This window comes from Methanoculleus horonobensis, from assembly GCF_001602375.1.
Classification (GTDB): Archaea; Halobacteriota; Methanomicrobia; order Methanomicrobiales; family Methanoculleaceae; genus Methanoculleus; species Methanoculleus horonobensis.
In genome coordinates, this window is record NZ_BCNY01000015.1 from 111,997 (window position 1) to 223,109 (window position 111,113).

120 protein-coding genes and 2 tRNA genes (2 of these 122 only partly in view) are annotated in these 111,113 nt (G+C 60.5%); 79 read left to right on the forward strand and 43 right to left on the reverse strand.

From position 1 onward, the window contains the following. Positions 1–464, reverse strand: the beginning of a protein-coding gene (gene ilvC, locus MCUHO_RS08190) for a ketol-acid reductoisomerase (protein WP_067076630.1). The gene continues 526 nt to the left of window position 1, outside the view; the window shows 464 of its 990 coding nt (coding positions 1–464); the start codon lies at positions 462–464; the stop codon falls past the left edge of the window. Positions 465–593: 129 nt separating this feature from the next. Between ilvC and mptA the strand changes: the two genes are divergently transcribed. From mptA to frhB, 5 genes are all read left to right on the forward strand, one after another. Beyond that, complete coding sequence (gene mptA / locus MCUHO_RS08195; protein WP_067076634.1) at positions 594–1,535, forward strand: GTP cyclohydrolase MptA; 942 nt, start codon at positions 594–596, stop codon at positions 1,533–1,535. 224 nt (positions 1,536–1,759) lie between these two features. Further along, positions 1,760–3,127 carry a coenzyme F420 hydrogenase subunit alpha gene (gene frhA / locus MCUHO_RS08200; protein ID WP_011845006.1) on the forward strand — a complete coding sequence of 456 codons (1,368 nt, stop codon included), beginning with the start codon at positions 1,760–1,762 and terminating at the stop codon, positions 3,125–3,127. Between the two features lie 10 nt (positions 3,128–3,137). Further along, complete coding sequence (frhD, locus tag MCUHO_RS08205) at positions 3,138–3,698, forward strand: coenzyme F420-reducing hydrogenase, FrhD protein (protein ID WP_067076638.1); 561 nt, start codon at positions 3,138–3,140, stop codon at positions 3,696–3,698. Between the two features lie 103 nt (positions 3,699–3,801). Beyond that, positions 3,802–4,563, forward strand: coding sequence for a coenzyme F420 hydrogenase subunit gamma (gene frhG, locus MCUHO_RS08210; protein WP_067076641.1), 762 nt, complete (start codon positions 3,802–3,804; stop codon positions 4,561–4,563). Between the two features lie 10 nt (positions 4,564–4,573). Then, positions 4,574–5,461 carry a coenzyme F420 hydrogenase subunit beta gene (gene frhB, locus MCUHO_RS08215; protein ID WP_067078757.1) on the forward strand — a complete coding sequence of 296 codons (888 nt, stop codon included), beginning with the start codon at positions 4,574–4,576 and terminating at the stop codon, positions 5,459–5,461. A gap of 40 nt (positions 5,462–5,501) precedes the next feature. Here frhB and MCUHO_RS08220 read toward each other — a convergent pair whose 3' ends face one another. From MCUHO_RS08220 to MCUHO_RS08235, 5 genes are all read right to left on the reverse strand, one after another. After that, complete coding sequence (locus MCUHO_RS08220; protein ID WP_067076644.1) at positions 5,502–5,927, reverse strand: hypothetical protein; 426 nt, start codon at positions 5,925–5,927, stop codon at positions 5,502–5,504. A 273-nt stretch (positions 5,928–6,200) separates the two neighbouring features. Next, positions 6,201–6,647, reverse strand: a complete 447-nt coding sequence (gene speD, locus MCUHO_RS08225; protein ID WP_067078759.1) for an S-adenosylmethionine decarboxylase — start codon at positions 6,645–6,647, stop codon at positions 6,201–6,203. Between the two features lie 556 nt (positions 6,648–7,203). After that, entirely contained in the window at positions 7,204–7,356 is a 153-nt protein-coding gene (locus tag MCUHO_RS12770) for a hypothetical protein (RefSeq protein ID WP_161485890.1), read from the reverse strand. Next, positions 7,353–7,949 (reverse strand): DNA polymerase ligase N-terminal domain-containing protein, encoded by a 597-nt coding sequence (locus MCUHO_RS08230; RefSeq protein ID WP_067076647.1) that lies wholly within the window; start codon positions 7,947–7,949, stop codon positions 7,353–7,355. Before MCUHO_RS08230 ends, MCUHO_RS12770 begins: the two co-directional genes overlap by 4 nt. Before the next feature lie 104 nt (positions 7,950–8,053). Then, the gene (locus MCUHO_RS08235) at positions 8,054–10,423 is read right to left on the reverse strand and encodes an ATP-binding protein (RefSeq protein ID WP_067076651.1); all 2,370 of its coding nucleotides are present in this window, start codon (positions 10,421–10,423) and stop codon (positions 8,054–8,056) included. Positions 10,424–10,798: 375 nt separating this feature from the next. Between MCUHO_RS08235 and MCUHO_RS08240 the strand changes: the two genes are divergently transcribed. Next, positions 10,799–12,220: a sensor histidine kinase gene (locus tag MCUHO_RS08240; protein WP_235808209.1), complete on the forward strand. Its 1,422-nt coding sequence runs from the start codon at positions 10,799–10,801 to the stop codon at positions 12,218–12,220. Here MCUHO_RS08240 and MCUHO_RS08245 read toward each other — a convergent pair. Genes MCUHO_RS08245 through MCUHO_RS08260 form a run of 4 tightly spaced genes read right to left on the reverse strand, consistent with a single transcriptional unit; the run spans position 12,204 to position 14,259 of the window. Then, a complete protein-coding gene (locus tag MCUHO_RS08245) occupies positions 12,204–12,686 on the reverse strand; it encodes a DUF2124 domain-containing protein (protein WP_067078762.1) in 483 nt (160 codons plus the stop codon). The two genes, MCUHO_RS08240 and MCUHO_RS08245, sit on opposite strands and share 17 nt — an antisense overlap. 51 nt (positions 12,687–12,737) lie before the next feature. Beyond that, positions 12,738–13,085 carry a hypothetical protein gene (locus MCUHO_RS08250; RefSeq protein WP_067078765.1) on the reverse strand — a complete coding sequence of 116 codons (348 nt, stop codon included), beginning with the start codon at positions 13,083–13,085 and terminating at the stop codon, positions 12,738–12,740. Positions 13,086–13,134: 49 nt separating this feature from the next. Then, a complete protein-coding gene (locus MCUHO_RS08255) occupies positions 13,135–13,320 on the reverse strand; it encodes a tautomerase family protein (RefSeq protein ID WP_067076657.1) in 186 nt (61 codons plus the stop codon). Between the two features lie 51 nt (positions 13,321–13,371). After that, on the reverse strand, positions 13,372–14,259 hold the full coding sequence (locus MCUHO_RS08260) for a polyprenyl synthetase family protein (protein WP_067076661.1): 888 nt from the start codon (positions 14,257–14,259) through the stop codon (positions 13,372–13,374). A gap of 117 nt (positions 14,260–14,376) precedes the next feature. Here MCUHO_RS08260 and MCUHO_RS08265 point away from each other — a divergent pair, with 117 nt between their 5' ends. The 3 genes from MCUHO_RS08265 to MCUHO_RS08275 all read left to right on the forward strand — a co-directional run bounded on the left by MCUHO_RS08265 (position 14,377) and on the right by MCUHO_RS08275 (position 16,741). Continuing rightward, positions 14,377–15,294 (forward strand): phosphotransferase family protein, encoded by a 918-nt coding sequence (locus tag MCUHO_RS08265; RefSeq protein WP_235808211.1) that lies wholly within the window; start codon positions 14,377–14,379, stop codon positions 15,292–15,294. Beyond that, a complete protein-coding gene (locus tag MCUHO_RS08270) occupies positions 15,270–15,932 on the forward strand; it encodes an HAD family hydrolase (RefSeq protein ID WP_067076670.1) in 663 nt (220 codons plus the stop codon). The genes MCUHO_RS08265 and MCUHO_RS08270 overlap by 25 nt, the downstream gene beginning before the upstream one ends. A gap of 68 nt (positions 15,933–16,000) precedes the next feature. Continuing rightward, the gene (locus MCUHO_RS08275; RefSeq protein WP_067076674.1) at positions 16,001–16,741 is read left to right on the forward strand and encodes a hypothetical protein; all 741 of its coding nucleotides are present in this window, start codon (positions 16,001–16,003) and stop codon (positions 16,739–16,741) included. Between the two features lie 82 nt (positions 16,742–16,823). Here MCUHO_RS08275 and MCUHO_RS08280 read toward each other — a convergent pair whose 3' ends face one another. Both MCUHO_RS08280 and MCUHO_RS08285 read right to left on the reverse strand, forming a co-directional pair. Continuing rightward, the gene (locus MCUHO_RS08280; RefSeq protein WP_067076679.1) at positions 16,824–17,648 is read right to left on the reverse strand and encodes a hypothetical protein; all 825 of its coding nucleotides are present in this window, start codon (positions 17,646–17,648) and stop codon (positions 16,824–16,826) included. A 42-nt stretch (positions 17,649–17,690) separates the two neighbouring features. Then, positions 17,691–18,176, reverse strand: a complete 486-nt coding sequence (locus MCUHO_RS08285; protein WP_067076683.1) for a GTP-binding protein — start codon at positions 18,174–18,176, stop codon at positions 17,691–17,693. A 208-nt stretch (positions 18,177–18,384) separates the two neighbouring features. Here MCUHO_RS08285 and MCUHO_RS08290 point away from each other — a divergent pair, with 208 nt between their 5' ends. From MCUHO_RS08290 to MCUHO_RS08300, 3 genes are all read left to right on the forward strand, one after another. Next, complete coding sequence (locus MCUHO_RS08290) at positions 18,385–18,738, forward strand: hypothetical protein (protein ID WP_067076688.1); 354 nt, start codon at positions 18,385–18,387, stop codon at positions 18,736–18,738. An 83-nt stretch (positions 18,739–18,821) separates the two neighbouring features. Continuing rightward, positions 18,822–19,352: a HEAT repeat domain-containing protein gene (locus tag MCUHO_RS08295; protein ID WP_067076691.1), complete on the forward strand. Its 531-nt coding sequence runs from the start codon at positions 18,822–18,824 to the stop codon at positions 19,350–19,352. Continuing rightward, the gene (locus MCUHO_RS08300; protein WP_067076694.1) at positions 19,349–22,201 is read left to right on the forward strand and encodes a M1 family metallopeptidase; all 2,853 of its coding nucleotides are present in this window, start codon (positions 19,349–19,351) and stop codon (positions 22,199–22,201) included. The genes MCUHO_RS08295 and MCUHO_RS08300 overlap by 4 nt, the downstream gene beginning before the upstream one ends. 1 nt (position 22,202) lies before the next feature. Here MCUHO_RS08300 and MCUHO_RS08305 read toward each other — a convergent pair whose 3' ends face one another. Continuing rightward, positions 22,203–23,042, reverse strand: a complete 840-nt coding sequence (locus MCUHO_RS08305; protein WP_067076698.1) for an MBL fold metallo-hydrolase — start codon at positions 23,040–23,042, stop codon at positions 22,203–22,205. A gap of 161 nt (positions 23,043–23,203) precedes the next feature. On the opposite strand from MCUHO_RS08305, the gene MCUHO_RS08310 reads away from it, so the two are divergent. Next, positions 23,204–23,596, forward strand: coding sequence for a hypothetical protein (locus tag MCUHO_RS08310; protein WP_067076703.1), 393 nt, complete (start codon positions 23,204–23,206; stop codon positions 23,594–23,596). A gap of 7 nt (positions 23,597–23,603) precedes the next feature. Here the strand turns inward: MCUHO_RS08310 and MCUHO_RS08315 are convergent, their stop codons facing one another. Together MCUHO_RS08315 and MCUHO_RS08320 are read right to left on the reverse strand one after the other, a co-directional pair. Further along, positions 23,604–24,269 carry a 2'-5' RNA ligase family protein gene (locus MCUHO_RS08315; protein WP_235808212.1) on the reverse strand — a complete coding sequence of 222 codons (666 nt, stop codon included), beginning with the start codon at positions 24,267–24,269 and terminating at the stop codon, positions 23,604–23,606. A 92-nt stretch (positions 24,270–24,361) separates the two neighbouring features. Next, positions 24,362–24,562, reverse strand: coding sequence for a hypothetical protein (locus tag MCUHO_RS08320; protein ID WP_067076711.1), 201 nt, complete (start codon positions 24,560–24,562; stop codon positions 24,362–24,364). Between the two features lie 389 nt (positions 24,563–24,951). Between MCUHO_RS08320 and MCUHO_RS08325 the strand changes: the two genes are divergently transcribed. From MCUHO_RS08325 to MCUHO_RS08340, 5 genes are all read left to right on the forward strand, one after another. Beyond that, a complete protein-coding gene (locus MCUHO_RS08325; RefSeq protein WP_067076714.1) occupies positions 24,952–26,223 on the forward strand; it encodes a COG1361 S-layer family protein in 1,272 nt (423 codons plus the stop codon). A gap of 5 nt (positions 26,224–26,228) precedes the next feature. After that, entirely contained in the window at positions 26,229–27,431 is a 1,203-nt protein-coding gene (locus MCUHO_RS08330; protein WP_067078767.1) for an ABC transporter permease, read from the forward strand. A 4-nt stretch (positions 27,432–27,435) separates the two neighbouring features. Beyond that, positions 27,436–28,122 (forward strand): ABC transporter ATP-binding protein, encoded by a 687-nt coding sequence (locus MCUHO_RS08335; protein WP_067076718.1) that lies wholly within the window; start codon positions 27,436–27,438, stop codon positions 28,120–28,122. A 116-nt stretch (positions 28,123–28,238) separates the two neighbouring features. Next, positions 28,239–28,415 carry a DUF1059 domain-containing protein gene (locus MCUHO_RS12385; protein WP_084385977.1) on the forward strand — a complete coding sequence of 59 codons (177 nt, stop codon included), beginning with the start codon at positions 28,239–28,241 and terminating at the stop codon, positions 28,413–28,415. Positions 28,416–28,552: 137 nt separating this feature from the next. After that, positions 28,553–29,140: a class I SAM-dependent methyltransferase gene (locus MCUHO_RS08340; RefSeq protein ID WP_067076722.1), complete on the forward strand. Its 588-nt coding sequence runs from the start codon at positions 28,553–28,555 to the stop codon at positions 29,138–29,140. A 3-nt stretch (positions 29,141–29,143) separates the two neighbouring features. On the opposite strand, the gene MCUHO_RS08345 is transcribed toward MCUHO_RS08340, so the two are convergent. Next, the gene (locus MCUHO_RS08345) at positions 29,144–29,743 is read right to left on the reverse strand and encodes a hypothetical protein (protein ID WP_153020024.1); all 600 of its coding nucleotides are present in this window, start codon (positions 29,741–29,743) and stop codon (positions 29,144–29,146) included. 221 nt (positions 29,744–29,964) lie between these two features. On the opposite strand from MCUHO_RS08345, the gene MCUHO_RS08350 reads away from it, so the two are divergent. Then, positions 29,965–30,438 (forward strand): protease inhibitor I42 family protein, encoded by a 474-nt coding sequence (locus MCUHO_RS08350; protein WP_235808213.1) that lies wholly within the window; start codon positions 29,965–29,967, stop codon positions 30,436–30,438. A gap of 27 nt (positions 30,439–30,465) precedes the next feature. Here MCUHO_RS08350 and MCUHO_RS08355 read toward each other — a convergent pair whose 3' ends face one another. Further along, a complete protein-coding gene (locus MCUHO_RS08355) occupies positions 30,466–31,227 on the reverse strand; it encodes an MBL fold metallo-hydrolase (RefSeq protein ID WP_067076729.1) in 762 nt (253 codons plus the stop codon). Between the two features lie 174 nt (positions 31,228–31,401). Here MCUHO_RS08355 and MCUHO_RS12775 point away from each other — a divergent pair, with 174 nt between their 5' ends. Then, complete coding sequence (locus MCUHO_RS12775; protein WP_067076733.1) at positions 31,402–31,944, forward strand: hypothetical protein; 543 nt, start codon at positions 31,402–31,404, stop codon at positions 31,942–31,944. Between the two features lie 106 nt (positions 31,945–32,050). On the opposite strand, the gene MCUHO_RS08365 is transcribed toward MCUHO_RS12775, so the two are convergent. Genes MCUHO_RS08365 through MCUHO_RS08375 form a run of 3 tightly spaced genes read right to left on the reverse strand, consistent with a single transcriptional unit; the run spans position 32,051 to position 35,305 of the window. Continuing rightward, positions 32,051–34,243: an elongation factor EF-2 gene (locus MCUHO_RS08365; RefSeq protein ID WP_067076737.1), complete on the reverse strand. Its 2,193-nt coding sequence runs from the start codon at positions 34,241–34,243 to the stop codon at positions 32,051–32,053. Positions 34,244–34,272: 29 nt separating this feature from the next. Continuing rightward, positions 34,273–34,869, reverse strand: a complete 597-nt coding sequence (locus MCUHO_RS08370) for a 30S ribosomal protein S7 (protein ID WP_067076740.1) — start codon at positions 34,867–34,869, stop codon at positions 34,273–34,275. 7 nt (positions 34,870–34,876) lie between these two features. Then, positions 34,877–35,305, reverse strand: coding sequence for a 30S ribosomal protein S12 (locus MCUHO_RS08375; protein ID WP_011845039.1), 429 nt, complete (start codon positions 35,303–35,305; stop codon positions 34,877–34,879). Positions 35,306–35,478: 173 nt separating this feature from the next. Here MCUHO_RS08375 and MCUHO_RS08380 point away from each other — a divergent pair, with 173 nt between their 5' ends. The 8 genes from MCUHO_RS08380 (at position 35,479) to sepS (ending at position 43,162) form a co-directional block, all read left to right on the forward strand. After that, a complete protein-coding gene (locus MCUHO_RS08380; protein WP_067076742.1) occupies positions 35,479–35,892 on the forward strand; it encodes a 6-pyruvoyl trahydropterin synthase family protein in 414 nt (137 codons plus the stop codon). Beyond that, on the forward strand, positions 35,879–36,487 hold the full coding sequence (locus MCUHO_RS08385) for a 7-carboxy-7-deazaguanine synthase QueE (RefSeq protein ID WP_067076745.1): 609 nt from the start codon (positions 35,879–35,881) through the stop codon (positions 36,485–36,487). Before MCUHO_RS08380 ends, MCUHO_RS08385 begins: the two co-directional genes overlap by 14 nt. Beyond that, positions 36,484–37,152 (forward strand): 7-cyano-7-deazaguanine synthase QueC, encoded by a 669-nt coding sequence (gene queC / locus MCUHO_RS08390; RefSeq protein ID WP_067076749.1) that lies wholly within the window; start codon positions 36,484–36,486, stop codon positions 37,150–37,152. Before MCUHO_RS08385 ends, queC begins: the two co-directional genes overlap by 4 nt. A 2-nt stretch (positions 37,153–37,154) precedes the next feature. After that, a complete protein-coding gene (locus tag MCUHO_RS08395; RefSeq protein WP_067076750.1) occupies positions 37,155–37,649 on the forward strand; it encodes an NUDIX hydrolase in 495 nt (164 codons plus the stop codon). Between the two features lie 108 nt (positions 37,650–37,757). After that, on the forward strand, positions 37,758–39,029 hold the full coding sequence (gene prf1, locus MCUHO_RS08400; RefSeq protein ID WP_067076753.1) for a peptide chain release factor aRF-1: 1,272 nt from the start codon (positions 37,758–37,760) through the stop codon (positions 39,027–39,029). Positions 39,030–39,031: 2 nt separating this feature from the next. Next, a complete protein-coding gene (argS, locus tag MCUHO_RS08405; RefSeq protein ID WP_067076757.1) occupies positions 39,032–40,696 on the forward strand; it encodes an arginine--tRNA ligase in 1,665 nt (554 codons plus the stop codon). Then, complete coding sequence (gene twy1 / locus MCUHO_RS08410; RefSeq protein WP_067076761.1) at positions 40,677–41,570, forward strand: 4-demethylwyosine synthase TYW1; 894 nt, start codon at positions 40,677–40,679, stop codon at positions 41,568–41,570. The genes argS and twy1 overlap by 20 nt, the downstream gene beginning before the upstream one ends. Continuing rightward, complete coding sequence (gene sepS / locus MCUHO_RS08415; RefSeq protein ID WP_067076764.1) at positions 41,567–43,162, forward strand: O-phosphoserine--tRNA ligase; 1,596 nt, start codon at positions 41,567–41,569, stop codon at positions 43,160–43,162. Before twy1 ends, sepS begins: the two co-directional genes overlap by 4 nt. Here the strand turns inward: sepS and MCUHO_RS08420 are convergent. Continuing rightward, a complete protein-coding gene (locus MCUHO_RS08420; RefSeq protein WP_067076767.1) occupies positions 43,137–45,395 on the reverse strand; it encodes a bifunctional alpha,alpha-trehalose-phosphate synthase (UDP-forming)/trehalose-phosphatase in 2,259 nt (752 codons plus the stop codon). The genes sepS and MCUHO_RS08420 overlap by 26 nt on opposite strands. Positions 45,396–45,743: 348 nt before the next feature. Between MCUHO_RS08420 and MCUHO_RS08425 the strand changes: the two genes are divergently transcribed. Together MCUHO_RS08425 and MCUHO_RS08430 are read left to right on the forward strand one after the other, a co-directional pair. Further along, positions 45,744–46,133, forward strand: a complete 390-nt coding sequence (locus tag MCUHO_RS08425) for a hypothetical protein (RefSeq protein ID WP_235808214.1) — start codon at positions 45,744–45,746, stop codon at positions 46,131–46,133. Between the two features lie 34 nt (positions 46,134–46,167). Continuing rightward, on the forward strand, positions 46,168–46,374 hold the full coding sequence (locus MCUHO_RS08430; protein ID WP_067076771.1) for a helix-turn-helix transcriptional regulator: 207 nt from the start codon (positions 46,168–46,170) through the stop codon (positions 46,372–46,374). A gap of 219 nt (positions 46,375–46,593) precedes the next feature. Here MCUHO_RS08430 and MCUHO_RS08435 read toward each other — a convergent pair whose 3' ends face one another. Both MCUHO_RS08435 and MCUHO_RS08440 read right to left on the reverse strand, forming a co-directional pair. Next, positions 46,594–47,721 (reverse strand): ribonuclease H-like domain-containing protein, encoded by a 1,128-nt coding sequence (locus tag MCUHO_RS08435; protein WP_067076776.1) that lies wholly within the window; start codon positions 47,719–47,721, stop codon positions 46,594–46,596. Between the two features lie 82 nt (positions 47,722–47,803). After that, the gene (locus tag MCUHO_RS08440; protein WP_067076779.1) at positions 47,804–48,304 is read right to left on the reverse strand and encodes a hypothetical protein; all 501 of its coding nucleotides are present in this window, start codon (positions 48,302–48,304) and stop codon (positions 47,804–47,806) included. Positions 48,305–48,419: 115 nt separating this feature from the next. Here MCUHO_RS08440 and MCUHO_RS08445 point away from each other — a divergent pair, with 115 nt between their 5' ends. Further along, positions 48,420–49,187: a TIGR01458 family HAD-type hydrolase gene (locus MCUHO_RS08445; RefSeq protein WP_067076783.1), complete on the forward strand. Its 768-nt coding sequence runs from the start codon at positions 48,420–48,422 to the stop codon at positions 49,185–49,187. A gap of 4 nt (positions 49,188–49,191) precedes the next feature. Next, complete coding sequence (locus MCUHO_RS08450; RefSeq protein ID WP_067076787.1) at positions 49,192–50,295, forward strand: hypothetical protein; 1,104 nt, start codon at positions 49,192–49,194, stop codon at positions 50,293–50,295. A 12-nt stretch (positions 50,296–50,307) separates the two neighbouring features. Here MCUHO_RS08450 and MCUHO_RS12780 read toward each other — a convergent pair whose 3' ends face one another. Further along, positions 50,308–50,463, reverse strand: coding sequence for a hypothetical protein (locus tag MCUHO_RS12780; protein ID WP_161485891.1), 156 nt, complete (start codon positions 50,461–50,463; stop codon positions 50,308–50,310). Positions 50,464–50,700: 237 nt separating this feature from the next. On the opposite strand from MCUHO_RS12780, the gene MCUHO_RS08455 reads away from it, so the two are divergent. The 14 genes from MCUHO_RS08455 to MCUHO_RS08520 all read left to right on the forward strand — a co-directional run bounded on the left by MCUHO_RS08455 (position 50,701) and on the right by MCUHO_RS08520 (position 66,364). Next, on the forward strand, positions 50,701–51,432 hold the full coding sequence (locus tag MCUHO_RS08455) for an ABC transporter ATP-binding protein (RefSeq protein WP_067076789.1): 732 nt from the start codon (positions 50,701–50,703) through the stop codon (positions 51,430–51,432). After that, positions 51,417–52,529 carry a SufB/SufD family protein gene (locus MCUHO_RS08460; protein ID WP_067076792.1) on the forward strand — a complete coding sequence of 371 codons (1,113 nt, stop codon included), beginning with the start codon at positions 51,417–51,419 and terminating at the stop codon, positions 52,527–52,529. Before MCUHO_RS08455 ends, MCUHO_RS08460 begins: the two co-directional genes overlap by 16 nt. Before the next feature lie 16 nt (positions 52,530–52,545). Beyond that, a complete protein-coding gene (locus MCUHO_RS08465) occupies positions 52,546–53,208 on the forward strand; it encodes a protein-L-isoaspartate(D-aspartate) O-methyltransferase (protein ID WP_067076795.1) in 663 nt (220 codons plus the stop codon). After that, complete coding sequence (locus MCUHO_RS08470) at positions 53,184–53,819, forward strand: cyclase family protein (protein ID WP_235808215.1); 636 nt, start codon at positions 53,184–53,186, stop codon at positions 53,817–53,819. The genes MCUHO_RS08465 and MCUHO_RS08470 overlap by 25 nt, the downstream gene beginning before the upstream one ends. Continuing rightward, positions 53,816–54,421 carry a hypothetical protein gene (locus MCUHO_RS08475; protein WP_067076801.1) on the forward strand — a complete coding sequence of 202 codons (606 nt, stop codon included), beginning with the start codon at positions 53,816–53,818 and terminating at the stop codon, positions 54,419–54,421. The genes MCUHO_RS08470 and MCUHO_RS08475 overlap by 4 nt, the downstream gene beginning before the upstream one ends. 37 nt (positions 54,422–54,458) lie before the next feature. Continuing rightward, positions 54,459–55,715 (forward strand): phosphoglucosamine mutase, encoded by a 1,257-nt coding sequence (gene glmM, locus MCUHO_RS08480; protein WP_067076804.1) that lies wholly within the window; start codon positions 54,459–54,461, stop codon positions 55,713–55,715. Between the two features lie 3 nt (positions 55,716–55,718). Further along, entirely contained in the window at positions 55,719–56,918 is a 1,200-nt protein-coding gene (glmU, locus tag MCUHO_RS08485) for a bifunctional sugar-1-phosphate nucleotidylyltransferase/acetyltransferase (protein ID WP_067076808.1), read from the forward strand. Position 56,919: 1 nt separating this feature from the next. Next, a complete protein-coding gene (gene glmU / locus MCUHO_RS08490; RefSeq protein ID WP_394328825.1) occupies positions 56,920–58,074 on the forward strand; it encodes a bifunctional sugar-1-phosphate nucleotidylyltransferase/acetyltransferase in 1,155 nt (384 codons plus the stop codon). Continuing rightward, positions 58,075–59,814, forward strand: coding sequence for a glutamine--fructose-6-phosphate transaminase (isomerizing) (gene glmS / locus MCUHO_RS08495; RefSeq protein WP_067076813.1), 1,740 nt, complete (start codon positions 58,075–58,077; stop codon positions 59,812–59,814). It begins immediately after the preceding gene. Beyond that, positions 59,811–60,410 (forward strand): acyltransferase, encoded by a 600-nt coding sequence (locus MCUHO_RS08500; RefSeq protein WP_067076817.1) that lies wholly within the window; start codon positions 59,811–59,813, stop codon positions 60,408–60,410. The genes glmS and MCUHO_RS08500 overlap by 4 nt, the downstream gene beginning before the upstream one ends. Beyond that, positions 60,407–61,498 (forward strand): DegT/DnrJ/EryC1/StrS family aminotransferase, encoded by a 1,092-nt coding sequence (locus tag MCUHO_RS08505; RefSeq protein WP_067078776.1) that lies wholly within the window; start codon positions 60,407–60,409, stop codon positions 61,496–61,498. Before MCUHO_RS08500 ends, MCUHO_RS08505 begins: the two co-directional genes overlap by 4 nt. Positions 61,499–61,518: 20 nt before the next feature. Then, positions 61,519–62,661 carry a glycosyltransferase gene (locus MCUHO_RS08510; RefSeq protein WP_067076820.1) on the forward strand — a complete coding sequence of 381 codons (1,143 nt, stop codon included), beginning with the start codon at positions 61,519–61,521 and terminating at the stop codon, positions 62,659–62,661. Between the two features lie 83 nt (positions 62,662–62,744). After that, a complete protein-coding gene (locus MCUHO_RS08515; RefSeq protein WP_067076824.1) occupies positions 62,745–65,390 on the forward strand; it encodes an oligosaccharyl transferase, archaeosortase A system-associated in 2,646 nt (881 codons plus the stop codon). Between the two features lie 5 nt (positions 65,391–65,395). Further along, positions 65,396–66,364 (forward strand): histone deacetylase family protein, encoded by a 969-nt coding sequence (locus MCUHO_RS08520; protein ID WP_067076829.1) that lies wholly within the window; start codon positions 65,396–65,398, stop codon positions 66,362–66,364. 676 nt (positions 66,365–67,040) lie between these two features. On the opposite strand, the gene MCUHO_RS08525 is transcribed toward MCUHO_RS08520, so the two are convergent. Continuing rightward, entirely contained in the window at positions 67,041–68,216 is a 1,176-nt protein-coding gene (locus MCUHO_RS08525) for a YcaO-related McrA-glycine thioamidation protein (protein WP_067076833.1), read from the reverse strand. A 53-nt stretch (positions 68,217–68,269) separates the two neighbouring features. On the opposite strand from MCUHO_RS08525, the gene MCUHO_RS08530 reads away from it, so the two are divergent. Beyond that, complete coding sequence (locus MCUHO_RS08530) at positions 68,270–68,560, forward strand: DUF2098 domain-containing protein (protein ID WP_235808216.1); 291 nt, start codon at positions 68,270–68,272, stop codon at positions 68,558–68,560. Here the strand turns inward: MCUHO_RS08530 and nikR are convergent. After that, positions 68,557–68,979, reverse strand: a complete 423-nt coding sequence (gene nikR, locus MCUHO_RS08535) for a nickel-responsive transcriptional regulator NikR (protein ID WP_011845071.1) — start codon at positions 68,977–68,979, stop codon at positions 68,557–68,559. The two genes, MCUHO_RS08530 and nikR, sit on opposite strands and share 4 nt — an antisense overlap. A 208-nt stretch (positions 68,980–69,187) precedes the next feature. Between nikR and MCUHO_RS08540 the strand changes: the two genes are divergently transcribed. From MCUHO_RS08540 to MCUHO_RS08585, 10 genes are all read left to right on the forward strand, one after another. Next, entirely contained in the window at positions 69,188–70,423 is a 1,236-nt protein-coding gene (locus MCUHO_RS08540; protein WP_067076842.1) for a translation initiation factor IF-2 subunit gamma, read from the forward strand. Between the two features lie 2 nt (positions 70,424–70,425). Continuing rightward, positions 70,426–70,800 (forward strand): type II toxin-antitoxin system VapC family toxin, encoded by a 375-nt coding sequence (locus MCUHO_RS08545; RefSeq protein WP_328585631.1) that lies wholly within the window; start codon positions 70,426–70,428, stop codon positions 70,798–70,800. A gap of 8 nt (positions 70,801–70,808) precedes the next feature. Then, positions 70,809–71,375, forward strand: coding sequence for a DNA-directed RNA polymerase (locus tag MCUHO_RS08550; RefSeq protein WP_067076849.1), 567 nt, complete (start codon positions 70,809–70,811; stop codon positions 71,373–71,375). A gap of 1 nt (position 71,376) precedes the next feature. Next, complete coding sequence (gene spt4, locus MCUHO_RS08555) at positions 71,377–71,577, forward strand: transcription elongation factor subunit Spt4 (RefSeq protein WP_067076853.1); 201 nt, start codon at positions 71,377–71,379, stop codon at positions 71,575–71,577. Then, positions 71,577–72,062, forward strand: a complete 486-nt coding sequence (locus tag MCUHO_RS08560) for a GTP-dependent dephospho-CoA kinase family protein (RefSeq protein ID WP_067076857.1) — start codon at positions 71,577–71,579, stop codon at positions 72,060–72,062. Before spt4 ends, MCUHO_RS08560 begins: the two co-directional genes overlap by 1 nt. A 76-nt stretch (positions 72,063–72,138) precedes the next feature. Then, positions 72,139–72,432, forward strand: coding sequence for a 30S ribosomal protein S24e (locus MCUHO_RS08565; protein WP_067076859.1), 294 nt, complete (start codon positions 72,139–72,141; stop codon positions 72,430–72,432). 2 nt (positions 72,433–72,434) lie between these two features. Next, on the forward strand, positions 72,435–72,614 hold the full coding sequence (locus tag MCUHO_RS08570) for a 30S ribosomal protein S27ae (RefSeq protein ID WP_067076861.1): 180 nt from the start codon (positions 72,435–72,437) through the stop codon (positions 72,612–72,614). Positions 72,615–72,693: 79 nt separating this feature from the next. Further along, positions 72,694–74,280 carry a bifunctional N(6)-L-threonylcarbamoyladenine synthase/serine/threonine protein kinase gene (locus tag MCUHO_RS08575; RefSeq protein ID WP_067076864.1) on the forward strand — a complete coding sequence of 529 codons (1,587 nt, stop codon included), beginning with the start codon at positions 72,694–72,696 and terminating at the stop codon, positions 74,278–74,280. Next, positions 74,277–74,855: an RdgB/HAM1 family non-canonical purine NTP pyrophosphatase gene (gene rdgB / locus MCUHO_RS08580; protein WP_067078779.1), complete on the forward strand. Its 579-nt coding sequence runs from the start codon at positions 74,277–74,279 to the stop codon at positions 74,853–74,855. The genes MCUHO_RS08575 and rdgB overlap by 4 nt, the downstream gene beginning before the upstream one ends. A 28-nt stretch (positions 74,856–74,883) precedes the next feature. Continuing rightward, on the forward strand, positions 74,884–75,030 hold the full coding sequence (locus MCUHO_RS08585; RefSeq protein ID WP_011845081.1) for a 50S ribosomal protein L40e: 147 nt from the start codon (positions 74,884–74,886) through the stop codon (positions 75,028–75,030). Positions 75,031–75,093: 63 nt separating this feature from the next. On the opposite strand, the gene MCUHO_RS08590 is transcribed toward MCUHO_RS08585, so the two are convergent. After that, complete coding sequence (locus MCUHO_RS08590; RefSeq protein WP_067076866.1) at positions 75,094–75,744, reverse strand: putative phosphothreonine lyase domain-containing protein; 651 nt, start codon at positions 75,742–75,744, stop codon at positions 75,094–75,096. A 43-nt stretch (positions 75,745–75,787) separates the two neighbouring features. After that, the gene (locus MCUHO_RS08595) at positions 75,788–76,552 is read right to left on the reverse strand and encodes a sulfide-dependent adenosine diphosphate thiazole synthase (protein ID WP_067078782.1); all 765 of its coding nucleotides are present in this window, start codon (positions 76,550–76,552) and stop codon (positions 75,788–75,790) included. A gap of 138 nt (positions 76,553–76,690) precedes the next feature. On the opposite strand from MCUHO_RS08595, the gene htpX reads away from it, so the two are divergent. From htpX to MCUHO_RS08615, 4 genes are all read left to right on the forward strand, one after another. Next, on the forward strand, positions 76,691–77,581 hold the full coding sequence (htpX, locus tag MCUHO_RS08600) for a zinc metalloprotease HtpX (protein WP_067076870.1): 891 nt from the start codon (positions 76,691–76,693) through the stop codon (positions 77,579–77,581). A 73-nt stretch (positions 77,582–77,654) separates the two neighbouring features. After that, positions 77,655–77,725, forward strand: a tRNA-Gly gene (locus MCUHO_RS08605). 2 nt (positions 77,726–77,727) lie between these two features. Next, positions 77,728–77,801: transfer RNA gene (locus MCUHO_RS08610), tRNA-Val, on the forward strand. A 360-nt stretch (positions 77,802–78,161) separates the two neighbouring features. Further along, positions 78,162–79,328 carry a transglutaminase-like domain-containing protein gene (locus tag MCUHO_RS08615; protein WP_067076891.1) on the forward strand — a complete coding sequence of 389 codons (1,167 nt, stop codon included), beginning with the start codon at positions 78,162–78,164 and terminating at the stop codon, positions 79,326–79,328. A gap of 480 nt (positions 79,329–79,808) precedes the next feature. Here the strand turns inward: MCUHO_RS08615 and MCUHO_RS08620 are convergent, their stop codons facing one another. Further along, complete coding sequence (locus tag MCUHO_RS08620) at positions 79,809–81,497, reverse strand: RNA-binding domain-containing protein (protein ID WP_067076896.1); 1,689 nt, start codon at positions 81,495–81,497, stop codon at positions 79,809–79,811. 901 nt (positions 81,498–82,398) lie between these two features. Between MCUHO_RS08620 and MCUHO_RS08630 the strand changes: the two genes are divergently transcribed. Then, the gene (locus MCUHO_RS08630) at positions 82,399–83,229 is read left to right on the forward strand and encodes a CPBP family intramembrane glutamic endopeptidase (protein WP_067076904.1); all 831 of its coding nucleotides are present in this window, start codon (positions 82,399–82,401) and stop codon (positions 83,227–83,229) included. A 183-nt stretch (positions 83,230–83,412) separates the two neighbouring features. Then, positions 83,413–84,051 carry a hypothetical protein gene (locus MCUHO_RS08635; RefSeq protein ID WP_067076909.1) on the forward strand — a complete coding sequence of 213 codons (639 nt, stop codon included), beginning with the start codon at positions 83,413–83,415 and terminating at the stop codon, positions 84,049–84,051. 127 nt (positions 84,052–84,178) lie between these two features. On the opposite strand, the gene MCUHO_RS12785 is transcribed toward MCUHO_RS08635, so the two are convergent. The 7 genes from MCUHO_RS12785 to MCUHO_RS12995 all read right to left on the reverse strand — a co-directional run bounded on the left by MCUHO_RS12785 (position 84,179) and on the right by MCUHO_RS12995 (position 88,120). After that, positions 84,179–84,337 (reverse strand): hypothetical protein, encoded by a 159-nt coding sequence (locus MCUHO_RS12785; RefSeq protein WP_161485892.1) that lies wholly within the window; start codon positions 84,335–84,337, stop codon positions 84,179–84,181. Positions 84,338–84,438: 101 nt separating this feature from the next. Continuing rightward, positions 84,439–84,993, reverse strand: coding sequence for a DUF3795 domain-containing protein (locus MCUHO_RS08640; protein ID WP_067076913.1), 555 nt, complete (start codon positions 84,991–84,993; stop codon positions 84,439–84,441). A gap of 123 nt (positions 84,994–85,116) precedes the next feature. Then, positions 85,117–85,617: a shikimate kinase gene (locus tag MCUHO_RS08645; protein ID WP_067076918.1), complete on the reverse strand. Its 501-nt coding sequence runs from the start codon at positions 85,615–85,617 to the stop codon at positions 85,117–85,119. Positions 85,618–86,094: 477 nt separating this feature from the next. Then, a complete protein-coding gene (locus MCUHO_RS13115) occupies positions 86,095–87,087 on the reverse strand; it encodes a cation diffusion facilitator family transporter (protein WP_394328829.1) in 993 nt (330 codons plus the stop codon). Next, a complete protein-coding gene (locus tag MCUHO_RS13170; RefSeq protein ID WP_394328830.1) occupies positions 87,066–87,233 on the reverse strand; it encodes a cation transporter in 168 nt (55 codons plus the stop codon). Before MCUHO_RS13170 ends, MCUHO_RS13115 begins: the two co-directional genes overlap by 22 nt. A 217-nt stretch (positions 87,234–87,450) precedes the next feature. After that, on the reverse strand, positions 87,451–87,855 hold the full coding sequence (locus MCUHO_RS12990) for a hypothetical protein (protein ID WP_235808219.1): 405 nt from the start codon (positions 87,853–87,855) through the stop codon (positions 87,451–87,453). Beyond that, positions 87,824–88,120, reverse strand: a complete 297-nt coding sequence (locus tag MCUHO_RS12995) for a transglutaminase-like domain-containing protein (RefSeq protein WP_235808220.1) — start codon at positions 88,118–88,120, stop codon at positions 87,824–87,826. The genes MCUHO_RS12990 and MCUHO_RS12995 overlap by 32 nt, the downstream gene beginning before the upstream one ends. Positions 88,121–88,257: 137 nt before the next feature. On the opposite strand from MCUHO_RS12995, the gene MCUHO_RS13000 reads away from it, so the two are divergent. Both MCUHO_RS13000 and MCUHO_RS13005 read left to right on the forward strand, forming a co-directional pair. Beyond that, positions 88,258–88,671 carry a flavodoxin family protein gene (locus tag MCUHO_RS13000; protein ID WP_235808221.1) on the forward strand — a complete coding sequence of 138 codons (414 nt, stop codon included), beginning with the start codon at positions 88,258–88,260 and terminating at the stop codon, positions 88,669–88,671. After that, a complete protein-coding gene (locus tag MCUHO_RS13005; protein WP_235808222.1) occupies positions 88,671–89,096 on the forward strand; it encodes a hypothetical protein in 426 nt (141 codons plus the stop codon). Before MCUHO_RS13000 ends, MCUHO_RS13005 begins: the two co-directional genes overlap by 1 nt. Positions 89,097–89,133: 37 nt before the next feature. On the opposite strand, the gene MCUHO_RS12635 is transcribed toward MCUHO_RS13005, so the two are convergent. After that, complete coding sequence (locus MCUHO_RS12635) at positions 89,134–90,981, reverse strand: hypothetical protein (RefSeq protein WP_153020025.1); 1,848 nt, start codon at positions 90,979–90,981, stop codon at positions 89,134–89,136. A 550-nt stretch (positions 90,982–91,531) separates the two neighbouring features. Between MCUHO_RS12635 and MCUHO_RS12640 the strand changes: the two genes are divergently transcribed. Further along, positions 91,532–91,990, forward strand: coding sequence for a hypothetical protein (locus tag MCUHO_RS12640; RefSeq protein ID WP_153020026.1), 459 nt, complete (start codon positions 91,532–91,534; stop codon positions 91,988–91,990). A 185-nt stretch (positions 91,991–92,175) separates the two neighbouring features. Here MCUHO_RS12640 and MCUHO_RS08675 read toward each other — a convergent pair whose 3' ends face one another. Together MCUHO_RS08675 and MCUHO_RS08680 are read right to left on the reverse strand one after the other, a co-directional pair. After that, positions 92,176–92,667 carry a putative immunity protein gene (locus tag MCUHO_RS08675; RefSeq protein WP_067076929.1) on the reverse strand — a complete coding sequence of 164 codons (492 nt, stop codon included), beginning with the start codon at positions 92,665–92,667 and terminating at the stop codon, positions 92,176–92,178. Between the two features lie 403 nt (positions 92,668–93,070). Then, entirely contained in the window at positions 93,071–95,689 is a 2,619-nt protein-coding gene (locus MCUHO_RS08680) for an NACHT domain-containing protein (RefSeq protein WP_084386018.1), read from the reverse strand. A gap of 393 nt (positions 95,690–96,082) precedes the next feature. Between MCUHO_RS08680 and MCUHO_RS12645 the strand changes: the two genes are divergently transcribed. The 6 genes from MCUHO_RS12645 (at position 96,083) to MCUHO_RS08705 (ending at position 101,016) form a co-directional block, all read left to right on the forward strand. Then, positions 96,083–96,346, forward strand: coding sequence for a hypothetical protein (locus tag MCUHO_RS12645; RefSeq protein WP_153020027.1), 264 nt, complete (start codon positions 96,083–96,085; stop codon positions 96,344–96,346). Positions 96,347–96,414: 68 nt separating this feature from the next. Continuing rightward, positions 96,415–97,638, forward strand: a complete 1,224-nt coding sequence (locus MCUHO_RS08685; RefSeq protein WP_067076934.1) for an FG-GAP repeat protein — start codon at positions 96,415–96,417, stop codon at positions 97,636–97,638. Positions 97,639–97,821: 183 nt separating this feature from the next. Then, positions 97,822–98,646, forward strand: a complete 825-nt coding sequence (locus MCUHO_RS08690) for an alpha/beta fold hydrolase (protein ID WP_067076938.1) — start codon at positions 97,822–97,824, stop codon at positions 98,644–98,646. 243 nt (positions 98,647–98,889) lie between these two features. Further along, positions 98,890–99,162 (forward strand): ACT domain-containing protein, encoded by a 273-nt coding sequence (locus MCUHO_RS08695; RefSeq protein WP_067076942.1) that lies wholly within the window; start codon positions 98,890–98,892, stop codon positions 99,160–99,162. A gap of 8 nt (positions 99,163–99,170) precedes the next feature. Next, complete coding sequence (locus MCUHO_RS08700) at positions 99,171–100,535, forward strand: PFL family protein (RefSeq protein ID WP_067076945.1); 1,365 nt, start codon at positions 99,171–99,173, stop codon at positions 100,533–100,535. A gap of 88 nt (positions 100,536–100,623) precedes the next feature. Further along, the gene (locus MCUHO_RS08705) at positions 100,624–101,016 is read left to right on the forward strand and encodes a VOC family protein (RefSeq protein WP_067076948.1); all 393 of its coding nucleotides are present in this window, start codon (positions 100,624–100,626) and stop codon (positions 101,014–101,016) included. Between the two features lie 28 nt (positions 101,017–101,044). Here MCUHO_RS08705 and MCUHO_RS08710 read toward each other — a convergent pair whose 3' ends face one another. Next, complete coding sequence (locus MCUHO_RS08710) at positions 101,045–101,638, reverse strand: flavodoxin family protein (RefSeq protein WP_067076951.1); 594 nt, start codon at positions 101,636–101,638, stop codon at positions 101,045–101,047. Between the two features lie 65 nt (positions 101,639–101,703). Continuing rightward, positions 101,704–102,108, reverse strand: a complete 405-nt coding sequence (locus MCUHO_RS08715; RefSeq protein ID WP_235808223.1) for a cupin domain-containing protein — start codon at positions 102,106–102,108, stop codon at positions 101,704–101,706. Positions 102,109–102,142: 34 nt separating this feature from the next. Here MCUHO_RS08715 and MCUHO_RS08720 point away from each other — a divergent pair, with 34 nt between their 5' ends. Both MCUHO_RS08720 and MCUHO_RS08725 read left to right on the forward strand, forming a co-directional pair. Beyond that, entirely contained in the window at positions 102,143–103,147 is a 1,005-nt protein-coding gene (locus tag MCUHO_RS08720; protein ID WP_067076956.1) for a YbgA family protein, read from the forward strand. Between the two features lie 58 nt (positions 103,148–103,205). Beyond that, positions 103,206–104,045: a class I SAM-dependent methyltransferase gene (locus MCUHO_RS08725; RefSeq protein WP_067076958.1), complete on the forward strand. Its 840-nt coding sequence runs from the start codon at positions 103,206–103,208 to the stop codon at positions 104,043–104,045. Between the two features lie 12 nt (positions 104,046–104,057). On the opposite strand, the gene MCUHO_RS12650 is transcribed toward MCUHO_RS08725, so the two are convergent. Further along, positions 104,058–105,227 (reverse strand): PhoU domain-containing protein, encoded by a 1,170-nt coding sequence (locus tag MCUHO_RS12650; protein ID WP_153020028.1) that lies wholly within the window; start codon positions 105,225–105,227, stop codon positions 104,058–104,060. Here MCUHO_RS12650 and MCUHO_RS08735 point away from each other — a divergent pair. From MCUHO_RS08735 to phoU, 4 genes are read left to right on the forward strand one after another with little or no spacing between them, the layout of a single operon-like run. Then, on the forward strand, positions 105,202–106,062 hold the full coding sequence (locus tag MCUHO_RS08735; RefSeq protein WP_067076963.1) for a phosphate ABC transporter substrate-binding protein: 861 nt from the start codon (positions 105,202–105,204) through the stop codon (positions 106,060–106,062). The genes MCUHO_RS12650 and MCUHO_RS08735 overlap by 26 nt on opposite strands. Positions 106,063–106,094: 32 nt before the next feature. Next, positions 106,095–107,993: a phosphate ABC transporter permease PstA gene (gene pstA / locus MCUHO_RS08740; protein WP_067076966.1), complete on the forward strand. Its 1,899-nt coding sequence runs from the start codon at positions 106,095–106,097 to the stop codon at positions 107,991–107,993. Between the two features lie 6 nt (positions 107,994–107,999). Then, positions 108,000–108,761 carry a phosphate ABC transporter ATP-binding protein PstB gene (gene pstB / locus MCUHO_RS08745; RefSeq protein WP_067076968.1) on the forward strand — a complete coding sequence of 254 codons (762 nt, stop codon included), beginning with the start codon at positions 108,000–108,002 and terminating at the stop codon, positions 108,759–108,761. A 5-nt stretch (positions 108,762–108,766) separates the two neighbouring features. Continuing rightward, on the forward strand, positions 108,767–109,417 hold the full coding sequence (gene phoU, locus MCUHO_RS08750) for a phosphate signaling complex protein PhoU (protein WP_067076973.1): 651 nt from the start codon (positions 108,767–108,769) through the stop codon (positions 109,415–109,417). Positions 109,418–109,442: 25 nt separating this feature from the next. Here the strand turns inward: phoU and MCUHO_RS08755 are convergent, their stop codons facing one another. Further along, positions 109,443–109,967 (reverse strand): GNAT family N-acetyltransferase, encoded by a 525-nt coding sequence (locus tag MCUHO_RS08755; RefSeq protein ID WP_067076976.1) that lies wholly within the window; start codon positions 109,965–109,967, stop codon positions 109,443–109,445. Positions 109,968–110,073: 106 nt separating this feature from the next. Between MCUHO_RS08755 and MCUHO_RS08760 the strand changes: the two genes are divergently transcribed. Further along, positions 110,074–111,113 carry the 5' portion of an RNB domain-containing ribonuclease gene (locus tag MCUHO_RS08760; RefSeq protein WP_067076980.1) on the forward strand. Its footprint extends 427 nt past the window's final position, so only the first 1,040 of its 1,467 coding nucleotides appear in the window; it begins with the start codon at positions 110,074–110,076; the stop codon falls past the right edge of the window.

The window sequence follows — 111,113 nt, forward strand, 5'->3', positions numbered from 1 at the left end:
TCCTGGTGGACGGCGATGAGAGCCGGCACACCCTTCCCTTCCTCGTAAGTCCGGCGGACCATGTGACCGGGACCCTTCGGGGCGACCATGACCACATCGACGGTGGGCGGGGGAACAATCTGGCCGTAGTGAATATTGAAGCCGTGGGAGAACATCAGGCAGGTGTTCTCTCTGATGTAGGGGCTGATCTCGGTGCGGTAGATAGCACCCTGGTTCTCGTCGGGAAGGAGAATCTGGATGATGTCGGCACGCTTGACCGCTTCGGCCACGGAGTAGACTTCTAAACCGTCTTCAGACGCCTTCTGCCAACTCCTGCCGGGCCGCAGGCCGATGATGACCTGACAACCGGAATCACGCAGGTTCAGTGCCTGTCCGCGGCCCTGGGAACCATAGCCGATGACGGCGATGGTCTTGCCCTCCAGGGTGCGAGGGTCTGCATCGGACTCATAGTATTTCTGCACCATAGGTTCTCACTCCCCGTTAGACAGCAAACCAGATAAATATTATATAAAAGAATCTCGGTGGTGCACTGAGGGTCATTTTAAGGTTGATGAAGAGAAACCTTACTCTCAACACGCTATTGAGGATTTGTAATGGAACTGCCAGATGTCCAGTCCAGCCTGCCGGAAGTCCGTATCAACCTGACCCGGGTGGGTGTTAAGAACGTACAAAAACTCGTTGAAGTCGCTCGACCAGGTAAGCGGCCGGTCATCTTCATCTCCAAATTCGACGTCTTCGTCGATCTCCCCGGAAGCCTCAAAGGGGCGAACCTCTCCCGGAACTTCGAGGTGATCGACGACGTGCTGCAGCAGGCCATCGACGGGGATGTAAGCGAGATAGAAGAACTCTGCAGCGCAGTGGCGAGGAAACTCCTCGACCGGCACGAATACGCGGAACGAACCGAGGTTCGGATGCGGAGCAAGTTCATGGTTCGACGGGAGACGCCGGTCAGCGAGACGAGTTGCCATGAGGTCGTGAACGTCCACGCGAAAGCAATAGCCCAGAGGAACGAAGGGAACCCGATCATCCGAAAGAGTATCGGCGCCGAAGTGACCGGAATGACCGCCTGTCCCTGCGCCCAGAACATCATGAAGGATCATGCCCTGCATGTCCTCGAGAACCTCGGCGTGGCGGAGGACAAGATCGAGGCGTTCTTCAACGAGGTGCCGATGGCCACGCACAACCAGCGTGGGCGGGGTTTCCTCTGCATCGAGATCGACGACGATCAGCACATCAGCCTCGAGAAGATCATCAAGATCCTGAAGGACTCCATGAGCGCACGTATCTACGAGCTCCTCAAGCGGGGCGACGAGAGTTACGTGGTGATGGAAGCTCACAAGAATCCGCGGTTCGTCGAAGACTGCGTACGCGAGATGGCCCGCAAGGTGATCGCGCAGTTCCACGATCTGCCCGGAGACTCAGTAGTCACGATCAAGCAGACGAACGAGGAGAGCATCCACCAGCACAATGCATACGCAGAGCGAAAGGCAACGATAGCCGAACTCGTCTCGGAGATGGACAAAGGCACACTGTAAATCCGGCATAATTCCACATTTTTATACGGAGCCCGGAAATTCTGACATTACGTAATACTATTTTGAGACATTGTAATATTTGGGTATGTCCCGAAGCGAAAGATATAAACTCTGTTTTCTTCATAATCCTTGTTGACGTACTCGCGTACGTTTTCAGTACAGAATTGTGTGGTAACACCAGTATAGTGTTCAGAACACCATAATATCGGAATGAGGCGATATATTTGTCGAAAGTTGTAGAAATTTCCCCAACTACGAGACATGAAGGCCATTCTAAGCTCGTTCTGAAGGTCAACGATGAAGGCATCGTCGAGCGCGGAGACTGGCTTAGCATCACCCCGGTGAGGGGTGTCGAGAAACTCGCCATCGGCAAGACGATGGAGCAGGTTCCAAAGATCGCATCGCGCGTCTGCGGCATCTGTCCCATCGCGCACACCCTGGCGGGTATTGAGGCGATGGAAGCATCCATCGGGTGCGAGATCCCCGAGGACGCGAAACTGCTGCGGTACATCCTGCAGTGTGCCAACAGGATGCACAGCCACGCCATCCACAACATCCTGTCCCTCCCGGACATGTACATCCCCGGAACCGACGTAAAGATCAACCCGTTCACCAAGGAAGAACCGGTCAGGAGCGTTGCTCTTCGGATCCAGCGGCTCCGTGAGATCGGCCAGACCATCGGCGAGATCGTCGGCGGAGAGGCCATCCACCCGAGCAACCCCCGTGTCGGCGGTATGTACAAGAACATCACCCCGCGGGCGAAGGCGAAACTCTACGATCTCGCCAAGGAATCTCGTGTCCTTGCCCAGGAACAGATGGAGTTCATGATCGCGGTCTTCCGGAACTACCAGAACCGCGACTGGTCTGAAGTCGGCGGCGTCGAAGTCCCGATCACGAAGGACCTCGGCTACCACAACCAGGGCTACATGGCTACCGCGCCGGTCTACGGCAGCTCGAGCCTCGACGAGACCCCGATGTGGTTCCCCGATCGGTTCACCGAAGTCCGCCCCTGGGACTGGTACATGGGCGAAGTCGAGATCGACGAAGCCGACCCGAACTACCCGATCGGCGGCACGACCCCCGTAGGGAACAAGGCCTGGCCCCAGATGGAGGCCTGCACCGGCGTCCCGCTCTACGACGGCCAGCCCGTCGAGGTAGGACCGCGTGCACGTCTCGTCCAGTTCAAGAACTACGACGAGAAGGGCGCCATGGGCCTGCAGATCGCTCGCCAGATGGAATTCCCCGAGACTGCCTACGGCATCATCGACGCGCTCGACGCGCTCGACACCTCCGGATCGGTCCTCGCGGACGAGATCCCGCAGGGTGACGGATCCTTCGGATGGGCCGCAAACGAGGCTCCCCGTGGAACCGACGTCCACATGGCCAAGGTCAAGGACGGCCGGGTGGAGTACTTCGGGATGCTCGTCCCGACGACCTGGAACTTCCCCACCTGCAGCCGTGCACTGACCGGTGCACCCTGGCGGCTTGCGGAAGTCATCATGCGTGCATACGACCCCTGTGTCTCCTGTGCGACGCACATGCTGGTGATCGACGAAGACAAGAGACTGGTGGCCCAGAAACTCATTCAGTGAGCGTACACGCATGCTATTCCGTGAGATCGTGATCGCAGGATGCGGCAACCCCCTCTTTGCAGATGACGGGTTCGGTCCTGCAGTCGTCGAGGAACTCCAGAAACTACAACTGCCCGACAACGTCAAGGTAATCGATGCCGGCCTTGGCGCCCCTCACTTCCTCTTTACCCTGATGGAAGATGCAGAGGTGCCGGTCAAGAAACTGATCATCATCGATATCGCCGACTTCGGCGCCAACCCCGGTGATGTGACGAAACTCCGGCCCGAAGACCTGCCGCCGGGCTCCTACCGGGATGCCCATTCATGGGATCTCTCAGAACCGCTACAGCGATTGAAAGACGTCATCGATATCACGATCATCGGGTGTCAGCCCAAGCGTGTCGCGAGCCATGAGTATGAACTAGGGCTCACTGAGGAGGTTGAGGGTGCCATTCCCAAAACAGTGCGTATCGTACTGGAGGAAATTGGGGTAGAATATGGGGCTACTATCAACCATCAAGGAACGCATCTTTGGGCGTCGCCGGGAGAAACCACCGGAGATGCCGGGGACAACCCCGGGGAGAAGGCCTGAGGCAAAGCCGGCGGCTACCACGTCGCACGGGAAGCCCGCGGTGAAGCCCTCTGATGTGATTGTAAAAGAAAAGGTGGAAGTTGTACAAAAGGAGGAAAAGCCTGTGGCAGAAAAGATTACGATAGGTGAATTACACCTGAGCGGATGTACGGGATGCCTCGTTACGCTTGCGGATAACTACGAGGGTCTCTTCAAGCTGCTCGATGATTACGCGGACCTGGTCTACGCGTTGACTCTGGTCGACGTGCGCCACGTCCCCGAGATGGACGTGTGCCTGGTCGAGGGTTCGTGCTGTCTGAACGACAAGATCTCGGTAGAGGAACTGAAGGAAGCAAGGGAGAAGTCGAAGGTGCTCGTCGCTTACGGCGGCTGCGCGGCCTACGGCAACATCACCCGGTTCTGCCGTGGCGGTCAGTGGAACCAGCCCGGCCACGAGGCATTCGTGCCGATCAGCGAGGTCGTCGATGTCGATCTCTACATCCCGTCGTGTCCCCCGTGCCCCCAGCAGGTCAGGAACGTCGCCGTCATGGCCTTCCTGCTCCTGAGAGGAAACGAGGAACAGAAGAACCTCGCGACCGCCTACCTGACGCCGCTGATGCAGCTTGCACAGCGCGGCAACGAGGCATGCGGCTGCGACCTGATGTATGATGTCATCAACCAGGGTCTCTGCATGGGATGCGGAACCTGCGCCGGCACCTGCCCGGTCCGTGCCATCACCATGGAGTACGGCAAGCCGAACGTGAACCGCGACCTCTGCATCAAGTGCGGTGCCTGCTACTCGCAGTGCCCCAGGAGCTGGTTCAACTTCGACGTCATGAACAACTATGAGGGCATCATGGATGCCATCAAGGGAGCCATGCAGTGAGGTGAGAAAGATGGACGTACTCGGTAACTACAAGTCCGCAATCTCGGCGCGCTCGACCGACAAGGACATCACAAAGAAGTCCCAGGACGGCGGCATCATCACGACGCTCTTCGCGTATGCGCTCGAAGAGGGTATCATCGACGGTGCCATCGTCGCAGGTCCGGGCGACGAGCCCTGGAAGCCGGAGCCCGTGGTCGCGACCACGAAGGCCGAACTTCTGGCCGCTGCCGGAACGCGCTACACCATCAGCCCGAACCTCTACCTGATCAAGGAGGCGACCCGCAGCTACGGTCTCGACCGCGTCGGTATCGTCGGCACGCCCTGCCAGATGCAGGCCGTCCGGAAGGCTCAGCTCTATCCGATCGGCATGCGCGACGTCGACGACAAGATCGCCCTCGCACTCGGCATCTACTGCATGGAGAACCTCTCCTACCAGGCGCTCGAGGCAATCGTCGAGGACCACTGCAACCAGAAGATGGAGTCCGTCAAGAAGATGGACATCGGCAAGGGCAAGTTCACGGTCTACACCGAACGCGGTGCAGTCAGCCAGATGCCCCTGAAGCTGATCCACAAGTATGTGCAGCCCGGCTGCAACGTCTGTCTGGACTACGTCGCGAACCTTGCCGATATCTCCAGCGGCTCCGTGGGCAGCCCCGACGGCTGGAGCACGGTCTTCGTGCGGAGCATGAAGGGTAACGCCGTCTGGGACGGCGCGATCGCCGCCGGTCTCTTCGAGACCAAGCCGATGGACCAGGTCAAGCCCGGCCTCGACCTCGTGACGAAACTCGCCACGGAGAAGATCACGAAGAACCAGAAGAACGTGGACGCTCGTAAGACGTTCGGTCTCAAGGCGGACGGAACCGCCAAAGGTCTCCGGAACCCCTACGAGTCTCCCTGAAAACACTTTTTTTTTGGTCGGTTCGACTTTGTTCCAAGCATCACCGGAGAGTCGTTTCCGGGTATTCAAGCGTGAGCGTCAGCGAACGTGAGCACCGGAGGTGGAGAAGCGTGAGCGTCAGCGAACGTGAGCACCGGAGGTGGAGAAGCGTGAGCGTCAGCGAACGTGAGCACCGGAGGTGGAGAAGCGTGAGCGTCAGCGAACGTGAGCACCGGAGGTGGAGAAGCGTGAGCGTCAGCGAACGTGAGCACCGGAGGTGGAGAAGCGTGAGCGTCAGCGAACGTGAGCACCGGAGGTGGAGAAGCGTGAGCGTCAGCGAACGTGAGCACCGGAGGTGGAGAAGCGTGAGCGTCAGCGAACGTGAGCACCGGAGGTGGAGAAGCGTGAGCGTCAGCGAACGTGAGCACCGGAGGTGGAGAAGCGTGAGCGTCAGCGAACGTGAGCACCGGGTATCCCCACAATCCACCGTGTCGGAACAGACTCTCGAGTGCTCAATCCCCCGATAGCCGCTCGTCCCTCAATTCCGATCTCCACGACCAGAACAGGGTTTCCAATAGAGGCGATCGCCGCTATCCGGCCAGAGACGCCCTTACCCGGAGGTAGGGGCCGTCATCGTTGAAAAAAATCGGGAGGGGATCTCCCCACGGGGGGGGTTCCTGTTTAATCGGCGAGAGATGGCAGGTGCTCTCTGCCGTCATACGTTACGCTGAAGTTATCTTTCCGGGTAGCGTGTTCGTATTTAGTCCCTGAACAGTACCTGGTATGTTACCGATTCTGCTCCAAAAAAGTCCCTGCAGAACTCCGCTGCTTTCGCGGGCTCGTACTCTTTGCAGCTGAAGATGTCGAGGTAGGCCGCGTTGGTCTCGTTCGCGAAGTGACCGGAGACGAGCGATGTCTCGATGAGCTGGGTCATGGAAAACCCTGCAACCCTCTCGCAAGGGCCGAAGTGGATGATCTGTGGTTCGCCGAACCTCTTCATCTCGATGAGGTCGCATAGTTCGATGATGAACCGGTGAATCTTCTCACCGTCTCGTATCGATGCCGGGTCACACCCCTTCAGATCCACGCTCGTATACAGTCCCCAGCACCCGCGCTGCTTGAACTGTGCAACGATCTCTGCGTCGCTTAACGTCTCTGCCATAACGTTGCTTGCTACAACGTTGTTTGTCATTGCCTTACTTACCATGATCTCACCTTCGAGACAAACTCTGATCGATTGATCACTGTAGTTTTTGATAGTTCTGATTTTAAACTTATCCATGCTACTAATGGGAAATAACCGTTATTTCTCGGTTAGGCGTGAGCAATCCCGAGGTATCCACAATTCTAAGGCACATTTTTGCCAGATTTTTGAATCGGTGACTTTGCGTTGCCTATTTGCGTTTTAGTAGTCATAATGCTATAGATAAATCACACTACGTATGAATAACCCCGGACACCAAATTTTTTCCACGGACTTTGCTCCGGGGGTTTTCGGGCAGAAGAGGTCTTAAAAGACAGGTCTTTTTTCGACACGGTTTCCGGACACCATTTCGGATGGGAGAAACCAATAAGGCGGAGATAGGAAATATTCGCCCCCGCACCGGTCTCGATCCCGACCAAAAAGCAGCCGGGCCGCGACTACGGAACCCCTCTGCCGGCCCCTGAAATCAGTGTATCTCTGCCGGGCAACGCGCACCCCCGGCCTCCCGTCACCCACCCAACCGGGGTCTTCGGGCATGACCCGCCGCAGCCGGGTTCCTTCACCGGACCTCCGGTGGGCACCGGTGGGTGCGCCGGACGTGGGCGTGAAGGGCTTCGAGCGCGGGGTATTGCCTGCCGCAGAACGGACAGATGAACTCGCCCATCTCCACCAGATCGGGGGGTCTTCTCCTCCGCGGCGGTTCGCCCGTCATTCGATCCTCCCCTCCGCGATCTCATTGAGCGATCGCCCGGAGACGACCGAACGGGGTTCCGTCACGACCGGGTTTCTCCCGGGGTCGGCCTCGGCATCATCCATCTTCACAAGCAGCCAGGCCTCGCCTTTCCCGGTTCTGAAACGGGTGAGGGCGTAGCCGCCCCGGAGTTTCTCCCCCTCCAGCCGGAAGGATACGTGGCCCCGCCGGATGGCCTCGGCGACCTCGATCCTCTTCCCCACCTTCTCTGTCAGGTTCTGGTAGGTTCCCCGGTCCCAGACGAGAACCGTCCCGGCCCCGTAACTCCCCTCCGGGATGACGCCCTCGAAGCCGGCATAGTCGAGCGGATGATCCTCCGTCGGCACGGCGAGGCGCTTCTCCTTCGGGCTCATTGACGGCCCTTTCGGAACCGCCCAGGACTTCAGCACCCCGTCGGCCTCCAGGCGGAAGTCGTAGTGGAGCGTGGTCGCATCGTGCTTCTGGATGACGAAACGCGGACGGGCACCTACCGCGTCCTGCTCACCTCGCGGCTCCGGCGTCCGGGAAAAGTCCCTTCTGTCGTGATACTCCTCAAGCGTGTCGGGATCGGCCATACCAGAACTCCGGCACGGCCCGGGATAAGGGTTTTCCCGATCACGATGCTTCGCTACGTCGTTGAGAGAGCCCGCCGGCAGTCAGGCAGGCGAAATGCCCGGGTCTATCGGTTCCGCTCCGACGCCGGGACGATCCGGATGTTCATCTTCTCCGAGCCGATGATCAGGATCCCCTCCCCCGGCTGGAAGTTGAGGAGATCCTTCTCGCTCACCTCGAAGAACTTGGCGTTCTCCTGGGCCTGCTTCTTGTTCTCGGAACGCATGCAGAACTTCACGGCGATGTTTGCGAGGATCTCCTCGTTGAAGTGGGCGATCAGTTGCGACGCGAGGATCAGCGAGACCCCGAACTTCCGCATCTCGGTCGCGTACTTGTTCAAGACCGCCTTGATCGAGGACTTCGAACCGCTCTTCTGGCTCACCAGGAGTTTCGCCTCGTCGACGATGACAAAGAGCCGGAACTTCGCCCGCTCGTCCTCCGTTCCGCGCGGGATCTCGCCCGTCGCCTGGAGGGTGTAGTAGATGCGCCGGAGGAAGAGGTCCGCAAAGAGATAGCGCAGGTTCTCCGGGAGGGCGTTTAAGTTGATATGGGTGATCCCGCCGGAGAGGATCGTGGGGATCGAGATCTTCTCCTCGCCGGAGAAGAGTTTGTAATCGAAGATGTCCTCGAGGTAGGCCGGGATCGCCTCGTCCTCGCAGTTCATGATCTCCCCCTCGATGTCGTCGAAGTCGAGCACCCGCGTCCAGGTCTCGGTCTTCCCCGTGATCCCGGACATCCGGTAGCAGTCCTTGATGATGTTCTTGATCTTCCGGCGCTGCTGGATACCGAGCGTGGGAAAATTGATCGAGATGGCGTCGACGAAGTCCGAGGTCGCCCGGAGCGGGGTGATCTCGTCGATATCGGGGTCGAGTTCCAGCGGGTTGAAGTAGTACTCACCGCCCTCGCGGATCTTATAGGATCGGATATCGCCATTGCTCGCGGCCATGTCCCCGTGGAAGTCGATCAGGACGACCGGCATCGCCTGCGCCGCGAGTTCCGAGGCGATACACCGGATCGTCTCGGTCTTGCCGGCGCCCGAACCGCCGAGGATGATCATGTGGCCGTTGTTGAGCTGCCCGGGCGACCAGTTGACCCGCGGCCCGTCCTGCGCATGCCCGAGGAAGATGTCGAACCCCCCGGCGCGGGGAATCCCCGCCGGGACGGGTGCAGGTTCGGCGGAACGGCGTTCCGCAACGACGGCATTTGAGGGGGTTCCGCGGGACGGGGCGGCACGCCGGCGTGCGGGCGGCGGCACGATCGGGAGCGGCTCCTCCACCTCCTCGTCCTCTTCTTCCGCCTCATCGTCCTCTTCTTCCGCCTCATCGGGGAAGACGGGTTCCTCCCACTCGTCCTCCTCAGCCGCGGGTGCGGGCGTCAGGACCGGGATCTCCTCCATAACGGGAGACGGCTCCTCGAGGATGGGGGAGGAAGGCTCCTCCTCCGGAGCGGAGCGGTCGATGACGATCTTCTCGGCAACCTCGACCATCAGCGCCCGCCCGAGATCGCGCAGGCGCATATCGTAGAGGTTCCGGTCCTTGACGATGAACCGGGCAAGGTCGACCCCGTCATCCTCACGCACCCCTTCGAGGACGTAGATCGCGTCGTCGAGTTCCGCGAGCACCTTCGCGAGTTCGCGGCGGTGAGCAGGCGACGCGCGGATACGGTCGTAGTCCTCCCCGCAGGCAAGGTAGCGCAGGACGGTGAACGTCGAGTAGAACGACTCGAGGAGCATGTCGTAGTGCTCCCTGATCGCCGGATCGATCCGCTCGAGCACCCCCTTGAGGATGTACGCGAACTCCGGCGGGAAGGTGTAGACGACGCCGTCGGCCTTTGCGCCGTCGAGATCGTATGCGTAGGCGAGAACCGCGCACCCGGCGCCCCTGAGCCGGGAGGCGAACCGTTCGCACTCGGTAAAGAGGCCCGGACAGTTGTTGAGGAGGAAACTGATGAACATCTCCTCGGTGCGGGGGAGCGTGGACGGGAAGGTCTTGTTGACGAACGACCCCTTCACCGTCCCTGCGAGAAGGGCCGGGACGACCTCGTGGATCTCACGGGCGAGGCTCTCGATGTCCAGCGCCCGGAGCCGTGCCTCCATCAGCGGCCGGGCTATCGCTTCGCCGGTAGGGGTCGCCGTTAACACCGTCGTGCCGTGCCAGGAGGCGGACTCGATGAGGCCGACCTGCCTGAGCGCAAAGAGCGGCCCGGACGTGTAGGCATAACAGCTCTGTTCGACCACGCCCGCCCCTTCTCCCCGGGACGACGCGCTGTTCTGGGCGATGTAGATGTAGAGGAGCGTCTCGATGACGTCGCGAACCTCCTGCAGCCGGAAATCCCGCAGGTACTCGGTGACGGCGGAAGGAAACGACTCCGTCAGGGCCGGAATCTCGGCATCTGCATAGCCTGTGGCTTTGAGTGCTTTGGCAAGGTCTGTTGACACGGATTCACCAGCAGGTGGGTTCTTCTCGTGGTGCACGGTGCGCTACACGATGCCGCATCACGCAACGCTGCCCTGCAGGCAGGTGCATCAGTGAAGCGGGCAGTTGGAATAGTTTCGCTCTACGACCTATTAAACATAGGCAGTTTGCAGAAAACCGGCCGCATCCGGCAGAATGCTCCCATATCGGGGAGACACTCCTCTGCATCGCTCCAGGAGAGGCTGCCGTCAGATCCCCTGGATCTCCTGTGCCCGATATCGCCCGAGACCACCCGTCTGACCCCGATATCCTCCAACAGAAAGGAATCACGGGGGATTTTCATGCCAACAATATTATATTATTGCCACCATATATTGACCTGCCGAGGTGGGCACCCCGTGACTACCCTTACCGAACACCAGCGAGCGGCCATCGTCATGGCACTCCTCGTAATATCGGTCTTCCTGACCTACTACTTCCACGCGGTCCTGATGCTCGGAACCGTCTTTTCGCACTTCTTCTACATCCCGATCATCCTGACCGCGCTCTGGTGGGAGAAGCGGAGCATACTGGTCGCTATCTTTCTCGGCGGGCTCGTCGTCGTCAGCAGCCTCCTTTACCGGCCCGATCTCCTGACCCTGAACGACTACGGACGCGCACTGATGTTCATCGTCATCGCCTTCGTCGTCGCATCCCTCTCCGAGCAGCTCAAAGGGCGGGAACAGGAGGTGAAGAGGCAGAGGGATCTCATGCAGCGTTACCTGGACGTGGCGGGCGTCCTCTTCGCCGTCATCGGCACCGACCACACCATCCGGCTCGTCAATCGCCACGGGTGCGAGCTGCTCGGTTACCGGGAAGAGGAACTGCTCGGGAAGGACTGGTTCGACACAGTCGTCCCCGGAGGGCTCCGGGAGGCGCGACGGCAGGCTTTCGACGAGGCGATTGCCCGGAAAGCCGCCCTCCCGGGGCAGCGGGAGAACCCTGTCGTCACGCGGAGCGGCGACGAACTGATCCTCGCGTGGCAGGACACCGTGTTCACCGGCGACGACGGCCGACCGCTCGGGGTAATCGGGTCGGGGGCCGACATCACCGACCGTATCCGGGCCGAAAAGGAGCTGCGGGAGGCTCACGACGAGGCGAACCTCTACCTCGACATCATGACGCACGATATCAACAACGCGAACGCCGTCGCTCTCGGGTATGCCGACCTGCTCGAGACGACGCTCGGCGCGGGGGAGCGGGAGATGGTTCGGAAACTCAGGGCCGGCGTCGACCGGAGCATCGAGATCATCCAGAACGTCACGACGATAAGAAGGCTGCACTCCCATGAGACGGCGACGAAGCCCGTCGACCTCGACGCGATCGTCAGGGCCGAGATCGCCCACCATCCCGGCGCCCGGATCGCGTATCGGGGAGAAACGGTCGGGGTCATGGCCGACGACCTTCTCTCCGAGGTCTTTGCAAACCTCATCGGCAACAGTATCAAGTTCGGGGACCCGGAGATCGAGATCACCGTCAGGGTCGAGGAGAGCGGCGATCAGGTCGAGGTCTCGGTCGAGGATACCGGGCCCGGGGTGCCCGATGCAGTCAAACCAATCCTCTTCACCCGTTTTGCGCGGGGGAAGAGCAGCAGGAGCGGGAAAGGGCTCGGGCTCTACATCACCCGCACCCTGATCGAACGCTACGGCGGCCGGGTATGGGTCGATGACCGGGTTCCGGGGCGTCCGGAATGCGGCGCGGCGTTCCGGTTCACCCTCCTCCGGTCGGGCTGGAGACGGAAGCCGCCGGCGGCCTGCCCGTTGGTCACTGCCAGATCTTGACCGGATCGATCGCAGCGTCGATGATCAGGTCGAAGTCGAAGACTTCGAGCCAGCCCATCTTCTGAAACATCCGCATGAAACAGATGCCCACGACCTTCGCCCCGGGATGGGCCGCGACGACCGCCTGCACCGCTTCTTTCTCGACCGGGACGCCCGGCATCGAGAGACCGCCCATCAGGACGATCACCTTCGGGTCGAGGCTGGCCGCGTCGCCGGATATCTGCATCCCGACACCCTCGACGGGGCGAACCGCCTTCGCCGCCGCCTCGTCCACGTACGGCACGTAGACCTGCTCGATGGGGAGATCCCGGACGGCGAACCCCAGGAGTTCGATGAAGGGGGTGCAGGTTCCGGGACAGCCGTAGTAGACGACCTGGTCGCCCTCGTTGAGCCCTGCCTCCTTGAGGTACGCCTTGAACGGCCGGAGCATCCCCGGAACGCCGGAAAGTTGCTCTTTTAATTCCATGAAGGTCTGGTTGTCGCCGGGGAATATACCGTTTCCGGATGCGGCCAATATCTAGAGTAACCCGCATCCGGAGAGGTGGTAGAGCCTTCGGACGCGCTCGGCCGCCTCCTCTGATACCGCGCCCTGGATGCGGACGAGGATGGTCTCGATATCCTCTTCGGGCATGCACCCGAGATCTTCCCGGCCGGCGAGGATCTGGTCGGCGAGGTATCCCCAGTCCTCGTCCGAGAGCCGGGCGACCCGTTCTGCAAAATCCTCCTCGTCCGCTGCGATGTGGTTTGAGACCGGCGGGAGGATCGAGTGGAACTCGTGGCCCGACTCCGGGCAGAGGACGCCGCTGTACTCGGGGGCCAGTTTTCGGAGGATGGCAAAGTCCTTCTCGTCAAGTTCGCGTGCCATGGTTCTCTCCATTCATGGGAGCACGTTCCGGCAAAAAAGTGTTCGGCAGCTACGACTCCGAGAGGAGTTTTCCCGCCCGGGCGATGTTCTCCGTGTCGAGCTCCTCAAAGAAGATGGTGACCACCTGTGGGTCGACCCCGAACGTCTTCGTGACCGCGGCGGTGATCTCGTCTGCGAGTATCCGTTTCTGCTCAAGCGACCGTCCTTTGGCCATACGAATGGTTATTACCGGCATGATCTCTCAAAAGAGTGTTGGGCGGGAGGGTATTTATCGTTGCGCAGGCCGTCATCCGACCGGCACTTCCTCCCCCATCGTGAGCCCCACGATCTCCCGGACCGCCTGCCCGAACGGTTCCCACGCTTCCGGCGGCACCCGGCACCGGCCGGCGGCGGCTATCCGGGCGGCCGCACCGCTCACCTCCCGCTCGAGTATCCGTCCCAGCGCCTGCCGGGTTCCGTTGTTCTCCGGAACGCACCGGAGAAGGAGCGCCTCCGACCCCGGCCGGGAGCCCCGGACCCCAGCACCGGCTGCGCTGAGATCCGCGATGTCGTCGGCGACCTGCATCGCCTTCCCGGCGGCGAGACCGAACTCGCCGAACGCGGTGACGACCGCACCCTCCTCCCCCGTCGCCATCGCCCCCCAGGCGGCCGCGAGCGAGAAGAGACACCCGGTCTTTCTGGCGACGATCGTATCGTAGAGTTCGGCCGGCGGGAGATCCGGCCCCCCGAGCATCTCCCAGGTCACGCCCCGGGCCATCTTCCGCTGGGCCGACGCGAGCATCGTTACGTATCCGGCACCGTACGGGGCAGCGAGCGAGTAGGGGAGGGCGAGGATGCCGACGGCGTCGAGAACCGCCCGTCCCTGCCCCCTGGTGAGGTGGAGGGACGGGGCTCCCCGCCGGGCGGTATCCCCGTCCAGCATGTCGTCGAGGATGAGACTTGCAGCGTGGGCGAGCTCGACGGCGCAGGCAAGGTCGAGCGCCTGCCGGGTGGGCGGCGCCGCAGGGGCGAGACCGGCGTGGATGTAGAGGAGGAGCCCGGCCCGCATCCGTTTTCCTTTCAGGAGGAGAGGGAGGACGCCGGGATCGATATCGGCCTCGCTGCCCGCCGTCTCCGCGATCCGGCGGTTGACTGCAGGACGTATCCCCGGAAGGAACTCGCGAAACGGTATCATGGCTCGTCACCCACGCCGATGCCGGTTAAGACATCCGGACGGTAAAAAGGTGTGGGTCGGATGCCGGGGGTATCTTCATTGCTCTGCAGAGCCCCGGGTCGTTCGGTGGTACAACAGTTGATCACCAGAGGATACCTGGAGAGCGGCGATGCGTTCGGGGACTGGCTCACGGGCGTCCTCGCCGACCGATTGAACGGGTGGCACGGGGGGATCCGGGTCTGCCGGATAGAGCCCGCATCGCACATCGTCTGCCGCTACGAGTTCGGGACAGGACTCCGTGTGGTCGGCAAATTCTTCGGCGCGCCGACCGGCGCGAGAACCCGCTACGACGCGGACGTGGCGATGGAGAACGAGTTTTTGAGGCTCCGCCGGGTCTCCGGCTGGATCCGCGTCCCCCATGCCGTCGCCACGAACAGCAACTTTCAGTCCGTCCTCGTGACCGAGTACATCAACGGCCCGACCGTGCGGGAACTCCTCGATGCGGGGGCATCCCTCTACGACCCCCTGACCGGCGTCGCGCACCTGCTCCGCCGGCTCCACGACGCCACCCGGACTTCCTTCAAGCGGGAACGCGACTTCGCCTACTTCCACGCAGTGCTCGACCAGAACGGCCTTCCCGGACCCCTGAGGGAGCGGTTCAACCGCCTTCTCGGGGCGTGGTGGCACGGCACGCGGCTCGACCGGGGGGGATGCATGGTTCACGGCGACGCCACGCCCGGCAACTACCTCTTCGACGGTGAGATCTGTGCAATCGACTTCGAGGGCGCCCGTCACGCCCACCCGGTCCGCGACCTCGGCATCCTCGCCGCGGAGATCAGGGCATCGGGCGCGAGCACTACGACTGCCGAAGACTACATCGGCCACCTGCTCTGGCAGTATAGCGGCAATGAGGATGAATTCCGGCACCATACCGCCGTCCTCCCCTTCTTCATGGCGCTCGGCTACCTCAGGATAGCGCGGCTGCCCTGGCGGGCGGCGGAACGCGACCGGCTTTTAGCGGAGGCGGAGGCGTGTCTCGGCGCGATCCACCGGTAGCGGGGGTTCTTTTCGACTGCTACGGGACGCTCATCGACGTCCTGACCGACGAGCGCGATATCGAGACCTACCGGTGCCTCTCGCGGTGGCTGATCTACCAGGGGGTCAGGATCGCCCCGGAAGACCTGCGGGACCTCTACACCTGCCGGGTCGGTGAGGCGCTCGAACAGACCGGTGAGCCCTACCCGGAGGTGCGGGTCGAGGAGATCTTTGCCGGCATCTGCGCCGAACATGCCGTCTGGGAGATCGACGCGAAGCGGCTCGGTATCGAGTCCGCCCGGGCGTTCCGGGCCGCGTCGCTCCGGCGCCTCGGCGTCATCAAGAAGAGCAAACGGCTCCTCGACCTCTTCAGCGCAAAGAAGATAGGGGTCGTCTCGAACGGGCAGCGGGTCTTCTCGGAGCGGGAGATGCGGATGCTCGGGATCTACGATCGTCTCGGCTTCGTCATCTTCTCTTCCGATCTCGGCTTCCAGAAGCCGGATACCCGGATATACGCGGCGGCGCTCGGGCGGATGCGGCTCTCCGCCCTCGAAGTCCTCTTCATCGGGGACAACCCCGAGAACGACGTCGATGCTCCCCGGAGGCTCGGGATGCAGGCGCTGCACGTCGAGGAGGCGTGGACGCGCTATGGAGTCTAGCAGGCAGTGGGCCGTCCCGCCGCACGGCCGCGGGTTTCATGAGAGATGGGTGAGCATACGCTCCGGGAATGGAAGAACGACGGTGGCTGATCGCCCTGGGGGCGGGCCTTATCCTCCTCTCGCTCGTGCTCTACGCCCTGCACTTCCTGATCTTTCGGGACTTCTTTCACATCAGCATCTACACGCTCGGCGATGTCGCGTTCCTCCCGCTCGAGATCCTCCTGGTGGCGGTCGTCTTTCACCAGGTGCTGGCGTCCCGCGACCGGCGGCAGAGGATGGAGAAACTGAATATGGTCATCGGAACGTTCTTCTCGGCGTTCGGGACGCAGCTCCTGACCTACATCTCCGACAACGATCCCGACCTTGATCGGGTCCGGCCGATGCTCCTGGTCGACGAGACCTGGACGGACGAGACGTTTCGGGAGGTGGAGTCACGGCTGAAGCGGCACCCGTGCCGTGTCGGGATGGAGCGGATCGACCTCGCCGCCGTCAAGCGGTTCCTCGGATCGCGTGAGGATCTTCTCCTGCGGATGCTGGAGAACCCCGTGCTCCTCGAGCAGGAGGCGTTTACCGAACTCCTGCGGGCGGTCTTCCACCTCAACGAAGAACTGCAGCGCCGCCCGGACGTCTCCAGCCTGCCGGAGACCGACACGGCGCATCTTGCGGGCGATCTCGAACGGATCTACGCCCTCCTGATCCGCGAATGGCTGGACTACATGCGCTACCTGCAGAAGAACTACCCGTACCTCTTCTCGCTCGCGATGCGGACAAACCCCTTCGACGAGACGGCATCGGCAGTCGTAGAATGAGGGGCGGAAAGCGTCAGGAACATGCATCTCGTGTGCGATGCGCCAAAAAAGGGTATATCAGCCTTCGCCGACTAAAGGGCCGTTACGCCAGCTGCGCCCGGATGTGCTGCACCGTCTCGGGATACCGCTTCTCGAGCCGGTTCTTCTTGAGGTTCTCGCGCACGATCCACCGGATATCCCGATCGTCGAGGGTCGCAAGTTGCCGCAGGTACTCAAAGCCAAGCGTGGGAAGGGCGGCGATGACCACGCTGAGCGTGTAGCCGAGCGCCTTCCGGAGCGCACGGAAAGCCTCGGACTGCCGCTCTTTTGCGGTGTAGATGCGGATCAGGATCTTCCTGTGGAACCGGAGCGCCGCCTCCGCGAGACCAGGTTCGGCCAGGAGATCCGGTTCGGCAATCCCCGCGACCGCGGCCCGCATCGCAAGCCAGGAACCCCCCTCCACCCAGCCCTCCAGCTCCGAAACCGTCGTATCGCGCTGCCGGGAGAGGAGATCCTGAAGCCCCATCGCCACTGCTTCCCTGATTCGCCACCGCGGGTCGACCGAGGCCTCCGCGAGATGTTTGAGCGCCGCCTCGACGCATCCCGGCGAGACCGACCCGATCGCCCCGATGCCGCGAACGCCGCAGAACCCGAGGAACTCGTGCGGGTCGCCCGTTGGGGCATCTTCCGGCGCAACAGAGGCAAGCTCGACGCAGAGGTTCCACAGCAGGTGCAGGTCGTCGGGATCGGCAACGGCAAACTCCTGCACGGTTCCGGCAAACGCCGCCGCAAGTTCCAGGTTTGCCCGCGGTCCGGGAAGACAGCTCTCCGCGACAAGGTACGCAAGCAGATCCCCGGCGTCGCCGCTCGCGAGAAGACCCGTGAGCAGCCGGGCAACCTCCTTGATATGGGTCTCTTTCCGGGTCATTGTCCGTAAAGAAGAACGACCTTGGGGCAGTAAAAATGATCGCTACCGGGCGGTTAGGGTTGCGACAAAGGCGTCAAGTGCCGCATGGACGTTCTCGCCGTTCCGCGCGGATATCGGGTGCACCATCTCCCCGGGGAGATCCCGGCTGACGGCCTCGGGCACTGCACCGGGGCAGTCGCACTTGTTCGCCATGAACGCGAGCGGCACATCGAGAGTCTTTAACTGGTTGTAGAAATACAGCGTCATCGCATCCACTCCCGTCGTGGCGTCCACGACGATGATCGCGCCGTCCATCCCCCGCGAGAGGATCTGCCGGACAAACTCGAACCGCTCCTGCCCCGGCGTGCCGAAGAGGAAGATGGACTTATCTCTCATCGTCAATCTGCCGAAATCGAACGCAACGGTCGTGGGGCCCTCTTCCGAGGACGCCTCGATGTGACGGCTGCGGGGGTCGAGCGCCTGGATGAAACTGGACTTGCCTGCATTGAAGGAACCAAAAACGACGATCTTGAGCCTGCCTTCTGCCATTAGACTTCTATCTGTACCAGGATGTTTTAGGGTTTCGCTATGGTTGCGCCATGAAGATGATAACAACGTATTCGGCCACCGCCGCGAAAAATAATTTCCACGCGAGCCGATAAAGGTGAAATGATCGATCCCCTGCTCCGCCGGGGGCTTTGCGCCCTCCGGCGCAGGCGCCCAACATCCATATAACCGGCAGATCCAAGGTACTGGTATGGAGCCGGACGAAACGGATACCGTCGTGCAGGATATCATGGCAACCCTGGACAATCTCTTCCTTACAGAGAAGCAGGCACGGCTCCAGATATCCGCACTCGAGGAACGGCAGTACCCCCTGGCCGCGACGTTCGAGATGGTCAGCGACATGGATACAGGCACCGCCATCGAGGAGGCGCTTGTCGGGTTCGGCTTTGAGTATCACACCATCGACGAAGACGCCGAACTCTGGATCTCAGACGAACACGGGCTGATGGTCTTCCTCTACTTCACCGACCCGGACGGGCGGTACTACAACTACAGGATCGTCACATTCGACGTCGTCGGCGAGGAAGAAGAGATACCCGCGTGACCGGCAGGGCAGTGAGATGCCGTACCAGGTGCTATATATCGTAACCGACATCTGGTGTGCGGCGAGAATCTGGAGGGATTGAGATGGAGCGCTCGGTAAAGCATCTGATGGAGGATAGGGAGAAGCGGCGCGAGGAGAACATCGGCAAGTACATCGAGCAACTCTCGGACGAGAGCACACCCTACCGGCTGCGGGCGGCCGAGGCGCTCGGGATGTGCGCCGACCCCCGCGCAGTCGAGCCGCTGATTGCCGCTCTTGCAGACCGCGAGAACGAGGTCAGATGGGTCGCCGCGCAGGCGCTCGGGAGACTGCGCGACGCGCGGGCGGTCGAACCGCTCCTCGCTCTCCTCGGCGACCGCGACCGGTGGGCGCGGCGCGGTGCTGCCTGGTCGCTCGGCGAGATCGGCGATCCGCGTGCGGTCGAGCCCCTCCTCGTCCTTCTCGGCGACAACAAGAAAGACGTCAGGGCTGCCGCTGCCGAGGCGCTCGGGAAACTCCGCGACCGGCGGGCGGCAGGCACCCTCTCCACCGCGCTCGAGGGCGAGGAGGAGCCCGAGGTCCGGACGGCGATCCGCCGGGCGCTGCGCGAGATCACCGGCGAGGCGGGATTTTGACCGGAGAAGGAGAGCGGAGGCTCTTTCGCTACTATCCGGAGGATTTCGGGGCGCTCCCCGTCCGGGTCGTCCATATGGATCTCGTCTTCGACGTCTACGACGGCCACACCCGGGTCGTCTCCGCCCTCACCGCCGGGACGCTCGATGCACCGCTCTCGGCGCTCTCCCTGAACGCCCGCGACCTGGATATCCTCCGCGTGGAGTCCGCCGGATACGCCGTCGCCCATACCTACGACCGGGACGCCGCACTCCTCACCGTCGCCTTCGATCCCCCCGTCCCGGCCCGGACACAGTTCACCCTCGAGACCGAGACGATCTGCCGGCCGAGCACCCACGTCCTCGAAGGCCTCTACTATGACGGGCGGTGCCCCGGCGGGCCGCCCACCCAGATCACCCAGTGCCAGCAGTGGGGGTTCCAGCGGCTGGTTCCCTGCCTCGACGACATGACCGCGAAGTGCACCTACACGACGACGATCGTCGCGGACAACGGCTATACGGCCACCATCTCAAACGGCGACCCGGCAGGAGCCCGGATACCCTGCGCACCCGGGCGCTCCGTCCAGAGGTACGAGAACACCAGAACCCCGATGGCGCCCTACCTCTTCTTCCTTGGGGTGGGGTGCTACGACACCCACCGGCGCGAGCTCGAGTATCCCGACGGACGGACGTTTGCCCTCGAACTCCTCGCGAAACCCGGCTCTGAGGCGGAGGGAGCGGAGCGTGCGCTCGAGATCCTCGCGGACGCCGTGATCTGGGTCCACCTCTTCACCGGGCCGGCACAGTACCGCGACCGCGAGACCCGGGAGGAGGTGTGGCGGCTTGTGCGGGTGCGCGACGAAGCGAAACGCACCGGCGACGTCCGTACGCTCGAAGAGACCAGGAAGACGCTCAACAACCTCATCTCGACCATCACGCCGGGTTACGCCTACACCGGGGCGGTCTACCGGGAGATCGCCATGCAGAACTCCGACTTCGGCGGGATGGAGAACGTCGGGAACACGACGATCGCCGCGAACCGGCTCATGCCCGGGCCCGACACCACCGACCCGGCCTTCGAGTACCTGGTCCGGGTGAAGGTCCACGAGTACTACCACAACGAGAACGGCTCCGAAGTGACCGGGTGGAGCCCGTTCGAGATCTGGCTGAACGAGGCCGTGACCGTCCACGTCGAGAACCAGCACCACGCCTTCCTCTTCGGCGAGACCTACTCCCGCATCAAGACCGTGCTCGAACTCCTCGACCCCGCGGACGGGACGCTCACGCTCGACCGGGGCGCAGGATCGATGCCGATCGAGCCGGACGGGTTCAACGACCCGAACGACCTCATCACCGGCGTCACCTACGTGAAAGCCCCCGAGTTCGTCCGGATGATCGAGACGCTGATGGGAAGAGAGGTGTTTGCAGAGGCGCTCGGCCGCTACCACGACCGGTTCCGGCACGCGAACGCCTCGCGGGCGGATTGGCTGCGCTGCATGGAGGAGGTCTCGGGGCAGGACTTCGCGGGAATGGCTGCGGTCTGGCTGAAGGAGAAGGAGTACCCCGTCCTCACGGTATCCCCCGCGTACGACCCGGCCGCCCGGCGGTTCACCCTCGCCTACCGCCAGAACCGCTCGCCCGGCGGCCATCACTGGGAGTTCCCGTTCCGGTTCGCGCTCGTCGACGCCAGGGGCGGGGATATCCGGGAGACAACCGTCCGGATCGCCGACGAGGCCGGAGAGATCGTCCTCGACGGCGTCGACCGCCCCGCGTTCCTCTCGCTCAACCGCGGCTACTCTCTCTATGGGAAGACGGCGTATCAGGCGCCGGAGGACGAACTCTACCTCCAGGTCGAGCGAGATCCCGACACCGTCGGCCGGTTCACCGCGTTCCTCGCGCTCGCCGACCGGGAGATGCTCCGGCTCCTCGAGAATCCGGGTGCAGCCGTCTCCGACCGGTTCGCCGACCTCTGCGCCGCTCTCCTCGCCGACGATGCCCTCATGGAGGAGGCGGGCGGGCAGTTCCTGACCATCTTCCCCTCGGTCGAGGACGAGCGGTTCGCCCACCATAACCGCGCGCTCCATGACGCCCGAAGAACGATCCTTACCGCCGTCGCCGCACGGGGCGGCGAGACCCTCCTCCGTGTTTACCGGCAGGCGGCAAAAACGTCTTCCGCCGCGCCCCGCAGCCTGGAGGAAGAGGCCGCGGCGATCCGGAACCGGCAGAGGAAGAACGCCTGCCTCTCGATCCTCGCGACCCGGGACACTCATGAGGTTCACCAGCTCCTTCTTCACCAGTTCCGGGAAGCGACGGCCGCAACCGACCGGCTCACCGCGTTCTCGCTGATCCTCGAGAGCAGCGCTCCTGAACGGCAGGAGATCCTCGAGGCGTTTGCGGCAGAGTCGGCAAGAAGCCCCATCGCGTGGGAATCGTTCCTCGCCACCGTCGCCGGAAGCGACTGCGACGACCTCGTTCCCATTCTGGAACGGATCGAGTCCTCGCCCGCCTTCGCAACCGAGCAGGCCGACCAGCAGCGGGCGCTCTATGGGCGGTTCGCGCTGAACAGGAAGCGGTCGCTCGAGACCGAAGAGGGGCGGGCCTACCTTACTGAGGTGCTCCGGCGGCTCGCCCCGGTCAACGAGTACAGCACCGTCCGGGCTCTCGACGCGTTCGCGTTCATCGATGCGATGGAGCCCCGCCACCAGGTTCCGGCGGTCGGGGTGCTCGCAGACCTCCTTTCTTCCCTCGACCCGGGTGCATACCCCGCGGTCTACAACAACGCCCGCCGCTTCCTCCTCGGCGCCCCGGAAGCCGTCCGCGCCTACGAGGCGGAGCACGGGGCGATCCCGGCCCTCCGGGAATCCGCCCCCTGATCTACCCGTACTCGAGGTGCAGCCCGACGCCGGTCTCCCGGACATCCGCCACCCGTGCAAGCGCAATCTTTGCCGCGAGATCGGTGCAGTGGCAGGGGTGGAGAGCGGCCGGCCGCACCTCGGCAAAATAGCCGAGGATGCCCTCTATCTGCTCCGGCGGTGCATCGAGGAGATGGAACCCGCCGATGACGTCGGCGACCCGATCCTCGTTGCAGACCTCGCGCGCCTGCTCGACGATCGAGCAGATCCCCGAGTGAGAGCAGCCCGTTATGACCACCAGCCCCTCCTCGGTCTTGCAGGCGAGTGCGGTGTCGTCGAGGACGGTGTCGTCCCGGATGCCGTCGGGGGTGTAGACGTAGCCGCACGGGGGCACCCTCTCGAACTCGAACCGCCGCTCGATCTCACCGAGGAAGACCAGGTTCTCGGTCAGCCAGAGGGGGGCCGGGGTGAGGAGGACTTTCCCGTGCCGGAAGAGTTCCTCGACCGAGAGATGGCACCCGATCTCCCCGACGCCGTTGCAACTCCGGGTGAGGAACGCATCCGGATGGGCGATGAACGTGGGTTCGACACGTTCGCGCCCCTCGAAGATTGCCTCGGTATGGAGCCTGAGGAGGGCGTCGAGACCCCAGGTGTGGTCGAGGTGGCCGTGGGAGATGACGATCTCATCGACGTTGAGGAGATCGATTCCCATCTTTCGGGCGTTGGTAACGAGGATGCCCGAGTAACCGGCATCGAAGAGAACCCGGGTTCCGCCGTCCTCGATGTGAATGGAGAGCCCCGGCTCCGCGAGGAAGTAGCGGTCGGTGAGGGTGGCGTTATCCACGAGGACGCTCAGTTTCATCCGCAGCGCCTCCGGCAGAGAGCGGCGGAAGAGGCCCTCCCTGACGCTGCTCCGGCCGCGAACAAATCCATGCAGATACTGGGGACGTCGCGGTTAAGAAGGTATCCTGCAGCCGCCGGAGAAAAGAAGTCACTCCCCGCAAAACGCTATGTCGAGGTAACATGATGGAATCGGGTTATGAGACCTTCTCTCCCGGAGAACCGGCGGAACTCGAGGCGATCGGCCTCAAAGCCGGGATGCGGCTCGGCCTCGATCGTCTGAAGAACCTGCAGGAACGCTGCGATGTAGAGGTTATCCTCTACTTCGACGAAGACCTCGCCCGGAACTCGACGCTTGACGCGGACTACACGGACTTCCGGATCGTCCCGGTGCAGGCCCGGCCGTTCATGCCGCTCGCGGTCTTCCTGCGGACGATGGCGGAACAGGATCCGGGGTTTGCAGACCGCATGCGGCGGGAGCCCCCGGCGGTCGAGGTTCTCGAGACCGGGACGCTCGACCGCTACTCGGGATGCGTTGCCTGCAGAAAGCCGTACGTGAAAGGACTGATGCTGTAATCCCGGTCTACCGGCGCCCCGCTGCCCCGCTGCGGCTGCTGTGCGCCCGGAGACCGAGATCGAAGGTTGCAAGAACCCGGCGGCAGGTGCAGTGGCTCCCGAGGTGGCAGAGAGCAGCCTTCGTCACCTCGAACCGGATGGGGAAGTCGATACCGGGGATGATCTCCGGGAGGTCGCCGAATCCAAGCGTGATGTGCGGCGAGTAGCGCTCGTATGCGGAAGTCTTCGGAAATCGCGCGAGGCAGTCGACGGACGGCGCGGACGCTTCCCCGGAGAAGAGCGAAGGCCCCGTCGAAGGCGCCTGATACGGCGTCATCTTGTTCATCACGGTCTTGTGAAAGAGCTGGAGGATCTCCCCCCTGAGGATGTGAAAGGTGGAGACGGTCTTTCCTGCGTTTTTACGGTGTTTTGCAACGGCGTCGATGGTCAGGGCCATGGGGGAGCAGTGCTGCGTAATCCGCTCGACCTTTGCGGCGATCTCCGGGAGATCCTCGCGCCGTGCCGGGAACATCGCGGCCGATATGTGCGGGAGGCAACCCTCGCGGTCGAGACGTATCCCTCCATCCGGGTTGCCGGCGAGTAGCGTCCGGTTCGCGCTGATCGCCATATCCATGATCGGGCCGGGCGGAAGGAGGACGACATCGACGGCGATCGTTTCGGGAAGTTCATGCATGGTGCCGAAGAGAGCGGTGGAGGTAAAAAAGCGTTTTCCCCCGGAGATTAACTCCCCATCACGTGACGCTCAGAGGCACGCCCCGGCCGCGATCACCACCGTACACCGAAGATCGGCTCCTCCTCGACGAGGTTCGTGATCCTTCGGACGCTCGCCTCCATCGGGATCTCCTTTCCGCTGCAGAGCCCGAGTTTGAGTTGTTCCAGACCTGCAGCCACCGAGTCGTCCTTCGAACGAACGCCGTTTACCGTCACCCTGAACGTCAGCGTCACCAACCATTGGGTCGTCTCCATCTCTTCCCCCTCACAACGTGGACGGAGTATACCGCCGGCGGGTCATAAAGGCATCCCATGACCGGGTTGTACACCGGGTACCCCGTGCGCCGGGAACAGCAAAAAAGGGTGGACTGATGGGCGAGAACGGAGAGCAGCACGGGAGTATGAGAACGTACAGAGAGGTGTTGAAGCGTTTCATCACGAATGGAGGTATCGTTGTAGTCACGCATCCGGTCCGTACCGGCTCACCCGTATCCCGACCACAATATATTTTTCAGACAATAAAAGGTTTCCACAGTGCCCGGCGGATCGCCCCACCCCGGGCAGGTGGGAGCACCCGTGCATAACGATTATATATAAACACCAGGGAGTTCAGGACTTCGAAGACTGCCCGGGAGGGATGGGGGATGATCCAGGTATCCGCGATTGCGCCCCGGAGGGAGACGGGAAGGCTGACGAACGCTTGTTTCACAGGCGCACTCCTGCTCATCCTGCTGCTCGTCCCGGCAGCGGCGGCAGCCCCGTCGGTGATCGTCTCCAACTTCACCGTCACTCCTGCCGTCCTGATGCCCGGCGACGAAGGGACAATCGCCGTGGTGCTCATGAGCACCGCCCCGTCGGCCGCGGGATCGCCGATCAACATCCGGCTCGACCCCGGCACCGGGGAGACGAACACCTCGACGGAGACGGAGGAGAACGCCTACATCGAGAGCGTGCTCCTGGCGAGCACGGACGTCGAGGTCATGACCGGGAGTTTCCAGGATATCGGCGAGATCGGCCCCGGCCAGTCCTTCCCGCTCACGTTCCGGATCCGCGCCCCGGGAGAAGAGGGGATCTACTTCCCGGAAGTCTGGGTCAGCGTGCGGGACGGCGCCAACGTGCGGTATCCCGTGCCGGTGAACGTCAACTCCGCACACGCCCTGATCAAGAGGCCCGCGCTCCGGGTGGAGCGAACCGTCCCGGCATCCGTCGACCCGGGCGACCCCTTCAACGTCACGCTGACCCTCCATAACGACGGGCAGGCCACCGCGAGCGACATCTCCGTCGGCGTCAACGCGAGCTCCGGCGGGATCGCCCCGCGGAACTCGGAGAACTACTACATCCCGAAACTCGAGGCGGGAGGCCACACCATCCTGAACCTGACCTTCGAGACCGATACCAGCGCACCGCTCGGGCTTACGCCGATCCTCGTCACCGTCGACTACCGGGGCGCCGACCTCGCACCGTCTAGAGAGGTCGCGACGATCGGGATTCCCGTCGTCGGCAGCGCCGAGATGGGCGTCGCCTCCATCAGAACCGAGCCCGCCCGGATCACCGCCGGGGAGACGGTCGACCTGACGATCCGGCTGGAGAACACCGGAACCGCGGATGCGGAATCGGTCAGGGCGACGATCGAGGATCTCGCTCTCCCGGGCTCAAAAGAGGCGTTCCTCGGGACGATCGAGCCGGGGAACGACGGCCCCGCCATCTTCTCCCTCGTAGCCGACGAGGCGGGAGAGTTCGGCTACACCCTCGTCGTCCGGTATACCGACGACTACGGCGAACATACGGTCAGGCAGCCCCTGCAGGTAGTCGTCACCGAACAAAGCCCGTTTCCGATGATCGTGGCCGTGGCAGCCGCCCTCATCGTCGCCGCCGCGGCCGCGATCTACTGGTACCGGCGGCGCAAGGAGGAGTGACCGCGGTGTTTTCAGGCATCAAGGTCTCCGCGTTCCTGGCATGGAAGTCGATCCAGCGCGGGAGCAGGGGAACGCTCGCCCTCACCATCATGATCATCGCCCTCATCTTCGTGAACCTGGTCTTCCTCCCCTCCATCATCTCCGGGGTCGTCGTGACCTTCGATGCCCAGTCGATCGACTTCGACGTCGGGAACCTGGTCATCGAGCCCCGGGAAGGCAGCCAGTATATCGACGGCGTGGATGGCCTCCAGAAGAGAATCGAGCAGATCCCGGGGATCGCGGGCACGTCACCCCGTATAACCGCCGGTGCGACGTTCTTTTACCGGGGCCGCAACGCCGCGAGCACGCTCAACGGCATAACCCCCGAAGACGAGCGATCGGTGACCCGGATAGCCGAGTACATGACCGCGGGAGAGTTCCTCTCGGACGGCGATACCGATGCGATCATCATCGGCACGACCCTCGCGGGGACGGAAGGGGTGGAGGAAGGGGGCCTCCCTTCGCTCCGGGGGGTCGAGGTCGGCGATTCGGTGGAGGTGGCCTACCCGAACGGCGAGACGCGAGCCTACCGGGTGAAGGGGATCTTCGAGACCCAGTCTTTCGGCGTCGATACGGCGGCCTTCGTCACCACCCGCGAGATGAGCGGGGTGCTCGGGCTCGACGACCAGGCGTCCGCGATCCTGGTGAAGACCGCGGTCAACGGCAGGGAGGAGGAGTACAAGACGGAGATCCTCTCCTACGGCGTCCAGGAGGACGTCTGGACGTTCCGGGAGAAGTCGGGCGGGTTCGTCGACCAGGCGATCCAGAGTTTCAACATCATCAACGCCATCTCGACGCTCGTCAGCCTGATCATCGCCATCGTGGTGGTCTTCATCGTGATCTTCATCAACACCGTGAACCGGCGGCGGCAGATCGGGATCCTGAAGGCGATCGGTATCGACCAGCAGATCATCATCAACTCCTACGTCCTCCAGGTGCTCTTCATCACCACCGTCGGGGCGCTCGTCGGGATCGTCCTGAACGCCGGGGTATCGGCCTACCTTACCGCCTACCCCCTCGTCTTCCCCGGCGGCCCGGTCTACCCGGACGTGGAGGCGTCGGCCATCCTCCGGAGCATCGCAAGCCTCTTTGGAGTCTCGGTGGTGGCGGGCTACATCCCGGCGTGGCGGATCGCGCGGGAGGATATCCTCACCGCAATCAGGGGATGAAAGGATGATCACCGTCCAGAACCTCACCCGGGTCTATACGATGGGGAAGGTCGAGGTCCGTGCCCTCGCGGGCGTCTCGCTCGAGGTCGCAAAGGGCGAGTTCGTCGGGATCATGGGGGCGAGCGGCAGCGGCAAATCGACGCTCCTCCATATCCTCGGGCTCCTCGACCGTCCCACCTCCGGGATAGTCACGATCGACGGGACGGATGTCCTGGCTCTCTCCGACCGCCAACGAACCCTCTTCCGGCTGAACCGGCTCGGCTACGTCTTCCAGGACTACGCGCTCATCGGGGAACTCACCGCGCTCGAGAACGTCTACTTAACGTCGCTCGTCCGGGGGGCATCGAAGGACGAGTACCTCGAGCGGAGCGCCGATATCCTCCGGCGGGTCGGCCTCGGCGACCGGATGGATCACCGGCAGAGCGAACTCTCCGGCGGCGAGCAGCAGCGCGTCGCGATAGCCCGGGCGCTCGTGAACAATCCGAGCATCCTGCTCGCCGACGAACCGTGCGCGAACCTGGACAGCCAGACCTCGAAGAGCATCCTCGACCTCTTTGCACGGTTAAACGAGGAACTCGACCAGACGATCGTGATGGTCTCGCACGAGGACTGGCACAAGGAGTACTTCTGCCGGATCGTCACCCTCCGGGACGGGCTGATCGGGGAGATGGTGGAGTGCAGGCGGGGCTGAAACACTCCGCGAGGTAAGCGGCCCGAAAGATGCGCCCAATCCAGTGGGAGGGACTGAAAATACCGCTCAGATATTTTTATATCTGACGCAGCATACAAGCCCGGCCGGTGAGAGGCATGCAGGAACAGAAGACCTTCAGGTGCAAAGACCTCGGCCTCGAGTGCGAGTTCGAGGAGAAAGCAGTGAACGAGAACGAGCTGATGAAGCGGGTCGAGGGGCATGTCCAGACCGCTCACCAGATGAACCTGGAACAGCCGGACGTGCAGGAGAAGATCCGCAAGGCGATGAAGTGAGGGGGCCCTGTGCTCCCGAGACTCTTTTTCGGGATTCGTGTGTCGAGCGTCCCTGAAATCCTGCCACAGAGAGAACTCCGGCACCCACGCCGGGGAGACAGCAGGTTCATCAGGGATGCCTGCCACTATGGCCGCGTATGGTGCAGCATCCGCATCCTAAAAGACACCTGCCCGAGGACGAAGCCGCCCGACGGCGCTGGCAGCACCCCGAGTCCATCCTCGAAGGGATCGGGCTTGCTTCCGGCTCGACCTTCATCGACGTCGGGTGCGGGGAGGGGTTCTTCGCGCTCCCTGCCGCGCGGATGGTCGGGCCGCACGGCCGCGTCTGCGGGATCGATATCGACGCCGAGGCTCTCGATCTCCTGCAGGAGAAGGCTTTTGTCGAGGGGCTCGACAACGTCGTCCTCCACCACGGGATGGCCGAGGAGTATGTTCTCTGCAACGGCTGTGCGGACGTCGTCTTCTTCGGCATCGACCTCCACGACTTCGTCGATCCGGTTCGGGTGCTCGTAAACGCGAGAGAGATGGCAGCCCCGGAAGGCCTGATCGTCGACGTGGACTGGAAGAAGGAGCCGCTCCCTCTCGGCCCGCCGACGGCAAAGAAGTTCAGCCCGGAGCATGCGGCGGCGTTGATGGCGGAGGCGGGACTGGTCGTCAGGACGGTGGCCGAATCAGGGCCGTATCACTACAGCGTCACGGCCGTGCCGGATAAAAGAAAGAGGTAGGGTTTACTTCAGGTTTGCAATGCCGCCGTAGTTGACGGCGTTCACGAACGCATCGAGATCCTGCTTGGAGCCGCCTTCGACACTGACATAGACCATGAATCGTTCGTTCACGCCGATCCAGGTGGCGTAGGAGTCGGGTTTGCTGAAGAATTCCCAGGACGGGTGGCCGGCGACCGTGCCCTGCCTGTAGTAGCCCTCGGTCGTCTCGAACGAGACAAGCGAGTCCCAGGACTCCCAGTAGCCCACGTCGTAGTAGGCCGAATCCTGGATCAGAACCGTTGCCCAGGCATTCTCCTTGCCGTAGTCACAAGACGCCCAGGTCCACTGGCCGTCCTCGACCGTCAGTGACGCCCCTACAGGCTCTTCTGCAGTCCACCCTGCAGGCGCATCCGGGAGGAGCGGGATCAACGCGGTAAACGGAACTGCGTTCACGCTTCCCTGTGCGGCCCCGGAGGCGCCGCTCTCGCCGGCGGTGACGGTCGGAGCGGTTCCGGAGGAGGTTGCGTCGGTCGTATCCGATGTACCTGTACAGCCCGCCGTCATGAGGCAGAGCACGAGCAGCGCAGAAAGCCCCAGAATCATTGCTGGAGAGATGTTTTTCATAATGATGCCCTCTGAACGACCAGAATGATAGAATAATATTTATAGATTCTTATTTTGCCTTGCCGGCGGTTCTAATCATCTTAAATCCGTTCTTAACCGTGCTATGAATCTCTCGTTAAAAGACCGGTTCCGAAACAATCGGATCCCAATACGCCGGGATCGTGAATATCATTTCCAGGGGTTTAAGAAAAGTATTTAACAAATCCGGGAGACCTTACCGCATGGTTCAGAGAAAGAGCATCTGCAGCGTCCTGGTTGCAGGACTGCTGGTAATGTGCCTCCTCGGTGCCGGCTGCACGTCGCAGCCGACGGAGGAGGGAACCCCGACCGCGACGCCCACTGCGGCAGAGACCACAGCCGTTCCGACCGCGACGCCCGCCGCAGCGTATGCCTTCAACGAGACGAACGCCAACGAGACCGTCGCCGTCCCGGCCGGAAGCGAGATCACCATCAGTCTCGATGAGAACCCGACGACCGGCTACGAGTGGAACGTCACCTCGTCGACCGGGCTCGAGTACGTGAACGACACCTACATCGCGCCGGAGACCGAGCTCGTAGGTGCCGGAGGCGTGCACGTATGGCAGTACCTCGCCGCCGAGCCCGGTTCCGCCGAGTTCTCCGCGATTTACAAGCGCTCCTGGGAAGAGACGACCGGAAACGAGACCACGTTCTCGATGGCATTCACCATCGAGTAACGGCTCATCTTTTTTTTACATCCCCCGTCACCGGCCGTTCCCGAACCACCGCAGAACCGCCGCACCCCGCCACGGTCCCCCGCGTGCCGCATAGACCAGTTCCGGCCCGAAAGCAAGAAGATCCAGGAGGCTCCTCCTCGCCGCCACGGGATCGTCCATCCTGAAGGGCAGCCGGGGCCTCCCCCCCGGAACGACGGCAGAGAGCAGATCCCCGACGATAGCGGTGCCGCCGGCGATAAGAACCGAGACCGAGCCGGGGGTATGCCCCGGCGTGGGGACGATCCTGCCCCGGATGCCGAATGCCCCGAGGTCGGCGATGCCCCCGATGATGATGTCAGGCTCAACACCCCCCGAGCCGGAGTCGATCTTCCTCTCGCGCACAAACCGGATCAGGCCCGGGACGACCCGGGCAGGGAAGCGCAGACCGCCGACCCCGAGGCGCACGGCACCGGCATCGGCCTCATGAACGGCGACCGGTGCGCCGGTCAGATCCCGGAGCGCTTCGGCACACCCGTAATTTTCCGGGTGTCCGTGCGTGACCAGGATCAAGGAGACCTCATCGCGCCTGAGGCCCGCCTGCTTCATCGCGGCCAGGATGGTCGCCTCATCCCCGGGGTTACCGGTATCGACCAGGAGCACGCTCCGGTCCCTGACGATGAACGCAGAGGTCGCGCCGAGCGGCACGGCGGCGACTGCGGGAAGGCGGCGGGTGGCGGAGCTCTTCGGCTCCGGTTCCAGGACTCGCCCGCTCCCGACAGGATCCACTGTATTCCAACCGTCGGCCTTCATGGCATTCCCACCATGGGATGTCCTCTCCCTACATCAATGATTCGGTCAAGAAGAGGAGACGAGATGAACCCGAAGGGAAAAAGGCCGAAAATCAGGGAGATTCACGAGATAGAGGCCAGGAGTCCCGACAGCATTTCAATACGCATATATATTGTACAAAGCAAGTCTGGAACTATGGCGTATGAGAAACTGGCACCCCGACACCTCCTTGTAATCCTCGTAGTCCTTTCCCTGGCGCTCGTCGTCCCGGCAGCCGCACAGGATACCGGTACGCGTCTGGTGAAGCCCGGTGAGACGATCGAGGTCGGAGCCGAACCGATCATCCTCGACCTCATCGGTCTCCGCAACGCGAGTTCGTTCAACGCGATCACGGAACTCCGGAAGTACCAGGACGACAACCCCGCAAAATCAATCCAGCGGGTCGTCGGTGTCCCGAAGGACAGCTACTTCAAGATCAACGTATACACGTTCAAAGGGCATTACGGGCGATATTTCGCGTACAGTAAGGAAGACGGCCTGATTCACGAAAGCAGCATCGTATTCGTCCACGCTTCGCCGCCGACGGTCACGGAGACCGTTGCCGAGGTCACGGAGACGCCCACGGGGACCCCGACGGCCACGGCCACGCCGGAACCGACGCAGGCGGCGCTCCCGGGAGTCATCGCAGTCGCCGCGCTCGGCATCTGCGGGCTGCTTGCAGCGGCGCGGAAACGATAAGCGTATCCGCACAGGCCGGCCCCGCACTATTTTTATCTCAGAACCGCTCCGAACGTGCTCATCGACGGCCGGACGAAGGGAAAAAAAGAGGGTATATCGATATTCGTTACGCCAGGTAGTCGTCCGGGCGCGGGATCTGTTCCTTTAAGCCCTTCCGCTTGCGGATGGCCTTGACCACATCGTTCACAATACCGGCGGGGACCAGTTCGAACCCGGCGAACTCGGTGCTCCACATCGCACGGCCTTCGGTGGCGGAACGGACATCTCCGGCGAACCCGAAGAGCTCGGCGACCGGCGCCCTGCCGACGATCGTCATCGTGTCGCCTTCGCTCAGCATGTCGAAGACCTGACCGCGGCGACCCTGGATCTGGGAGGTCGCCGCGCCCATCTGATCGCTCGGGACGGTGATCTGGATCTTCTGGATAGGCTCGAGGAGCGAGTCGCCGGCCATCAGCACGCCTGCCTTGACGGCGCTCCTGACTGCCGGGATGACCTGCGCCGGGCCACGGTGGATGGCGTCCTCGTGGAGTTTCACGTCCACCAGCCGGATCTTCAGGTTCTGGACCAGTTCGTCGGCGAGGGGGCCACCACGGAGCGCTTCGCGCCAGCCGTCGAGGACCAGTTCCATCGTCTCGTTGAGGTACTGGATACCCTTCGTCATGTCGATGAACATGTTGGTGCCCTCGATCGCCTTGATGTTCTTGGCCTCGTCCTTGTCCATGCCGGCTGCAACGAGAGCGTCACGCCGCTCGATCGCCTGCTGGTTCATCGAGACCTCGCCGTCCTGGATCAGCTTCACGATTGCCGGATCCATCGGTTCGAGCTCGATGTAGAACCGGTTGTGGCGGTTCGGCGACTTTCCTTCGACCGGGCCGACGCTGCCCGTGACCGTCTCGCGGTAGACGACGATCGGCGGAGAGGTGATGATGTCGACGCCCTTGTCGCGCTTGATACGGCCGGTGATGATCTCGAGATGGAGTTCGCCCATGCCGCTGATCAGGTGCTCACCGGTCTCCTCGTTGATCGAGACCTGCACCGTCGGGTCTTCCTTCCCCACCTGGCGGAGAACCTCGACGAGTTTCGGGAGGTCCTTCATGCTCTTCGCCTCGACGGCGACGGTCATGACCGGCTCGGAGTAGTGCTTCAGCGACTCAAAGGGAGTCATCTCGATGAGGGACGTGACGGTCGAACCGACGATGGCGTCTTTCAAGCCCGTCACGGCAGCGATGTTCCCGGCAGGGAGCGCTTCCACCTCGATCCGCTCGGCACCCATGAAGATACCAACCTGGGCGAGACGGTTCGCGCGCTTTGCCGCACCCATGATGTAGCACTCGGTACCCCGGCGGAGTGTTCCCGAGAAGAGACGGCCAGTAGCGACCTCGCCTGCATGCGGGTCGAACGAGATGTCGGTGACCATCATGCAGACAGGACCGTTCGGGTCGCACGCGACCATGGCCTTGCCCTCGGGAGTATTGTAGTCGCCGTGCCAGATGATGTGGATACGCCGGTCCTGGGCCTGGAGGGGGTTAGGCAGGTGCTTGACCACCATATCGAGGAGCACGGCGTGGAGGGGGCTCGACTTTGCCAGCCACTTCATGTCGCCGGAATTGCACTTCTCAAAGACGTCCTTGAACGAGACGCCGCTGCTCTTCATGAAGGGGACGGAGACGGCCCAGTTGTAGAGCGCGGAGCCGAAAGCGACGGTGCCCTTCGCGGCATCGAGCTTCCAGCCGTCGTTGTACATCTTCTCGTTCATGCCCTTGATCAGCTTGTTGACCTTGTCGATCACCTTCGCAAGGCGGATCTGCATCTCCTGCTCGTCCACCTTCAGCTCGTTGACCAGCCGATCGACCTTGTTGATGAAGAGAACCGGGCGGACGCCTTCCTTCAGGGCCTGCCGCAGCACCGTCTCCGTCTGGGGCATGGTCCCCTCGACCGCGTCCACCACGACGACGGCGCCGTCCACCGCACGCATCGCCCGGGTCACGTCACCGCCGAAGTCCACGTGACCGGGGGTATCGATCATGTTGATGAGGTACTCTTCCCCGCCGTATGTGTGGACCATCGAGACGTTGCTCGCATCGATGGTGATGCCGCGTGCCTGTTCCTCCTCGTCGGAGTCCATGAAGAGCTGCCGGCCGGCGAGCTCCTCGCTGATCATGCCCGCTCCTGCAAGCAGGTTATCCGAGAGTGTTGTCTTTCCGTGATCGATGTGGGCAACGATACCGATGTTCCGGATGCGCTCCGGCTTGTCCATCAGCTCCGTCACCCGCTCTACCATCTTCTTTCGTCTGGTCATAGATTACACCAAAAAAAGTAATAGGATTTTTAGCGGGCTGCCTTTGCGATACGCTCTCTCTCTTCTTTCTTCGAGACGGCGTAGGAACGGGTGTCGCCGTTCGCCGCAGAGATCAGTTCCTCGGCAAGCGCCTCGCTCACGCTCTTCTTCTTCTTGTGGCTCGCCTGCAGAACACCGGCGGTGATGAACCGGAGCGCAGTGTCGACACGACGCTGGGGAGCGGTATCGACCGACTTCGGGACATTGATGCCGCCGTACTTCAGCCGGACGGTCTCCTCGCGGGGGCCGGTGTTCGCGACCGCGTCCACCAGCACCTGAACCGGGTTCTTCTTGGTCTTCTTATTGACGATCTCGAAGGCATCCCGGACGATCCGGATGGCGAGTTCTTTCTTGCCGGTGTTGTTCTCGGTCTGCATTATCTTGTTGATCAGCCGCTCGACGATCAGCATATTGCTCTTGTTGAACTGCTGACCGACGAGCTTGCCGCAGGAGTGCGGCACGATCATCGCGTGCATGTTCACGTAACGGGCAAGGCTCGGATCGTGGATCTCGACCTCGCTCATGTCCCAGCGGTTAAAGAGGAGCTGCTGGGGCTGCTGTGCTCCTGCCTCTGCTGCTTCTACCATTGCTTACTTACCTCCGCGGCTTCTCCTTGCGACCCGTGACCATTTCACGCAGACTGACGTTGTTCACCTTGGTCACGACAAACCGGACGCCGGGGATATCACCCTTCGACCTGCCCAGTCTGCCGCCGATGCCCTCGATCTCGACTTCATCGTGCTCATCGATGAAGTTGATGGCACCGTCGCCGACGGCGAACGCCGTTACCTGCCGGCCGTTCTTGATCAGCTGCACGCGGACGCACTTTCTGATCGCAGAGTTCGGCTGCTTTGCCTCGACACCCACCTTCTCGAGAACGATCCCGCGGCCCTGCGGTGCTCCCTCAAGGGGGTCAGCTTTTACATCGAGCCCGAGCTGGCGGCGCGCGTAGCCAGTGTCATGCCACCGGTTATTATTTGCATCGCGCTTCAGTTTTCGGGCTGCAAATTTTCCATTTCCCATCGAATACCCTCGAATTAGTTGAATTTGTGGATAGGAGCAACTCCTGGTGTGCTATAAAACAACGCGCGTTACGGATTTATATATTGTGGAACCCGCTTGCACGCCGATCTTCTGCCCTAGGTATTAGATCGGGAGCTGATATAATATTATACCCTGGCGGGCAACCTTCATTGATGACAACCCGGATATACAAAGAGGTTTTTTTCGAGGCGACCCACCGCCTGATCCATTACCGGGGGAAGTGTTTCCGGCTGCACGGCCACCAGTGGCGTGTGGAGGTCTGGATCGATGGGAAGGCCGACGAACGCACGGGGATTGTTCTCGACTACAACTGTATTAAAGAGGTCGTCGGGCGGTTCGACCACCAGGTGATCCTGAACAAAGACGATCCCATGGCGGCATGCATCGAAGAGTTCCACCCGGTCGTCACCACCTCCGGCGACCCGACGAGCGAGCACCTCGCAGGGCTGATAGCAGAGATGATCGACGCCGAGGCCGCGCGGCAGGGACACGACGCCCGCGTCGCAAAGATACGGGTCTGGGAGTCGACAACCTGCTACGCAGAGCGCACCTATGATCGTCAGTGAGATCTTCCGGAGCCTCCAGGGGGAGGGGAAGAACCAGGGACGGCCCTGCACGTTCATCCGGCTCGCCGGGTGCAACCTCAGGTGCGCCTGGTGCGACACCCCCTACGCCCGTGAAGGCGGGGAAGAGATGAGCGTTACGCAGGTCCTCGACCGGGTCTGGCTGCTCCGGGGGACGCATATCTGCATCACCGGCGGAGAGCCGCTCCTGCAGCGGGAGGAGGTATTGAAACTCCTCGAGAAGTTCGATCTTCATGGGTATACCGTCGAGATCGAGACGAACGGCACCTGCGACTTCCGCGAGATGCAGCCGTACGCCTCCATCTGCATGGACGTCAAGTGCCCCTCGTCCGGAGAGAAGAGCGATCTCTCGCTCATCCCCTACATCACCCCGCGCGACTGCGTGAAGTTCGTGGTGGCGGACGAGGACGACCTCCTCTACGCCCGGGCGGTGATGGGCCGGTGCGAGATCCGCGGCGAGGTCTTCATCTCGCCGGTGGAGGGGTCCGACTACCGGGCCGTCGCGGAACAGATCGTCGAGGAGAACCTCCCGGCGAGGTTTCAGTTGCAACTCCACAAGATCCTGGGGGTAAAATGAAGAAAGCGGTATGCCTTCTCTCGGGCGGCATGGACTCCACCACGCTCGCCTACGTCGCAAAGGATATGGGTTACGCGATCATCGCGCTCCACTTCACCTACGGCCAGCGGACGGAGGCAAAGGAGCGGGAGTGCGCCCGGGCCGTCGCCAAGAAGCTCGATGCTCTCGAGTTCGTCGAGATCAGCCTCGAGCACTTCAAGAAGATCGGGGCATCGAGCCTGACGGACACCTCGATCCCGGTCGAGGAGTACGCCGGCGAGGAGGAGGGTGTCCCGAGCACCTACGTTCCTTTCCGGAACGCGAACCTCCTCGGCATCGCGACCAGCCTCGCGGAAGCCCGCCGGGCGGAAGCGGTATTCATCGGCGTCCAGACCGGAGACTACCCCGGCTATCCCGACTGCCGGCCGGAGTTCATCGAGGCGTTTCAGCGGGCGGTCGACCTCGGCACGGCGGCGGAATCGCGGATCACCCTGATGACGCCGTTCGTCCGGATGTCGAAGGTGGAGATCGTCAGAAAAGGGCTCGCGCTCGGCGTCCCCTACGAGCTGACCTGGTCGTGTTACCAGGAGAACGACCGGGCCTGCGGGGTCTGCTCCTCCTGCCATTACCGGAGGGAGGCGTTCCGGGAACTCGGGCTCGAGGATCCGATCGAGTACGAGAGGTGACCATGGAGATCTATCGCGGCAGAAGGCTTACCATCGAGGAGACAACGGTCACCCTCCCGAACGGAAAGCAGAAGGAGCGGGTGGTCGTCCGTCCAGCCGGGGCGGTCGCCATCCTCCCGATCGAGGGAGACGATTGCTATCTCATCCGGCAGTACCGGTTCGCCATCGATGAATATATCCTCGAGGCGCCGGCAGGAACGATCGACGAGGGCGAGGAACCGGAGCAGACGGCCTACCGGGAGTTGATCGAGGAGATCGGGATGAAAGCGGGAACCTTCGTCCCGAAAGGCTCCATCTACTCTTCGCCCGGTTATACCGACGAGCGAATCTGGCTTTACCGGGCCGAAGGGCTCTCCCCCTGCTCCGACTACGGGATGGACGACGACGAGATGATCGAGGTCGTCCGTGTTCCGGTGCGCGAACTCGAGGCAATGGTCACGGACGGCAGGATCGTCGACGCAAAGACGATCTGCCTCATCTGCCGGTGCCTGGACTGAGGGGGGCACACGGCGCCGACGGATGTGCGCAGATTTATGCCCTTCCTCAGAGAAACATATAGTAGCTTCGACAATTGAACAACATTCAGCTGGCCTGGTGAAACCCCCATGGAAGATACGCAAGAGATGGATACGCCGCGAAAGCGCTACGAATTTAAGAAGATGCTTGAGAGGCTGGCGGAGAAGGAAGGGAGCGGCACCGAGCTGATCACCCTGTATATACCTCCGGATAAGCAGATATACGACGTGACCGCCCAGCTCCGCGACGAGTTCGGGCAGTGCGCGAACATCAAGAGCAAACAGACCCGGACGAACGTCCAGAGTGCCATATCCTCCATCCTCTCCCGTCTGAAATACTATAAGCGCCCGCCGGAGCACGGCATGGCAGTCTTCTGCGGCACGATCAATATCGGGGGCGACCGCACCGACCTTGACTGCGAGATCATCGAGCCGCCCGAACCGCTCAACACCTACATGTACCGGTGCAGTTCCTCGTTCGAACTGGAGCCGCTGGAGCAGATGCTCGGGGAGAAAGAGGTCTACGGCCTCATCGTCCTCGACCGGCGGGAGGCCTATGTCGGATTTCTCCGGGGCAGCCGGATAGAACCGGTCAGGGGCGTCACCTCGACCGTTCCCGGCAAGCAGCGAAAAGGTGGTCAGTCAAGCGTTCGTTTCCAGAGGTTGCGGCTGATCGCCATCAACGAGTTCTACAAGAAGATCGGCGACCTCGCAAGCGAGATCTTCCTCGCCGAGAAGGACTTCTTCGAGCGGTTCAAAGGCGTGCTGATCGGCGGCCCGACCCCGACCAAGGAGGAGTTCGAGGCCGGCGGTTTCCTCCACCACGAGCTGCAGAAGCGGATCATCGGGCTCTTCGACGTCTCCTACACGAACGAGTCCGGGCTTGCCGAACTCGTCGAGAACGCGTCGGATGCCCTGAAAGGCCTCGATATCATCAAGGAGAAGAACGTGATGAACCGGTTCCTCCAGGAACTGGTCAAAGACGACGGGGCGGCCGCTTACGGGGAAGAGAGTGTTCGAAAGAACCTGGAACTCGGTGCCGTCGACACCCTCCTCCTCTCCGACAAACTCCGGAGGGCCCGGCTGAAACTTGCCTGCCAGAACGGTGACTATACCGAGGAGCGGACAGTCAGCATCGAGCCGGGGATGCATATCAAAGACCTCGACCTCGGCACCTGCCCCAAAGACGGCGGAACGCTCTACGTGGCCGAGGAGAGCGATATCATCGACGAACTGACCACGCTCGCCGACCAGAGCAGCACGACGGTCAGGATCATCTCGGACGATTTCGAAGAAGGTTCGATGCTTTACAACGCATTCGGCGGGATCGCTGCAATCCTGCGCTACAGGACAGGATACTAATGATGTATCAGGAGAAGTACCAACAGATCGAGCGCATGCTCCGGGCATGCACCGGTGAGGAGGATGTCCTCCTCACGAAAGGCGGGGATCACGCCGATCTCGCCTCGACGATAGCATTCAAACTTGCGAAGATCGAGAAACGGGCCCCCCAGAAGATCGCCGCCGATATTGCCGAGAAACTCTCGGCGGACCCCGAACTCGGCGACGTCCAGGTCGAGGCGGCAGGCCCTTACGTCAACTTCCGGTTCGGCCCGACGCTTCTTTCAGAGGCGGTCAGGGAGGCGATCGAGCCCGGCTACGGGGCCCTCCCGCGCCGTTCCGGCAGGGTCGTGCTCGAACACACGAGCGCAAACCCGAACGGGCCGCTCCACGTTGGGCACATACGAAACACCGTCATCGGCGACACCCTCGCCCGTGCGTTCCGCAAGGCCGGGCACCCGCTCGAGGTGCAGTATTATCTCAATGATATGGGCCGCCAGATCGCCATCGTCTCGTGGGGGTTCGACCACCTCGATATCGCCCGGAAGGAGGGCGAGAAGGAAGATCACTACGTCGCCCGGGTCTACGTCGCGGCGAACCGGGAGATCGAGAAGAATCCCGGGATCACGGAGGAGATCGACCACCTCATGCAGAAGGTGGAGCGTGGCGACGCGGAGACCGTCGCGAAGTTCCGGAGAGCCGTCTCCCTCTGCGCGGAAGGGCTCAAGGCGACCCTCGCGGCCTTAAACGCCCACCACGACCGGTTCGTCTGGGAGAGCGACTTCGTCCGGATCGGCGACGTCGACCGGATCGTCGAGCAGGTGCGGCGGCTGCCGCAGGCCCACGAAGACGAGACGCTCTGGGTCGACCTCTCGGAGAGGGGCTTCGAGAAGAAGTACATCCTCCGGCGGAGCGACGGCACCTCGGTCTACAGCACCCGCGACCTCGCCTACCACACCTGGAAGGCGCGCAACTACGACAGGATGATCGACGTCCTCGGGGCGGACCACAAACTAATCGGCGCCCAGCTCCAGGCCACCCTGGAACTCCTCGGTGAGGAGCCGCCCGAGATCGTCTTCTTCGAGTTCGTCTCCCTCCCCGAGGGCTCGATGAGCACCCGGGCAGGTAAGTTCGTCTCGGCGGACGCGCTGATGGAGGAAGTGGCCGCGAAGGCGTTCGACGAAGTGACCACCCGCCGGCCGGAACTCCCCCCGGAGGAACGGTGCGCCATCGCAAAGTCGGTCGCCATCGCCGCCGTCCGTTACGACATCGTGAAGGTTTCGCCGGAGAAGAGCACGGTCTTCAACTGGAAGGAGGCGCTGGACTTCGAGCGGCAGAGCGGCCCCTACATCCAGTATGCCCACGCCCGGGCCTGCAGCATCCTCGAGAAGGCCGGCGAGTTCGAGCGGGCCTACACGTTTGAGACCGACCACGAGACCGCGCTCGCCCGGCACCTCGCCCGGTTCCCGGCCGTCGTCGAGCAGACCGTGCAGGAACTCCGTCCGCACCTCCTCGCAGCCTACGCCCGCGAACTCGCCGACCTCTTCAACGCCTTCTACCACTACGACCCGGTCCTGAAGAGCGAGGGCGAGACCCGGAAGAGTCGTCTCGCGCTCGTGGACGCGGTCAGGAACACCTTGCAGGAGTCGCTTGAGACTCTCGGGATCGATGCGCTCAGAAGCATGTAAGGCCCTCAAAAAGCAGGGCTACCAGTTCATCACCCCGACCTCTTCGGCGGCCGTAAAACCCTGCATGTGGAACAAGCGGGCGCTCAAGGGCGGGGAGATGTGCTACAAGGCGCAGTTCTACGGCATCGAGAGCCACCGCTGTGTCCAGATGACCCCCACCCTCAAGTGCAACCAGCACTGCCTCTTCTGCTGGCGTTCGTTCGAGCATGGGGTCGTCGAGGAGGAGGAGTGTCCGCCGGACGTCATCGTCGAGAACCTCCGGCGCGTCCAGAAGAAGGCCCTATCGGGCTACAAGGTCTCGCCCTACGTCGCGCCCGAACGGTTCGCGGAGGCCCTCGACCCCACCATGGTCGCGATATCACTCTCGGGGGAACCGACCTGCTACTCGCGGCTCCCGGAACTGGTCGATGCCCTCAACGCGGACGGATACACGACCTTCCTCGTCTCGAACGGCACCCGACCCGACGTCCTCGCCCGGTGCCGGCCCTACCAGACCTACGTCTCCCTTGACGCCCCCGACCGCGAGACCTACCTCGCCCTCTGCCGGCCAAGGGAGGACTACTGGGACTGCATACAGGAGAGCCTCGCCGGACTCCGGGAACGCCGGTCGGCCGTCCGCACCACGGTGGTGCGCGGCTACAACGACTTTTCTCCCGAGCGCTACGCGGCGATCTACCAGGACTCCGGAGCCCGGTTCGTGGAAGTAAAGGGTTATATGTATCTGGGGTACAGTAGAAATCGACTTCAGAGGACTCAGATGCCCGAACACCGCGAAGTAAGGGCATTTTCAGAGCAGATTGCAAAACACTGCGATTATAGTATCAGAGACGAGAGCCCGGTGAGCCGGGTCGTCTGCCTGGAGCGAGACGTATGAGATTCGATGTGGAAGAGTTCAAAAAGAGGGCGAGAGAGGACTTCGAGCATGCCTGGCACGAAGGGCCGTCGGTTCTGACACCGGCCGGGGTCTCCGGCCGGTACCCCCGGCTGAGGTACACCCGGGCGAGACCGCACCCGATCTTCGAGATCGTGCAGCGGCTCCGCGAGACCTACCTCGCGATGGGGTTCGACGAGGCGATCAATCCCCTTATCGTCGAAGAATCGGATATCTACCGGCAGTTCGGTCCCGAAGCCATGGCCGTCCTCGACCGGGTCTTCTACCTCGGCGGGCTGCCCCGCCCGAACGTCGGGATTGCACGAAAGCAGCTTGATGAGATCGAGGCCATCCTCGGCCGTGCAGTCTCCCCCGGCACCGAGGAGAAACTCCGCGAGACCCTTCACGGCTACAAGAAGGGAACGATCGACGGCGACGAACTGACGCACGAACTCGCGGCCGTCCTCGAGGCAGACGACGCCGCCGTGGTGCATATCCTGGATGCGGTCTTCCCCGAGTTCCGGGAACTGGCGCCCGAGTCGTCGCGCAACACCCTCCGCAGCCACATGACGAGCGGCTGGTTCCTGACGCTCTCCTCCCTCTGGGAGAAGCGCCACCTCCCAATAAGGCTCTTCTCGGTCGACCGGTGTTTCCGGCGGGAGCAGGAGGAAGGCCCCACCCGCCTGATGGCCTACCACTCGGCCTCCTGCGTCGTCGCGGGCGAGGACGTCACCCTCGAGGAGGGGAAAGCCATCAGCGAGGCTCTCCTCTCGGCGTTCGGCTTTACGGAGTTCAGGTTCCAGCCCGACGAGAAGCGGTCGAAATACTACATGCCCGAAACCCAGACGGAGGTCTACGCCCGCCACCCGGCCCTCGGGTGGGTCGAGGTCGCCACCTTCGGCATCTACTCGCCCTCGGCGCTCGCGGAGTACGGGATCGGCGTGCCGGTGATGAACCTCGGCCTCGGGGTGGAGCGGCTCGCGATGATCGCCTACCAGTCAAACGACATCCGCCAGCTCACCCACCCGCAGTTCTTCCCGCAGGAGATCTCCGACCGCGAGGTCGCCGGCGCCGTCCACCTCCGCGAAGAGCCGAGATCCGCGGTAGGGAAGCGGATAGCGGAGGCTATCCGCGCCACGGCCGCCGAGCACGCCGCCGCCCCCGGGCCCTGTGCGTTCACCGCCTGGAAGGGAGAGATCGCCGGAAGGGAGATAGAGGTGATCGTCGAGGAGCCCGAGTCCAACACGAAACTCTGCGGGCCGGCCTGCTTTAACGAGGTCTATGTTCACGACGGCTCGGTGCTCGGTGTCCCGGATATCGAGAAGTGGGCGAAGGTCAGGGAGGAAGGCGTCTCCACCGGGATCACCTACCTCGACGCGGTATCGAGCCTCGCCGCCGCCCGGATCGAGGAGGCGGCGCGGTGCGGCGAAGGAACGCACGTCCAGGTGAAGATGTCAAAACTCCCTTCAGACGTCAACATGCGCATCGAGGAGTACGCGATGCGGCACATCACCGACCACAACAAAAAGGTGGACCTCCGGGGCCCGGTCTTCCTGACGGTCAGATCCGTCATCCCGGAGCAGCCGACTCAATAACCCTCTTCTCCCTCCCCGGCCTCTCCTTTTTCCTGGAGACGCACTCCATATCGCACTCGATGCACTTTTTCAAGAGGGGCAGCACGTCCCGCTGGGCAACCAGATTGAACCTGGCCCTGCTCGGTGCGAGCCCGACCTTGATCGAGTAGGCTTCCGGCGGCATCGCCTCGAAGAGATCTTCATCCGTCCGGTCGTCCCCGATGGCAAGGATGAAGTCCCAGGTGTTCCGGGAGACCCAGTTCAGCGCTGCTCTGCCCTTGTTGACGACGTTGTTCTTGATCTCGATGACCTTGTTCCCGTCCATGACCCCGACGTTGAGGTTGGAAGTCAGGTGCAGGAGGTCGTCTTTGAGGTCCTTCGCCCGCTGCGCCCCGAGCAGCGGATCGGTTCTCCGGTAATGCCAGACAAGGGAGTAGTCCTTCTCCTCGATGAAGGCGCCGGGGGTGCGGTCGGTGTAGAGTTCGAGGAGCGGGTAGATCTCCCCTTTCCACTCGTCCGAGAGGGGCTCGGGCATCCGCCACTCCCCGGAGCGCTCTTTCACCCAGACACCGTGCTCGGCGATGATCCCGATATCCAGCTCCCCGAACCAGGCATCAAGCGTGGATCGATCCCTCCCGCTGATCACCACCACCTCGTTTCCGGGCGTCCCGGAGAGCGACTTGAGCACCTCCCGCGTCGCGTCGCCGGGAACCGCCTTCTGCGGTCTGGCGGCGAACGGAACCAGGGTGCCGTCGTAATCGAGGAGGAGAAGCCGGTCGCTCGCTGCGTTGTAATCCGCGACCAGTTCGTCGCGGATGGTGGGAGTGACGATCTGTTCGGAGCGTTCGACCCGGACTGCCCGGGCATCGCCCAGGCGTACAAGGAAGTCGCCGACCCAGTGCTCGATGTCGTAGCGCATCAACCTCCTCTGCATCGTCCGGTTCCGCTCGATCTGCTCCTTCTCCGGCATGGCGAGCGCCGTCTCGATCGCCTCGATCACCGCGTCCTGGTCGTTCGGGTTGACGATGATCGCTTCTCCGAGTTCCTCGGCCCCCCCCGCCATCTCGGAGAGGATGAGGACGCCCGTGCCGTCGGTTCTCGTGGCGACGTACTCTTTCGCCATCAGGTTCATGCCGTCCCGGAGCGGCGTCACCAGGGCGACATCGGCGGCGCTGTAGAACGCCACCAGTGTCTCGAACGGGAGGAAGTTGTAGAAGTAGCGGACGGGGATCCAGTCGGTCGTCCCGTATTTTCCGTTGATCCGGCCGACGAGCTCGTCGATCCGCTTCTTCAACGTCTGGTAACTGCGGACGCCGATCCGGGACGGGACAGCAACGAGAACGAGGGAGACCTTCCCCTGGTAACCCGGCTTCTTTTCGAGGAGCGCGTCGAACGCCTCGAGCCGAAGCGGAATCCCCTTCGTGTAGTCCAGGCGATCGAAGGAGAGGATGATCTTGCGCTTCCCATACTTCAGCCGGATCCGGGTTATCTCCTTCTGGACAGGAGCGCTGCCCGCGGAGTCGGCGAACCGGTGGTAATCGATGCCCATCGGGAAGAGGTCGGTCCGCACCACCCGCGTACCGGTTTTGACCTCCCCGAAGGTATGCTCGTAGCCGAGGAGACGCCGGACGCTGGAGAGGAAATGGCGAACGTAGCCGTAGGTATGGAACCCAATGAGGTCTGCTCCAAGGAGGCCGGAGAGGATCTCTCTTCTCCAGGGCAGGTGCCGGAAGATTTCGAACGAGGGAAAGGGGATGTGGTGGAAGTAACCGATCTCGGCATCGGGAAGACGTTCCCGGAGCATCTGCGGGAGGAGCATCAGGTGGTAGTCGTGGATCCAGATGGTGTCGTCGGGCCGGGCCACCTCCATCACGGCGTCGCAGAACTTCTCGTTCACCCGCTGGTAAACCTGCCATGTCTTGGGGTCGTACTCTGTATAGAGGTTGAAGTAGTGGAGGAGCGGCCAGAGAGTATTGTTGCAGAACCCGTCGTAGTAGTGCCTGATGTCGTACGGGGAGAGGAAGACCGGGTGGCACTGCTCCTTTCTGAGCATCTCGGTGATCCGGTCTCTCTCTTCATTCTGCTGCTTCTGGATGTTCATGCCGGGCCAGCCGACCCAGAGGCTTTCGTAGGATTTGTAAAACGAACCGACTCCGGTGGCAAGGCCGCCGACGCTCCGCTGGAGATGGAGATCGCCGTTTTTGCGGGATACGCTGACCGGAAGCCTGTTTGAGACTATCAGTAACCTTTTCATGGTTCGACCCTGTTCACGATAGGATATGATCAGCCACCCAAGGAATCTCAATCAAAATTAAGTTTTTGGAGAAATCTCGAAAAATTACGGATATCGGAGATCGGGGAGCCAACCCTGCTTCCCGGCTCTGCCGGTCTCCGGAGACCCCGCACATTGTGTGCATGTCCGAACGCGGCGATCCCGCCGGGGCATCCACGGCAACGGCTCGCCGCCACCCTTCCGATTCTTCGCGAAGGTGAGGAGGCAGGGTATCTACGGCCGATCCGGCATCCCGTCCCCGGAGACTGCGGCCGATACCGATAAAGTTATATTTTTCTAACACGGTGTTAGATATACATAACAGGTGAGATGATGAAGAGACGATACGCGATACAGATTGCGGCGGGAGCGGTTCTCGGCGCTGCAGGCATCCTCCTTCCGTTCCTCGTAGACGGGACGGAGGCGCTCTCCTCGCTTATGGTGACGATAGGTCTCGTGATCCTCGCGGTGGCCGCGGTGCGGCACTGGAGGTTCCGCGACGAGCCGGAGAGGGACGAGCGGACGCAGAAGATCGGGGCGTACGGCATCTCCTACTCCTGGCTCCTCACCATCGTCTTCCTCGCAATCCTCTTCTGGGTGGACTATCTCGGCCTCTTCGCCCTCACGGTCGAGAGCGTCCTGCTCTCCGCCATCCTGCTGATGGGGCTCTCCGCACGGCTCTTCCAGTGGTACCTCTTCCGGCAGGGGGACGTGGCGTGAGGCCGGCCCACCTCATTTTGAGGAGGGATGTGCTGTGAAGACCCGGATCCGGGAGCTCCGGGCGAAGACGGGGATCACCCAGGAGGAACTGGCGCAGCGGGTCGGAGTCAGGAGGGAGACGATCGTCTTCCTCGAGAAGGGAAAGTACAACCCCTCCCTGAAACTCGCCTACAGGGTGGCCCGAGTGCTCGACTCCACCATCGAGGAGGTCTTCATCTTCGAGGAGGAGGATCTGGCATGAGCGTATCCTGCAGGTGACGGAACGGCAGGTTACGGCAACATGGGAATAAATCGCAAAAAGATATTGGGGGCAATTTCTAAGGTCGGAACCGCGGTTAAAAAACATTTTGCTCTACAATTCCCCCTTTTTACCCCCCTATTCTCGAATAAACAAAAATTAGGCACGCTACCGTGCATTCGAGTTTTTATTGTCAGGTAAACATATAATCCGGAAAAATGCTCATTTTTCGGGCAGAGCGCGGTACAAAGGAAGAATTGTTTCGATATCCCGCGGATCTTTCTCAATATTTTCCTTCCCGCCGTCCCATTCCGATCTGCCCCGGCATGGTGCCGCACAGCCCCCGTCATCCCCCCGGAGAAGCGCAAAGAGCCGGGCAAGCGAGACGATGTCCTGCCGGTTATGCTCCACGACCGGGACGAGCGGGCCGGGACTTCCTGTCCGCCGGTAAGTCTCGTAGAACTCCGGCACCATCCGGCTCGGGACGTCATCCGCCCGGGCGAGGCCGAGAACACCCGTCTCGAGCGCACCAAGCCGGCAGGAGGCAAGCGTGCCCTTCCAGCGCCGGCGTGCGAAGTAGAGAACATCGAAATGAGGAACCGCGAGGTTCGCCGGGATGCCGTGACGGGCGAGCCGATCCCGAATGTAGGGAACGTCGAACGCCCTGCCGTTGAAGGTGACGAGGGCCGTTCCCTCCGCCTCCAGGTCGGGCAGAATAGAGGCGAGCGCCGCCTCCTCTTCTTCGACCGACCTTGAGAGGTACTGGCGGACGGCGATCGACCCGCCGCTCACCCGGGCGAGGCCGATGAGGATGATCGGCCGCGAGAAGAGTCCCAGCGTCTCGATATCGAGGAAGACGAACTCTTCCGGTGCGTGGAACCGGCTGGCCTCGAGGAGGAGCGGGTCGCTCCTTCGCCGCCGCCGCTCGATCTCTGCCACGAGATCGCGGGTATCCCCTCCCGTGATCGAATCGAGGAGCCGGGCGGCATCCCGGCGGTAGCGAGGATGACCCATAAGATCGGCGATGGTCCGGCAGCCCCGTTCCTCCAGCCGCCGCCGGGTCGCTTCGCCGATGCCGCGGACCAGGGTGAGGTCGCCGAGGAGGGCCGATGCCGCCCGGTCGGGGTTTCGGGCATCAAGGCTCATGGGAATTTCGGACTCGACGACGTAGCATGTCCCGGACGGGCACGACATCTCGCGGCCGCAAAAGACCTCCTCGAGCGCCCGGCCCCGATACCCGGCAACGAGGTCGTCCCGGAGCCTTCGAACCTCCTCGTCGTCGGAGTTGTGGATAAAGGGCGATCGGAAGCCCGGGGCAAACCTCCAGCTCTCATCGAACAGGTATGCCATCCTTCCGCCAGGGTTGGATTTTACCGGGCTTCAACATACCCGCCGCGCGGCGAAAGTGAACGGCGACCCGGAGGCCGCCGCATCACTGCCGCACAGGCCTCACCGCGATCGAGCACGTATGGTCGCCGGCACAGATCGCGCTCAGGTACTTCGGGGCGTAGTCCCGGTTCAGCCCGGGTATCGCAGCGTTCGTGTAGGCGTGACAGGCGTTGCAGACAGAAAGCGGGTTCTCCTCAAGTTCTTTTGCCCGGGCGATCATCGCACACCCCTGAACGGCCAGGACGGCCTCTCCCGGCGCAGAGTCCCTGACCTCATACCGGTACTCCGGCCCGAAGAGCACCCTCGTCGCCGTCGCGAACGCTTCCGCAACCTCCCGGGCGTTCCCGAGCGGCATTCCGAAGGCGCGTGCTATGACGCCCGCTTCCCGGCCCTGCTCCTGCCACACCGCCCGCTCGACCTCGTTGTAGAGCTGGTCGTCGGCGCCGTCCCGGATGGCTCTCCGGTAGGCAAGCGGCAGCGCGGAGACCTCCCTGGCGGCGAGTTTCCATCTCACGTCCACAGGAATTCGCTCGAATGCATCCATCTCCTCATCCCTCCTTATTTCGGATCGGGGATACACCTGCAACCCCATGAAGGTTCTCACGAATCTGCCGCCCCTCCCGGGCACCGCATAAATACTCCCGCAGACAACAGAAGGTATGAAGATCGGAGCAGTCCTGATCGACATCGACGGTGTCCTCTACGTCGGCGGCCGAGCTGTCGCCGGAGCCGGGGAAGCGCTCCGGGAACTCGACCGGCGGGGGATACCCTACCGGTTCGTCTCCAACACCACCCGCCGCTCCCGCCGCTCGGTCGCCGGGCGCCTCCAGACCCTCGGCTATGCCATCCCGGAGCCCTGGATCATCACCGCCCCGGTCGCTGCCGCCGCAGCCCTGCGGGAGGGGGGCCGGACGCGGTGCTTCCTCCTCACCACCCCCGATGCCCGGACGGACTTCGAGGAGGCCGGCATCACGGCCGTGGAAGAGAGGGCCGATGCGGTCGTGGTCGCCGACGCAGCCGAGGGCCTCTCCTATGATCGCCTGAACAGGGCGTTTCGCCTCCTCGTGGAGGGTGCAGACCTCGTCGCGCTCGAGAAAGACCGGTACTGGATGGGGACGGACGGGCTGATGCTCTCCGCCGGCCCCTTCGTTACCGCGCTCGAATACGCCGCCGGGAAAGAGGCGGAGGTGATCGGGAAGCCCTCCCCGGCGTTCTTCCTGCGTGCGCTCCGGGATATCGGGGCGGAACCCCGGGACGCGGCGATGGTCGGCGACGATATCGTCACCGACATCGGCGGCGCCCAGGCCTGCGGCATGAAGGGCATCCAGGTAAAGACCGGCAAGTACCGGGAAGAGACCGTCCGCGCTTCAGGCATCGCACCCGACCTCGTCATCGACTCGCTCGCAGACCTCCCGGACTACATCTGATCCTATGTGGCGAAGAATCCTCACCGTGCTCGCCCTCGCCGCCGCAGTCCTCGCGGCCGGGTGCCTGGGCAGCCTCCTCCATCCGGCGGTCGTCCCGCCGGCGATCGTGCCGGTCGAGGGAGCGGCCCCGGGGGAGGCGCCGGTCTACGCCTTCCCCTTCGGGGACGGGGAGGAGACGATCCGGATCGAACCCGACCCGGCGGTCTACGCCGGTGCAAAAGCGGCCGACCGGCAACTCTACCTCCATGAAGACCTCGCCGAGGAGGAGTGGATCCCGATCTATTACCTGGCGTTCGTCAACGACTCTCACCAGGAGCCCTTCTATACCGACCTGCTTGCGGCTCTCCGCGAGATCCGGGACCGGGAAGAACTCGACGACGACCGTTACCTCGAACTGATCGCCGCATTCGTGCAGTCAATCCCCTACAGAACCGATGCCTCAATGATCGAACCGAAGTTCCCGATCGAGACCTACATGGACGCCGAGGGCGACTGCGACGACAAAAGCCTCCTCCTCGCCGGACTCCTCGCGCGGGAAGGATACGGGGTCGCACTCCTCTACTTCGGGGAGGAGAAGCACATGGCCGTCGGGGTGAAGAGCGCCGGGTGCCGCTACCGTAACACGTCCTACGCCTACATCGAGACCACGAACAGGAGTTATCTCGGCATCCCGCCCGCGGCGCTCGCGGACGGAACGATCCTCTCCTCCGACCCGCTCGTGATACCGGTTGGGGACGGAGACGGATTCTATGCGGCCTGCGAGGAGATCAAGACGATCGAGCGTGCCCTCTCCGCATCCCGCGATCGGGTCAGGGAACTCGAAGAAGAACTTACCGTGCGCAGCCGCGAGCTCGAGGCGGACCGGGAGGCTCTCGCGGCCCTCGACGCGAAGATGGCGGATCTCTCCCGGTCGGGAAATACCCGGGAATACAACCGGCTCGTCCCGGGATACAACCGGATGGCCGGGGACTACAACGACGCGGTAGAAACCTACAACGTCATGCTCGATGAAGCGGAGGTCGCCGTGAACCTCCACAACCGCCTTGCCGGCCACGCCCACGACCGGCCCGGGTCGTACCTCCTGGCCAGCGAGTATCTTACGGGGTGACCGAGAGAGGGCTTACGCGAGGCTCTCCACCGCAAGGAGGGTCCTGTTTGCCGGGGCGCCGGAGGCGAAGTACGTCGCCTTACGCATCTGGCTGCGCCGAACAACGGTCGGATACCGGGCGGCCCGCTCGGCGAGGCAGGCAAACGTGGTGAATGCGGATTGTTCCATATAAGAAACGGCGTGAGGACGCTACTTAACCGTAGGCCGCGTGCAGGGTGAAAGTGAAACCCCGGAATTTTTCCTCCTTATTTCGCCCCCCTTACGACGAAGAGAGGGGCCCAACTAATGGATTCACCAGATGAATCCCATGTCGGCGTAGTTCGACCTCCCACCGGCCGAAACAGCAACTGTTCTGTTGGCAAGTGTTAATGTATCCCCTGACAAATACATGGAACGGAGTGCCGTATGCTGGATATCAGTGATTTGCACGTGGAAGTGGATGGCACCGAGAAACTCCACGACATCAACCTCCATATCGGGCAGGGGGAGACCCATATCCTGATGGGACCGAACGGTTCGGGGAAGAGCACGCTGCTCAAAGCCATCATGGGGTTCGGCGGCTACACGATCACGTCCGGGTCCATCATTTTTAAGGGAACGGATATCACCAGGATGCCGATCCACGAGCGCGCCCATCTCGGGATCGGTATGATGTTTCAGCACCCGCCCGCGATATCGGGGCTGAAACTCGGAAAACTCCTCACCGCCACGTCTCATCTCGGCAGCGACGCACTGGAGGCGCTCGCCCAGACGGTCAACATGGACGGTTTTCTCGCCCGGGACACCAACGTCGGGTTCTCCGGCGGCGAGATCAAACGGAGCGAGGTCCTGCAGCTGAAGGTCCAGCAGCCCGATTTTATCATGCTGGACGAGCCGGAGAGCGGCGTCGACCTCGAGAATATGGGCCTGATGGGCAAAGAGATCGCGAACCTCCTCGAAAAGGACATCCATATCGTCAACCGCCGCAAGAGCGGCCTCATCATCACGCACACCGGCTACATCCTCGACTACCTCGAGGCCGACCAGGGACACGTGCTGATCGACGGCAGGATCCGGTGCCACGGAAATCCCCGTGAGATCCTGCGCGTGGTCAAGGAAAAAGGATACGGAGAGTGTCTGCGTTGCAAACAGATGTAGGGGACATCGAACGGCTCCCGGAGAAAGACCGGGAACGCCTCGCCCTGACCGGTCTCGAGGTCGGGATGCAGAACCGGTGCGGGAGTTTCTTCCAGATCGACCAGGACGTGATCCAGACCACCTGCGGGGCCGAAGGGATCGAGATGATCCCCATCAAGGCCGCTCTCGAGAAGTACGACTGGGTCAAGGACTACTACTGGAACGCCGTTCCGAAGGATAAGGACAAATACACAGAGTACCTCGCGAAGCAGGAGAACCCGCAGGGCCTCGTCGTCATCGCCCACGAAGGCGTGAAGGTCGAGATGCCGCTCCAGGCCTGCCTCTTCCTGCGCGACGAGCCGGTGCAGCATGTCCACAACCTCTTCATCGCGCAAGAAGGCTCGGAGATCAACATCATCTCCGGCTGTGCGAGTTCCTGGCAGAAGGAGCACGGGGCGCATATCGGGGTGACCGAGATCTACGTCGGCAAAGGCGCCAAGGTCACGTCCACGATGATCCACAACTGGAACCCGGGGATCAGCGTCTTCCCACGGAGCGCCACCGTCGTCGAGGAGGACGGAACCTTCCTCTCGAACTACGTCTGCATGCAGCCGGTCAGGAGGATCGACATGTACCCGACGGCCCGCCTGGTCGGGAAGAACGCCGTCGCCCGGTTCTCGAGCATCGTCGTCGCGACACCCGGTTCGACCCTCGACCTCGGCTCCCGCGCCATCCTCGGCGCCGAGAACACGAGCGCCGAACTGATCACCCGGGCAATCACCACCGGCGGCACCATCATCTCCCGCGGCCACATCCTCGGCGAGAAGGACAACACCCGCGGCCATATCGAGTGCAAGGGCCTGATCTTAAAGGACGGCATCGTCCACGCCATCCCCGAGATCGAAGGAACCCTGACCGGCACCGAACTCTCCCACGAGGCCGCCGTAGGAAAGATTGCCCGCCACGAGATCGAGTATCTCATGGCCCGGGGACTCTCCGAGGAGGAGGCCACCGCAACCATTATACGCGGGTTTTTGGATGTGAAGATCAGCGGTCTGCCTGCGGTCCTGCAGGAGCAGATCGACGCCGCGATCGACAAAGCTGAATCAGGCTTCTGATTCGGGAGACGGGAGGATGGGGATCGATCCCTATAGACGGGAACGCGAGGAGATGGTGGAGTTCCAGATCCGGGCTCGGGGAATCGGTGACGAGCGGGTGCTCGCCGCGATGCAGAAGATCCCCCGCCACCTCTTCGTGCCCAGAAACCTCGAACGTGCGGCCTACGAAGATCGGCCGCTCCCCATCGGCGAGGGGCAGACCATCTCACAGCCCTACATCGTCGCTGTCATGACCGAACAACTGGAGATCCGCTCCCACGACCGTGTCCTCGAGATCGGAACCGGCAGCGGCTACCAGGCGGCGCTCCTTGCCGAACTCGCCGGGAAGGTCGTCTCCGTCGAACGCCTCGCCCACCTTGCCGACCGGGCGCGGGAGAACTTTGCGCGGGCAGGGGTCACCGGTGTTGAGGTGGTCGTCGGCGACGGCACGCAGGGCTATTCTCCCGGGGCGCCCTACGACGCCATCGTCGTCACGGCGGCATCGCCCGAGATCCCCCAACCCCTCATCGACCAGCTTGCCAAGGGAGGACGGCTGGTCGCTCCCGTCGGGCCGCGGGAATGCCAGGATCTCGTCAAACTCGTCAAACGCGAAGGGAGGGTGGAGACGATCCCGCTCGGCGGCGTCTGCTTCGTGCCGCTGATCGGGCAGTTCGGATGGCAGGGAGAGGTGTCCCCGTGACGGTCTACGACATCACCCGGGATCTCTCCGGGGACGCCGTCCTCTACCCGGGCGACGTCCGGCCCCGGTTCCACGAGATCGACAACGGGCAGTACCGTGTGACCGAGATGACCCTTGGAAGCCATACGGGAACGCACATCGACGCCCCGTCGCACTACATCGAGGGAGGCATGACGATCGACGAGATCCCACCCGCGGTGCTGATGGGGCCCGCACGGGTGCTCGACTGCAGCGACGTAAGGGAGATCATCGAACCCGCCCATCTCGCCGGCCGCCTCGACGGCGCGAGGACGATCCTCGTAAAGACCTGGTTCTCGGGACGGCGGGAGTTCGATCCCGGATACCCGTCACTCTCCCCCGCTTCGGCGGAGATGATCGTCGAAGCCGGGGTCACCTGCCTTGGAACCGACGCGCCGTCGATCGAGTCGTTCAACTGCGACGGTTCCGTCCACCGCCTGCTGCTCGGGAGCGGGATGGTCGTCCTCGAACTCCTCGATCTCTCCGCCGTGCCGGAAGGAGACTATCTCATGACGGCACTTCCGCTGCGGCTCAAAGGTGGCGACGGGTCGCCCGTGCGGGCGATCCTGTCGGATATGGAGGAAGAACCATGAGTTTCTGGCACGATGCAATCGAGAGAATGGAGACAGTCCTCGCGGACAGCGGGTGCGAGGACGGTGTCGTGACGCTCGGCGTGAACCACGACGCGGACGTCTGCCAGTATCCAAAAGGCGTCTGCATGGAGGGGCACTTCGGCGGGCGGATCGGACAGTTCATCACGAGCGAGCCGGTCCGGGCGAACACCCGGATCTCGTTTATGTTCGGTGCGCCGCTCACGAATCAGAAACAAAGGGGTGCGGCGGGCGCGATCGTCAACACCGTTTCGGCGTTCCTCTGCCTGGCACGGAGGCTCCAGCCCTGCACCCCGGACTGCTACGCCCCCTGCCTTGCGGAGCTCTCCCGCGAGGTCGCCGGAAAGAAGGTCTATCTCGTCGGCCCGATGCCGGTACTCGAGCGGGCACTCGATACGCAGATCGTTGATACGCCGGAGGCGGCCGATATCCTCCTGGTCGGCGGGGACGGTATGACGAGCGATGCGGGGGTCGCCTGCATCGACGAGTACCGCGAGAAGAAACAGATGATATTCCTCGGACCCTCGGCCGCCGGGGTCGGCGGCCTTATCAATCTCGAGCACTGGTGTCCCTACGGACGATGAATACCTTTTTTTAGGAAAGAAAGGATTATACAGGAGTATGCTTTTCGGCTCTTCCGGGATCCGGCAGGAGTTCAGTCCCGGCCTCGTCGACCTCGCGCTTCGCATCGGAGCGGCAATCGCAGCCGGGGCTTCAGGGATCGTCGTCGGCCGGGACACCCGCACGACCAGCGAACTGCTTGAGCACTGCGTCGTCTCCGGGATGCTTTCGGCCGGTGCAGGTGTTTATTCCTGCGGGATCGCGCCCACGCCGACGGTCGCGCACGCTACGCGGAATACGGACGCGGGCTGCATGATCACCGCTTCCCATAACCCCGAATCCTACAACGGGGTCAAACTCCTCAACCCGGACGGGTCGTCGTTCACCCTCCGGCAGCAGGCGGGGATCGAAGATGCGCTCCGCGCCACTCACTGGAAGAACTGGGACGACCAGGGGCACGTACGCCCCATAGACGCGGTGGACGCGCACCGGGAGGCGATCCTCGAGAAGGTCAGCCTCTCCGGCCCCGTCACGGCCGTGCTCGACTGCGGCAACGGTGCCGGAAGCGTCATCACCCCCGACCTCCTCGCCGCGGCCGGGGCAACCGTTATCGGCCTGAACTGCAACGTCATGGGAAGGTTCGCCCGCCCATCGGAACCGCTCGAGGCAAACCTTCCCTACATCGGCGAGATCGTCCGGCGGCGGGACGCCGCGTGCGCGGTGATCCACGACGGCGACGCCGACCGGATGATGGCGTTCGACGAGCGCGGCCGCTACATCGACGGAGACCATCTCCTCATGCTCTTTGCGAAGTACCTCGACCGCAAGCGCGTCGTCACCACCGTCGACGCCTCGATGGCGATCGAAGAGATCGCGGAGGTCCGCCGCACGCCGGTCGGCGACAGTTTCGTCTCCGAAGAACTCCTCTCCTGGGGGGATTTCGGCGGCGAGGCGTCGGGGAGCTGGATATTTCCCCGGCACTCCTACTGCCCGGACGGGATCTACGCTGCGGCCCTCCTCTGCGAGATAGCCTCGGAGTGGTCGATTGCAGAAGAACTCGACCGGATGCCCCGCTATACCCTTCTCCGGGAGTCGTATCGCATCGCCTCCCCGCGGGAGGTCATGAGAGCGATGGGGGCCGAAGAACCGACGCACGGAGTCCGGTGCGAGGATGAAGACGGCTGGTACCTGATCCGGGCAAGCGGCACCGAGCCGAAAGTCCGGATCACGGCCGAGGGAAGAACACCCGCAAAGGCGAAAGAGATGCTTGAAGCGGGACATGCCGCCCTTGAGAAGGCAAAACATACTCTGGAGTAATATATGCAGTGTGTCGTACTGGCAGCAGGCGAAGGGAAACGGATGCGTCCCCTGACCGCCCGGCGCCCGAAGGTGATGCTTCCGATCGCGAACCGCCCGATGATGGAGCACCTGATCGTCGCGGCCCGCGATGCCGGAATCACCGACTTCACCTTCGTCGTCGGATACTTTGAACGTGAGATCCGGAACCACTTCGGGGACGGCAGCAGCCTTGGCGTGAATATCGCCTATGTGACCCAGCGTCACCAGCTCGGCACCGCCGATGCCCTGCGGGCGACGGCAGGGATGATCGACGATCGGTTCCTCCTCTTGAACGGGGATATGATCCTCAAATCAGACGATATCAAGAAACTCTGCCGGATGGATGCTCCGTGCGTGGGGATTCACGAGACCGACCACCCGCAGGACTACGGCGTGGTGACCGTCGAAGGGAACCGCATCACCGGTCTCGAGGAGAAGTCCGAGGAGCCGAAGAGCAACCTGATCAACGCGGGCGCCTACCTCTTCGACCCCGGCGTCTTCGACCTCCTTGCGGGCATCAAGGTATCAGGCCGGGGCGAGTTCGAGCTGACCGACGCGCTCGAGACCTATATCAATGAAGGAAAACTCAGGGCATATTCGCTCGCCTACTGGCTCGACGTGGGGCAGCCGTGGGATCTCCTCGACGCAAACGAGGGGCTTCTCTCCTCGATCTGCCACGAACGGCACGGAACCGTCGAGGACGGATGCACCGTCCCGGAGACGGTCAGCATCGGAAAAGGGACGGTTGTCCGGGCCGGGACTTATATCGAGGGAGCCTGCGTCATCGGTGAGAACTGCGTCATCGGCCCCCACGCCTATATCAGGGGCTCCACCGCAATCGGCGACAACTGCCACATCGGGCACGCGACCGAGCTCAAGAACTCCATCGTCATGTCGGGAACAAAGATCCCGCACTTCAACTACATCGGCGACAGCATCGTCGGGAGTAACTGCAACTTTGGCGCAGGAACCAAGGTCGCGAACCTCCGGCACGACAGCGGATCGGTGAAGGTCTGCGGGAAGACCACCGGGCGGAGGAAGTTCGGCGCCATCATCGGCGACGACGTCCTCTTCGGGATCAACTGCTCGGTCAACGTCGGGAGCCTCGTCGGCAGCGGTACCCGGGTGGCTCCTCATTCCCTCGTCGAAGGATGCGTCGAGGACAACTCAATCATCAGGTGATATGATGCAGGCAGTCATTCTAGCAGCGGGAGAAGGGAGCCGTCTGCGGCCGTTGACGAGGAGCAAGCCCAAGGCCATGCTCCCGGTCGCAAACCGGCCGATCATCGAGTATGTCATCGACGCCCTCCTGGAGAACGGAATTCGCGATATCGTGGTGGTGGTCGGGTATCGCAAGGAAGAGGTCATCCGGCACCTCAACAGGCTCGACGCCCCGATCCAGGTCGTCGTGCAGGAGCGGCAGCTCGGAACCGCGGATGCTCTCCGGGCGGCCGAGTCGGAGATCACGGACGATTTTCTGGTTCTTCCCGGCGACAACTACATCAACGCCGAATCGATAGCCCGGATCAAGGAGGAGCGGAACGCCATGCTCGTCGCCGAGCACCCGAACCCCTCGAACTTCGGGGTCGTCGTGATCAGGAACGGCATCGTCCGCGAGATCGTCGAGAAACCCGAAGACGCCCCGACGTTCACGGTATCGACCGGCGTCTACTCTTTCACCCCCGACGTCTTCTCCTACATCCAGACGAACGAGATCCCCGACGCGATCGCCGCCATGATCGCATCGGGCCGGCGTATACGGGCGATCCCGGCAGACGACTGGCAGGACGCCGTCTACCCCTGGGATCTCCTGAAACTGAACAGCCGGATGCTTCGGGAGATCAAACCCGGGATCTCGGGGGAGATCGACGCATCCGTCATCCGCCGGGGCACCGTGCGTATCGGCGCCGGGACGACCGTGGGCCCGAACACCGTCATCTACGGCCCCGTCGCCATCGGGAGCAACTGCAACATCGGCCCGAACTGCGTCATCATGCCCGATACGAGCATCGGCGACCGGGTAGTGCTCGAACCATTCACCTACGTTGGCGACTCGCTCATCATGAACGACGTCACGATCGGGTCGCATTCGAGGATCGTCTCGGCGGTCTTCGGCCAGGGGTGCATCCTTGCCGACCACACCACCACCTACCCGTCCGCGAGCCTCCTCGAGGTCGGCGACCGGATCCAGAAGGAGGAGTTCGGCGCAGTTCTCGGCGAGGGAGTCCGCGCGGCACCATTCACAACGTTTAAGAACTGTATCGCAGGTAACGGTGTCACCATCGGGGAGAGGAAGACAGTGATCGGCATCATCGAGGACGGCACGCGGGTGATGTAGATGTGCGGGATCGTTGGTTATATCGGGAGACGGGATGCAACCCCGGTTCTGATCCAGGGGCTGAAGCGGCTTGAGTACCGGGGTTACGACTCCTTCGGGATCGCGACGGTCGGGAGCGCAATCGAGATCTACAAGAAGACCGGCCGCATCTCGGACGGCGAGGCCGGGGCGGCCGATCTCCGCGGATCCACCGGAATCGGGCATACCCGTTGGGCCACTCACGGTGAACCGAACGACCTCAACGCCCACCCGCACACCGACTGCTCGGGAAGGATCGCCGTGGTGCACAACGGGGTCATCGAGAACTACGGCGAACTGAAGCGGCAGCTCGAAGGACGCGGCCACACCTTCCGGTCGGAGACCGACACCGAGGTGATCGCCCACCTCATCGAGGAGCACTACGATGGCGATCTCCTCGCGGCGGTCAACGCGACCCTCCCCCTGCTCCGGGGCTCGTATGCCGTCCTCGCGATCGCGGAAGATACACAGAGAATCGTCGCCGCCCGCGATGCGAGCCCGCTCGTCCTCGGCATCGGGGATGCCGAGGTCTTCGCCGCCTCGGATATGACGCCGCTCCTCGAGTACACCGAACGCGTGATCTTCCTCGAAGACGGGGACGTCGCCGATCTCACGCCCGGCCGCTACACGGTCTACCACAACGGCCAAACAGTGGAGCGCCCGATCGAACTGATCAACTGGTGCGTCGAGGATACCCGGAAGGGCGGGTTCGCCCATTACATGCTAAAAGAGATCTACGAGCAGCCCCAGTCATTCTACGAGACCATCAGGGCGGGCATCGACGAGCGCGTGCAGCGGATGGTCACGGAGGCCGACGAGATCACCCTGGTCGCGTGCGGGACGTCCTACCACACCGCCCTGGTCTTCAAGTACCTGGCCGAACCGCTCTGCGGCATACCGGTACGCGTCGAGATGGGATCGGAGTTCAAGTACTTCACCCCGCCCCTCCACGGCCTCGCGATCGCGGTCTCGCAGTCAGGGGAGACGGCGGACACGATCGCCGCCCTGAAGATGGCGAAAGCCCGCAACTGCCCGACGCTCGCCATCACCAACATGCAGGGGAGCACGGTCACCCGGGTTGCGGACGAGACGCTCCTGATGCGGGCCGGCCCCGAGATCGGCGTCGCCGCGACCAAGTCCTACACGGCGCAGCTTGCGGCGCTGATGCAGATAGTCAACCTGCGCTGCGAGGGGGCGTTCGACGATGCCCTCTCGCACGCGCACCTGGCCATCGGCGACGCCCTCCTCCAGGACATCCACGAGGCAGTCGCCCTCTGCTCGAAGGCCGAACACGTCTTCTTCGTGGGGAGAGGGCCGTTCTATCCGGTCTCGATGGAAGGCGCCCTGAAGATGAAGGAGATCAGTTACGTCCACGCCGAGGGGTATGCAGCGGGAGAACTGAAGCACGGGCCGTTTGCCCTGCTCACCCCCGAGACGCCGGTCGTCGCCATCTGCACCCCCGGTTCGACCTACGGCGTGATGGCCTCGAACATCAAGGAGATGAAGGCGAGGAAAGCCCCGGTCATCGCGCTCGGGGTTGCCGGCGATACGGAACTTGCCGAGATCGTGGACATCTTCATCCCCATTCCGAACACACATCTTCTGGTACAGGTGCTGACCGCGTCGGTCATCCTGCAGCTGCTTGCTTACCACACCGCATGTGCCCTGCAGCGGGACGTCGACAAGCCGCGAAACCTGGCAAAGAGCGTGACCGTTGAATGATTGAGTATGGACGTAACGCCCTCGGCGAGGGGGCGACGATATTCGAGCCGGTGACCGTCGGGTTTCCCTCCCGCGACCGGATGGGAGAGAGCGACTACCCCGGCACCACCATCGGGAGGGGGGCCGTCCTCCGGTCGGGCACGATCATCTACTGCGACGTCGTGATCGGCGATGCCTTTCAGACCGGCCATAACGTGCTGATCCGCGAAAAGACGACCATCGGCGACCGCGTGGCGATCGGGACGGCGGCGGTGATCGAGGGCGACTGCACGATCGGCGACGATGTCCGGCTCCAGAGCCTGGTCTACGTCCCCACCGGCGCCCGGATCGGGGAACGGGTCTTCGTGGGCCCGAACGCCGTGCTGACGAACGACCGCTACCCGCCCGGCCCGCACGAATCCCTCCGGGGGCCGGTGATCGGGAACGATGCCGTCATCGGTGCGAACGCGACGATCCTCCCCGGCGTCACCGTTGGAGAGGGAGCGTTCGTCGCCGCGGGAGCGGTGGTGACGAAGGATGTCCCGCCCGGGATGCTCGCGGTGGGGACTCCCGCACGGTTCCGGCCGCTCCCCCCTGAAGCGAGGCGGTGCCGGTGAAGGTTCCCATTGCCCGGCCGCTCGTCGGCGAGGAGGAGATCACGGCTGTCGCCGCTGTGATGCGGTCGGGGATGCTCGCCCAGGGCTCGGTCGTCACGGAGTTCGAGTCGCGGTTCGCCGAATACTGCGGTGCCGCCCACGCCGTCGGCGTCAACTCGGGCACCGCGGCGCTCCATGCGGCTCTCCTCGCCGCGGGCGTCGGGCCGGGGGACTCGGTGGTCGTCCCGGCGTTCACGTTCTTTGCGACGGCGTCCGCGGTCTCGATGTGCGGGGCGACGCCGCTCTTTGCGGACGTCGATCCTGCGACGTTCAACATCGACCCCGACTCGGTCGCGGCCCTCGTCCGCCCCGAGACCCGGGCGGTCGTCGGCGTCCACCTCTTCGGGCAGCCGTTCGACGTCGGTGCGGTTCGCGAGGTCTGTGATGACCGTAGCCTCATCCTCGTCGAGGACGCGGCCCAGGCGCACGGCGCGGAGTATCACGGGAAGCGGGCGGGGAGCCTCGCCGATATCGGCTGCTTCTCGTTTTATCCGACGAAGAACATGACCACCGGCGAGGGCGGCATGGTCACGACCGACGACGATGCCCTTGCGGAACGCGTCCGGCTCCTCATCAACCACGGCCAGAGCCAGAAGTACCTTCACTCGGCGATCGGCTACAACTACCGGATGACGAACATCGACGCCGCGATCGGCCTCGTGCAGCTCGGCCGGCTCGAGGGCTTCAACGAGCGCCGGATCGCGAACGCCCGGTACCTCGACCGCCACCTCGCGGGCACGGGGCTCGCGACGCCCTGCGTCGCACCGGGCGTCCGGCACGTCTACCACCAGTACGTCGTGAAGGTTCCCGGCGATTATCCACTCTCAAGGGACGCGTTCATGAACGCTCTCGCAGAGCGGGGGATCGGGACCGCCGTCCACTACCCCATCCCCGTCAACCGGCAGCCGGTCTACGAGAGCGAGCCCGCTTCCTGCCCGGTATCGGACAGCCTCGCGGCATCGGTCGTGAGCCTGCCCGTTCATCCGGCGGTGACGGACGAAGAACTGGCGTATATCTGCGATATGGTGCGAGAACTCCAGACCCCATAAGCCACTAACCTACGATAACGATGAAGATCCTCCTCGTCTCCACTCAGGACTACATTCACCACCCGATCCCCTCGAGGCACCACAACATCTTCGAGGAGCTCGCGAAACGGCACGAGGTTCATGTCCCGCACTTCCATGTCAGCCGGGGCAAGGAGCGCGAGACCCTTCTTCACGTCCATGAGGCGACACGGTTTCCCGTCGAGAGCCCGTTCCTCCACTACACCCTGAACGCACCCTGCCACTACCGGGTCATCAGCGAGATCATCCGCGACCACGAGATCGACGTCGTCGTCGGGGCTCACGTCCTTGCGGGGACGGCGATGGTCCGGGCGGCGAAGAAGTCCGGCGTCCCGGTGGTCTTCGACCTCAAAGACTGGTTCCCCGACTCCGCCGCTGCCTACTACAAAAATCCCGCGATTAAGTGGGTGCTCCGGGAAGGCGTCCTCAATATCACCCGCTACAACCTGGACCACAGCGACGTCGTCACGACGGTCTCCCCGGGGCTCGTCGAGAAACTCAGGGGCTACGGCTACGAGGCCGAGTTGATCACGAACGGCGTCGACACCGACCTCTTCCGCCCAACCGACGATGGGACGATGCGCTCGGCACTCGGGATCGCTCCCGATGCCTTCGTGCTCGGGTTTGCAGGGGCGGTCGAGCGGTGGTATGCCCTCGACGAGGTGATCCGGGCATTCCCGGAGATCCTCGAGAAGCACCCGAACGCGGAACTCCTGATCGTCGGCGGTTCGCTCTTCACCGGCTACCTGGACGAACTGCAGGCACTCGCTGCCCGACTCGGGGTCGCCGGCAGGGTGCACTTCACCGGTGCCGTCGACTACCGCGACCTCCCCGGCTACATCGCGCCGATGAACCTCTGCCTCATCCCGCTCTCTCCACCCCAGTGGATCGATATCGCGCTCCCGAACAAGTACTTCGAGTACTCGGCATGCGGAAAACCGATCCTCTCGACCCCCATCCCCGATATGCTCCGGATGGGCGGCGACCATATCGCCGTCTACCGGAATAAAGTTGAGTTCCTCGAGCGTGTCGACGAACAGGCTCTCTCCCCGGGGCGGTGCCCGGCCGGGGTGGAGGAGCACAGCTGGAAGAAGAAGGCCGAGGCATTCGAGAAGATCTTCGAGCGGGTGACGGGAACACGCTGAAATTCACTCTTTTTCCGGCGTCGCGGATACGCCAAGGTTATTAATGGTTCGAAGGGAAACAGATTCGTAACAAGGAGTGTCCGATGGCTCAGATGGATCTCAAGAAGTACCAACCATACATCATCATTGGTATCATCATTCTATTCGCCCTGCTCACGCTCTGGACGCGGGGCATCCCTTCGGAAGGCCTGGTGACCGCCGAAGGCGTCAATCTCCTCGGCAACGACCCCTGGTACAGCCTCCGCCAGGTGGAGCAGAGCGTCGCGAACTTCCCCGGCTACGCCTGGTTCGACGCCATGACACTCTACCCGTCCGGCGACGTCGTCTACTGGGGACCGCTCTTCGTTCAGATCGCAGCAGCGCTCTGCGTCCTCACCGGCGCGGCGACGCGCCCCGAGATCATGCTGGTCGCGTCCTGGGTTCCGCCGCTGATGGCCGTCGCGATGGTCCCGGTCATCTACCTGCTCGCGAGAAAGATTGCCGACTGGAAGACCGGCCTCATCGCAGCGGGCCTGATTGCGGTCATCGGCAGCAACTACGCCTACCGATCCCTCTTCGGGTTCGTCGACCACCATATCGCGGAGACACTCTTCTCGACGATCTTCGTCCTCGCCTACGTCACGGCGCTGCTCGCGGCACGCGACCGGCCGCTCTCCCCGAAGAATGTTGAGACCCTGAAGATCCCGGTTATCACAGCGGCTCTCGCCGGTGTCGCGTACCTCCTCGGGTTCTTCAACATGCCGACGATGGTTCTCTTCGCACTCATCGTTGTAGCCTTCACTCTGGTCCAGTTCATCCTCGACTTCTTCCAGGAGAGATCGAGCGAGTATCTGGTTCTCGTAAACGCCGTTGTCTTCGGTGTCGTCATCATCGGGGCGGCGGCATTCGGCTTCCCGCACTCTGGACTCGGCCTCTCCCTGTACAGCGTCGGGCACGTCATTGCTTACGCCGGCCTCATCGCAGGCACGCTCGCGCTCTACGGGCTCTCGGTCTTCCTGAAAGACCGCCCGAAGTACTACTATCCGGCCGCGCTCGCGGCCGTCGCGGCGCTCGCCGTCGCGGTGCTCTACATCGCTCTGCCGGAGATTTACGGCCTCCTGATCTCGAGCCTTGTTGCCTTCTTCGGGGAGGCTGCGATCACCACGACCGTCCAGGAAGCCCGGGCCTGGTCGTTTGCCGCCGCCTGGGCAACGTTCCACTGGGGCCTCGTCCTCTCGGCCGGCGGGGCTGCCACCCTCGTCTGGCTGAATCGCCAGAGGGTGAACCCGGCCCACGTCTTCGTCCTGATCTGGTCGGCGATCATCCTGGCATCGACGGCCGCGCACGTCCGGTACGAGTACTACCTCGCCGCAAACATCGCCCTGCTCGCGGCGGTCTTTGCAGGCGCAGTCATAAACGCGACCTGGAAAGATATTGCACGTCTCCTCGGGAGAGAGAGCGGCAGCAAGGCCACCCCCGCACCTGAAGCCGCCGAAAAGCAGGAGATGCCAAAGAAAGGCAAGAAGGGCGGCAAGGCTCCCGATACCCGGAAGGCAAAGGCCACCAGGCGTGACCAGCCGGATTATCTCAAAGTCGGAGCGCTCGCCGTGGTCGTTGTCGTTACGCTCATCTTTGCCGGGACATCTCTCATGGGGAACATCGCTCTCGCCACCGGCGCGAAATATTCCGGCATGGACTCACAATGGATGGAGGCCCTTGAGTGGATGGGCGAGAACACGCCCGACCCCGGCGTCGACTATTACGCGATCCATGACCGGAACACCTTCACCTACCCCGAAGAGTCCTACGGCGTCATGTCCTGGTGGGACTACGGCCACTGGATCACCTTCGTTGCGAAGCGGATCCCGAACAACAACCCCTTCCAGCACGGGGTCTCGGGACCGAACGGCTCCGCGACCTACCTCGTCTCGACCGATGAAGAGGCCGCAAACCGGATCCTCGACAACATCGGCACCCGCTACGTCATCACCGACATCCAGCTCGACACCTCGAAGTTCCACGCCCCGGCGACCTGGGCCGATCCCGCCGTGGGTCAGGAACCCTTCCAGCCCTACTTCCTCCTCCCGGTGAGCGCGGGCTCGTCGGAGTACCAGGCGGTGCCGTTCAACACCCAGGAGTACTACCTGACGATGGTCTCCCGGCTCCATAACTTCGACGGCTCCATGACCGATCCGACAGAGGCATCGGTGATCTACGCCGAGTACCTGGAGCCGGCCGCGGCAAACGCCTCGCTTCCCGTCATCACCCGCACCCAGCAGATGAACGCCACGGAAGGTGCGGCCGCGGTGGAGGCCTACAACAGGAACGCGCCGGCAGGCTCGCACGCGACGCTCCTGAACATGTACTACCAGTTCCGGGGGGACTCGGTTCTCCAGCCGCTCGAGCGGGTGCCGGCGCTCCAGCACTACCGGCTCGTTCACGAGACGCCCGGAAACGTCTTCGGCAACGTCGGTGAAGACGGGCCTGACCTGAAGCACGTCAAGATATTCGAGTACGTCCCCGGTGCCACCATCCAGGGCGACGGGATCATCGAAGTTCCCATCGTCACGAACGCCGGCCGTGAGTTTACCTACCGGCAGGAGAGCGTGAACGGTACGTTCGTCGTCCCGTACGCAACGTCCGGGTGGTCGGGCGAGGTGAAGGCGACCGGGCAGTACCGGATTGCGGGCACCGGACAGACGTTCGATGTCACCGAAGAGGATATCCAGCAGGGACGCACCATCAACTGACGAGGATGCGGTCTTCAGTCATTTACGGTGACATCTTCACCAGGCACGACATGGAGGCTCACCCCGAGTCGGGTGCCCGGTTACGGGCGGCCCTCTCGGGGATCCCGAAAAACGTGAGGTGGCGTGCTCCCGTCCGCGCCACCGAGAGCGATCTCGAACGGGTTCACGACCCGCGATACATCAGGTGGGTGCGGAAGATGGCGACGGGAACCTGTTTTCTGGACGTGAACACCTACGTCACCTGTCACTCCTTCGATGCTGCATCCTATGCCGCCGGATCGACCTTTGCCGCAGTAGAACGCACACTCGACGGCGAGCACCTCTTCGCCCTGGTTCGTCCCCCGGGCCACCATGCCGAACCCGATCGCGCGATGGGGTTCTGCATCTTCAACAACGCCGCCATCGCAGCGGCGAAAGCACTCTTATCGGTCGACCGGGTGGCGATCCTCGACTGGGACCTGCACCACGGCAACGGCACCCAGACGGCTTTCTACGGGAGCGACCGGGTGCTCTACTGCTCGGTGCACGAGGAGAACAGTTTCCCGAAGACCGGGTGGGTGGACGAGATCGGCACCGGCGCGGGCCGGGGCTACACCCTCAATGCCCCGCTCGCGGCAGGCTCGACCATCGCCGATTACGCGCATGTCTTCGACGAGGTCTTCGTCCCGGCGATCGCCCGGTTCCGCCCCGACGTCCTGATCGTCTCGGCCGGGCAGGATGGCCTCGCCGACGACGAGCACGGGAGGATGAACCTCGAACCCGACGATTACGGCGTGCTTGCCGGGATGCTCGCCGACGGCACGGATCTCCCCCTCGCGTTGACGCTCGAAGGTGGCTACGGGCCGTCGATCGGGGAGGCGATTCATGCAATCTTCGAGGCCCTCGCGGGGAAGCGGTTCGAGACGGCGGAGAGACCGCTGAACCGGGGGACGGAAAGGGTCACGGACCTCCTGAAGAAAGTCAGGTTTTGTTAAGAAGAGAACTGCCCCGGGGCCGATACTCCGGCAGCCAGAGGGGAGCACCGGCGCGGAAGAGCGTGGGTGATCTTTCCCAAAAGAGGAAGTCGTTCTTCGCACCAATCGGTGCTCAAACTCGCTACGCTCGATCTCCAGTTCTAACGAACCATCACACTTCACGGCTTCACGTGAAGTAACGATGCGTGGATGATGAAACGGCTGCAATCTTGAAAAGCCCAATATAGTGGACCGTGGAGATATCGCCATCGGGGGAAGGGGCTGACGGGGAGGACGACGTTCCGGAGAACGACTGTCCGCAGGACAGGAGTTCGAGAAGCCGTCAGGCTTCGAGGAACGGAGTTCGACCACCGTCAGGTGGGGAGGGGGAGACCCCCTCCCCTGTCTCTTACGCGCGAAGAACCGCATACCTCATCGACCCCAACCCCACCCGGCCTCCGGCCTCCTCCCCCGCCCCAGGGCGGGGGCAGTCATGGCGATACCCGGTGGAAAGCCGTGCCTCTGAGTACCCCCCTGATTGCGGCCATCTGGGGCAAGCAGGGAGGGTTCAACAAGGCCCGATGTCCAAGTGTTAAGCGCTGGCAAACTCCCTTCGCGCCTTCGCGTGAGACTGCATCACTCCAGTACGCCGTTGACTCACGCGAAGAGCGCGAAGAACTCAAACACCTGAAGCGCGTTACCCCTGCGCCGGCCGCTTCCGGTCGGGGTCCATATAGGAGACCTCGAACCCGGGGAGGACGACCCGGACCACCGGCACCGGCGTCCGCGAGAGGTCGCAGACGCAGACCCGGTCGGTGTGCACCGCAACCTCCTCGAGCACCTGCCGGATATCGAGGTCGAACCGTCGGGTGCTCGCATCGGGGACGTCGGCGATATCGACGGCATCCGCGTCGGCAAACCACATCCGGTTGATCCGCTTCAGCCGTTCGTATCCGGCTTTCCGGATGATCATCTCCCGCTGGGGGTCGCTGCGCCCACCCTGGAGGTAACTCCCCCGACTCTGGGCGACCTCGGTCAGGGCGCGGAGCGCGGCAATCTCCGGGGAGAGATGCGTCCCCGACCCGATGACGAGCATTGCCGGATCCTTCGTGACGGTGTCGTCCGCGGCTGCCGCGACCGTGGGGACACCGGTCTTCCCGTCGAGCAGCCAGAGGTGGATATCGATCCCGTTCTCCTCGAACCGGTCGATGACCTCGCGGGCGGCGCACTCATTCTCGATGACGAGGCGGCTGCCGAGGTCGCGTTTTGCATCGGCGATACTGAGCGCGTCCCGCTCGATCACCTCGAAGAGCGCGTGCAGGATCGCCTCTTCGATGACGTTCCCTGATGCCAGCCCGTTCGTGTCGCTCCGAAAGAGAGGGAACGCCATCCCGAGCGAGTCGTAGGGATGGAAGACGGCGTTGCTCGGGACGTAGATCTCCTCGTCGTTTAAGATATCCCATCCCGGTGTCCAGTGGACCTTCTCTCCCTGCTCGAGTTTCCGGGGGAGAAGGAGATCTTCGGGATGCACCGCCCTTCCCGGGCCGATCTCTTCATACGTCGCGCACTCCATCCGGTCGCCCCGGTACTCGGCACAGTAGCGCTCGAGCGCCTCCATCATCGCCGAGACCCGGGCGTGAACCGGCTCCTTACCCTTTCCCGCATGGACGCGAGTCGCTCCCCGGGCCGCTCCCGGCCGAACCGCCGCAAAAACCGGGATCCCGATGCGGTCGAGAGGGGTGACGTCGATGATCTCGGTGACGCCGATCTCCGTCATCAGCGGCTCCACGGCGGCACGGGTCTCCTCAGGAGACCGGGAACGGTGGGTTCCATCGAAGTACAATTTCTCTACCGGGCGAATCGTGATTGCCATTGAAGATACCTTGGAGGTGATACCTTAATAGTATGGCAGATATACTACCTCGTATGAGCACGGATGACGTAGCAGTGGGCGCAGTCGTCCGCTACCCCCGCACCGGCACGACCGGAAAGGTCATGCGGATCGAGGAGATCGACGGCCGGAGGTATGCCGAGATCGACAGCACCGGACTCTATTACCGGGTGGACGAACTCATCAGTGCCGACAAAACGACAGGGAAAGTAGAGAGAGAAGAACGCTCTCTTGAGGAGTACCTCAAGGAGCACAGGGAACTCCAGGAGCAGCTCGAGGAGGTCTGGGAAGCAGGAACCGACAGGAGCTGTGAGGGCGGCGGCTAACCCTCGACCGGTATGGTGGTGAGTTTCACCGCCTCGACACCTTTCTGCGCCATCAGTCGCTCGGTAATGTCCTTCAGTACAGCCCCGTCCCCCCGGATCAGGATCACTTCGAGGCACTTGTTGTGGGTCACGTGCGAGTGCAGAGATGCCTGAATGCTGCTGGCATACTGGTGCTGGATCTCGGTGAGCGTCTGGAGCAGGCCACGTTGGTCATGGTCGTAGACCATGGTGATGACGCCCTGGCGCTCGCCTTTTACGTCGGATATCCACTGGTAGTGAGTGATGTAACTTCGTATTGAGTCCCGTATCCCTTCGGAACGGGAGGAATACCCCCGGAGGCTCAGGATCTCGTCGAACTTATCGAGGAGGTTCTTGGGCAGCGAGATCCCGATACGTGAAAGTTCAGCATCGCCTGGCATTGCGATCAGTTTTCATATCTCACCTCATAGAGTATAAATATTCGCTAACAACCAGGGCATTATTCATACTTCGTATGTCGATCAGGGGGCGAGAGCCGGGAGATCACCCGCGCGTACCATGAACGAGTGGCACCGGGCGGCAGAATAATCCCTACCGATTATGTATAAGTAGTGTCACTATATATTGGATAAGGAGGTTCGAAAACTTTTGCGAGATGCATTCATTCCCGGTGTCAATATTGGGCTCGTAGGTCATGTCGATCACGGCAAGACCACTCTGGTCAGCGCGCTTACCGGAACCTGGACGGACAGGCACAGCGAGGAGATCAAGCGCGGCATCTCCATCCGGCTCGGCTACGCGGACACGACTTTTTACAGGTGCGAGAACTGCGAGGGGGCTGACGCCTACACATCCCACCCGGAATGCCCGAACTGCAGTGAAAAAGCAGTTCCGTTCCGGACGGTCTCGTTCGTCGACGCCCCCGGCCACGAGACGCTGATGGCGACGATGCTCTCGGGCTCCGCGCTCATGGACGGCGCAATGCTCGTCATCGCTGCAAACGAGGTCTGCCCGCAGCCCCAGACCAAGGAGCACCTGATGGCGCTCGAGTTGATCGGTATCAAGAGGATCGTCATCGTCCAGAATAAGATCGACGTGGTTACGCAGGCCGAGGCACTGGAGCATTACAAACAGATCAAACGGTTCGTCAAGGGCACCATTGCCGAAAACGCGCCCATAATCCCGGTCTCCGCGCAGAAGGGAGTCAATATCGGCGCCCTGATCCAGACGCTGGATACGGTCATCCCGGAGCCCGAACGCGATCCGGAGGTCGACCCGCTGCTGCTCGTCGCACGGTCGTTCGACGTCAACAAGCCCGGCTGCAACTGGCGGGACGTGAAGGGCGGCGTCATCGGCGGTTCGCTCATCAGGGGAGTCCTGCGTGAGGGGGACGACATCGAGATCCGTCCCGGCCGGCAGGTCCAGATCGAGAACCGGACGAAGTGGGAGCCGATCGAGACGAAGATCACCTCCATCAACGCAGGCAAGATCAGCGTGACCGAGGCAGCGCCCGGGGGCCTCCTCGGCGTCGCGACGAAACTCGATCCGGCCCTGACGAAGAGCGACGCCCTCGCCGGGCAGGTTGCCGGGCTCACGGGGAAACTCCCACCGGTCTGGGAACGACTGAAGTTCGACGTCACGCTCATGGATCGAGTGGTCGGCGCGGACAGTGAGCAGATCATCGAACCCCTGAAGCACAAGGAGCCGCTGATGCTCTCTGTCGGCACCGCCGTCACCGTCGGCGTGATCGTGAACACGAAGAAGAACCAGGTGGAGGTTCAGTTGAAGCGGGCGGTCTGCGCGGAGGTCGGCGCACGGATCGCCATCAGCAGGCAGGTCGGCGGACGATGGCGGCTGATCGGCATGGGTGTTCTGGTCGAGTGAGAGTGCTCCTTGACACGAACGCCCTCTTAATGCCGGCCCAGTTCGGGATCGACCTGTACGACGAGCTTATGGCCCTCTTCGGGGACTTCGAACCGGTAACGCTCGAAGAGGTGATGGGTGAACTCTCGGGGCTCGCCCGGGGCCGCGGCCGCGATGCGGCTGCCGCCCGGGTGGGCATTGCGATGGCCCGGCGCTCGACGGTCGTCCCGAGCGGGAGTACCGCGGAGCATGTGGACGACCGGGTGATCGAGTATGCCCGACGGGAAGGATGCACCGTGGTGACGAATGATCGCCAGCTCCGGAACGCCCTCCTCCGCGAGGGGATCGACGTTGTTTCGATGCGGAGAGGACGAACACTGGAACTGATGAGGGGATAGGTGAAACCATGTATTATAAGATGACGCTGGAGGACAAGGTGCGCGTTCCGCCGCACCGCCTCGGGGAAGACCTGGAGAGGGTCATCCTCAACGTACTGCAGGAACAGCTGGAAGGCAGCATCGCAAAGGAGATCGGTATCTTCATTGCGGTGACGAATATTCTCAACGTCGGCGAGGGGGAGTTGATCCCCGGAGACGGCGCCGTCTACTACGACGTCAGGTTCGAGGCAGCGGTGCTCCGTCTCGCGCTCCAGGAAGTGATCGAGGGCCAGGTGGTCGAGACGACGAGTTTCGGCGCCTTCGTCAGCCTCGGGCCCATCGACGCCATGCTCCACGTGAGCCAGATATCGGACGAATACATCAGCTACGACGAGAAGAACGGCAGACTGGTCTGCCAGGACTCGAAGCGAGCAATCGCCGTCGGCGACGGTGTCCGGGCCCGGATCGTTGCGCTCTCGCTGAACGAGCGCGAACCGAGGGAGAGCAAGATCGGCCTCACCATGCGTCAGTCGGGTCTTGGGACCACGACCTGGCTGGAAGAGGAACTCGAAGAGGAGAAGAAGGGGGCGGTATAGGATGGTCGTCCGTAAGAAGGTGCTCAAGGTCTGCCGCGAGTGCCACCGGGTCGTTGAAGGGGAGGCCTGCGTCATCTGCAGCACGTCGAACCTGAGCGATGACTGGGCGGGCTACGTCGTGATCATCGATCCGGAGCGCTCGGAGATCGCAAAGAAGATGAACATCACCATGGCCGGCAGGTACGCGCTGAAGGTCCGCTGATGCTCCGGCTTCCCGAAGCATACCGGGGCCTATTCAAAAAACCGTTCGGAACTCTCTACGGGTGCATCGACGAACTCCTCCCCCGGCTCGAAGGCCGGCCGGTCTACGCCGTCGGCGATGTGGTGACCCATAACCTCCTCACCGCAGGGATCGTCCCCGAGATCGCCATCATCGACGGCTACACGATGCGCACGCCCTGCACCCGTTCGCCTCTGCTTCGGGCAAGATTGCTGACGGTGAAGAATCCTGCCGGCACGATCACCACCGAACTTGAGGAGGCGATCGAAGAGGTCGTCGGGCATCCTCCAGGGGTGATCTTCGTCGACGGGGAAGAGGATCTCGCGGTCATCCCGCTCGTCATCGCCGCGCCGGACGGGGCCGCCGTCCTCTACGGCCAGCCGGGAGAGGGAGTCGTCCTCCGGCTCGTGGATGCGGCAGCGAGGCAGAAGGCCGCATCTATGCTGAGCGTTTTCATACGCGAGTGAGGGGTGCGGCGAGACCCATTCCCGCACCTCATCCCAGAGTATAAATAAACCCCCCTACAATATTTTAGGGATATCGATGGACTTCGAAATTACCCGTGATGTGAGGAACGAGTTGTTGAAGAGGAGAGAACTTGAGTTTACTCTCACCTTCGACGGACCGACACCCTCGCGGAAGAGCATTCAGGAGAAGCTCGCCGCGCTGCAGAACAAGAATGAGAACCTCCTCGTGCTGGACCTGGAGAGAACCCGGTTCGGGAAGATGGAGCTCTTCGGCCGTGCACGAATCTACGACGACGAGGAGACCAAGAAGGGGACCGAGCGGGAGTACCTGCTCAAGCGGGGCGAGCCGAAGGCGGAGAGCGAGGCGTAACCATGGCAGCCAAGAAGCAGGCCCCGGCCAAGGGCAAGAGATACGAGTGCTACGAGGTCAAGGGCGATACGGTGGTTCTGCAGAAGCGGCACTGCCCCCGGTGCGGTCCCGGCGTGCTGATGGCCGCGCACAAGGACCGGGTAGCCTGCGGCAAGTGTGGCTACACCGAGTTCCAGAAGTAGATCCTCACGCAGATACAAGATACGGACGCGGCATCGGCCGCGGCCGGCCTTTTTCTCGTAACGGAGCGATACCTGTTTTATGCCTGATATGATGCCCGACGACGGGCTGGTTCTGGGGCTCGAAGGAACCGCATGGAACCTCAGTGCCGCCCTCTTCGGGGAAGACCTGGTCGCCCTCCATTCGTCGCCGTATGTCCCCCCAAAGGGGGGGATCCACCCGAGGGAGGCCGCGCAGCATCATGCCTCGGTGATGAAGGAGGTCGTCTCCCGGGTGCTCACGGAGCCGGAGCGAATCAGGGCGATCGCCTTCTCCCAGGGGCCGGGGCTCGGGCCGTCGCTCCGGACGGTGGCGACCGCCGCACGCGCCCTCTCGATCGCACTCGATGTACCGCTCGTCGGCGTCAACCACTGCGTGGCGCACGTCGAGATCGGGAGGTGGGCGACCGGGTTTTCGGATCCGATCGTTTTGTATGCAAGCGGCGCGAACACGCAGGTGCTCGGTTACTTGAACGGCCGCTACCGGATATTCGGGGAGACGCTGGATATCGGGCTCGGAAACGGGATCGACAAGTTCGCCCGGAGCCACGACCTTCCGCACCCGGGCGGGCCCGCCATCGAGCGGCTTGCGCGGGAGGGGAACTACATCGAGCTCCCCTACACGGTGAAGGGGATGGATCTCGCCTTCTCGGGGCTTGTCAGCGCGGCCCAGGAGAGCAGCGCCCCGCTCGAGGACGTCTGCTTCGGCCTGCAGGAGACGGCGTTCGCGATGTGCGTCGAGGTGACGGAGCGCGCGCTCGCCCACGCAGGCAAGGACGAGGTGCTGCTGGTCGGCGGGGTCGGGGCGAACGGACGGCTGCAGGAGATGCTCCGGGTGATGTGCGAGGAGCGAGGCGCGGCGTTCGCTGTTCCAGAACGGACGTTCCTCGGCGACAACGGCGCGATGATCGCCTATACGGGCAAGATCATGCTGGAGCAGGGCGTCACGCTCCCTCTCGAAGAGTCGCAGATCCGCCCCGGCTACCGGGCGGACGAGGTGGAGGTTGCCTGGCGCGCAGAGGAGCCCGGCGAGGTCTTTTCCGCCGGGCCGCACGAGGGCGGCGTCGCCCGGGGTGCAGAGGCGGTCGTGGAGATCGGCGAGGAAGACGTCGTCAAGCGCCGGCCGAGCAAGCGCTACCGCTACCCGGCTCTCGATCGGCGTCTGATCGCTGAGCGGACCCGGGCGGAGGCGCGCCTGATCGCGACGGCGCGGCGGGCGGGCGTCCCCACCCCGGTGATCCGCGACATCACCGCAGACACGATCGTGATGGAGCGAATCAAGGGCGAGGTGCTGAAGTACGTCACCGCGCCGGAGACGATCCGGCTCGCGGGCGAGGCGGTCGGGAGGCTGCACGGGACGGGGATCGTCCACGGCGACCTGACGACGAGCAACATGATCGTCCGCGACGGCCAGTGCGTCTTAATCGACTTCGGGCTTGCGTCGACGTCGTCCGAGGTCGAGAGCCGCGGGGTCGACCTCCACGTCTTCTTCCAGACGCTCGAGAGCACGACGGAGAACTTTCAGGAACTGAAGGAGGGCTTCGTCGAGGGCTACACGGCCGTCTTCCCGGGGGCGGGCGAGGCTCTCGCCCGGGAACACGAGGTCGAACTGCGGGGGCGGTACCTCTGAAGGTCGCGGTGGTGACGAGCAACGCCAACAAGGCGCGGGAGGTGGCGGCCTACTTTGCAGGGGTGCTCACGGTCGAGCATGTTGCGCTGGAATGCCCGGAGTTCCGCCACGCCGACGTGGGGGAGATCGCCCGCGGGAAGGCGGAGTTTGCCTACAGGACGCTCTCCCGGCCGCTGATCGTCGACGATACCGGACTCTTCGTCGACGCGCTCGGCGGGTTCCCCGGGCCTTATGCTGCCTACGTCCACGACACCATCGGCAACGCCGGAGTCCTGAAACTCATGGAGGGCATGGAGAACCGGAACGCCCGGTTCGAGACGGCGATCGCGTTCGCGCGCGAGGACGGCATCCGGGTCTTCCGGGGAGTTCTCCCCGGGACAATCGTCGCCCCCCGAGGGGAGGAAGGGTTCGGCTACGACCCGATCTTCGAGTATGACGGTCGGACGCTCGCCGAGATCCCGCTCGTCGAGAAGAGCAGGATCTCTCACCGGGCACGGGCGCTCGAGGCGTTCCGCGCCTGGGTGGAGCGGGAGGCCGGAGGCGACAGAACTGTTAATATGAGCAAGAACGAATAGTACCCAACTGACAAGTGGTGTTTTTAACATGGCGAGATTTCCCGAAGCTGAAGCACGTCTGCTCAACGTAAAGATCTGTATGAAATGCAACGCCCGGAACGCAATCCGCGCGACCAGCTGCCGAAAGTGCGGCTCGGACGAACTCCGCGCCAAGTCCAAGGAACGGAAGGCGTAACGCCGCTCGTCCGGCCCCCGGCATACCCTTTTTCGCGTTGTTTACGGGTAAGCGCCCGGTTCTTCAGGCGCTATAATAGGTGACTTTTCTGCCCTCTTCGCTGTACTCGCCCTTGTAGGTCTCGATGTTGCGCTTGTAGCCGATCCGCTCCGTAAACCCGAGCTCGCGGAGCCGTTCGCGAACGCGCATCACATCGGCCTCGTCCGCCCAGTCCCGGGTGTAGACGTAGATGACCGACCGCTCGTCGCGCGAGTCCGGGTTCGGTTTGGCGGTGCTGACCTTCGCAGATATCCCGAGGGTTCCCTGCACCGTCTCGTCCCGGATCTTCCGCCACGCCTCGTCCACTCTGTCGGCGGCGACGAATATGAGCCATTTCCCGACCTGGTCGTCATCGAGGCCTCTCCCCGAGGGGGCGGGGGCGTCCTGGACGATCCAGTACATCCGGGTCGTCTTCGAGGGGAGGATCCCTTCGCCCTCCCGGAGGGGCGCATAGATCGCATCGATCCCGCCGAACCGGCGGAGGAGGGCTTCTGCGAGCTCCGGGTAGTCGTCCCGGAATTTCCCGAATATCTCGCGGACATCGGCCTCGAAATCAGCTTCCTGCTCGATGAGTTCGAACAGGTACGGGCCGCGGAGACGGATCTCGCGGTTGAGGTAGACCTCAAAGATCCCGTACGCGACCTCGGCCAGGGGTTCCGGATCGATCTCTTCCATACTTATTGGTAACCGCCGGGGCGGTGAAAAGAGTTTTGAAGTGTTACCGGCGCAGTCTTTCTGCAACAAGTTCCGCTGCCCGCTCCCCGGAAAGCAGCATCCCGCCGAAGATCGGGCCCATACGGCACTCCCCGGCAACGGCGTTCGCCGCCATCCCGGTGACAAAGAGGCCGGGGAAGACCTCTTTTGTGTGGGCGAGGATCCGGGACTCGGCGCGCTCGGCCCACATGAAACTCTCGCCCTTCACCGTGAGTGCACCGCCTTTTCGCTCGACCATCCGGGCGATCATGGCGTCGTGGCCGGTGGCATCCACGGTGCAGGTGCAGGCCATGGTGAGCGGGTCGACGTGCAGCCCGGCCATATCGACCGGCGTCCAGTTGACGACGAGGCCGCCGACCCTCCCGTCGCCCCGGATCATGACGTCCTCGACGGTGGTGAGGTTGAAGAACTCGACGCCGGCGTCACAGGCCGCTGCAGTGAGTTTCGCGACCGCTTCCACCGACTTCGCGACGTAGTAGCCCTCTTCGAACTCTTTGTAGGCGATACCGAACCGGTCGAGGAGTCGCCGCGCTTCTTCCTGCACGACGATCCGGGGAAACATCATCCCGCCGCCCCACATGCCGCCGCCGATGCTGAGTTTCTTCTCGATGAGTGCGCACTTGACGCCCTTCTCACCGAGGAGCGCGGCGCAGGCGAGCCCCGATGGCCCCCCGCCGATGACGGCGGCGTCCATCTCGAGGTGGTCGACGATCGCCCGGTGCTGCTCCTCGAGGATCGCCCTGCTGATGGTCACTTCATTCAACGTCATCCGGTTCAGATCTATGGCTGCGCTGAGAGATAAGGGCACTGGCGCGTGCGCAGAATGCACCGGATCGCGGTTCAAACGGAAGCAACCGGAGAGAGTGGCACAGACCTTAATAGCGATCCGGCACAACATATTCCCGTCATGAAGTGGACGCGCGACTTCGGTCTCACTATGAGGATGTTTCTCACATCGTTCCTGCTCCTCATAGTCTACCTGATCTTCCTGGGCGTCCTTGCCGCCCTGGGATTCCCCTTTGAGTTCCTCCTGCTGGTGGCCGCCGGAATGGCGTTCCTCCAGTTCTTCTTCTCCGATAAGCTGGTGCTCTGGAGCACCAGCACGCGGATCGTCGAGGAGGACGAGTACCCGGAGTTGCACCGCATGGTCGAGAGCCTCGCCACGAGAGCGGGCCTCCCGAAACCGAGGGTAGGGATCATGACCTCCCCGGTTCCGAACGCGTTCGCGACCGGGCGCAGCCCGAAGAACGCCGTCGTGGCGGTCACCGACTCGATCATGCGGACGCTCAACCGCGAGGAACTCGAAGCGGTGCTCGCCCACGAGATGTCGCACGTGAAGAACCGGGACATGCTGACGCTGACGATGGCGAGTTTCCTCTCGATGCTCGCCTTCCTGATCATGCGCAACTGGTTCTTCATGGGGCTCTTCGGCGGCGGCGGCAACCGCGACAACAACATGGGTGCGCTGATCCTGGTCTACGTCGTCTCGATCCTTGTCTGGGTGGTGAGCACGCTCCTCACTCGTGCGCTCTCCCGCTACCGGGAGTTCGCCGCGGACCGGGGCAGCGCCGCCCTGACGGAGAATCCCCGGGCTCTGATATCGGCGCTTCAGAAGATCAGCGGGCGGATGGACTACGTCCCCGCCGAGAAGAAACAGGAAGTGGAGGGCGCAAACGCGTTCTTCATCATCCCGGCCCTCTCCGGGAAATCCCTGATGGATCTCTTCTCCACGCACCCGTCGCTGGAGAAGCGGGTGGCAGCCCTCGAGGAGCTGGAAGCGCAGCGGCGCGGGTATTAAACCCGCCCCGGCTCCTCTCCCACCCAATATTTAATATTCAGCACGGTCAATCTATGTAGGCATACCGTGCATTGCATCGATGGTCTAGTGGTATGACTTTGGCCTTCCAAGCCAATAGCCCGGGTTCAATTCCCGGTCGATGCATGGGGCTCGTGGTCTAGCTGGTTATGACGTCGCCTTCACACGGCGGAGGTCTCGAGTTCGAATCTCGACGAGCCCACTCGTTTTTCGGGGATACGGTCACAATCGCAGACTGAATCCCCTTTTCCGCCCCTTTTATCAACCCATCTATGAATCGGGACGCATTCGTAACGTTGTTTTGCAGAAATTCGTTCGCTTCATGACTCAAGGTTATGTGCCTTGTTTCTCGTTTATGCTCGGATTTCGTCTCTTTTGCCATTTTCTCTATTCTCCGTTTTCCTTTCTCCTATGGCCATGTTTGGCCATTTATGGCCATACTTTCGGGTATACCGAAGATTCTGTGTAAGGGGTCTTAAAGATGTAGTGACTAAAACGAGGGTGCGGACCGCGCGCAAATGAAAATGGATATATGAGTGCGGTCTGATTCACAATCTGTGGTATGTCTGACGACGAAGAACCCTTTGTGGTTGAACACGAAACTCTCTTAATTGGAGATGAATGGTTTGAGGTCGAAAATGCCGTTCACTTTGTGGCTGATGGCCAAGAATACATTTTTCTCGATGATAAGTGTTACGAGTTAAATGGTTCTGTCTTGGGCGACCCGATGGGGTCTGTTGTGCGGCATGAGTCTGTTTACTTCAAAGGGGAAAAATATGACCTTGAAAACACTCCACACGTCGAGATAAACGGTCAGGAGTACATTTCGATTGATGGTAAGTGGTACGAATTGAATGGTGCTTTCCTCGGCAATGAAGTAGATGAGGACGAGTTGGAGAGGATGGCAGAGGAGGAGGACGCATTCCCGTACGAACCACCACAGCAACCCGGGGGGAGGGGATCTATCCTCATACCTGTGCTGTGCTTCCTTATCGCGGCTGGGGCTACTGCCATGGTGATGAGTGAGTATGGGTTCACTAAGTTCGATATCGACCCCCCTGCTTCCGTGATCGCGGTAGGGACAGCGACCCCGACGGCTACCTCCTCCTCGATTAGCGTGACCCGGACCGCCACGCCTAGAGTTACACCTACTCCCGTGACGTCATACGGAGACACTCAAGCTTCAAAAATCGTCGAAGCGATGGATTACACTAACCCCACAACCCGGGATTTCGCTCTGAGTCTGATTGATAAAGACCATGGCGGGAATTATAACATCGCGCAGATATGCGATATGTGGGAAAAGATTTACAAGCGATGGACCTATGTGAACGATCCAAAGGGCACCGAGTACTATTCTCCTGCAAGCAGGACTATCAACCTTGGATTGAAGGGAGATTGTGACGATTTTGCAATTCTTGTGGCATCAACGATGTTGGCAATAGGCGGTACTCCTCGGGTAATCCTGGCATCGGATAGCGTTGAAGGTCATGCTTATGCGGAGATCTGCATAGCGAACAATAAGGATAGTCTCCAGAAAGCCGCGAACTACATCTGTCAGAGATACAAGTGTAAGAATATCGCATACCGGACAGCTAACGCTAACGGGCAAACACAATACTGGCTTAACCTCGACTGGAGTTCAAAACATCCGGGAGGATCGTATTTCCAGAACGACGGTGCGACCGTCGCGATCTACCCGAACAAACATTGGGTGAGGCTGAAGTAATCAGGCCGGGGCCGCGGCCACTACCTCTTCCACACACTCCTCCGGGATGCCATAGAGGGCTGAGGTCTCCTCGACGATCTGCCGGCGGGGGATGCCGTCACGGAGCATAGCGGTAACGGTACGCTTGAGGTCGTGAAAAAGAAGCGGAAGTGCCCGGTTTGCGATATTTTCATTTCAAAACTTCGTCCTACCGAGCAACAATCTGAGCCACAACATAAACCGCGGCAATCGTAATCCATACTCCAATCGGCAAAAGAAGCAGGGTGTCAACGGGCAGAGCACTCTATTGACCTGTATGATTACGTAGAGCAGCGGAATGCCGTATACGATTACTCGTTGTCTAAGTGAATTAATTATCCAACATTATCCAACACTCGTATGCTTATGCACACACACGCACACACAAACACACTTCTTTTTCAATTTCGAACGAGTTTTATGGTTTAAATTTTTCCAACTTTCATCCAACACGATACTAGCTTAACCTCTTTCGGGAGGTTGAATCAATACCCATTTGGCACCGAAGGTTTTACTACCTGTTGTTTTGATTATCCCCTCCTTCCGCATCTCCTGAAGCAAATTTTTAATGAACCTACGTTTCTGCTCTTTATTGAGAGCATCTGATACCTTATCCAACAACAGGTCTTCGACAGCCTCCCTATCCGCTTCATGGAATTTTTTAAGGTACGCAATAACCATATCCTTGAAATGCTGCTTGTCAAACGACCGTTTTCTGATATAATCTGCCCGCGTATCTGTTTCAACAGCAACTTTTTCTGAAACATAGAGATTGGGACGTCTCCCCTCAATCAGCTTCTTGGATTTGAGTGATGAAAATTCAGCATCTGAAAGGCGATGGCCCTTTTGGACCTTATCCAAGGCAATAACATCAACAATATCTAAATCTTTGCGTTTGATTAACATACGGGTATATTTTGGATCGATCACTTTACCGGTAATTGTCACTTTTACCTTGTTGAGTTCACTCAGATCATAATCCGGCATGGGGAAGTTTCGCTCTCTTTGAAGCCGGAACATACGCCTGATGCCACTTCCGATTGTATCGATCATATTTAGATTCACCATGGCCTGTGCAAGGAAGGGGTTCCGGTATTTATCCGGCGGCGTGTGAGACATGATGAGAGATTCTATTGAGCCTGGAATGAATTCTCCACGGTTGGTAAAAATCAAAGAGTCCGATCGCTCGACAACGGAAATTCTTGCCCCTTGGGAATAATCCTGGTGAGCAATGCAATTATGCAATGTTTCACGGATTACCCAAGGATCGTATTGGGTAATTTCCAATGGAAATAGTGTCTCATCGGAAATATGCCTATAGGTAAGATTTCTGATCTTACTAAATACCGCATTAACTGCCAGAATTAATGGAGCTTCAAAATGTGCATAATCCTTTTCAACACCGGCATCGTCTTTTATAATCCAAGTTATTTGGGCTGTCGCGGGAGACAGGTAGTGTTCCGCCTCACCTTTGCCTAGTAGTAATAGTGCAGTGTTGGTGATTTTTCCATCGATACAGACTCTAGCTCGGTTTAGAAATTCAAGATCGTCCCAACTATCAACCTCTCGGGATGGGATGGTCGTTGCATATTTCTTCTTAAATTCATTTCGGGCAAACGCAATTGCATCAGAATTAAGATCGTCGATTGTTGCCTTTTCGCAAGTACGGGCTGACCAATCTAAATCGGCACCTTGATCTCGAATTCTCTGAATCTTGTGAAGAGCCAGCTGTCCAAGCGAGTCATGGGTGCGACCGTAAACCACACTCTTCCATTCCGTGGGTATGCCCCGCGTTGCGGGGGGAATTCTGAACATTATTACTCGCCCTCCCGGAGTGTGGAGTTCGTGTATTGATATAAATGTTAACTGGTGGTTTGTTTGGTAGGAGATTTTACGTTTAAGTTTTTCAAGACCTGGAGGTGTTTCGTAAAAGTGTGTGCCCACAATTTTTCTTGGAGGTTTATCAGTTACTCCGAAAATTAACCATCCTTCAGGTTTATCGTTCAAGTTGGCCTCATTACTTAGTGCGGATACATAACGACCAATCTGTTCGAAATCAAAAGTGGTCTGTGCTTCCTTGAATTCAACCCATTCCGTTTCGGTGGGAAGATTCATCAGATCGTACAGAACTTGTAACAGGTCTTCAGGCATTACTACTCTCCACAACTGGTTAGTTCTTTCTCTCAATCGAAGCCAATATTTCATTTATTTACCGCTTCGCCAATTGTTGCCGCCTCCACCTGATCCAACTAGTGTTGATGGTTAGCTCGGCAGGATCGCCATCATAATTGGGATTTACGTTTATATTCTTGGGGATTGAGAGCAAGTTTAATCTTGACATCAATCTCTTAAACAAAGATGAATTAGATATCAAATAATTTAAAGGTTTTATTTTATTAATAAAAAGGGCATGAGGGTCTAACTTTAATCCTTCAAGTAATTGAAGAAAACTCGCAACCCTCGTGATTCTGCCTCCGAAATTGAAAGTGTCACACAACATGGTTTGTTTTTAAGAATTTGATATTCGTCGGATATCGTAAGCGTACTCGTGGAGTAGTCTTATCCCTCCTATCAGACAACTTATTATCTTTTATTCGTTGATTTCACCACACTTTCCAGAAATTCTGGTGCTGCTCCCACACATCATTAAGAATCTCATTTATTGGCTTGTATGCAAGATCGGAGGCAACATGGCCTTCACACAGCGGAGGTCTCGAGTTCGAATCTCAAAGAGCCCATTATTTCATCTATTTTACGAAATTAAGGCCAAACTCCGCAAATTCATCTTTAGGCGCTCAAAAATCACTTTACCGAACAAACGCGACGCATTAATACCGCTTTCTTTCAGATACTCGTAGTTCTCAGGGTCGATTGTGATCCGTAACAATTTTCTAATCCTCCGAATTTTGCCCGGTTTTCGCTTTCCTCCTTTTTTCATGCCCTTCTTCTCCTGTAGCTGCATGTAGTGTCATGATCGGGAGAATATTGGGATGATCTCATAGAAAGAAGGAGAAAGGAACTTTTTTATGCAATAAACAGGTTTCGCTTCCCAATGAGACTGCAAGCCCCAAACAACAGCACATCAAAAAGGTCACCGTATCTATTCTTCGTATTGGTCTACGCTCTTTCTATTCCGCTCTGGGTGCTCAATGTCATTTATCCGATAAAGCTTCCCGTGGATAATCTTCCCGTGACGGACATCGTGGCCACGTTTACCCCAATGATAGCAGCATCCATCCTCGTGTACCGGGAAGAGAACCTTTCAGGGGTAAAAAATCTCTTGAAAAGAGCCTTCGATTATGAGAGGATCACGAAAAAAGTCTGGTATGTTCCCATCATCTTCTTGATGCCGTTTATCTACGTGCTGACCTACGTGATAATGCGTCTCTTCGGGCTGCCGGTCCCGACTGTCTGGATCCCGCCCCTTTTTACACCGTTTCTCTTTATTGCGCTCTTCTTTGCCGCTGCAGGTGAAGAACTCGGCTATACAGGATACGTCACCGATCCGATGCAGGCCCGGTACACCGCACTGACAGCCAGCCTCATCATCGGGTTGATCCATGCGGTATGGCATTTCCCATCGGCGATTTCAATTGGTTACACTCTGGGGCTTTATATATGGGGAGTAATTGTACTGGGCGTTACTTTCCGGATTCTGACCGTCTGGCTCTATAACAACGCTGGAAAAAGTGTCTTTGCAGCAATACTCTTTCATGCCGTGACCAATACCGGAAGGAGCATATTTCCCGGTAGCCGTTCAGCTTTCGAACTGTACGACGGGGCTATCGGCTACGGGCTCATTGCTATCACGACCGTGATCGTGGTGTACTTGTGGGGATCAAAGACGTTGGCGCGATTCAGGTATACCCATAGAGCAGATTAGGCAGGGCTGGAACGAATCGATCGAGAGACTCGCCGAGCATCTGGCGGAAGTTATTACAGGATCAGTATCCTGCCCCATCTCAACCCACATACGTCTTATTAACAGGGGAAGTAAATCAGGGATCTCCCATGAACATTTCAAAACCCCTTTCACACTGCACGTGAAGACTCTGTACCACGTACCATGAACGATAGAACACCCTATTCAGACCGGGAGATCATCAACAGCTGGGCGGTTGCCGAGATCGGTCCCGGCATCTCCCGCGTCCTCTCCGCGAAAGGACTGATGCGGCCGGACGCGGACAGGTGCATCGGCTTCTTCTACGTCGATCACGAGGAGGGGATCACTTTCCGCATCCATTCCCTCTGCCGGACCGGGGCCGGAAAGCCGCCGGAAATCGTGGTGAACTTCGAGAACCACGGCGAAGGCCTCATACTCTCCTCCGATGAAGTCGAGGCGTATACGCTCCTGTCGAACGACGAAGCGAACCGCCTCTCGCTGCTCGAAGAACAGCGATGGCTCATCTACTACGAACCGGAAGCGCTCCAGGCAGTAAGAAAGAGGGTTGACCTCGACAGGTTCAGGGCTCCGGGGTGCTTCGACGACGTATCGGTGATCCTTGTCTCGAAAGACCGCGAAACAATCCCCGAAGGCGTCTGGGTCCGCCTGGAAGGCCAGTCGGACGACGGCGCGTCGTTGCGGGGAACGCTCCTGAACGAACCCTATTCGGATTTTGGCGTGCACGAAGGGGAGATGGTCACGGTGACCTTCGCCGAGGACGAGGAAGGGCGGTTCCTGGTCGCAGAAGTAGAATTCCGGTGAGGGGGACTTCCTCCTCCGGACGGCCGGAACCGGGGGACCATCCGGGAGAGTGTATCTCCTGCGGGGGTGCCTCTGCTGCAGGAGGCGAAGGAGAACAAACGAGAAGACTTCGCTCTCTTTACCCCGGTTACCGGATCGCGATCCTGTAGCCGATGTATCCTCCCACAAGCGCCCCTACAAATCCGCTGAACAGGAATCCGGTAATTTCACCGGAACCCAGGATGCCCATGAGTGAGGCGATGCCGAAGAGTGCTCCTATGAGTGCAACGGTTGTCCGCCTGAGCATTGGTAAGAACGCCTTGTACTCAAGAGCAGAAACGGCAATCGGAACGGTAAGGAAGGTTCTTCAGGTGTTTGATGGTGCGAAGCGAAACGCTGCTACCGTGCCTACTTCCTCAATTTCAAGCGATAGTCCTTCTTTGAAGCGATCCCATCGAGAATCCGATGAAGAGCCTTCGACCTCGCCCTGACGTCAAGCCCCCCGGACTCTTCTCCGGCCCGGGCCAGCGCTTCCTCGAGTTCTTCAAGTTCCAGAACGGTCGCCGCGATACAGTAGTAACTCTTCGAACGGCCTTCGTTGAAGTTGTCGAGCATCTCCCTGAGCAACAACGCCCGCCGCTCCTGTACCTCTTGAAATTCGGCTACACCGTGCCGGGAGATAAACGAGAGATCCTCCTCGAGCGTCCGGTAGCATTTGAAAGAATCGCGTACTTTACCGGCTTCCCGGTGATTCTTCCACTTTTCGCACGTCCCGCTCACCTCGCACTCCCAGCAGAACTCGATCCCCTTTCTCTTAACGGCGCATGTGATGAACGGGCAACCGACAGCCATCCTGGTCGAACTCTTGCAACCGAAGCATCTGCTCTCTGCGTCGGTGTTGTACATGGGGCAGAGCCGACAGGAGAGCCCGCAGATGCCGATATCAGGATACGCGATATGCATGATCGTTGTTATCTGCGATAGCCTGCCGGATATCTCTTATGGTTGCAGGAGTTCCGTGAACTCAACCGGGGCTGTGCCCGGCCTGAATTTCCGGCCGGGCGTCCCACTGTGCATTCCCGGATCTCACAACGCTTCGATGACGTTCTCGACCACGGACTCGAGATCTCCGCCCGAGCACGCGACGGTGAGATCGGCATACCTCTCGTAGAGCGGAATCCGCTCGTCGTACATCCCGCGGAGACTCTGGCCTGGAAGGAGGAGTATCCCCCGGGTCGTGATGTTTTTGAGCCTCGCCTCCATCTCCGCATACGGGATCTCCAGGTATACGACCAGCCCTTCTGACTTCAGGTGCGCCATCGCGGCCTCGCTGCAGACCACGCTGCCGCCTGTCGCGATCACCGCACGGCGGGGGTGAAGGGAGAGGATCGTCTCTTCCTCGATCCGCTTGAACACATCCGGCCCGTCCCCATCGAGGATCTCCTGCAGCATCCTCCCGGTCCGTTCCTGCATCAGGATATCCGTATCGATGAACGGCATACCGAGCGTTTTCGCAAGGATGACGCCCACGGTGCTCTTCCCTGCACCGGGCATGCCGATGAGGACGATGTTTCGGTGGTGATGCATACTGCTCCCGTGACCCGATGGAGAGAAGGGCCCTTTGCTGATACCCAGGTGGGATTCCGGCAGGGATGAAGGTTTTGCCCGGGAAACGGTGCTCCTACCCGGGTCATGCCCGTATTGCGGAACAGGCAGCAGGGTAGTTTGAGCAGAGTCTCAGGGTGCTCTGACACTCTTCGTACTCACGAAGACGACGATAACCCCGATAACGAGGGCGATCAACCCGGCTCCCGCCCATAACGGAGACGGGCCGACAATCTCCTCACAGTTTGCGATACAGAGTATGGGACGCATCCGAAGGATTCCCGTACCCTGCAGGAACCATAAGAGGCCAAGGAATCCGATAAATGCGCCGATGAGTGCGCCGACAATCTGTCTTGCTTTCATGCTCGACCGGACGCCATCTGCGGCGCCGGCAGAGATAATCCCTCCGTCCGGCGGATCAGGATCCCGTTCGACACCACCCGGGCATGCAGAGAGGGATCAGCGGGGTGAAGCGCCGGCCTCCTCCCCACGACGGCCGGTCACTTCGTCGATCGCTTCCGCAAGCGTTGCCGCGGAGGTCGCCCTCATCTCGACTCCCGCCGCCTCAAGCGCGTAGCCTGCCGCCCTCCCTGAGAGCGAATGGTGCACGAAGACCACGTCAATCTCGTGCTCGAGCAGCATCTCCGCCACCTGTCCACCCTTCCGCTTCTCCACATCCACAAACGGGTTGGAGATAGTGTCCTGCAACTCGAAGCGGTTATGCTCGACGTCATGGTCGAGGATCGCGAAATACGGCGCTTCACCGAAGTGATCGCTGATCGAACCCTCCCGGTTCTGCAGCGGCACCGCATACCGTAGATGCGTCTTCTTCCGGGGTTCATAGTGGATGATGACCCGTTCGACGTTCTGAACCCGGAGTTGTATATCCTGCTCGATGCGCTCGCTCTCCCGGTGCGCCTTCTCAAAATCCGATTCCGCCATCTCGACCATCGCCTCCACGAAGATGTAGCGCCCGGAGTTGCGGCCCGTGATACTCTTGATGCTGCTCACCTTCGGATCCGAGAGGATGATGGTGCGGATCTCGTTGAGCGTGTCGTAATTGACCGAGGCATCCAGGAGGGTCTTCATGCTGTCTTTCAGGATCCCCCACCCCGACCGGATGATAAAGATGGCGACGATGACGGCTGCGATCCGATCCAGGGGTATACCGAAGAACTGCCCAAGGAGCGCAAAGAAGACAACCGAGGAGGAGAGGACATCCACCCGGTGCTGCCTACCGTCCGCGATCAGGCTCGGGGAGTTGTACTTCTCTCCTACGTTCACCTCGTAGGTGCCGAGGATGTAGGGCACCGGGATGAAAGCGGCAACGGCGAGGAGAACCCACCCGCTGTAGGGCTGGGCGGCGGCATCGCCCGTCACCGCCTCCGCCGCGATCTCGAAGGCGGTGAAGAAGATGAGGAGGGCAATGGCTACCGAGACGACGTTCTCAATCTTGTAGAGCCCGTACGGGAAATCCGGCGCCTGCGTGAGGAGAGATACACCCCCGCGATCAGCGCAACCGAGGCGACGACATCCACGAACGAGTGGATGCCGTCCGCACGGAGGGCAAGGCTGCCGGAATAGACCGAGAGGGCCAGTTTCGCGACGACAGCCCGGCGTTGACGGCAAGCGAGAGAAAGGCGACACGCAGGATGACGGACTCCGGCGTACGATCGGGCCCCATCGTCTTCTGCACCGTTTCCTGCATACCCCTTCGTGCATTCCTTGGCGTGGTGCTTCTATTAATCTAACCATTATAGCCCATTTACCCTGCCGGTGCCAGGCGGGCCGCTTCAGCACCTGTCGCTCTCTGCATCACCAGTCGAGGATATCGGGCTCTCCTTCAAGATAGTCCTGCAGATTCTCGACGATATCCTGCCGCGTCGTGGCGGCGTCGAGCATCCGCATGACGCCCATCTGCGGCGATGCGTAGATCCCTTTCCAGAAGTATTCGTCATACCCGTCCCGGTTGCGATACGCGAGGATCGGTCTCTCCGGCGAGAAGAGTGCACGCCTGCCGCCCGTGTTCCCGCGTGCATCGAGGAATATCCAGCGGCCGTCCACGTAGACCGCGTTGTAGCAGTGGACGCAGTAGCCGAGCGAGTCGTCGTCCGCAAGGGTGATGCGCTGGTAGCAGAACCCGGCGGCGATCCCGATCCCGCGGAGCAGTGAGCGACTGGCGGGAGCGTCAGCGCCCAGCAGGAGCTGGAGAAAATGCAAAGCATTTTCGACCCGCGAACAGGTTTGCCTTGGAATGGCAGATCCCTGTCCCCCTGGCGAGTACGTCGGAGGCTCCCGACGTTATGATGTCTGAACCGATATCGAAACAGTGCGGAATCCCGTCACGGACGAACTCGTATGCGATTCTCACCCGTTCAAGAGGGCTATCGGTTCCCGTGAACAGTTCCCCGGCCTTCGCCCGGATGATCGGGGACGAGTAATCGACGTAGGGATGTTCTTCCAGAAAGATGCTCAGATCTGCCATGCGCGAGAGAGCAACAGGATTTCCAGATGCTCAGTATTGCATTGGTTTTGGGCCGATTTAAGCCTCCTTCCGGCGGTTATTCTGCAGGGTTCCGCCGGAGAGCGTAGACCAGGACTCTTTACAGGGGAAGAAAGTCTATGTATGAGAGTTACCTTCACTCTTCCATGGAAGAACGGCCTTTAAAGGTCCTGGTCATCATGGGCAGCGCCCGGAAGGCAAATACCTACCGTGCGGCGGAGCGGATCCGCGAGATCCTCGAGGAGAGCGCACCGGTTGACTGGGAGTACGTCATGCTCAAGGACGTCGGCCTGGAGCAGTGCCGCGGGTGCTACACCTGTTTCGACCGGGGGGAGGAGTTCTGCCCCATCAAGGACGATTCGGCCCTCCTGGAAGAGAAGATGCATGCCGCGGACGGGGTGATCTTCGCCACCCCGGTGTACGGGTTCCAGGTCTCGGGGCTGATGAAGGTCTTCATCGACCGCCACTCCTACATCTTCCACCGCCCCGGTTCTTCCGGCAGAAGGCGCTGCTTCTCGCGACCGTCGGGGTGATGGGGGATAAGGACGTGCTGGACTACCTCAATGCGGTGGCCCGCATCTGGGGCTTCGAGGTCGTCGCCCGGGCGGGGATCTTCTCCCACGCGCAGATGGGCCCTCTCCCCGCCTACCGGCTGCGGGAGAACGAAGAGAAACTGCAGGCGGCGGCAACGGCCTTTCTCACCGCGCTCCGGAGGGAAACGCCGAGAAGGCCCGGGTTCTTCGACGTGATGGCGTTCCACATCGGGCGGGCGCCCTGCGGCGAGCTGGGCGAATCGGCTCCCGCGGACCACACCTACTGGAAGGAGCAGGGGTGGCTCGAGAAGGGGAGGCGCTACTACGTGGACGTTCCGGTCAATCCGGTCTACCATGCGTTGGGCGTGGTGGCGGAGTGGTACCTGCGGCGGCGGGTGCGGAGGGATCTGAGAGAAGTGGGGTGAAGGGGAGGCGGGAGTATATATTGCCAAAAATATGGGGTCAAACACCAAATAGGATCTCTTTGAAGTTCTCTTCAGAGCATAATGTCTCCTTTTTCGTCTTTAACATAGCAAGATGTGCCTCATGTTCGATTTTTACTAAGTTAAATACAGATTCAAGGGAGTGGAAAGTATATTCGTAATTTTCACGGATTTCTCTCACTAAATCAATAACTGAGTGATAGTAGGAGTGCGCATTCTCCAAGAGTGGTGAAACGTATCGAATCTGCTCACCTTTGTGGGTAATAAGATTTCTAGCCCGATATATTCTTTGCAGTTGCCATCTTACTCTTTGATTATGGAGATCGATGGTTTCATAGACCATATGTGCTGAAGAAGTCTTCTCCATTAGAGAGAAAATGCGATTTATTAGCAGCGGGTTGCGCCCGATTATTGCATAGAGTTCATCCCGCAAAGGTTCATTTTCAGCCTTTAGTGCCACTAATAGCGCACACTTTTCAAATTTTGAATAACCCGAAGGCATCTTTGAAAATACCACGTTTAAATCATTTCCAGATATGTTTAGATGTAGGGAGCGAAGGAGATCGTTAATTAACTTTTGAATGTATTTACGTCCAAGAAGGGGTTCAAACGCATCGGCAAACTGTAATATCCTTTGCCTCTGATCAGTCGGAGGAGGGAGCAGAGTTTCCATAGCAGTCCAGATATTCATCAACTGATTTTCGGCTGTCTTTGACTGAACAGAACATGCATGCAGATTTAAGGAGTTATAAATGAGGTAACTGGAAATGCCATCAGCATTTCTGAAAAGAGATGCCATCTCATCTATAGTACTCTGAAGTTGCCTCAATTCAGTATCTCGAATTTTCATCATTGGCGATACGGCAGGTGCTACAGGTATGGCATGACCCTCATCTGAATACGCCAAGCCGCGAGACTCCCATGACAGCTGCTCTTTGTGCGTCTTGTATGTCACTAGGTTGCTAATTAAAACGAAAAACCGTTCTGCGATCAACCTCGCATGAAACGGATCAAGAGCATCAATGTTCTTAAAGCTCATAAATATTTGATTATCTCTTTTATTTCTGATGAATTTTGACTCGTATGCATTCATGTGGGGAGAGATAGGTATTTCCTCGAGAATTTCACATTCAGTACCCACTTTCGCTTGATCTAAATTCCTGAATTGTTCGTCTACTCTGAATAAGACCACCCACTTTTTTCTATCACCAGAAAATTTGCTTAGGAATTCATTAACCTGATCAACGGTTTCAATCGGTGCACCAGAAAAAAAGAAACGTCTTGTTTCGCGAAATAGATACTGTTGAGAGTACCCTAGATGCTGCAACTCAGAAATAAAAGTGCATGCTAAAAAATTAATCTTTTTCTTCTCATCTCCGCCAGATATATGCGATAAAAGGCTTCTCTTAACCGCATCTAAATAATATACATCAAAAATTTGATTTAGTGTTTCCACCTCCGAGAATACTTTTCGGGTTGGGATCTTTGCTTCCGAATTACTGTCATTGCTCTGAGCAGGTTTACTGGACACTTGAGGCGGGGCTCCTTTTACGACCTTGTAGCTGTTTAATCTCTCAATAACCTTTGGATAGCGCAATCCCAAAATTTCCTTTCCTACAAAATCATTTTTCAAATTCCATGTTAACTCCTCCAAGATCGGATTTGCCGCTTTTGGCTGAAGGAATCCTGTTTCAACTTCAGATAGTACAACAAGTAACTCCGAACATAGGGCATGGGTATTAAATATTGGAGCCTTATAGGAGTCAATGGTGTAATCAAACAGCATTTCTTCCAAAAGTTGAGCGAAAAAGAGCAAATTATCCAAGTCTGGGTTGGAACTCCAATTTTCAATTTGAGGTTTTCGCATGTAAGAACACGAAATTTATATAACTTTGTAGGAATATATAAAGCATCGTTTTTAGAGGTAGAATCCTAAAACGTTATATTGATTGAATTAATTTCTTTGATCAAGAGAGGTTAACTCCACAGACAGAATAGACCTATTACCAGTTCTCATAGCTTACCTGTTCAACGTGTACAATTGACCGGATTTACCCTCTATGATACTGCGACAAGGTGAGAGACACGGACATCTGTTTAAATCCAAGTCGAGAGATCGTCCCAAAAAGATCTCCGAATCTTCGGTATATCCTAATCGAAGCACTTAAATCCTAGGAATCTACCATCTGAGCTCATATCCTAGGCAGGGTGGATGAAACGGCTTCCCATTGGGTATCATCACTCGGAGGAGAGTCCGGGAGGGGGACACCGCCTCCCGGTAACGGCGTTTTTGGGACAATCTTAGTCATACAAGATTTGTCCTAGGCGTGTAATTTTAGGGCAACTTTTTGAGTTTTGGGTTGACACTGTAAAAGCATATCAACGCTATTTATTACACCACATCACAATTCTCGATTATGGCAAATGGTGATTATATAGAACAATTGAATTCAGTGATAATAGCGATCATGTTTTTCGGATTTATCTTCGGGCTTTCTTTAGGGCTAGGAGTAAAAATACCAACAGAAGGGGATATACTGATAATCATTTATGATGGAGTATCTGAAACAGTATCTTCTTCATCAATAAATAGTAATCAAGCTAGCGAAGATCTTCAATCGATTGGGGGTACTGTAAGGTTTGTTGCATTTCTGCTATTCGTTATCCCAATAATTCTTGCAATCGTTTTGTGGCCTTGGGGCATCGTACTACTTATTGACTCAGTTATTGCAGGATGGTCTTTGGGACTTTGGGCAACCAATCAAGCCATGATACTAATGTATCTTGGTGTTGTGTCCCTGTCTGCGATGCCACTGATAGCAATATTAATACAGAATTCCAGAAGATGGAGAGATTCCGAAAATTCTTACTATTGAGAATTGTCAAGGACTAACAGGGCTTCACATTAATTTCCCTATGCTTCAGCGCAACGATTTCATGGGTAATCTGGAACCTTTGCGCGAAAAACACTACTTGTTATCGAGGGACAGTACTCGATCGTTTCATCCCACCGCGGCAAAGCTGCCCCCTATATCAGAACAAATCAAAATCCTCAAAATCCTCAAAACCCCTCCCCCTTCCGCAGCCTAACAACAACCCCGCTCCCGCGTTCCACAACAACAATCCTCTCCATGATCTCCTCCCTCAATCCCCCGGGAAGCCGCTCCGCCTGCCACTCCCGCTCCGCAGTAACATTCGCCACGGCGTTCGCCGGGTCCGCCGCCGCGACGGCTTTCAAAGCGTAATAAGCCCCCCCGAAGGCATGCTGGGGAACATGAGCGGTCGCCACCGCCTGGCCCGCGGCACGGGCGGCAAAGCAGGCCGCGTCGTTTCCCTTCGCGTCGCGGGCGGCGGCATGGGCGGCAAGCGAAGCCCCGCGGATCTCGGCCATCCTGAACACGCCCGTCCGGACCCACGTCCTGCCCGTCTCGATCGCGCTTCGCGGCCGGTCGTCCTCCGGGTATGCCGCTTCAAAGAGCGGGAGCACCCGCTCGGCGCAGTCCGCCGCCCAGGTTGCCATCGTCGTCTGGTTGTCTCTGCTGTACTTCTTCACGAACAGGTAGTATAAACTTCCAGTATTTTGAGTATTGAGATTCCACGGGGAAGGCTACGTCAACCTATGCTGACATAGCACCGACACACCTCTTCTAAGTCAACTTGCGTTGACTTACACGGACCCCCTCACCCACAAGCACCGCAACGTAGAACAAGCGGGCCCTCCTAAAGGGCACCCGATCCCCACGGCCGACAGGGCAGCAAAGGAGTGATGTGGTGGCGCACGAAGGTTTCACCAGGCAACACCGCCGGCTCGGGAGAGTCGCGGCCCGGGCCGTCTTCTTCCTCCTCGTTGCATACGCGGTTACGCTGGTCCTCGGGCTCTAATAGAAAGGCTGAGTTAGTACAAAGGAGATAACGAAATTAAGAATTAACACAAAAAATGGTTTCCTGAAAGTCAATCAATGATTGCCGGACAAAAGTTTCTTTGGGTGAACCTCCAAACAGTCTTCAACTCGTTTTAAATCTCTATAGTTAATAGGGTGCAAAGAGCAGTAATCTACCACCATGAATTCTATAGCTCTATTTACTATCTTGGGGGAATCACTGGCACGATGTTTTCTTTCAAGCTCCTTTATCTGTAGATTCTTATTGTACTCCATATAAATTCCATGTTTTATCAGGAAAGATGCAGGAGTATTAACTTCATCACAAACATTAGTAGCAATTCCAGTTAATTTGTCAGAACCAAGTGAGTGAACAATTTTGTGGATAATTCCATACATGATAAGAAAGTTAAAATTCCAAAATATTTTTCGTGCAGTTTTCCTCCTCAGTTCTTCGTCTAAGAATTTATTTGAATCTCCACTTCCTTCTAGATAACTCAATCTTTTCGATATATAATCCACCACCTCTTCTTGTTTGTCTCCACTTTTCATTAATTCGAAGAACGAAGACAACATTCTCAGGTGAACGTCCATACCATCCCCAAATATTTTCTGAAGTTTGACTTTTTCCAGAGAACCCGCTCGGTTCCGGATAATACATCCCATGACTTCTACGGTTTTAATAGCCTTCCTAAAGTCTCTTGTAAAGATATCGTTTTCCTCGCTGTGCTCTTCCTGAGACACTTCTTCATGAGACTGTTCCAATTCATCTTGAATCTTTAATCTTTCTGTCCGCTCCATTTCAGGAGTTACATTTCCAGGCGGTAGAACCGCCTTAACGATGTTGTGCGCCTGTTCATCAAAGAACCTTACCTCGTCTTTCATCAGCGTCGCTGGTTCAAAGCCATTAAATAGGGATGAGGCAACTCTTTCGATTTCATCGAGGATTCTAAGGGTTTTAGAATGATGAGTCAGAAAGACTGCAATGTAAGCATTTTCATCTACATGAAGATTATTTAATACAGCACATATCTCCTCCATCCCAGTTGGCTCCTCAATGTGCTCAGAAAGAGCTTTGGCAGCAAAGAAGTAATAAAAACAGGGATATTTGAATGAGTAATTTCCAAAACTATCCTGTGATACAATTTCACTTAAATTGGCAATTAAGATCTCTTGTTCCACTGGAAGGTTGTAGATATCCGAATACAATTTCATAAAAGAGAGAAATCCGTCGGAGTCTAGTTCCTCCAATTTTCCTTTACGCATGTGCGAAGCGAGCCGGGTTAAGAAATTAACGTAGATATCAATCTCGTCTTCTCTTACACCACGTTTCCTTAAGTAATAGTATATAAATGCCTGGTAACAATAGCCTTGTGAAGTAATATCACGATCAAGTGGCAATGCAAGTGTTTCATAGGTTACTATAGTAGACAAAACGAAAAACGGATATGCAGGCAATACCCCTTTACCTATGTTTCGCCCTAAAGTGATATTTAGAAGTTCTACATTTTTATCAATGCTCTTGTAATCAATTACAGCATCATTGTCGCTTAAACCAATCCATTTTTTTACTAGTTCGTATATAAGGGATGGTTTGAGTTCTTTTATTCTGAAAGTCGTAAACGAAGAAATAAGTGTTTTATCTTTGAGATTCAACCCAAAGATATCATCACCAACAACAATGCAATAGCGGTATTTGAGTAGATCTGCTATATGCTTCTCCTTCCCCTTAACACGATGAAAATCGTCTAGTATCGGTACTATCCGATCTACTCCAATTTCTCTCTCATCAATATCGATATACTGCTCATGAAGCGATTTCGAAATAATGTTATCTATCTTACCCGGAAAGACATATTTTTCGTTAGATAAGTAAACAGGGATAAAATTCAAACTTCGCAGCTCGCAAAATATCTTTTTACACAGGGTCGTTTTGCCGGACTGATCCTCTCCAGCGACAATAATCCTTCTATCTGTGAAGAGAATATTTAAGAGTTCATTGGAATTTATCGTTTCCTTACCTTCCTTTAAATTATTGAATTTATCCAATTTGACGTCAATATAGACGTCATCTAAGGAAACGTTCTCTTTCTTAGGATGTGCTTTTGTTAACATTTCTGCATCGTGTAAGAAAGATCGAAAATCATCGCTGATAATTAATTGCCTTATTTTCAGTTCTTTTTCAATTACTCTCTTTAACCCCCCGTAAACATCCTGCCACGCGGTTCTTTTATCCTTAAATTCCGAAACGGGTTTTCCATCTGTTGGCAAAACTAACAAGGGAGAAATGTCAGGATCATCTTCCCATCCACATGGAGACAAAATAACAGAAATAACCTGAACACCCTTCATTTTTCTTAACTCTAATGCCTTCTTTTTCTCACCTCTGCATTCCCCTGAATTTAAAAAATCTGACGAGACAAACAAACACACGATATCTGCGTCTTCTAAATGGTGATTAATCATTTCGTGAAGATCTTCACCAGGTACTATTAAGCGATCGTACCAAACGTCTACTAAACCATTCTCTTTGAGTGGAGCAATATGCTTTATAAAGTCCTCAATATACTGTTCTTCAGCAGTGTTGTTCTGATGAGAGTAACTAATAAAAATCTTCAACCCTGATTTTTGTTCTAAGCAATTTTCCCCGAGAATTAATTTTTTTGACCCGAATGACTTGGTATTATCTCCCATCAGCATTTCCTCTTAAAAAGGCCTAGATACGGTTATATCCCTTAGATGATATAAAAGAATTCCGAAAAGCCTCTTCTCATAGAATACTGTTTAGTATTTATTCGAATGGAGAAGAGAGGCACAAGGCTTTTTCCCGTAATGAGGTCAGGTATATCTGCCAAATCTCTGTTCCTGTGAGGAAAGGAAAATTGATAAATTCAGCAGCACGCCCCCCCTTTCATAGAGTCGTTCTCTGTCATCTTCCCGCCCGTTCCATTCCTGCACCAATACCTCACTGAGCCTCGCGGGGCTCGCGGGCATGCCGCTTGCCGACTGAGTCGCCGGAATATCGGCATCCTGAGCTACGTCGGGGTCAGTCTCGTGGTATTCCCCTGCTGGGGATTGTCTTAGGGCGTGCCAGCGAGAGCCAAGAAGAGACTGACTGAGATCTGGTTCGTGGTCGGAGACCTGTGTCCAAACAGCCCATACAGCGGTATTGTAGAGCCCGAATCTCAGAGAGCCCATCCTGACTCGCCAGGCATATCCACTGACCTGCGTTTTAGGTTCGACATAATACTGGAGAGCATATACAGTTTACCCCAACTCTCCGGCATAGGAGGTACACTCATAGTGTTTAACACGGCCAGGATAGACAAAATATTTATATCAACCTGTTAATCCCGCAATCAGCCCATAAGAAGGGGGCCTGGGTTATGAATCCGGTTAAGAATCGACTATTAATGGTAATGCTCATTGCATTCCTTGCGGTGGGCGTCGGGATCGTGAGTGCGGAAAAACCGGTGTCCACCGCGGAACAGGGGCCGGTTGAAGAGTTCAGGCTGGCCGCCGACGATCCGACCAATGCAGCGGAGTTCGGGCGGTCCGTGGCTATGGACGGAGATCTCGTGGCGGTGGGCGCCGGTGGGGCGGATGCCGGTCCGGTGAGCAACGCCGGGGCAGTCTATCTCTTCAAGCGCCAGGGACAGGGGTATATCCCGGAAGCGAAACTTGTCGCCCCTGACGCAACCGACGGGGCTGAGTTCGGGCGGGCCGTCGCAATTCAGGGCAACACGGTGATCGTCGGAGCCCGGTTCGCGCAGGTCGGCGATCTCTCGAAGGCCGGGGCCGTGTACGTCTTCAAGAAGTACCAGGGGTCGTGGCACTTCGAGGACAAGATCGTCTCCCCCGAGCCGGCCGACGAGGATAACTTCGGTCGTGCTCTCGCGGTCCAGGGCAACCTCCTCGTGGTGACGGCCCGGAAAGAGAACCTCAACGCCGCCGATGTGGGTGCCGCGTACGTCTTCACCTGCCGTGGCGGCGAATGGACGAACACGGCAAAGATCACTGCCGGGGACCCGACGCCGGGAGCATACTTCGGCCAGTCGGTGGCCGTCCGGGGAGGCCTGATCGTGGTGGGCGCCCGCAACGCCGACCCCGACGGCGCCGGTGCCATCTACCTCTTCCGCGAATCCTCGGAGGGCTGGGAAGAGATCGCAAAGGTAGCGCCGCCGGATGGGAAAGCGGATGACAACTTCGGGTTCACGGTCGCGATGGCCGGAGACACGATTGCGGTCGGGGCCCGGAGAGCGGATCTTCCCGGGGCAAAAGATGCGGGTGCGGCCTATGTCTTCTCCCTGCACGGAAACTCCGTCGACCTGGTAACCAAACTGACCGCAGGCGACGCGAGGGCCGGCGACCAGTTCGGCCAGGCGATAGCCCTCGCCGGGGATCTCATTGCGGTGGGCGCCAACCGGGCCGACACCGAAGAGGGTGCCGACACGGGCGCGATCTACCTCTTCCGCCGGGCAGGCAATCGATGGACCGAGGCCGGGAAGGTCACCGCATCCGACGGGGTGGCAGGCGATGAGTTCGGCTACTCGCTATCGGCCTTCGGCAACCGTATGGTGACCGGGGCGCACACCGCCGATGCAACAGCGGGAGCGGCTTACGTCATCCCGCTGAGATCGTAAGTGCAGGATATCGCTGAGGGTGATCCGGCGGAGGAGTCCCCTCTGCCCTCTTTTTAGAGGAATGGAGCGGCTGTTCCCCGGCAGGGTGACGCGATGACGACACCTCATCGGAGGGTATTATCAGGAGGAACGGATCCAACCGCACCCGTTGCCTGAGTTAGCCCTCAGAGTAAGGAGACATCTATGGATACAGTCAGGTCGAAAGATGGGACGCTCATTGCCTACGAGCGAAGCGGGACCGGGCCGGCTCTGGTCCTGGTGCATGGCACGACCGCAGATCACACGCGCTGGGAGCGTATCCTCCCGATGCTCGAGCAGACATTCACCGTGTACGCCGTCGACCGGCGTGGGCGCGGTCAGAGCGGCGATTCGGCAGCCTATGCTATCGAGCGTGAATACGAGGATATCGCTGCTGTGGTGAACTCTATCCCCGGACCGGTGAATCTCCTGGGTCACTCGTACGGTGCGTTGATATCTCTCGAGGCAGCGCTTCGCGTCACGAACCTCAACAGGCTCGTTCTGTACGAGCCCGCGATACCGGCCGGACTGCCCATGTATCCACCCGGTGCACGGGCCGGGATCCAGGCGCTTCTTGACACAGGGGATCGGGAGGGGGCTCTGCTCGCATTCTATCGCGATGTTGTCGAGGTTCCGGAGGATCAACTCGCCGTTCTCCGAAAGGACCCGTCCTGGGCAGCCCGGCTGGGATCCGCACACACCATCCCGCGAGAATTCGCGGATGAGGATTACATCTTCGAGCCTTCGCGCTTTATGAGCCTGGATGCTCCTACCCTGCTCCTGGAGGGTGAGAAGAGTCCCCGCTACCTCAAAGCAGCCACCGAGGCGGTGCATGCGGCGTTACCGGCGAGCAGGATCGTTGTCATGCCCGGGCAGCAGCATATCGCAATGAGCACAGCGCCGGAACTCTTCGTCCGGTTGGTCACCGGGTTCCTGCTCGGTCCGGCTGAACCGGCCCGGGTGGGGAAGGTTGGTGGGCAGCGCGGGTAGCACCGGGAGGTCTCGGGAGCGGGGCGGGCCGCAGGGACCGGCCCTTTAACTTCGAACCGGTCCTCGCCCGGCACGGTAGAGCCGTTCGGCGGCACGGCCGAACCCGCCCTGATGACCGTGGACCTCCCCATTTGCGAAGACAGCCAGCGCTGTCGGAGAGACCGGGTTCCGGCCCCTCCCGGGACCGTTCGAATCGGATTAATCCCGGAAGAGAGCCAATATGATACAGGGACAGGAGAGGGCATGAGCAAGACAATCATTACCGTCGTCGGAAAGGACACCGTCGGCATCATCGCAAAGGTCTGCACGTATCTTGCCGAGAACGAGGTCAACGTCGAGGACATCTCGCAGACGATCGTGCAGGGCTACTTCAATATGATGATGATCGTCGATACCAGCGGATCATCAAAACCGTACGCCGGGATGGTGACCGAACTCGACGAACTCGGCGAAGAGATCGGCGTTCGGATCCGGTGCCAGCGGGAAGACATCTTCACGAAGATGCACCGCATCTGAGGGGTTCCATGATCAATATTCTCGAGGTGAACGAGACCAACAAGATGATCGAGCAAGAGAAGCTCGATGTCCGGACCATCACGCTCGGCATCAGCCTCTTCGACTGCTGCGACTCCGATCTCGATACCCTGAACAGGAACATCTACGAAAAGATCACGGGGCTCGCAAAAGACCTGGTCTCGACCGGGAGGGAGATCGAGCTCGAGTACGGGATCCCGATCGTGAACAAGAGAATATCCGTGACCCCCATCGCGCTCGTCACCGGGCGGGCCTGTAGATCCCCCGAGGAGTTCGTGACGGTCGCAGAGACGCTTGATCGGGCCGCACGGGACACGGGGGTCAACTTCATCGGAGGATACTCGGCGATCGTCTCGAAGGGGATGACCCCGACCGAAAAAACCCTCATCCGCTCGATCCCGGGAGCTCTCGCCTCGACCGAAAGAGTCTGCAGCTCGGTGAACATCGGCTCTACAAAGACCGGGATCAACATGGACGCCGTCAAACTGATGGGGGAGATCGTGCGGGAGACGGCCGAGGCGACGAAGGAGAAGAACTCCATCGGGTGCACGAAACTCGTCGTCTTCTGCAACGCTCCCGACGACAACCCGTTCATGGCCGGGGCGTTTCACGGCGTCTCCGAGGCTGACGCGGTCATCAACGTTGGCGTGAGCGGCCCGGGGGTCATCAAGCACGCGCTCGAGGGCGTCCGGGGAGCAAACTTCGAGGTCCTCTGCGAGACGGTCAAGCGGACGGCCTTCAAGGTCACCCGTGCAGGGCAGCTCGTCGCGCAGGAGGCCTCCGAGAGGCTCGGGATCCCGTTCGGGATCGTGGACCTCTCTCTTGCCCCAACGCCCTCCGTCGGCGACAGCGTCGCCGGGATCCTCGAGGAGATGGGGCTCGAGTCGGCCGGTGCACCGGGGACGACGGCCGCGCTTGCCCTTCTAAACGACCAGGTGAAGAAGGGAGGGATCATGGCGAGCTCGTTTGTCGGCGGGCTCTCGGGCGCGTTCATCCCGGTCAGCGAGGATCAGGGGATGATCGACGCGGTGAACCGCGGCGCCCTCACGATCGAGAAACTCGAGGCGATGACCTGCGTCTGCTCGGTCGGCCTCGATATGATCGCGATCCCGGGCGACACACCCGCCTCGACGATATCGGGCATCATCGCGGACGAGGCCGCGATCGGGATGATCAACAACAAGACGACCGCCGTCCGGCTGATCCCGGTGATAGGGAAGGACGTCGGCGACAACGTGGAGTTCGGCGGGCTGTTAGGCCACGCGCCGGTGCAGCAGGTGAACCGGTTCGGCTGCGCCGACTTCATCAACCGCGGCGGACGGATCCCCGCACCGATTCACAGTTTCAAGAACTGAGCCGCCCGGGGTTCATCACTTTTTTATTCCAGCGATCCACAGCAAACCTTTTCTTCGAGGGGGTCGTGCCGACAGGAGGAGATACGATATGCAGACGATAGACGTAACCTTACAGTATCCTGTCATCATCACGCCGAAGATCGAGGAGTGCAGGGACTTTTACGTCGGACACTTCGGCTTTGACGTCGTCTTCGGATCCGACTGGTACATCCAGCTGAAACATGCAAACGGCATCGAGCTCGGGTTCATGAGACCGGATCTCTCGAACCAGCCCGGGTTTCTCCACGACGCGTATAACGGGAAGGGCGTCATCGTCACCTACGATGTGGAGAATGCAAAGGAGGAGTACGGGAAGGCACAGAAGATCGAGGGTTTAGCGATCGTACTCCCGTACACCGAGGAGGAGTGGGGCCAGAAACACTTCATCCTCAAAGACCCGGCCGGCGTATTCGTGGATATCGTCGAGCAACTCGCTGAATAAACCTGCCAAAAAAAGCCGGTTGCCGCCTTCAGCCCCCGGAGAGCGCCGCCGCCAGGTCCCGACCGCACCGGTACGCCTGCTCGAGCACCTCCTTTCGCTGCCCGACGATCCCCGGCTCGAAGCAGCTCAAGACCGGGAGTTCGGCAACCACCTCGTAGCCGAGCGGCCGGAGCGGCAGGGAGAGTGCTTCGAGTGCGACGCCGAGGTCGGCGGGGTCCGCCTGCTCGCCCACCGCAAAGACCACGGCCTTGCGTGGTCTGCCCGCGAGACGGCTGGAGTAACCCCGGGGACGCTCATCGGTGAAGTCGTAGAAGGCATAGAGCCGGTCGATGAAGGCCTTCATCTGGCTGGTGACGTTGTAGTGGTAGACGGGCGAACCGAGAACGAGTGCATCCGCTTCCACGATACGGGGATACAGCAGTGTCATGCCGTCGTTGAAGCGGGTGCAGATCAGGTCGCGCCTGCACCGCTCGCAGCCGACGCAGCCTTCGATGGTATATTCGGAGAGACTGACGCCGCTCGCCTCCCCCCCCGCATCGGAGACCCCGCGGAGAACCTCCGCGAGGAGGCGGGCGGTGTTCCCCCTTGCTCTCGGGCTCCCGCTGATGCCAAGCACCTTCATGATTTGAGTTCTCGCGGAACGCAGGATAAGGGTTCCGGGGGTGCGGCGGGGAGCACCGCCTCCGCTCACACCCCGACATCCCGGATATGCCGCTCGCCGGACTCCTCCCAAGGCGGGACGGTCACGAGCACCTGACGCAGATGCCCCCTGAAATAGATGCTGTTATTCGGCGGCACGACGACGACGTCCCCCGCCCGGACGCCGTGCTCGACGCCGCCGACCCCCTCCCCCTCGACGATATAGTAGATGAACGCGCTCTTCTCGTGAAGGAACTCCTCCGCGTGGCCCGTCTCCGTCTCCTGGTAGACGATCCCGGCCGGGGCGCCCTCGGTCGTATAGACCCGCATCCGGACACCGTGCTTCTCGAGCTCGACCGCCTCCTCCTGTCTGATGACTGCCGGCTTCATGAGAGAAGAGTCGCGCCGCAGGGCTATGAAGGTGGTGTGCGCCCTCCCCCCACCGGGATCCAAGGGTTGATATCCATCCCGCCGTATCATGAGCCCCATGACCCGGGAATACCCCCGCCCCCGCCTCGTCGTCAGCCGCTGCATCGAGTTCGACCCGTGCCGCTACGACGGCTCGAAGATACCCTCCCCCACGGTGGCACGCCTGAGGGAGTATGCCGACTGCATCCCGGTCTGCCCGGAGGTCGAGATCGGGCTCGGGATCCCGCGGGCGACCGTCAGGATCGTCCGGACAGGGGGTTCCGATCGCCTCGTGCAGCCGGCCACCGGGCGGGACGTCACCGACGAGATGTCCGCTTTTGCAGCCGGGTTTCTCGATACACTCCCCCCAATCGACGGGTTTATCCTCAAAGGGGGTTCGCCCACATCCGGAACCCGGAACGTGCGGGTGTACCCCTCGGTGGAGAAGTCCGCGGCGATAGCAAAGTCCGCAGGCTTCTTCGCCCGTGAGGTGCTGAAGCGATACCCGGAACTCCCCGTAGAAGACGAACTCCGCCTGAACAATCAGCGGATCCGCGACCACTTCCTCTCCGCGGTCTTTACCCTGGCGGCGTTCCGGGGCATCGAGGGAACCCGGGATCCCCATGCCCTCGTGCAGTTCCATGCAAACAACAAACTCCTCCTGCTCGCCTCGAGCCAGAAGATGCTGCGGGAGATGGGGCGTCTTGTCGCAGCCCGGGCAACGGTCGAGCCGGGAGCGTTGTATGGACAGTACCGCCGGATGCTCTCTATTGCGCTCGCACGAGCCCCCAGGTATACCGGCAACGTCAACGTTCTCCTGCATACCCTGGGATACTTCAGCGACCGCATCTCAGACGAGGAGAGAGCGCATTGCATCAGGCTGATCGACCGCTACAGAGACGGCCACGCGACGCTGGCCGAACCCCGCGGCCTGCTCCGGTCGTGGGTGATCCGGTTCGGGGAGCCGTACCTGATGAACCAGTCGTTCTTCGCCCCATACCCCGCCGAACTCATAGATCTGCCGGGAGATGTTACCGATCGCGGACGCGATCTCTGGGAAGCCGGAGAAGGGCCGCCACCGTAATCGCATCCCCGCTGCCGGCGAGCGAGTGCTTATAACATTCCGGGGGAGAGGAAGAACCATGCACCGGATCATCGACTGGAACGAACTCTGGAAGGCGCTTCATGCGGGTTCACCCGAGCGTGCCGAAAAAGACCGCGATCCAGCCGCCCACTGGGACAAACGCGCCGCCGCCTACCGGCGGATCACCCAGGACGAGAAGAAGGCGACCGAGCACGAACTCGCGATCCTGGACGTCGCGCCCGGCGAGACCGTGCTCGATATGGGCGCCGGGACGGGGAGACTGGCCGTGCCGATCGCCCGGACCGCCGCCCACGTCACCGCCCTCGACCCCTCGGAGGGCATGCTTTCCGTCCTCCGGGAGCGGATGGCGGCGGAGGAGCTCACGAACTACTCCACGGTTACGATGCGATGGGAGGATACGGTGATCGGCAGGGATGTCGAGCCCCATGACGTCGTCGTCGCGGCGTTCTCGCTCGGGTTCTACGACCTCGCCGCCGCCCTCGAAAAACTCGACGCCGCGGCCCGCCGGTCGGTCTACCTCTTCTGGCACGCGGGCGAGTGGCGGAACCCCGACGAGATGGCGCTCTATCGGGCGGTCTTTGGGGAGGCGGCGACCGTCCAGAAGGGCTACCCGGACTACATCTACCTCGTCAACATTCTCCACGACGCCGGGATCTACCCGAACGTCAGGATCTACCGCGCCACATGGGACGCGGTCTACGACTCGGTCGAAGAGGCCGTCCGGACCTGGACGGCGATGCACAACCCCGGGATGGAGGATCTCTCGCCCGTCAGGGAGTATTTCGACCGGGCGCTCCGGAAAGACGAGTCCGGGAGGTACGTCGAGACGACGGTGCGGCCGACCGCGGCGGTCTGGTGGGAGAAAGAGGGGCGGTGACGCCGGCCCTGCTCACCCGTCGTTCTCACGGATGAGCTGGTTGATGATTGCTTCGGCGATATCGCTCGAGTATTCGCCCGCCCGCCGGATGCTCTCGGCGATATAACCGATCGACTGGGCGAGTTCGCCTTCTTCCCGGTGCGCGAGGGCACTGATCTCATCGGTCATCCCTGCGAGGCCGGCAACCATATCGATGGTACGATTGGCATCACCAATATCTGACGAAAAAAGAGCCCGCATGCTTGAATGTAGAATCTCCATGGCGTCTTTCGTGGCTACCTTCATATCGGCGACGACCTCCGGAATAACGTCATGCTCTATGAGTATGGGGATATGTGAAGCGATCCGGACGCCGTGATCGCCGATCCGCTCAAGGCTTCTGCTCACGACATAGTAGTTCGAAGCCTCTTCGACGGAAACATGGAGTTTCTCCGGGAGAGTTGTATCTCTGAACATGAGATGATACTGGCGCGAGATCAGCCACTGGAGTTTATCCACCTCGACATCCCGGTTGATGACATCTTCTGCGAGAACCCTATCCTTCGTCTCGAGAGCGATCATCACATCGGTAAACATCGTCCCGATGATCACGAACATCCGTTTCACGCTGTTTTCAAACGGCATCTCCGAGGGGTTCAGGATATCTTTGACGAGGATGGAGGAATCGGTCTCCTCGACGATCTGCTGGCCGATGGTCATCGAACTGAAGTCCCGGACGGCCTTGCGGGTTGCAGGCGACAACTTCGTGGAGGAGGATATCCGGACGGTCGTGTAGCCGGCGATATACGAGCCCACGAGACACCGGAACAGGAACGTGGGGTTTTCTATCGTATCGGCATCAAACTCCTTCGTCCGCGGCTCCTTCTCTTCCGAGGGGCGGGGGAGGATGAGCAGGCTTCCATCGGCCTGGATCTTGATCGCGAGGGGTTCGTTCTTCTTGATATTCATCGATTGAACCCACTCTTTAGGAAGCGAGATGACGTACGAAGACCCCCCTGCCCTCTGAACCTTCCGAAACTCCATACGATACGTATTATCATTCTGCGGGATAAATATATTGACCTGCCCCATAAGGTATATACTTGTATTGTCTCCCTGTCCTCGAAAATATTCAATGTCGAAAATCCATATACCCACTCCTCTCCTACAACCTACCATGGCAGGAAAGAGTCTGTCAAACATGGCCGCGGTTGCCGTCGCCGGCACTCTCGTGGCTCTTCTGATGATAGCAGGATGTCTCGGCAGTGAGGGTGATTCCGTAACGTCCCCGTCGCAGCAGATCACGGTAACGGGCTCGACGACGGTGCTGCCCATCGCCGAGAGAGCGAAGGAAGCCTTCGAGGCGAACGACGCCTCCGCCGCGATCATGGTGAGCGGAGGAGGCTCGAGCGTCGGGATCAAAGCCGTCGGTGAGGGCACTGCAGATATCGGCATGGCATCGCGGGATCTCAAACCCGCAGAGACCGCAGGCTACCCCGGCATCGTCAGGCACGAGATCGCCAGCGACGCCATCCTTCTCGTCGTCAACCCGGAAAACAGCGTCGACCGCCTTACGCCCGGACAGGCGCGGGGCATCTACAACGGCACCTACACGAACTGGAACCAGGTGGGTGGGCCCGATCAGCCGATCGTCGTCGTCGGGAGAGACAGCGCATCGGGGACGCGGGAGTTCTTCTCCGAGTTCATCATGGATAAGGAAGACTTCATCAGAACCCAGGAGGAGTTCAACTCGAACGGCGGGATCCAGCAGAAGGTGTCGCGGACGCCCGGCGCGATCGGCTACGTCGGCCTCGGTTACACCGAGGGGGTGAAGGCGCTCGCGCTGGACGTCGACGGAACCGCCGTCGAGCCCACGCTTCAGAACATCACGGACGGGACGTACCCCATCAACCGCCCGCTCTTCATGCTGACGGACGGGGAGCCGGGCGGCCTTGCACGGCAGTACCTCGAGTTCATCATGAGCGCTGAGGGGCAGGAGATCGTGGCGAGCCTCGACTACATCCCGGTGCAGGGGTGACCCCGCCCCGCTATTGACCGCACGGAGCAGCCATGAAGAAAGAGCAAGCGGCACCGGTTCCGTTCCCGGGTTTCGGGCGGCTCCAACGGCCCGAAGTCGGGGCAGATCGTGCTTCTGCCGGGGCAAATAGGCACCTCACCGACCTGATCGCCGGCAAACTCCTTTTTTTTGCCGCGCTGGTCGCGATCGCTGCAGTCATCTTCATCATTGTCTTCCTGCTCCGCGACGGCTACCAGATCGTTCTCGAGACCGGCGCGTGGAACTTCCTCGCCGGCCAGAACTGGAATCCGGCCGGGCAGAATCCGGCCTACGGCGTACTTCCGCTCATCGTCGGCACGCTCCTGGTGACGGCGCTCGCGATGGCCATCGCCGTCCCGCTCAGCATCGGGAGCGCCGTCTTCGTCGCGGAGATCGCCGCCGCCAGAACGAAAGCGGCTATAAAACCCGCTATCGAACTGCTGGCCGGCATACCCTCCGTCGTCTACGGGTTCTTCGGCCTGATCCTCCTGACCGACTGGATACGCATCGCCTTCGATCAACCGTCGGGGTCGAGCTGGCTTGCAGGCTCGATCCTCCTCGCGGTCATGGCCATACCGACGATCACGAGCGTCGCCGAGGACGCCATCAGTTCGGTTCCCCGGGAGTTCAGGGAAGGCAGCCTCGCGCTTGGAGCGACCCGGTGGCAGACGGTCAGAAACGTCGTCGTCCCTGGTGCTCTCCCCGGCATCAGCGCGGCGATCATCCTGGGGATGGGGCGGGCCATCGGCGAGACGATGGCGGTGCTCATGGTCACGGGGAACGCCGCCGTCATCCCGGACCCGATAACCGACGTCTTCTCTCCCGTGCGGACGCTGACCGGGACGCTGGGCATCGAGATGGGCGAAGTCGCATTCGGAAGCACGCATTACCACGCGCTCTTCGGCGTTGCGGTGGTCCTGCTCTTCATCACGCTCGCGATCAACAGCGCGTCAAGGATCGTCATCAGCCGGATACAGGGGCCGCAGGGGACGGCACGGCCCACGGCGCACCGGGCGCTCGTAGCAGCGGCCTCACGGATTGCCCACGCCGTATCGGCGCCGTTCGGAGGGGTTGTCTCCCCGAGAACGTCGCAGCGATGCGCGTTCTTCCTGATATCCCTCTCGGTCGTGATCGTGCTCGCGGCCCTCGGGATGATCCTCTTCGGGATCGTCGTCAACGGGGCCGGGGCAATATCCTGGGAGTTCCTGACCGGGTCACCAAGAGACCTCGGGAGAGCAGGAGGGATCTTCCCCGCGATCGTCGGGACGTTCTACCTCGTGGGAGGAGGGCTCGCCATCGCCCTTCCGCTCGGGATTGCGACGGCCGTCTACCTCATCGAGTACACGGCCGAGACCCCGCTGACGCGGAGCATCCGTGCCGCGGTGGACCTGCTGAACGGGACGCCGTCCATCGTCTTCGGGCTGTTCGGTTTCGCCTTCCTGGTCATCTTCCTGAACTTCGGGATATCGCTGATCGCCGGGCAGATCACCCTTGGCCTGATGATTCTTCCCACGATCATACGGACGACCGAAGAGTCGCTCCGGTCAATCCCGGGCTCCCTCCGGGAAGGGAGTTACGCCCTCGGGGCGACGAAATGGCAGACGATCTCGCGGGTGGTTCTTCCCCCGGCGCTCCCCGGGATCCTCACCGGCGCGATCCTCTCCATCGGGCGTGCTGCAGGCGAGACGGCCCCCATCATGTTCACTGCAGCGATCTTCAGCAGCAGGTTCCTGCCGTCGTCACTCACGGAGCCGGTGATGGCGCTCCCGTACCACCTCTTCGTCCTCACGACAAGTATCCCGGGGGCGGCCACACAGAGTTACGGGACCGCGTTCGTGCTCCTGCTGCTGGTTCTCGCGATCTATCTCGCCGCGATCCTTCTTCGGTGCCGTTACAGTCCGGCAAAGGTGTGATGATGAATGAATGAATCCACAATCCTTGAGACAACAGATCTCAACCTCTGGTACGGGCAGAAGCATGCCCTCATCGATATCTCGTTCCAGGTTCCGAAGAACAGGGTCACGGCGCTGATCGGGCCATCGGGATGCGGGAAATCGACCCTGCTCCGGTGCTTCAACCGGATGAACGACCTCATCGACTCGTCAAGGATCGCCGGAGGGATCCTCTTCAACGGGAACGATATCCACGACCCGCGTGCGGACGTATACGCGATCCGCGAGAAGATCGGCATGGTCTTTCAGAAGCCGAACCCGTTCCAAAAGAGCATCTACGAGAACGTCGCTTACGGCCCCCGTATTCACGGGGTGAACGACAGGAAAGTGCTCGACCGTATCGTCGAGGAGAGCCTGAAAGGCGCTGCACTCTGGGACGAGGTGAACGACCGGCTTCACGAACCCGCGCTCGCCCTCTCGGGCGGGCAGCAGCAGAGGCTCTGCATTGCACGGTGCCTCGCGGTCGAACCCGAGGTGATCCTGATGGACGAACCCTGCTCCGCCCTCGACCCCATCGCAACGGCAAAGATCGAGGATCTCATCATCCAGATCGCCCGGGAGCACACCGTCGTCATCGTCACGCACAACATGCAGCAGGCGGCACGGGCAAGCGACTATACCGGGTTCATGTACCTGGGGAAACTGATCGAGTTCGACGAAACCCCGCGGATCTTCGAGGAACCCGCGGAAGAACTGACGGAGAACTACATCACCGGGCGGTTCGGGTAGATACAATGGTAGAAAAATTTCATGCGGAACTTGCACCCCTGAAAGGGGATCTCCTCGCGATGGGCAACCTCGCGCAGGGCATGCTGCACCGGTCGATGGAAGCATTGAAGACACAGGACGTGACGCTCGTCGGGTCGATCGACCGGGACAAGGCGGAACTCGCGGACTACGATCACGCGATCGAGCAGAAATGCCTGAGGCTCATCGCCCTCTACCAGCCGATGGCAAAAGATCTGCGCACGATCGCAGCCTCGATGAAGGTGATCACGAACCTCTACCGCATCGGGCGCTACGGAAAAGACATCGCCATCGTCGTGCCCGATCTCGCCGACGCCCCGCACGTAGGGAACCTCGTCAGCATCCCTCACATGGGAAATCTCGTCGAGGAGATGATTGCGGATGCGCTGGTCGCCTTCGAGCACGAGGATCTCTCCGTGATAGACACCATCGTGAAGCGGGAGGAGGTCGTCGATGCCCTCAGGTACTCCATATTTCGCGAGTGCCTCACCTACATGATGGAGGACCCAAAGAACATCACCAGGTGCACAAATTACGTCATGATCGCCCGGTATCTCGAACGCTGCGGGGATCACGCGTGCAAGATCGCGGAGAAGGTGCATTACATGGTGACGGGTGAGCGGATCGAGATCCGGTGATACGGGGGCGAGGACGCTCCCTTCATTACCCGGCATCGCCGGCGAAGCGGACGTAGACCACCTCGTCGAGAGTGGCGCCGTTCTTCGTGACAGCCATCCGGTGAACCGCCTCACGGGTAAAGCCGCACTTCTCAAGGACACGCATCGAGGCGGGGTTGGTTGAGAAGACGCCCGCCTCGAGCCGCACGATCTCGAACCTCTCGAAGGCAACCGGGACGAGCGAACGTACCGCGCCGGTGACGATGCCCCGGCCCCAGAACGACTCCGAGAGCCAGTAGCCGATCTCGGCCGTTCTGCGTTTGATGTCGGCCAGCGGCTGAATCCCGATGCCGCCCACGGCCTCACCGCGAACGTCGATCGCAAGGTAGAGGTGCGACGTTGTATCCATGGCCGTCTCGATGAACCGGCAGGCGTCCGCCGGCGTATAGGGGGACGGAAACCCGTCGCGCATCACTGCCGCGATCCGGGGATTGTTCGCGTGCCGCACCAGGGATCCGGCGTCGTCGGGCGTCCAGGTGCGGAGCACGGAACCGGGTGTGACGATCCGCATGTTCGGATAGAGGTTCGTCCCGGTGGTATTAAACGATAGGCCGCGCCCTTGCGAGAGCACCGGACGTTTCCGATCCCTTTTATATCCCGAGACCGATCTCTCAGAGATGCAGAATCAGCAGCCCGTCAACCTCAAGGGCATCGCGTGGACGGCGATGCAGCAGTACGGTTTTGTCCCGGCCTTCCCGCCGTCCGTCCTTCGCGAGGTCGAGGGGCTGGACGCAAAGGTCTTCCCGGAGACCCTCGATGACCCCCGCGACCTCCGCTCGCTCCTCTGGTCATCGATCGACAACCACGACTCGCAGGATCTCGACCAGATCGAGGTCTGCGAAGAAGGAGCGGACGACGAGATCCGGGTCAGGGTCGCCATCGCCGACGTCGACGTCTACGTCCCGAAAGACTCGGAGACCGACCGGCACGCCGCTCACAACGGAACCTCGGTCTACACCGGTGTCGTGACCTTCCCGATGCTCCCCGACCGCCTCTCGGCGGGCATCACCTCGCTCCTGCCCGGCCGCGACCGGATGGCGGTCGTCATCGAATACACCGTTCATTCGGACGGGAGCGTGGTGCCCGGCGACGTCTACCGGGCGATCGTCGCGAACCGGGCAAAACTCGTCTACGAGGAGGTCGCCGCCTGGCTGGAGGGAACCGGCCCCGCACCCAGGACGGTCGCGGAGACGCCGGGGCTCGCGGAGCAGGTTCTCCTCCAGGACAGGGCTGCCGTGCGGATGAAGATGCGCCGGACGGAACAGGGAGCGCTCGCCCTCGAGACGATCGAGGCCGAACCGCTCGTCGAGGAGAACCGGGTCCTGGGCCTCGTCGTCCAGGAGCAGAACCGCGCCCGGTGCCTCATTGAAGAGTTCATGGTCGCGGCGAACGGAACCCTGACGGCGTTCCTCGCCGCCGCCGGTCTCCCCATGATCCACCGGATCGTCCGCATCCCGAAGAACTGGGAAGGGATCGTCGCCGAGGCCGCGGAGCGCGGCGAGAGTCTGCCCGACCGGCCGGACGCCGAAGCGCTCACCCGGTTCCTCATCCGGCAGAAAGCGGCCGACCCCGACCGCTTCCCCGACCTCTCGCTCACGGTGGTGAAACTGATGGGGGCGGGTGAGTACGTGGCGTTCCAGCCGGGCGACGAGCCGAT

Excerpts from the sequence above, each read along its gene's own strand:
- MCUHO_RS08275 (WP_067076674.1), top strand. The coding sequence starts at position 16,001 with ATGGAAGAACGACGGTGGCTGATCGCCCTGGGGGCGGGCCTTATCCTC.
- twy1 (WP_067076761.1), top strand. The coding sequence starts at position 40,677 with ATGCGCTCAGAAGCATGTAAGGCCCTCAAAAAGCAGGGCTACCAGTTC.
- glmU (WP_067076808.1), top strand. The coding sequence starts at position 55,719 with ATGCAGTGTGTCGTACTGGCAGCAGGCGAAGGGAAACGGATGCGTCCC.
- MCUHO_RS08735 (WP_067076963.1), top strand. The coding sequence starts at position 105,202 with ATGGCAGGAAAGAGTCTGTCAAACATGGCCGCGGTTGCCGTCGCCGGC.
- MCUHO_RS08365 (WP_067076737.1), bottom strand. The coding sequence starts at position 34,243 with ATGACCAGACGAAAGAAGATGGTAGAGCGGGTGACGGAGCTGATGGAC.
- MCUHO_RS08725 (WP_067076958.1), top strand. The coding sequence starts at position 103,206 with ATGCACCGGATCATCGACTGGAACGAACTCTGGAAGGCGCTTCATGCG.
- sepS (WP_067076764.1), top strand. The coding sequence starts at position 41,567 with ATGAGATTCGATGTGGAAGAGTTCAAAAAGAGGGCGAGAGAGGACTTC.
- MCUHO_RS08695 (WP_067076942.1), top strand. The coding sequence starts at position 98,890 with ATGAGCAAGACAATCATTACCGTCGTCGGAAAGGACACCGTCGGCATC.
- MCUHO_RS08455 (WP_067076789.1), top strand. The coding sequence starts at position 50,701 with ATGCTGGATATCAGTGATTTGCACGTGGAAGTGGATGGCACCGAGAAA.
- MCUHO_RS08375 (WP_011845039.1), bottom strand. The coding sequence starts at position 35,305 with ATGGGAAATGGAAAATTTGCAGCCCGAAAACTGAAGCGCGATGCAAAT.
- MCUHO_RS12385 (WP_084385977.1), top strand. The coding sequence starts at position 28,239 with ATGCAGGAACAGAAGACCTTCAGGTGCAAAGACCTCGGCCTCGAGTGC.
- MCUHO_RS08615 (WP_067076891.1), top strand. The coding sequence starts at position 78,162 with ATGTCTGACGACGAAGAACCCTTTGTGGTTGAACACGAAACTCTCTTA.
- MCUHO_RS08705 (WP_067076948.1), top strand. The coding sequence starts at position 100,624 with ATGCAGACGATAGACGTAACCTTACAGTATCCTGTCATCATCACGCCG.
- MCUHO_RS08565 (WP_067076859.1), top strand. The coding sequence starts at position 72,139 with ATGGACTTCGAAATTACCCGTGATGTGAGGAACGAGTTGTTGAAGAGG.
- glmU (WP_394328825.1), top strand. The coding sequence starts at position 56,920 with ATGATGCAGGCAGTCATTCTAGCAGCGGGAGAAGGGAGCCGTCTGCGG.
- MCUHO_RS08440 (WP_067076779.1), bottom strand. The coding sequence starts at position 48,304 with ATGGATGCATTCGAGCGAATTCCTGTGGACGTGAGATGGAAACTCGCC.
- MCUHO_RS08385 (WP_067076745.1), top strand. The coding sequence starts at position 35,879 with ATGATCGTCAGTGAGATCTTCCGGAGCCTCCAGGGGGAGGGGAAGAAC.
- MCUHO_RS08245 (WP_067078762.1), bottom strand. The coding sequence starts at position 12,686 with ATGGAATTAAAAGAGCAACTTTCCGGCGTTCCGGGGATGCTCCGGCCG.
- pstA (WP_067076966.1), top strand. The coding sequence starts at position 106,095 with ATGAAGAAAGAGCAAGCGGCACCGGTTCCGTTCCCGGGTTTCGGGCGG.
- spt4 (WP_067076853.1), top strand. The coding sequence starts at position 71,377 with ATGGTCGTCCGTAAGAAGGTGCTCAAGGTCTGCCGCGAGTGCCACCGG.
- argS (WP_067076757.1), top strand. The coding sequence starts at position 39,032 with ATGTATCAGGAGAAGTACCAACAGATCGAGCGCATGCTCCGGGCATGC.
- MCUHO_RS12780 (WP_161485891.1), bottom strand. The coding sequence starts at position 50,463 with ATGGAACAATCCGCATTCACCACGTTTGCCTGCCTCGCCGAGCGGGCC.
- MCUHO_RS08425 (WP_235808214.1), top strand. The coding sequence starts at position 45,744 with ATGATGAAGAGACGATACGCGATACAGATTGCGGCGGGAGCGGTTCTC.
- MCUHO_RS12650 (WP_153020028.1), bottom strand. The coding sequence starts at position 105,227 with ATGTTTGACAGACTCTTTCCTGCCATGGTAGGTTGTAGGAGAGGAGTG.
- MCUHO_RS08335 (WP_067076718.1), top strand. The coding sequence starts at position 27,436 with ATGATCACCGTCCAGAACCTCACCCGGGTCTATACGATGGGGAAGGTC.
- MCUHO_RS08595 (WP_067078782.1), bottom strand. The coding sequence starts at position 76,552 with ATGACGTTGAATGAAGTGACCATCAGCAGGGCGATCCTCGAGGAGCAG.
- MCUHO_RS08290 (WP_067076688.1), top strand. The coding sequence starts at position 18,385 with ATGGAGCCGGACGAAACGGATACCGTCGTGCAGGATATCATGGCAACC.
- MCUHO_RS13000 (WP_235808221.1), top strand. The coding sequence starts at position 88,258 with ATGTATGAGAGTTACCTTCACTCTTCCATGGAAGAACGGCCTTTAAAG.
- MCUHO_RS08445 (WP_067076783.1), top strand. The coding sequence starts at position 48,420 with ATGAAGATCGGAGCAGTCCTGATCGACATCGACGGTGTCCTCTACGTC.
- MCUHO_RS08230 (WP_067076647.1), bottom strand. The coding sequence starts at position 7,949 with ATGGCCGATCCCGACACGCTTGAGGAGTATCACGACAGAAGGGACTTT.
- MCUHO_RS08315 (WP_235808212.1), bottom strand. The coding sequence starts at position 24,269 with ATGCATGAACTTCCCGAAACGATCGCCGTCGATGTCGTCCTCCTTCCG.
- MCUHO_RS08630 (WP_067076904.1), top strand. The coding sequence starts at position 82,399 with ATGAGACTGCAAGCCCCAAACAACAGCACATCAAAAAGGTCACCGTAT.
- MCUHO_RS08635 (WP_067076909.1), top strand. The coding sequence starts at position 83,413 with ATGAACGATAGAACACCCTATTCAGACCGGGAGATCATCAACAGCTGG.
- MCUHO_RS08370 (WP_067076740.1), bottom strand. The coding sequence starts at position 34,869 with ATGGTAGAAGCAGCAGAGGCAGGAGCACAGCAGCCCCAGCAGCTCCTC.
- MCUHO_RS08465 (WP_067076795.1), top strand. The coding sequence starts at position 52,546 with ATGGGGATCGATCCCTATAGACGGGAACGCGAGGAGATGGTGGAGTTC.
- MCUHO_RS12785 (WP_161485892.1), bottom strand. The coding sequence starts at position 84,337 with ATGCTCAGGCGGACAACCGTTGCACTCATAGGAGCACTCTTCGGCATC.
- MCUHO_RS08305 (WP_067076698.1), bottom strand. The coding sequence starts at position 23,042 with ATGAAACTGAGCGTCCTCGTGGATAACGCCACCCTCACCGACCGCTAC.
- MCUHO_RS08470 (WP_235808215.1), top strand. The coding sequence starts at position 53,184 with ATGGCAGGGAGAGGTGTCCCCGTGACGGTCTACGACATCACCCGGGAT.
- MCUHO_RS08395 (WP_067076750.1), top strand. The coding sequence starts at position 37,155 with ATGGAGATCTATCGCGGCAGAAGGCTTACCATCGAGGAGACAACGGTC.
- MCUHO_RS08575 (WP_067076864.1), top strand. The coding sequence starts at position 72,694 with ATGCCTGATATGATGCCCGACGACGGGCTGGTTCTGGGGCTCGAAGGA.
- nikR (WP_011845071.1), bottom strand. The coding sequence starts at position 68,979 with ATGCCAGGCGATGCTGAACTTTCACGTATCGGGATCTCGCTGCCCAAG.
- queC (WP_067076749.1), top strand. The coding sequence starts at position 36,484 with ATGAAGAAAGCGGTATGCCTTCTCTCGGGCGGCATGGACTCCACCACG.
- MCUHO_RS08250 (WP_067078765.1), bottom strand. The coding sequence starts at position 13,085 with ATGGCACGCGAACTTGACGAGAAGGACTTTGCCATCCTCCGAAAACTG.
- MCUHO_RS08645 (WP_067076918.1), bottom strand. The coding sequence starts at position 85,617 with ATGCATCACCACCGAAACATCGTCCTCATCGGCATGCCCGGTGCAGGG.
- MCUHO_RS08640 (WP_067076913.1), bottom strand. The coding sequence starts at position 84,993 with ATGCATATCGCGTATCCTGATATCGGCATCTGCGGGCTCTCCTGTCGG.
- MCUHO_RS08325 (WP_067076714.1), top strand. The coding sequence starts at position 24,952 with ATGATCCAGGTATCCGCGATTGCGCCCCGGAGGGAGACGGGAAGGCTG.
- MCUHO_RS08685 (WP_067076934.1), top strand. The coding sequence starts at position 96,415 with ATGCTCATTGCATTCCTTGCGGTGGGCGTCGGGATCGTGAGTGCGGAA.
- MCUHO_RS12635 (WP_153020025.1), bottom strand. The coding sequence starts at position 90,981 with ATGCGAAAACCTCAAATTGAAAATTGGAGTTCCAACCCAGACTTGGAT.
- MCUHO_RS08755 (WP_067076976.1), bottom strand. The coding sequence starts at position 109,967 with ATGCGGATCGTCACACCCGGTTCCGTGCTCCGCACCTGGACGCCCGAC.
- MCUHO_RS08620 (WP_067076896.1), bottom strand. The coding sequence starts at position 81,497 with ATGCCTGAAGACCTGTTACAAGTTCTGTACGATCTGATGAATCTTCCC.
- MCUHO_RS08525 (WP_067076833.1), bottom strand. The coding sequence starts at position 68,216 with ATGGCAATCACGATTCGCCCGGTAGAGAAATTGTACTTCGATGGAACC.
- MCUHO_RS08435 (WP_067076776.1), bottom strand. The coding sequence starts at position 47,721 with ATGGCATACCTGTTCGATGAGAGCTGGAGGTTTGCCCCGGGCTTCCGA.
- MCUHO_RS08570 (WP_067076861.1), top strand. The coding sequence starts at position 72,435 with ATGGCAGCCAAGAAGCAGGCCCCGGCCAAGGGCAAGAGATACGAGTGC.
- MCUHO_RS12640 (WP_153020026.1), top strand. The coding sequence starts at position 91,532 with ATGGCAAATGGTGATTATATAGAACAATTGAATTCAGTGATAATAGCG.
- MCUHO_RS08700 (WP_067076945.1), top strand. The coding sequence starts at position 99,171 with ATGATCAATATTCTCGAGGTGAACGAGACCAACAAGATGATCGAGCAA.
- MCUHO_RS08585 (WP_011845081.1), top strand. The coding sequence starts at position 74,884 with ATGGCGAGATTTCCCGAAGCTGAAGCACGTCTGCTCAACGTAAAGATC.
- MCUHO_RS13005 (WP_235808222.1), top strand. The coding sequence starts at position 88,671 with ATGGGGGATAAGGACGTGCTGGACTACCTCAATGCGGTGGCCCGCATC.
- MCUHO_RS08450 (WP_067076787.1), top strand. The coding sequence starts at position 49,192 with ATGTGGCGAAGAATCCTCACCGTGCTCGCCCTCGCCGCCGCAGTCCTC.
- MCUHO_RS08690 (WP_067076938.1), top strand. The coding sequence starts at position 97,822 with ATGGATACAGTCAGGTCGAAAGATGGGACGCTCATTGCCTACGAGCGA.
- MCUHO_RS08255 (WP_067076657.1), bottom strand. The coding sequence starts at position 13,320 with ATGCCGGTAATAACCATTCGTATGGCCAAAGGACGGTCGCTTGAGCAG.
- MCUHO_RS08710 (WP_067076951.1), bottom strand. The coding sequence starts at position 101,638 with ATGAAGGTGCTTGGCATCAGCGGGAGCCCGAGAGCAAGGGGGAACACC.
- MCUHO_RS08285 (WP_067076683.1), bottom strand. The coding sequence starts at position 18,176 with ATGGCAGAAGGCAGGCTCAAGATCGTCGTTTTTGGTTCCTTCAATGCA.
- MCUHO_RS08295 (WP_067076691.1), top strand. The coding sequence starts at position 18,822 with ATGGAGCGCTCGGTAAAGCATCTGATGGAGGATAGGGAGAAGCGGCGC.
- speD (WP_067078759.1), bottom strand. The coding sequence starts at position 6,647 with ATGGTAAGTAAGGCAATGACAAACAACGTTGTAGCAAGCAACGTTATG.
- MCUHO_RS08310 (WP_067076703.1), top strand. The coding sequence starts at position 23,204 with ATGATGGAATCGGGTTATGAGACCTTCTCTCCCGGAGAACCGGCGGAA.
- MCUHO_RS08510 (WP_067076820.1), top strand. The coding sequence starts at position 61,519 with ATGAAGATCCTCCTCGTCTCCACTCAGGACTACATTCACCACCCGATC.
- MCUHO_RS08345 (WP_153020024.1), bottom strand. The coding sequence starts at position 29,743 with ATGAAAAACATCTCTCCAGCAATGATTCTGGGGCTTTCTGCGCTGCTC.
- MCUHO_RS08320 (WP_067076711.1), bottom strand. The coding sequence starts at position 24,562 with ATGGAGACGACCCAATGGTTGGTGACGCTGACGTTCAGGGTGACGGTA.
- MCUHO_RS12995 (WP_235808220.1), bottom strand. The coding sequence starts at position 88,120 with ATGGCAGATCTGAGCATCTTTCTGGAAGAACATCCCTACGTCGATTAC.
- phoU (WP_067076973.1), top strand. The coding sequence starts at position 108,767 with ATGGTAGAAAAATTTCATGCGGAACTTGCACCCCTGAAAGGGGATCTC.
- glmM (WP_067076804.1), top strand. The coding sequence starts at position 54,459 with ATGCTTTTCGGCTCTTCCGGGATCCGGCAGGAGTTCAGTCCCGGCCTC.
- glmS (WP_067076813.1), top strand. The coding sequence starts at position 58,075 with ATGTGCGGGATCGTTGGTTATATCGGGAGACGGGATGCAACCCCGGTT.
- MCUHO_RS08500 (WP_067076817.1), top strand. The coding sequence starts at position 59,811 with ATGATTGAGTATGGACGTAACGCCCTCGGCGAGGGGGCGACGATATTC.
- htpX (WP_067076870.1), top strand. The coding sequence starts at position 76,691 with ATGAAGTGGACGCGCGACTTCGGTCTCACTATGAGGATGTTTCTCACA.
- pstB (WP_067076968.1), top strand. The coding sequence starts at position 108,000 with ATGAATGAATCCACAATCCTTGAGACAACAGATCTCAACCTCTGGTAC.
- MCUHO_RS08550 (WP_067076849.1), top strand. The coding sequence starts at position 70,809 with ATGTATTATAAGATGACGCTGGAGGACAAGGTGCGCGTTCCGCCGCAC.
- MCUHO_RS08475 (WP_067076801.1), top strand. The coding sequence starts at position 53,816 with ATGAGTTTCTGGCACGATGCAATCGAGAGAATGGAGACAGTCCTCGCG.
- MCUHO_RS08340 (WP_067076722.1), top strand. The coding sequence starts at position 28,553 with ATGGTGCAGCATCCGCATCCTAAAAGACACCTGCCCGAGGACGAAGCC.
- MCUHO_RS08680 (WP_084386018.1), bottom strand. The coding sequence starts at position 95,689 with ATGGGAGATAATACCAAGTCATTCGGGTCAAAAAAATTAATTCTCGGG.
- MCUHO_RS08280 (WP_067076679.1), bottom strand. The coding sequence starts at position 17,648 with ATGACCCGGAAAGAGACCCATATCAAGGAGGTTGCCCGGCTGCTCACG.
- MCUHO_RS08515 (WP_067076824.1), top strand. The coding sequence starts at position 62,745 with ATGGCTCAGATGGATCTCAAGAAGTACCAACCATACATCATCATTGGT.
- MCUHO_RS08260 (WP_067076661.1), bottom strand. The coding sequence starts at position 14,259 with ATGATACCGTTTCGCGAGTTCCTTCCGGGGATACGTCCTGCAGTCAAC.
- MCUHO_RS08350 (WP_235808213.1), top strand. The coding sequence starts at position 29,965 with ATGGTTCAGAGAAAGAGCATCTGCAGCGTCCTGGTTGCAGGACTGCTG.
- MCUHO_RS08380 (WP_067076742.1), top strand. The coding sequence starts at position 35,479 with ATGACAACCCGGATATACAAAGAGGTTTTTTTCGAGGCGACCCACCGC.
- prf1 (WP_067076753.1), top strand. The coding sequence starts at position 37,758 with ATGGAAGATACGCAAGAGATGGATACGCCGCGAAAGCGCTACGAATTT.
- MCUHO_RS08590 (WP_067076866.1), bottom strand. The coding sequence starts at position 75,744 with ATGGAAGAGATCGATCCGGAACCCCTGGCCGAGGTCGCGTACGGGATC.
- frhD (WP_067076638.1), top strand. The coding sequence starts at position 3,138 with ATGCTATTCCGTGAGATCGTGATCGCAGGATGCGGCAACCCCCTCTTT.
- MCUHO_RS08420 (WP_067076767.1), bottom strand. The coding sequence starts at position 45,395 with ATGAAAAGGTTACTGATAGTCTCAAACAGGCTTCCGGTCAGCGTATCC.
- MCUHO_RS08355 (WP_067076729.1), bottom strand. The coding sequence starts at position 31,227 with ATGAAGGCCGACGGTTGGAATACAGTGGATCCTGTCGGGAGCGGGCGA.
- mptA (WP_067076634.1), top strand. The coding sequence starts at position 594 with ATGGAACTGCCAGATGTCCAGTCCAGCCTGCCGGAAGTCCGTATCAAC.
- MCUHO_RS08520 (WP_067076829.1), top strand. The coding sequence starts at position 65,396 with ATGCGGTCTTCAGTCATTTACGGTGACATCTTCACCAGGCACGACATG.
- MCUHO_RS12775 (WP_067076733.1), top strand. The coding sequence starts at position 31,402 with ATGGCGTATGAGAAACTGGCACCCCGACACCTCCTTGTAATCCTCGTA.
- MCUHO_RS08560 (WP_067076857.1), top strand. The coding sequence starts at position 71,577 with ATGCTCCGGCTTCCCGAAGCATACCGGGGCCTATTCAAAAAACCGTTC.
- MCUHO_RS12770 (WP_161485890.1), bottom strand. The coding sequence starts at position 7,356 with ATGACGGGCGAACCGCCGCGGAGGAGAAGACCCCCCGATCTGGTGGAG.
- MCUHO_RS08720 (WP_067076956.1), top strand. The coding sequence starts at position 102,143 with ATGACCCGGGAATACCCCCGCCCCCGCCTCGTCGTCAGCCGCTGCATC.
- MCUHO_RS08530 (WP_235808216.1), top strand. The coding sequence starts at position 68,270 with ATGAGCACGGATGACGTAGCAGTGGGCGCAGTCGTCCGCTACCCCCGC.
- frhB (WP_067078757.1), top strand. The coding sequence starts at position 4,574 with ATGGACGTACTCGGTAACTACAAGTCCGCAATCTCGGCGCGCTCGACC.